The sequence below is a fragment of the Pantoea sp. IMH genome (assembly GCF_000599885.1).
Lineage (GTDB): Bacteria > Pseudomonadota > Gammaproteobacteria > Enterobacterales > Enterobacteriaceae > Erwinia.
On sequence record NZ_JFGT01000006.1, the window covers coordinates 57,180 to 172,522 of the forward strand.

Below are 115,343 nucleotides of genomic sequence, written 5' to 3' on the forward strand. Positions count from 1 at the left end.
AACCAGTATTCTGGTCGGACTTCAGTCTTTTGCCGAAGGTCTGGATTTAAAGGGCGATCTGCTGTCACAGGTGCATATTCATAAAATTGCTTTCCCGCCGGTAGACAGTCCGGTTATTTTGACCGAGGGAGAGTGGCTGAAAAGTCTTAAACGCTATCCTTTCGAAGTGCAGAGCCTGCCGAGCGCCTCGTTTAACCTTATCCAGCAGGTGGGCAGGCTGATTCGCAGCCATGACTGTTTTGGTGAAATCGTCATCTATGACCGTCGCTTGCTGAGCAAGAGCTATGGCTCGCGTCTGCTCGGAGCGCTGCCGGTCTTCCCCATTGCGCAGCCGGCGATGCCGGAAGGGGAGCTGCCGAAACCCAGCCCGGCGCTGGGTGGTAAAAAGCCGCCCGTCCGCCGTCGTCGCTAACTACTGAAAAGAGCAGAAGCATGGAATATAACAAGATCATTAAAGAAGTTGGCCGCGGTAAGAATCATGCCCGCGATCTTGATCTCAGCACGGCCCGTGAGCTTTATCGTCGTATGCTGGCGGGCGAGGTGGCTGATCTCGAACTGGGCGCTATTCTGATTGCGCTTCGCATCAAAGGAGAAGGTGAAGAGGAGATGCTGGGGTTTTATGAGGCGATGCAGGAGAGGATGATGCGCCTGACGCCCCCGGCGAGCCTGCCGATGCCGATCGTGATTCCGAGTTATAACGGCGCCCGTAAGCAGGGCAATCTGACGCCGCTATTGGCGATGCTGCTCACTGCGCTGGGCTTTCCGGTGGTGGTTCATGGCGTCAGTGACGATCCGACCCGCGTCACCAGCGAAGCGGTCTTTGCCGCGCTGGGCATTCACCCTGTTAACGATGCTGAGCAGGCACAGGCGAAGCTTGAGCAGGGCGAGCTGCTCTTTATGAGCGTCTCCACGCTCTGTCCGCCGCTGGCAACACAGCTCTCGCTGCGCTGGCGGATGGGCGTGCGTAACAGCGCCCATACGCTGGCTAAGCTCGCCACGCCTTTTGGCGAAGATGCTGCGCTGCGCCTCTCCAGCGTTTCTCATCCGGAATATATTCCCCGCGTGGGAAAATTTTTCCAGGCGATTGGCGGCAGAGCTCTGCTGCTTAACGGAACGGAAGGCGAGGTCTATGCAAATCCTCAGCGTTGTCCATCGGTGACGCTGATTGCGGGCGATGCTCCCGAAGTGCTGCTGTCGCGTCAGGAAGAGAGCGGCATCGCGCGTGACCAGTTGCCGCCGGGAAAGGAAGCAGAGATAACCGCTACCTGGATAACCCGCTGCCTCAACCGGGAAGTGCCCGTGCCGCAGGCGGTGAGGCTGCAACTGGCCTGCTGCCTGGTGGCCACGGGCCGGGCGGTGGAAATGCAAACCGCGCTGGAGCAGATTGAAAAAGCGGGATACTGAGCCGTCAGCGGTTAATGCCTGGATCTCACCCGTCCTTAACCGCTTGCTGTCGTCGTTACCGTACTGATGGCGCAGGCAGTAAATGTTCCGCCAGCTCACACCAGAAGGTTACGCCCTCAGCGATGATCTCATCGTTAAAGTCGTAGCTGGCGTTATGCAGTGGCGCAGAAGGCGTGGCGCCGTCAGCCCCTATCCAGAAGTAGGCGCCGGGACAGGCTTCCAGCATGCAGGCGAAGTCCTCTGACGCCATGGAGGGCGCGACGTTCCAGTGCACCTGCTCTGCCGGCAATATCGCCAGCGCACAGTCTCTTACTTTCTGCGCTTCGGCTGCCGGATTATCGGTCACGGGATATTCGGTCAGATAGGTAATATTGCCCGCAATACCCAGCGGCGTGGTGAAGGTTGTTACAAAATCATCCACCATGGCGCGCACTTTCAGACGGACTTCCGGTTGCAGACAGCGTAGCGTGCCCCGTAACACCACATGTTCCGGGATCACGTTTATCGCTTCGCCGCCGTTGATTTGCGTGATGCTGACCACCGCAGAAGCCAGCGGCGAAAGTCGCCGCGCCGGGATAGTTTGCAGCGCCAGAATAAGCTGCGCGGCGGCAACAATCGGATCGGCGCCGTTTTCCGGCATGGCGGCGTGGCAGCTCTTTCCCCTCAGGGTGATTTCGAAGGCGTCGAGCGAGGCCATCATCGGGCCGCTATTGATCGCCACATGCCCCAGCGGCAAACCAGGCCAGTTATGCAGGCCGTAGATAGCGTCCATCGGAAAGTTGCGGAACAGGCCTTCCGCCACCATTTTCCTCGCGCCGCCAAGATTCTCTTCCGCAGGCTGGAAGACAAAATGCAGCGTTCCACTGAAGCCTCGGGTGGCGCTCAGATGCTTCGCGGCTGCCAGCAGCATGGCGGTATGGCCATCGTGACCACAGGCGTGCATCACGCCGGGGATGGAGGAGCGCCACTCAACCTCTCCCTGTTCAGTCACTGGCAGTGCGTCCATATCGGCGCGAAACCCGATTGCCGGACCGGGACCGTTTTCAAGCGTACCGACCACACCGGTTCCCGCCAGGCCAGTATGAACCTGCAGGCCGAAGGCGCGCAGCTGTTCTGCCACCCAGGCAGCGGTTTTCACTTCACAGTATCCCAGTTCGGGCTGAGCGTGCAGCGCCCGTCGCCAGCCTGTGGCTTCTTCTATCAGTGACTCGGGGATTGTCATAACGTCCTCTCTCTGACCGGGGCATTCCCGATGACTGACAGGCTTAAGGTAGCATAAAAGGCTGGCAGAAGAAGGGGCTGCGGTGCGATTGCGTTGTGCCACGCGTAAGATGGCCGTCCCGCTCATGCGGCACGGCTTATCAGACAGGTTTTCCGGTGTGATTTTTCAGCATGTTTTCACTACGTGCTGAACTCAGGCTGCTGCTGAGCGTACATGGTGCAATACAGCCGAAATCCGCCAGGTATTTGTGATACCGCATTGATTCCTGCGGATCTCTATTAAGGATGACGCAAAAAAGCCTCAGCCGGGCTTTCTGGCATCCGGCCTCATCAGGTCAAAGCGCAGCTCATCGCTTATTGCATAATATGCGCTCGGACCGCCCGCACGTAGGATTGGATTGGCTTTCGCGGTCTGATAAATTCCCGCTTCCAGCAGGTCGTTATCAATATGAACAGCGACCACTTCACCCAGCACCATCCACTGCTGAAGCTTTTCGCCCGCCGCATCCTCCAGCTGAATAAGCTGCGTCAGCCTGCATTCAAAATTGACCGGGCTTTCAGCCACCATGCTGACGTTGACCTGTGTCGCCGGGACTGGCGTTAATCCTGCCAGTGCGAACTCATCTTCGCCATGTGGCACCGAGGCTGAACTTTCGTTCATCGGTACGGCAAGTTCACGCGTGGCAAGATTCCAGACAAATTCCCGGGTTTCCGCAATATTGGCGACGCTGTCCTTCCAGCCCTGGCTGGAGAAACCGATCACCGGCGGCTTATAGTTGAAGCAGTTAAAGAAGCTGTAGGGCGCCAGATTTCGCTCGCCACTGGCGCTTTGTGAACTGATCCAGCCAATCGGGCGGGGACCAATGATCGCGTTGAGCGGATCGTGGGGCAATCCGTGACCCAGGCGTGGTTGATAAGAATGGCGGGAACGCGTCATCATAACTCCTTAACAGTGGCAGATTTACCTATAGTAACCTGCCGGGAGCGGGAAAAAAGCCGGGAATTGTTTACGATCTTTACCGCAGCAGGTATCTTACGCGCCTTCAGACAAGAGAGCCGCCCATGAAAAATTCCGCCGAAAAACATTCCCTTCATCCCCGCAACCGCCATCGCGGACGCTACGATTTCCCCGCGCTTATCGCGAGTCATCCACCGCTGGCGGCCTGTGTGGCGGTCAATCAATACGGCGATGAGTCCGTTGATTTCGCCGATCCTGCTGCGGTAAGAACCCTTAATCAGGCGCTGCTGAAACATTTTTATCAGATCGAACAATGGACGATCCCCGATGGATTTCTCTGCCCGCCTGTACCAGGACGCGCCGATTATATCCATCACCTGGCCGATTTGCTGGCGGAAGATAATCAGGGCCGGCTGCCTCAGGATCTGACCGTCCTGGATATCGGCTGCGGCGCCAACTGCATCTATCCGCTGATCGGCTATCGTGAATATGGCTGGCGCTTTACCGGGAGTGAAGTTAACGAAGAAGCGATGCGCGCGGCAAATGCCATTATTGCGGCCAATCCGGGCCTGAACCGCGGTATTCGCCTGCGTCGTCAGAAAGATCCGCAGGCGATTTTTCAGGGAATCATCCATAAAAATGAGCAGTACCACGCGGTCATCTGCAACCCACCGTTCCACGCCTCTGCCAGTGAAGCTCGGCAGGGCAGCCAGCGTAAAGTGCGTAATCTCGGTCTGGATAAGAACGCGCCACTGAACTTTGGCGGTCAGCAGGATGAGCTCTGGTGCGAAGGCGGCGAAAAAGCCTTTATCAGCCGGATGATAACCGAGAGCATCACCTTTGCACGTCAGTGCGTCTGGTTCACCTCACTGGTTTCCCGTAAAGAGAATCTGCCCGAGTTGTGGCGCGCGCTGGAAGAGGCCGGTGCCGTCGTCGTACGCACCGTGAATATGGCACAGGGCCAGAAGCAGAGTCGGTTTATCGCCTGGAGCTTTATGGATAAACCAGCCCGTGAACGCCAGCTGGGCCGCCGTTAGCCCTTGACCCGCCAGCGCGCCTGTTCTTCTGTTGCGAGGCCGAACTCAGCATCGATCAGGACGTAGGGGCGGACAGGAAGAGTCACAGCGGTTTGCGTGTTTAGCTGGAAAAGCAGGGCGAACAGACGTTCGCCCTGTGAGGATCAGGAGACGTGCTGGAGAAATTCGCGCAGGCGCGGGCTGGGCGGATTATCAATCAGCTCATCAGGGTGACCATCTTCCGCAATGCGGCCCTTATCAATAAAGATCAGGCGAGATGCGACCTTCTTCGCGAAGCCCACTTCGTGCGTCACAATCACCATCGTCATTCCTTCTTCCGCCAGATCCTGCATCACTTTCAGGACTTCGTGACGCAGTTCAGGGTCGAGGGCGGAGGTTGGCTCATCAAACAGCATCATTTTCGGTTTTACCGCCAGCGCACGGGCGATCGCAACACGCTGCTGCTGCCCACCGGACAGTTCTGAAGGGAAATGGTGCGCACGTTCGGCCAGTCCCACTTTGCCCAGCAGTTCATGTGCCAGACGATGGGCTTCCGCCTTCGCCGTGCCGCGCACGCGGATCGGCCCGAACGCCACGTTATCCAGCGCGTTCATCTGCGGGAACAGGTGGAACTGCTGGAAAACCATGCCAGCTTCCTGGCGGATAAGGCGTTCGTCCACTTTAGGATCGTTAACTTTCAGGCCGTCAACGATCAGATCACCGCTGGTAATCTCTTCCAGTTTGTTTATACAGCGCAGCAGCGTGGATTTACCGGAACCGGAAGGGCCGATAATCACCACCACTTCACCCTGATTGATGGTGAGATCGATATTGTGCAGAACCTGCGTCTGGCCAAAATGTTTGGAAACGTTTTTAAATTCAATCACAGGATTTTCATCCTTCTTTCAAGGCGACGCAGAACAAAGCTCAGCACCAGCGTAATAAACAGATAGATAACGGCCACGGCGCTCCAGATTTCCAGCGCGCGGAAGTTACCGGCAATAATTTCCTGTCCCTGACGGGTCAGTTCGGCCACGCCGATAACGATAAACAGGGAAGTATCCTTGATGCTGACAATCCACTGATTGCCCAGCGGCGGCAGCATACGGCGCAGCGCCAGCGGCATAATCACGTAGCGTAGCGTTTCGCGACGGGAAAGGCCCAGCGCCAGACCGGCTTCGCGAAAGCCGTTATGGATAGAGAGCACGGCTCCGCGGGTGATTTCTGCAATATAGGCGCCGGAGTTGATCATAATAGTGACCACCGCCGCGCTGAAAGGGTCGATACGCAAATCGTTAAATGCCATCGGCAGGGCGAAGTAGATAAACATCACCTGGACCACAATGGGCGTACCGCGGATTAACTCGATAAAGACCAGCGCAATATTCCGTGACAGCCAGCCACCGTAAGCGCGGGCGAAGCCGGCAACCAGGCCGATAATCAGGCCGCCAGCGAGACCGAGAATGGAAATCCACAGGGTCAGTCGGGCGCCCTCAAGCAGGGCCGGGATAGATGGCCAGATGGCGCTCCAGTCAAACTGCATTATTATTTCTCCGGATCAAAACCCGTTTGGTGGGTGTGAAAAACGCGGGCGAAAACAATCACCCGCGTAAAGGACAATAAAAGGTTATTTAGGCTCGGTGCCGAACCATTTTTTATAAATGGTATTGTAGGTGCCGTTCTCACGCAGCGTTTTCAGTGCGCCGTTCACTTTTTCACGCAGTTCGGTGCTTCCTTTCGGGAAAGCAATACCGTACTGCTGAGCTTCCAGTGAATCGCCTACCGCTTTGAACTGGCCTTTTCCTGCGGTGTTAATAAAGTAAAGGATGTTTGGCGTATCGTGCAGCACGGCGTCCGCGCGATTGGTGCCCAGTTCCATATAGGCGTTGTCGATATTCGGGAACTGGCGCAGATCTTTCGATTTAATGTGCTCTTTCGCATAATCAACGGAGCCGGTACCGCTTTTCACGGCCACCACTTTACCGTCGAGATCGGCAATGCTTTTGACCTGGTCATTATTGGCTCTGACCATCACCTGCAGACCGCTTTTATAATAGCCATCGGAAAAATCGATCGCATTTTTACGTTCGTCAGTGATCGTAATACCCGCCAGCGCCACATCGACGTTACGGGTTTGCAGGGCGGGAATAATTCCGCTGAAGTCCATGGGTTTCAGGGTGTAGTCGAGCTTAAGCTCTTTCGCGATAGCGGCCCAGAGATCCACATCAAAGCCGACGTACTTGCCGTCCTGTTTGAATTCAAAAGGAACGAAGGCGGTATCGGTAGCGACGACCAGTTTTTTTTCTGCAGCAGTGGCGGAGACGGCAAATGCCAGCGTCAGTGCGGCGAGGGAAAACTTAACAATCGACTTCATTATTTTATCCTTATTGCGGTCGGACAAGGGTCTTGCCCGAATCGGTGCCAGCAGCCATATGAAAAAAGTATGCCAGGTTTTCAGACTGTAAGAAAAACAGCACGTTAAGTCAATTTTAATCCGCAGGCGGTAGGCTTTCGAAGGTGATGCACCTTATTGGTGCGCTTAAATGGTGCAGGTGTTCCAGTAAGGTGCACCCGTTTTTGTAGCAAATCTGCTGGCAAACACAAGAGAAGGGAACCGGAGAGGATAAAAAACTGTTAAACAGATCTAAGTTTTAAGTAAAAAAATGAAAACTACCGCAGCTGGCTGTCTTTACTACCGCGCCGGTTGTAAAGCGTGCTGGCAGCCTGATGCTGGTCTCGTTTTTGCTGGCACTGTACGCAATACTGCACGCCAGGCAACGCTTTACGGCGGGCTTCGGGGATCGGCTCACCGCATTCCTCGCAATATTCCGCGCTCACGCCATCGTAAACAGCTTTACGGGCGCGGGAAACGGCGTCATCAATGGTTGAGTCTATTTGCTGCTGTACAGCGTCATCGCTTGCCCATCCGCTTGCCATATAAACCTCCCATATAAAAAGAGCAGATGAATCGTCATCTGCTCCCTGATTATGGCTGAAACCGCGCCTGGCGCGGTTCAGAAACTTATTCGATATTGGCTTCGATAAACCACAGGAACTTGTCCAGATCGCGCGAGGCGGCGGTAAAGATATCGGCGGTATCTTCATCTTCCACTTCGTTGATTGCTTTACGTGTGTCATTCGCAACTACGGCATAACGCTCAGCCAGCGCTTTCAGGTGATCCTGGACGCTGTGAATGTTCAGCGGATAGCTTTTCAGTGGCGTTCTGTCATTGACGACCTGAGTCGTACCCAGCGCAACGCCGCCCAGCTGTACCACACGTTCTGCAATGGTATCCTGATGATCGGTGATGGCGGTACGGAAACCATCCAGCATCTCGTGTACACCAATGAAGTTGGCGCCACGCATGTTCCAGTGTGCTTGTTTGGTGATCAAAGAAAGATCAATAAATTCGGTGACCAGACGATTCAACACCTCAATGGTGGCTTTTTTATCTTCATCAGCCACATCGTTACGGGTGTAAATCAGATCAGAAGATTTCGTATTAACCAGTTTAGCGGTACTCATCATTAATATCCTCTTAATGGTCGGTTGTCCTAAATTAAGTACGGAAATAAGTATAGCACCAGATAAGAACTTTGCCGGAAAGATGTTACCTATTGGTCAGATAGCAAGCGCCTTGCCAGAATAACTGCCTGGATTCACTGTAAAATAAATAAAGCGAAATGAGAGTGATTGATATTTCGCGCTAAACAGCGCATCTACTCTCTTGTGCGCGGTTTAAATAGCAGCTGAATTTCAGGCTGGCGCAGTAATTAAATGGCGCTGACTGAATTGTGTGAATAAATATTACTGCCTGTCTCACTGAAAATAGTAATAATCCTCGCAAAACGTCTTAGTTTTCGTCCGCCCTTCAGGCAGACAAAACTGTTATAGCATCACTCTTCAGGACGATCGGGGAGCGGCTTCACCGAGGGCTTTGCCGGACGTAAGGTCAGGGTGGCGCCAGCCGAGGCCAGAATAATCGCCAACAGGCCGAGCCACTGAATCAACGTCAACACCTCACCTAAAAACAGCATACCTGACAGCGCGGCCATTGCCGGTTCAAGACTCATCAGGGTACCAAAGCTCTTTGCCGGCAGGCGGGTCAGCGCCACCATTTCGAGCGAGTAGGGCAGCGCACTGGAAAGGACGGCAACAGCCAGCGCCACGGGGATAAGAGAGAGATCCCAGATACCGCTGCTGGCATAAGCCAGCCCAAGTGGAACAAAAATCACCGAGGCGATCAGTGAGCCCATCGCCACGGTGGCGGGACCGTGATCGGAACCTGCTTTTTTGCCAGTCAGAATATAGAGCGCCCAGAAAGCGCCGGCCAGCACGGCCAGCATCGCACCAGTAGGATCCACGCCAGAAATAGTTTGCCCAAGCGGCAGCAGCAGCCACAGGCCCAGAAGCGCCAGCAGCACCCAGAGGAAATCGGGTGGACGGCGGGCACTGGCCAGCGCCAGCGCCAGCGGACCGGTAAATTCCAGCGCAACGGCGACGCCCAGCGGCACGGTACGTAACGCCAGATAAAAGGTGTAGTTCATGCCGCCCAGCGCCAGGCCATACAGCAGCAAGGGGAGCAACTGCTCCCGACTGAAGCGAAGCCGCCAGGGTTTAAAGATGACGCAGAGAATCAGCGTACCCAGCCCGAGACGCAACGCCGTGATGCCGGGCGCGCCCACCACGGGAAACAGTGTCTTCGCCAGCGCGGCACCGCCCTGAATAGAAGTCATGGCGATTAAGATGACCAGAATAGGGAGCCAGAGGGGGGATTTTGAAGAAGACATCCTGTTCAGCCTTAGTAATCCATCAGAAGAGGTGAGTCAGTGGCGATCAGTCTAAAGGAATGCGGATAAAAAAGCGGAGAGCGACACAAAAAAAGGGAAAAAAAGTGGAAATCAGGGCCAATTAAGTAAAGAAACGTCAGAATTAATTAAGAATTATCTCAATGAACAATTTTTTACATTATTAAAACACAGCGCGGGGAACTCGTGAAAAATAAGATAAATGAATGACATAGATTGCTTCATTAACCTTCTGTTACACCAAACAATGTATTGGACAACAAAATCAGGGCAGAGTTTCTGGCTAAGGTTTGTTATATTTTCAGCGTTGTCAGGAGAGAAGTACTTTCACATTTGAGGTGGTTATGAAAAAAATTGCATGTCTTTCAGCTCTGGCTTGTGTACTGGCAGTTTCTGCTGGTTCCGCAATGGCGCAAAGCACAGTTACCGGTGGTTATGCCCAAAGCGATATGCAGGGCGTGGCGAACAAAGCTAACGGTTTCAACCTGAAGTATCGTTATGAAAACGGTAGCGATCCTCTGGGCTGGATCGGCTCTTTCACCTACACCGAAAAAGATCGTACCGATGGTGATCTCTATAATAAAGGTCAGTACTACGGTATCACCGCGGGTCCTGCTTACCGTCTGAATGACTGGGCAAGCATCTACGGCGTTGTTGGTATTGGCTACGGCAAATTCCAGCAGAACGACACTGTCATTCGTGACAAATCAGATTCCAGCGACGTTGGTGTATCTTACGGTGCGGGCCTGCAGTTCAACCCAATGCAGAATGTTGCACTGGACGTTGGCTACGAGCAGAGCCGTATCCGTAACACCGACATCGGCACCTGGATTGCTGGCGTAGGTTACAGCTTCTAAGCTGCCCCTGCCAGCTCAGTCTGGCAGAGAGAAAAAATCCGCCCTCAGGGGCGGATTTTTTTTGGCTGAATTACTGTACCGGTTTTTTTTGCGTCAGCATCTCAAGCAGCATCAGCCGCAACGTAAACGGAGAGCGGCAGAACAGCTTCAGCAACAGTGATATTTTCATCTTATTCTCCCGCGCCCGATCGACGATCCGGGTCAGTAGCGCCAGCCTGTTGCTCAGAACCAGACCACAAGTAAAGATAACGTCTCCCGGTCCTTTACCGCATAATTGCGCGTGATTTCTGCCAGAAACGTTCGTAATATAATCAGATATAGCACAGGCTATATTATGTAGCCAGAGCTATTACGCGAAAATTTGTGCTTCCCCGTGCTTCGTTTACAATGAGTCACCCACAGACTGATGCAGCAGTAGCGCGCGTTAGTGTTAATTAAGAGGAAGTTGAATGAGTCGTCGCGCAAAGAGTGCCGTGCCTGCGCCACTGAAAGAGATCGAAGAACATGTCGAAGGCTTTCGCCAGGTACGTGAAGCACACCGTCGCGAGCTGATTGATGATTATGTTGAGCTGATTTCCGACCTGATCAGGGAGTTTGGCGAGGCGCGCCAGGTTGATATGGCGGCGCGGCTGGGCGTTTCCCAGCCGACAGTGGCCAAAATGCTGAAGCGCCTGGCGACCGTCGGGCTGGTTGAACAGGTTCCTTATCGCGGGGTTTTCCTGACCCCGGAAGGCGAGGCGCTGGCGGAAGAGAGCCGCAAACGACACTATATTGTGGAAACGTTTTTGCTGGCGCTCGGCATCAGCCCGGATACGGCGCGGCGGGATGCAGAAGGTCTTGAGCATCACGTCAGCGATGAAACGCTGCTTATTTTCCAGAAATTTTACGAAAGTCGCCAGTAAACCTCTTACGCTTCCGGTGAACATTGATGGGCAAGCTGTTCAGACCTTTGCTGCACGATCGCTTCCTGCATTTGTTGCTCCTGCTGGGTCTGCTGCTGGCAGGCTTCTCATCCTTTTCGCTGCGGGAACTGCCTGCCGCAGTTGACTGGCCGACCATCATCACGCTGTGCGGTTTGCTGATGCTGACGAAAGGGATTGAGACCAGCGGCTATTTTGACGCGGTGGGCCGCCGCCTGGTCAGGCATTTTCACCATCAGCGCAGCCTGGCGCTTTTCCTGACGTTTGCGGCGGCGCTGCTGTCTACTTTTCTGACCAACGATGTGGCGCTGTTTATCCTGGTGCCGCTGACGCTCTCACTGCGGCGCTATGCTGCGCTGCCCGTTTCACGCCTGATTATCTTCGAAGCGCTGGCGGTTAATGCCGGTTCGCTGCTGACGCCGATGGGGAATCCACAAAATATCCTTCTCTGGCGGCAGGGTGAGGCGGGGTTTATTGCGTTTATCGGACAGATGTTACCGCTGGCGGCTGCGCTGGTAAGCAGCCTGATGCTGCTGACGTTTATCTGTTTTCCCCGTCGCCACATCGCGCTGACTGACCAGCAGGATCCCAGCGTCTGGCAGCGCCCTCTGCTGATAGCCAGCGTGCTGCTTTACCTGCTCTTTGTGGTTTCACTGGAGCTGGACCAGGCGCTGTGGGGAATGCTGGCGATCTTCGTCGTCTTCCTGATTATGGCCCGCCGTATTCTGCTTGAGCTGGACTGGAGTCTGCTGCTGGTGTTTATCGCCATGTTTGTCGATGTTTTCCTTCTTACCCGCTTACCCGCGCTGGCGTCCCTGCCTGAGCAAGTGACGGAGATGCCACAGGGCGGTCATTATCTCCTGGCCGTCGGACTCTCTCAGCTAATAAGTAATGTACCTGCAACTATCCTGCTGCTCAGTACTTTGCCTGCGAATACGCTGCTGGCCTGGGCGGTAAATATTGGCGGCTTCGGTTTACTGCCCGGATCGCTTGCCAATATTATCGCGCTGCGCATGGCGAAGGATCGCCGCATCTGGTGGCACTTTCATCTTTATTCCCTGCCGATGCTGCTATGGGCCACAGGGGTAGGCTGGGGACTGTTTATCCTCATGCATGCCGGCTGAATTCGCGCTTAGCCCGGTTCGTAAAGAAATGCTGGCATTTGTCAGTTTACGTCCTAAAGTTATATCAGCGTGAATCCTGCGACCCCGGCCTGGGGCCGCCGTAACCTGATGAGAACTATGGCTAATCAATCAACTTCAACGCCTGAGGATGAGCAGCGTTCTCAGGCTGATACCCAGCATGACGCCCCGCCGCAAAAAGATAACGATCGCCAGGAACAACCGGAACGTAAACGGCCAGGAAAAAAGCCCTTGATCATTCTGGCTGTGGTGGTGGTGGTAATGATTCTTATCGGGCTCTGGTTCTGGCTGACGACCCGAAATATTGAAACCACAGATGATGCTTTTACCGAAGCGAATGCGGTCACGATTGCTGCTAAAGCCTCCGGTTTTGTCACCGGGCTGCGGGTGAAAGACAATCAGCGCGTCAAAAAGGGCGATGTGCTGGTCGTCATCGATCCCCGCGACAGCCTTGCCCAGCGTGACCAGGCGCAGGCGCAGCTCGGGCTGGCGCAGGCGCAGCTCCATCAGGCTCAGGCCTCGCTCGCGCTGGCTAAGGTGCAGTATCCCGCGCAAAAAGATCAGGCTCTTGCTCAGCAGACCCGGGCAGAAGCGAATTTGCTTAATGCCGAAGCGGACTATAAACGTCAGCGCGGCGTCGATCCGCGGGCCACCTCGCAGCGCAATATTGATGCTGCCAACGCGCAGTTACGTAGCGCGCGGGCCGAACTGGCAAGCGCGAAAGCGCAGGTGGAAGTCGCTTCGCAGATCCAGTTACAGATTCAGCAGCAGCAAACGAATGTGGAAGCCCGTCAGCGGCAGGTGGAACAGGCGCGCGCGCAGCTTAATACGGCAAATCTTAACCTCTCCTATACGCAGGTCGTGGCCCCTTACGACGGGTTTGTAACCAAACGCAATGTGCAGCCAGGCACGCTGGTTCAGGCGGGATCGGCACTGTTTTCGCTGGTTTCATCAGATGTGTGGATTATCGCCAATTTTAAAGAAACCCAGCTTGAACATATGAACCCCGGCGATAAAGTCGAGATAAGTATTGATGCCTGGCCGGAGATGAAGCTGGAAGGGCACGTTGACAGCATCCAGATGGGAACTGGCTCTCGTTTCTCCGCTTTCCCGGCGGAAAATGCCACCGGCAATTTTGTGAAAATTGTGCAGCGGGTGCCGGTAAAAATCGTGATAGATAAAGGCCTCGATCCCAAGCGGCCTCTGCCGCTGGGACTCTCAGTTGAGCCGAAGGTAACGGTAAAATGAGTCAAAGCCAGAGCTGGCAGCCGGCCAGTAACCCCTGGCTGGTGGCGATGACGGTGACGCTGGCGGTGTTTATGGAGATCCTGGACACCACCATCGTCAACGTCGCGCTGCCGCACGTGGCCGGTTCGCTCTCCTCGAGCTACGACGAGTCCACCTGGGTTTTGACTTCCTATCTGGTGGCGAACGGCATTGTGTTGCCCATCTCAGCCTTTCTCAGCCGCGTATTTGGCCGTAAGCAGTTTTTCCTGATCTGCATCGTGATGTTTACCGTCTGCTCGTTTCTCTGCGGCATCGCTACCGAACTCTGGCAAATCATTTTATTCAGGGTGCTGCAGGGCTTTTTTGGCGGCGGTCTCCAGCCGGTTCAGCAGTCAGTGCTGCTGGACTACTTTAAGCCTGCCGATCGCGGCAAGGCGTTTGGTCTCTCTTCTATCGCGATTATTGTTGCCCCGGTGCTGGGGCCAACGCTCGGTGGCTGGATTACCGATAACTACAGCTGGCGCTGGGTATTTTTTATTAACATTCCCGTCGGTATTTTCAGCGTACTGGCCATCTATCAGTTGCTGGAAGATCCGCCATGGGAGCGCAAGTGGGCAAAAGATAAGCTGAGCATCGACTATATCGGCATCAGCCTGATCACGCTTGGGCTGGGCTGTCTTCAGGTAATGCTGGATCGGGGTGAAGATGATGACTGGTTCAATTCCAGCTTTATCGTAACCTTTGCCATCCTGACCGCGATCGGGCTGGTTGGGGCGGTGTACTGGCTGCTCTATGCGAAAAAGCCGGTAGTCGATCTGCACTGTCTGAAAGATCGTAACTTTGCCGTCGCCAGCGTACTGATGGCAGGGATGGCCGCGATTCTTTACGGCAGTTCGGTAGTGATTCCGCAGCTGGCGCAGCAGGATTTAGGCTATACCGCCACCTGGTCAGGGCTGGTGCTTTCGCCCGGCGCGATCCTGATCGTGCTCTCTATCCCGCTGGTGCTTAAACTGATGCCGGTGGTACAAACGCGCTGGATTATCGCCTTCGGCTTTACCTGCCTGTTTGTCTCATTCCTTTATTCTGCGACGCTGACACCTGATGTCGATTTCACCACGCTGGTATTAATGCGCAGCGCGCAAACCATCGGGCTGGGCTTCCTGTTCGTCCCGCTCACCACCATCGCCTTTGTCACTATCCCGCAGCGGCTGAATGCCGATGCCTCCGCGCTTTTTACCATGTGCCGTAACGTGGCAGGATCGGTCGGCATTTCGCTCTCCACGGCGATGATTACCGAAAGGGAGCAGGTACACAGCGCGCATATGGTGCATAACATGTCGCCGCTGAATGAGCAGTTCACGCTTACCGTTGAGCGCTGGGCGCAGGCGGTCAGAGATTTCTCCACGATGGTTGGCGATCCGGTCACCCTCGCAACGGGGCAGATCTACAGAGAGATGATCGCGCAGGCGCGTATTCTCGCTTATATCGACGTCTTTATGGGGTTGAGCATCGTTGCGCTGATCCTGATTCCTTTTTGCCTACTGCTTGCGCCGATTAAGAGCGAGGGCAGTGCAGGAGCACACTGACATGAACGTTTCTCCTTTATTAACGCGTTCGCGATGCGGACTGATGCTGGCCGTTACGCTCGCCCTGTCGGCCTGTTCGGTCGGGCCAGACTATCAGCGATCCGTGCCGTCCACGCCTGCGGCCTTTAACGCGATGCAGTCGCAGGAAGGCTCCCGGCCTCTGGCTGCACAGACCAGCCCGGACTGGTGGCGGACATTCAACGATCCTCAGCTGAACAGCCTGATCGATCGCGCTATTGCCGGTAACTTAACCCTCCAGCAGGCGGTACTGCGTATTGCGGGATCGCGTCAGCAGCTTAACCAGGCTCGCGGCGCCTGGTTTCCGTCAGTGAACGGGAATGTGTCCGCCACCCGCCAGCAGCTGGGCGTGAAAGGCGCGCTGGAAGCGAACGGTATCTATGACCAGGTGGACAGCGTGGATCCAGAGCTGCGTTCGGCGCTGGACGGCCTCTCGCAGCCGGTCACGCTTTATCAGGGCAGTTTTGATGCCGCCTGGGAGCTGGATCTCTGGGGTAAAGTACGTCGACAGGTTGAAATGGCGGGCGCGCAGCAGCAGCAGAGCATCGAAAACCGTCACGACGCGCTGGTATCACTGGAAGCGGAAGTCGCCCGAACTTATCTGCAACTGCGCGGCGCTCAGTCAATTGTTGAGACGCTCGGTACGCAAATTGAGGTGGCACAGCAGACGCTCGAACTGACCCAGAGCAGACAACGTAATGGACTCTCTCCACAGCTCGATGTGGAGAATGCCCGCGCCCAGCTCAGTTCGCTGAAAGCACAGCTGCCGCAGTATCAGGCGCAGATACGCCAGGCGATGAACGGACTGGCCGTTCTGATCGGCAAGCCGCCGGGCGCGCTGGATGCGGAACTGACAGCCAGCCGGCCATTGCCGCCGCTGCCGGAGGTGGTGCCGGTCGGATTACCGTCCACGCTGGCCCGCCGCCGGCCCGACGTCCGGGCGGCAGAAGCTCAGCTGCATGCGGCAACGGCCAGTATCGGCGTCTCGGTTGCGCAACTTTTCCCCGATCTTTCACTGACCGGTCAGTTTGGCATGCGTAACACCGACGTCAGCTATCTGGATAACTGGAGCAGCCACTTTTACAGCTTCGGCCCCGCGATCTCCCTTCCGCTGTTTCAGGGCGGCAGGCTGGTTTCCGGCATCAAGCTCGCCAGGGCGGAGCAGGCCAGCGCGGCGCTTAACTATCGCCAGACGGTATTAACGGCCCTGCAGGATGTGGAGAATGCGCTGATTAGCTACCGTACCGATCAGCAGCGATCGGAGGAACTAAACCGCACCGTGGAAGCAATGCAGAACGCCTTCGATCTGGCGAACGACAGCTATACCAAAGGGCTCTCTTCATTTATCGACGCGCTGGATGCGCAGCGTCAGCTGGCTCAGGCAAAGCAGCAGGCCGCCACGGCCAGCGTTCAGTGCAGTCTGGATCTGGTGGCGCTTTACAAAGCGCTGGGCGGTGGCTGGGAACCTTATCAGAGCGTGAAGCTGCCTGAATTCCCGGTTTTTGGCCCAGCGGAAAGTGCGGTTCAATAACAGTAATGCTGGCGGCTATGTCTTCAGTTAACCGTACCGGCAGGGCAGGGCTTCTACGCCCCGCTGGTGTATAAACGTAAGCTCTGGCCTGGCAACCACAGGCTTGCAAACTGAAAAGGCTGACGTTACAACTGGCCGCTCAACGGTGAGGAAACCCACCAGATAGCGCTCAGGAGGGTAAGCTGAAACGCCACAGAAAGAACGCGCAGTAACACACAGGGGTGGTGGTGTATTCGCCGCCCCTTTTTTTTGGCATAATGCGCGCTGATTCACACTCCCACATCGCAAACGAAAGGCAATCCTGTGCTAGTTTCCAGCAACGTCACCATGCAGTTTGGCAGTAAGCCGCTGTTCGAAAACATCTCTGTCAAATTTGGCGGCGGCAACCGCTACGGTCTGATTGGCGCTAACGGTAGCGGCAAATCCACTTTTATGAAAATCCTGGGCGGCGATCTTGTGCCCTCAGCCGGCAACGTCTCTCTCGATCCGAACGAGCGTATCGGTAAGCTGCGCCAGGATCAGTTCGCCTTTGAGCAGTACACCGTGCTGGATACGGTCATCATGGGCCACGGCGAGCTGTGGGAAGTGAAAGAAGAACGCGACCGCATCTATGCGCTGCCTGAGATGAGCGAAGAAGATGGCTATAAAGTGGCCGATCTGGAAGTCAAGTATGGCGAAATGGATGGCTACACCGCCGAAGCCCGTGCGGGTGAGCTGCTGCTGGGCGTGGGCATTCCGCTGGAGCAGCATTACGGCCCGATGAGTGAAGTGGCGCCGGGCTGGAAGCTGCGTGTCCTGCTGGCGCAGGCGCTCTTCTCTAACCCTGAAATTCTGCTGCTTGATGAGCCGACGAACAACCTGGACATTGATACCATTCGCTGGCTGGAGCAGGTGCTGAACGAGCGTAACAGCACCATGATTATCATCTCCCACGACCGTCACTTCCTGAACATGGTCTGTACTCATATGGCCGATCTGGATTACGGCGAACTGCGCGTTTATCCGGGTAACTACGACGAATATATGACGGCGGCCACCCAGGCACGCGAGCGTCTGCTTTCTGATAACGCCAAGAAGAAGGCGCAGATTAACGAACTGCAATCCTTCGTCAGCCGCTTCAGCGCCAACGCCTCCAAGTCGCGTCAGGCGACCTCCCGTGCGAAGCAGATAGACAAAATCAAGCTGGAAGAGGTGAAGGCCTCCAGCCGTCAGAACCCGTTTATCCGCTTCGAGCAGGATAAAAAACTGTTCCGTAACGCGCTGGGTCTGGAAGCGCTGACCAAAGGATTTGATCAGGGACCGCTGTTTAAGAACCTCGATCTGCTGCTGGAAGTAGGCGAAAAGCTGGCTATCCTCGGGCCGAACGGTATCGGTAAAACCACGCTGCTGAAAACGCTGGTGGGCGAGCTGGAACCCGATAACGGCACGGTGAAGTGGTCCGAAAACGCGCGCATCGGCTACTATGCGCAGGATCACGCGCATGATTTTGCCAACGACCTGACGGTCTTCGACTGGATGAGCCAGTGGAAGCAGGAAGGCGATGATGAGCAGGCGGTTCGCAGTATTCTGGGCCGCCTGCTGTTCAGCCAGGACGATATCAAAAAGCCCGCCAAAGTGCTTTCTGGTGGTGAGAAAGGCCGGATGCTGTTCGGTAAATTGATGATGGAAAAACCGAACGTGCTGATCATGGATGAGCCGACCAACCACCTTGATATGGAATCGATTGAGGCGCTGAACATGGCGCTGGAGATGTATGAAGGCACGCTGATTTTCGTCTCGCACGACCGCGAATTCGTCAGCTCGCTCGCCACCCGCGTGATTGAAATGTCGCCGGGCAAGCTCAAGGACTTCACCGGCAACTACGAAGATTACCTTCGCAGCCAGGGCATCTCCTGATGAACAGGGAGCGGAAACGCTCCCTTTTTTTATCTGTATATCTGGCTGAGAACGAACAGCGTCAGCAATGACGTGAACCATTTACCAGATAATGTCAGTCCCGTCCTTTATCAGACGTTTTCCTGAAAGAAACCCCGCTCTGTCACTGCCCGATCAGGCAGACTGGCCGCAGACTTCGCAGGCCGGATCTTTGGCGACTTTCATTTCCCGGAACTGCAGGGTCATCGCGTCGTACATCAGCAGTTTGCCCGCGCTGCTGCTGCCATAACGCGTCAATATCCGAATCGCCTCCATCGCCTGCAGCGATCCAATCACGCCCACCAGCGGTGCCATCACGCCCGCTTCGACGCAGCTCAGCGTGCTATCACCGAAGAGCCGGCTGATACAGCGATAGCAGGGCTGCGTATCCAGCCAGGTAAAGACGCCGATCTGTCCTTCCATACGAATGGCGGCGCCGGACACCAGCGGCGTTTTATGCGTAAAGCAGAGACGATTGAGCTGTTCCCGCGTTGCCACATTATCAGTGCAGTCCAGTACCACATCATGCCCGGCGACCAGCTCGCCCAGCGCCCGATCGTCAAGCTGCGCGTTGATGGCCTCAAGCGTGATATGCGGATTGATGGCCGCCAGCCGCTGACGGGCAGACGCCACCTTTGCCATACCGAGCTGGGCATCGCCGTGCAGCGTCTGACGCTGTAAATTGGAGAGGGAAACCTCGTCGAAATCAACCAGGGTCAGATGGCCTGTACCGGCCGAGGCCAGGTAAGGGCTGGCGGCACAGCCGAGGCCACCGAGGCCCAGGATTAGCGCTTTCGAGGCTTTCAATTGCTCCTGGCCTTCAAAGTCAAAACCGCGCAGCACAATCTGACGGTTGTAGCGCAGCATCTCTTCGTCGCTGAGTTCCGGCAGCATGGTTACCCCTCCAGCAGCGAGTTAAAGGGCTCCACCTCGACCCATTCGCCTGGTGCAACGCTGCCGCGCTCACGCTCAAGAACGATAAAACAGTTCGCCTGGCTGAAGGAGCTGAAAACATGCGATCCCTGTGCGCCGGTACTGCGTACCTCAAGCTCTCCTCCGGCATTGCGCGACAGAATACCGCGCTGGAAATCGAGCCTGCCCGGTGACTTTTTGAGTTTTTCCGTCACTTTTACCCGCTGACGGGGAGGTAACGTCGTGCCTGGCAGTCCGGCGAGCTTCGCCAGCAGGGGCTGAACCAGCTGATAGAAGGTCAGTGCGGCGGAAACGGGATTTCCCGGCAGGCCGCAGAACCAGCTCTGACTGAGGCGGCCAAAGGCGAAAGGTTTGCCGGGTTTGATCGCCAGCTTCCAGAAGGCGACTTCCCCCAGCGACTCCAGCATCTGTTTGGTGTAATCCGCCTCGCCAACGGAAACGCCGCCGCTGCTGATCACCACATCCGCCAGGCTGTCCGCCCGTTCAAAAGCGGCCCGCAATGCCGCAGGATCGTCGCGGATAATGCCCAGATCGATCGTTTCACAACCCAGTTTGTCGAGCATCAGCCGCACCGCGAAGCGGTTCGTGTCATAAATCTGTCCGTCTGCCAGCGGCTGGCCGACGGGCTGGAGTTCGTCGCCGGTCGAGAAGATGGCGACCTTCAGCTTGCGGCGTACCTCGACGTCGGCAATGCCGAGCGAGGCCAGCAGTGGCAGCTCCGCCGCGCCCAGGCGGATACCTGCGCTGAGCACGCCAGCGCCTTGCTGGATATCCTCACCGGGAAGCCGGATGTTCTGTCCGGCGTTCACAGCGGCAACGATACGGATTTTGTCACCCACAAGTTCCGTTTCTTCCTGCATGACAACCGCCTCTGTTCCTTCGGGAACCGGTGCACCGGTCATAATGCGGATACAGCTACCTGCGGGCCAGTCGCCGCGATAAGGCGCACCGGCGAAAGCCTTACCGGCTATCGCCAGCGGTTCGTTGTGAAGATCGGCCAGGCGTACAGCGTACCCATCCATGGCGGAGTTGGCGAAAGGCGGCACATTCAGCGGAGAGATCACCTCTGAAGCCGTAATGCGGCCCGCCGCTGCGGTGATTGGCAGCGTTTCGGTTTCGGTTACAGGGGTAATTTGCTCCAGCATGGCTGCCAGCGCATCGTCGAGGGAGATCAGTCCCGCAGTAAAGGATTCCATAAAAGTCTCCGGCATGCCCGGATTGAGGGGCAGGCGTTAAAATCAGATGGCGCTATTATGGCGTGAATTGCCTTTGCGGTCACGAAAACCGCCTGTGGCACGGCAATGCGTTTTCCGCCCGTAGTCAACTTGTTAACATTCTCCTTTACATCACTTTACAGCCTGCCTATAGTCAAAAACGTGTCTGAACCGATTGAAATCATTCTAACTCAGTGTTTTTCATGCTGATTTGCCCTTCAGGATAAAAGATTATGGTCAGAGCGGTTATCGCTATACACGGTGGTGCGGGCGCGATTACCCGCGCGAACATGCAGCCTGAAAAAGAGCAGCATTATATTCAGGCCCTTTCAGATATCCTGAGCCAGGGACAGGCAATTCTCGCTGCGGGCGGTAGCGCGCTGGAGGCTGTCACCGAAGCGGTACGTCTGCTCGAAGAATGCCCGCTATTCAATGCGGGAAAGGGCGCCGTTTTCACGCATCAGGAGACGCATGAGCTTGACGCCTGCGTGATGGATGGCCGCACTCTGGAAGCGGGTGCCGTCGCGGGCGTCAGCCGTATCCGCAATCCGGTGCTGGCGGCGCTGGCGGTGCTTGAAAAAAGCCCGCATCTCCTTTTTATCGGTGAAGGCGCAGAAGCCTTTGCCGCCGCGCATAATCTTGAGCAGGTCTCTCCTGACTTCTTCTCTACCGCGGAGCGCCGTGAACAGCTTCACCGCGCGCTCAGCACCGACCAGACACTGCTCGATCATGATGGTGAAGCAAAGGTTTCTGGTGATCCGATCGACCCAGACCATAAGTTTGGCACTGTTGGGGCCGTTGCGCTTGATCTGGCGGGTAACCTCGCGGCGGCAACCTCGACCGGCGGTATGACCAACAAACAGGCCGGGCGCGTCGGCGACTCGCCAATTATCGGGGCGGGTTGCTATGCCAATAACGCCAATGTCGCGGTCTCCTGTACCGGTACGGGAGAAGTCTTTATGCGGACGCTGGCGGCTTACGATATCGCTGCGCTGATGGAGTATGGCGGGCTGTCGTTAAAAGAGGCCAGCGAGCGCGTGATAATGGAAAAAATCCCGGTGCTGGGCGGCAGCGGGGGCGCCATTGCCGTCGATCGCGAGGGGAATGTGGCGCTGCCTTTTAACAGCGAAGGGATGTATCGCGGTTATGGCTACGTGGGTGATGCACCGAACGTGGGGATTTATCGCGAAGATCGGGGGCGTATGGATGACAATAGCTGATCCGGAGATGCCAGAAGGCCAAGTGCTGGCGGTGAGAAACCTGAGCGTCAGCTTCCGCCAGGAAGGGGAAATCGTTCAGGCGGTGAGAAATCTGTCGCTGGAAGTGCAGCGGGGCGAAACGGTTGCCATTGTGGGTGAGTCCGGCTCCGGTAAGTCGGTCACCTCACTGGCGCTGATGCGGCTGGTTGAACAGGGGGGCGGATGCATTGACAGCGGTGAGATGTGGCTGAGACGGCGGAACAATCAGCTTATCGATCTCGCCAGCGCCAGGCCTTCCCAACTGCGCCGCATCCGCGGCGCCGATATGGCGATGATTTTTCAGGAACCGATGACATCCCTGAACCCGGTCTTTCCCGTCGGTGAACAGATCGCCGAATCGATCCGTCTGCATCAGGGGAAAAGCCATCGTGAGGCGCTGAAGGAAGCCGAACGGATGCTGGATCTGGTGCGTATTCCGGAAGCGAAAAATGTCCTGTCACGTTTTCCCCATCAGCTCTCTGGCGGAATGCGTCAGCGGGTGATGATCGCGATGGCGCTTTCCTGTCGTCCGGCGCTGCTGATTGCCGACGAACCCACCACGGCGCTTGACGTGACTATTCAGGCGCAGATCCTCCAGCTAATCCGGGTGCTGCAAAAAGAGATGCAGATGGGCGTGATTTTTATCACTCACGATATGGGCGTGGTGGCGGAAATGGCCGATCGCGTGCAGGTAATGTATCGCGGGGATGTGGTAGAAACCGGTACTGTCGAAAAAATATTCCAGGCGCCTCAGCAGGAATATACCCGGGCGCTGCTGGCCGCCGTGCCAAAGCTGGGCGCCATGACCGGCAAGCCTTTCCCGGCGCGATTCCCACTGCCGGGTCAGACGACCTCAGATGAGGTGTCACAGACGCAGAACACCGTTGCGACAGAGGCAGCGCCGGTGCTTCAGGTGCGCGATCTGGTCACGCGGTTCGATATCCGCAGCGGCATTCTCAACCGCGTAACCCGGCGCGTTCACGCCGTGGAAAAAGTCAGCTTCGATCTCTGGCCGGGCGAAACGCTGGCGCTGGTGGGTGAGTCCGGCTGCGGTAAATCCACGACCGGCCGTTCACTGCTGCGGCTGGTCGAAAGCCAGGGCGGTACAATCACCTTTAACGGCCAGCGGATTGACACGCTTTCGGGTGCGGCGCTCTCGCATTTACGGCGCGATATCCAGTTTATTTTCCAGGACCCTTACGCTTCCCTCGATCCCCGGCTGACGGTGGGCTTCTCCATTATGGAGCCGTTACTGGTGCACGGCATCGCAAAGGGACGCGAAGCACAGGCGCGCGTCGACTGGCTGCTGGAGCGGGTGGGGCTGCTGCCCGAACATGCCCGCCGCTATCCCCACGAATTCTCGGGCGGCCAGCGTCAGCGTATCTGTATTGCCCGTGCGCTGGCGCTCAATCCGAAAGTGGTTATTGCCGACGAATCCGTTTCCGCGCTGGATGTCTCCATCCAGGCGCAAATCATCAATCTTATGCTGGATTTACAGCGCGAGTTCGGCATCGCCTTTCTGTTTATTTCTCATGATATGGCGGTGGTGGAGCGGATCAGTCACCGCGTGGCGGTGATGTATCTTGGGCAGATCGTGGAAATTGGCCCGCGGCAGGCGGTTTTTGAAAATCCTCAGCATGCCTATACGCGCAAGCTGATGTCAGCCGTTCCCGTCGCCGATCCCAGTCATCGCCGGCGGGAAAGAGCGCTACTGGTTGACGAAATTCCCAGCCCGATCCGCACGCTGGGAGAGGAACCTGAAGTGGCTCAGCTGGTTGAAGTGGGCGCCGGACACTACGTTGCCCGCCATGCTATCGGCGGTGCCTGAACTGTTGCATCACAAAAAGGGTTTACAGGAGAGGAACGCATAATGAGAAATCATCAAAAACGTAAGATGCTGTTGACCGTCGGACTGCTGGGCAGCATCGCTGCCGTTCCCGCCTGGGCGGCGAAGGATGCGGTGATAGCGGTAGGGTCCAATTTCACCACGCTCGATCCTTATGACGCCAACGATACGCTGTCGCAGGCGGTCGCGAAATCGTTTTATCAGGGGCTGTTTGGCTTCGATAAAGAGATGAAGCTGGTTAACGTGCTGGCAGAAAGCTATGAAGCCAGCCCGGATGGGCTGACCTATACCATTAAGCTGCGCAGCGGCATTACATTTCAGGACGGCAGCGACTTTAATGCGGAGGCGGTCAAGGTCAACCTCGATCGCGCCAGCAATCCGGATAATCATCTTAAACGGTATAACCTGTTTAAGTCGGTTGATAGCACGGAAGTCCTCGATCCCAGCACGGTAAAAATCACGCTGAAGCAGCCGTTTTCCGCCTTTATCAACACCCTGGCCAGCCCGGCGGCAGCGATGATTTCACCGGCCGCGCTGAAAAAGTATGGCAAGGATATCGGCTTCCATCCTGTGGGCACCGGCCCTTACGAACTGGAAACCTGGAACCAGACGGACTTTGTGAAGGTGAAGAAATTTGCCGGCTACTGGAAAAAAGGGTATCCGAAACTTGATACCATTACCTGGCGTCCGGTGGTCGATAACAACACCCGGGCAGCGATGCTGCAAACCGGAGAGGCCAACCTGGCTTTTCCCATTCCCTACGAGCAGGCCAGGCTGCTGGAGAAAAACCCCAGGCTGGATCTGGTCACGTCGCCTTCTATTATGCAGCGCTACATCAGCCTTAACGTCACGCAAAAACCGTTTGATAATGTGAAGGTACGTGAAGCGCTCAGCTACGCCATCAATCGTCAGGCTCTGGTTAAAGTGGCGTTTGCCGGTTATGCCACACCGGCTACCGGCATTGTGCCGCCAGCGATCCAGTACTCGCAGAGCTATCCGGCCCAGGAATACAATCCGGCGAAGGCGCGCGAACTGCTGAAGGAAGCAGGTTACCCGAACGGTTTTACCACCACACTCTGGTCGTCACACAATCACAGCACCGCGCAGAAAGTGTTGCAGTTCACCCAGCAGCAGCTCGCTCAGGTCGGCATTAAGGTGAAAGTTACCGCGATGGATGCAGGCCAGCGGGCGGCGGAAGTGGAGGATAAAGGCCAGAAAGAGAGCGGCGTGCGCATGTTCTATACCGGCTGGTCCGCTTCCACCGGCGAAGCCAACTGGGCGCTGACGCCGCTGTTTGCCACTCAGTCCTGGCCACCGACGATTTTTAACACCGCCTTTTACAGCAATCCGCAGGTGGATAAAGATCTGACCGATGCGCTGAACACTACTGACAGCGAGAAAAAAGCGGCGTTCTATAAAGATGCCCAGGACCGCATCTGGCAGGATCGTCCGTGGATACCGTTGGTGGTGGAAAAACTGGTCTCGGCAAACACAAAAAACCTGACGGGTTTTTATGTTATGCCGGACACCTCGTTCAGCTTTGATGAAGCCGATCTGAAGTAACGCCGCTTCAAAGGCCTGCGCCTCTCATTCAGGGAGGCGCGGCTGTGTGACGCGCAGGAAAACGCATGCTTAATTACTTTCTCCGACGTTTACTGGGGCTGATCCCCACGCTGCTGATTGTCGCCGTGCTGGTGTTCCTGTTTGTGCATATGCTGCCGGGCGATCCGGCACGCCTGATTGCCGGGCCGGAAGCAGATGCAACGGTAGTGGCGATGGTGCGCGAGCAGCTCGGCCTGGACCGGCCGATGTTACAGCAATTCTGGCACTATATGATTAACGCGCTGCAGGGCGACTTTGGCTATTCGATGGTATCCCGGCGTCCGGTTTCCGAAGAGATTGCCGCCCGTTTTTTACCCACGCTGTGGCTGACGCTGAGCAGTATGGTCTGGTCGGTGATCTTCGGCATGGCTATCGGGATTGTCTCTGCCGTCTGGCGCAACCGCTGGCCTGACCGGCTGGGCATGACGCTGGCGGTTTCTGGCATTTCATTTCCCGCGTTTGCCCTTGGCATGCTGCTGATGCAGGTCTTCTCCGTTGAGCTGGGCTGGCTGCCGACGGTGGGCGCTGACAGCTGGCAGCACTACATCCTTCCTTCCATTACGTTAGGGGCGGCAGTGGCGGCCATCATGGCCCGCTTTACCCGCGCTTCCTTTGTCGAGGTGATGCAGGAAGATTACATGCGAACTGCCAGAGCGAAAGGCGTGCGCGAAACGCTGGTGGTGGTAAAACATGGCTTGCGCAACGCGATGATCCCGGTGGTGACCATGATGGGGTTGCAGTTCGGCTTTCTGCTGGGCGGCTCTATTGTGGTGGAAGTGGTGTTCAACTGGCCCGGGTTGGGCCGGCTGCTGGTGGATTCCGTGGCAATGCGTGACTATCCGGTCGTCCAGGCGGAAGTGCTGCTTTTTTCGCTGGAGTTTATCCTCATCAATCTGATTGTCGATCTGCTGTATGCCGCCATCAATCCGGCGATACGCTACAAATAAGGACCCGCGATGAAAAACTGGCGACGTAACGCGGCGCTTGCCGCCATGCCAACGGTAAATCCCCATCGCGTGCGCACGCCCTGGCATGAATTCTGGCGACGTTTTCGCCGCCAGCCGGTGGCGATGATCTCCGGGCTTTTTGTACTGCTGCTGATTATCGTGGCGGTGTTTGCGCCCTGGATCGCGCCGTTCGATGCTGAAAACTATTTTGACTACGACCGGCTGACGGAAGGGCCGTCGGCGATGCACTGGTTTGGCGTGGATTCACTGGGCCGGGACATCTTCAGCCGTGTGCTGCTCGGCACCCGCCTGTCGCTGATTTCAGGCTTTGTGTCAGTGGCGATAGGTGCCGCTACAGGGACGGTGCTGGGCCTGCTGGCAGGCTATTATCAGGGCTGGTGGGATCGTATCATCATGCGCATCAGCGACGTGCTCTTTGCCTTTCCGGGCATCCTGCTGGCAATTGCCGTGGTGGCGATAATGGGGACAGGCATGTCCAACGTCATCGTTGCGGTCGCTATCTTCAGCATTCCGGCGTTTGCAAGGCTGGTACGCGGCAATACGCTGGTGCTGAAACAGATGACCTATATTGAGTCAGCCCGCAGCATCGGCGTGCCGGATCTGACCATTGTGCTGCGTCATATTTTGCCGGGAACGCTCTCGTCGATCGTGGTCTATTTTACGATGCGCATCGGCACGTCGATTATTACCGCGGCCAGTTTGTCGTTCCTGGGGCTTGGCGCCCAGCCGCCCACGCCGGAATGGGGCGCGATGCTGAACGAGGCGAGGGCGGATATGGTTATGGCGCCCCACGTGGCGATTTTCCCGAGCCTGGCAATTTTTCTGACGGTGCTGGCCTTCAACCTGCTGGGTGATGGCCTGCGCGATGCGCTCGACCCGAAACTGAAGAGTTAGCGAATAGCGCTTTCCCCTGCGTCTGCTTTGCGCAGGCGCAGCCTCGCCTGTTCTGTGCCAGACTGACTGTTTTGACAGGAGGATAAAGGGTGAAAGAATTCGATTATCAGCAGGATTTTAAAACCATCGATTTCCGACAGCATCCTGAGCGTTACCAGGTGGGCCGGGGAGAGCAGGGCGTGCTGATGGTGGAGCCTTATAAGAGTGAGATTCTCCCCCACTGGCGGTTTAAAACGGTGGAGATAGCCAAAACCTCTGCGGCCGAAATCATGAAGCTGTTTGAAACCTACCGCGCCAGCGACGATTTTGTCGGCATGGATATGGCGCGAAAGTTTATTCAGATGGGCTACACCCGCGCCAGGCGCTACGCCAACCATAAAGGCGGGCGGAAATATGATGAAAACCGGGAGGAACTTCCCCGGATACTGAATGAGGAAAAAGCGGCAGCGGCGGCCATCTTTAAGGCCGAGTGGGATAAAATCCGCGAGGATAAAGACTACCTTGACCGCAAGAAAAAGCATCAGGCGAAATATGGCTGATCCAACCGGATAATCTTTAAAAGGCCGCAATTAAGCGGCCTTGCCACAAAGATTATTTTTTCAGCGCATCGGCGCCGTCAGACGATATTTGTTCTTTCTGTGCCCCTGAACCAGGTCTGGCGGGGCCGAGGTTCGGCTCCTGTCCAAGAATGTCGGGTTGTTCTTTCGCGGTAAACTGACCCACGCCATCGTATGCTGGGCCTTCACTCCAGCGGCCTTTCGGCAAGGGCTTATCCAGCGAGGTGTTCAGACAATAATATGCGTGCTCCTGCGCTTCATCGGACCGCGGGAAACTGTTCGGGATAGGCATAGAAGCCGCAATGCCGCCCATTTCCTCGATCACTGCCAGCCACTGCTGCTGATGCATGGTGTCGCGGGCAATAAGGAAAGAGAGAAAATCTTTCATCCCTTTATCTTCCGTCAGATTATAAAGTCGCGTCGCCAGCACCCGACCGGTGGATTCCGCCGTGACGTTCGCCAGCATATCTGCGGCAACGTTGCCGGAGGCATAGATATGGCTCATATCAAACGACATGCCGTTAGCATTAACCGGCATGGCTGCCAGTCCTGATGAGAGAACGTGGCGCGGGTTCATACCGCCAAGAATGGCGTTAACGACCGGGTCTTTTGCTGACTCTTCCTGATAAGAGAGCGGCGCGCCTTCAAGGTTGAGGGCAACAGCATGGCCCAGCATCTCAATGTGAGCCAGCTCTTCAGTGGCAGTGGAAATCAGCAGATCCTTAATTCTTGGATCGCCGCGCGTCCCCATGGCCTGGAAAAAATATTGCATAGCGACACGTATTTCCCCTTCGACGCCACCAATAGCCTGCTGTAACAGCATGGCGAATTCGGGATCGGGCTTGTCAACTTTTACCGGGTATTGCAGTTTCGAAGAATGATGAAACATAAACTCCTCCTGGCAGGTTACGTTAGTTCAACAACGCAATAAGCCTGGTAGAATTTGAAAAAAATGGAAGGGGAATACGAAAGATTCTCATTTTGGGACGAATCACAGCCTGATGAGAGTGATTGTTTCGTGGTTCTTTTGCCTGACTGAAGGCCAGGCGAAAGCTGGTCTGGCAAGATAGCGGGGCCAAAAAGAATAGCCACTCCATGGCCGCAGAGGGATTACGCCGCTGCGCCTTTGGCCTGAGTGGCCAGGTGCGCCGCCCACAGATTCGTTATCCACTTCACGCCTTTCGCAGTGAAGCGTGCCTGTGAGAAAGCGTGCAGATTTTCACCCACGCTGGTGCGTACCGTAAAATAGCCCATCTGAACATGATGCTGTTGCGGCATCAGTGCGCCGTTGGCACGATACATAATATTGCGCTCAAGCAGAAACTGCCGGAAATCAGACTCCTTTGCCTTCAGCATCTTACAGAGCTGACGAAAGCCCAGAGAATCTTCCACCTGAACAAAACGGTCAAAGAACTCCGCCTTTGGCGCGAAGAGCGCAAGCTGCTGTTCGGCAGCCTGACGCTGTTCAAATTGTTCCGCCCAGGCGCGTGCCGCCGCGGCCGGATTGGTAAAGTCCGGCAGGCGAGTGTTTCTTTCCCGTTCCTGCCACAGATCCAGCGCCTGAGCGATAAATGCGGGCGCCAGGCGCGCCACAGCCAGCAGCGAATCACGTTTGTTCAGGCAAAACTCCTGACGCGCTTCGCCCTCACGCTCGTAAACACCAAGGGTCAGCGGTTGAGACAGACGCTGCGTGGTTTCCAGCGTTTTGATCAGCCGTTTTACTTCGCCGTGCGGTATACCGGCCAGTTTGGCGATTTCCCGGCTGCTCATCGTGACCGATTGATTCAGCGAGCTGAGGTTTTCTGTCGAAATCATCATAGGTTTTACCCCCAAGCTTTTCAAAAGACACCCGAGCGGGCAGTAGAAATATTATACAGTTGACTGTTTAAATATCCAGTACTTTTTTTAAGCGCTACGGTAAGCGGAAGCGGTTATAAACTTTGATTTTTTGTAAAGGTGACGCGTCCACACTGCAACTTCGCTAAGGTTATTTCAGACCTTTAACCGGAGGAAAAGCATGTCCCGACTACTGCAAACGTGCCTGCTTAGCGTCTCGCTGTTAACCGCAAGTGTCGCCGCCGCTGAAAAACTGAGCGTCACCGAATTACTAAAAGGGCTTCATCATCCCTGGGCCGTTGCCTTTCTGCCCGATAATCAGGGAATGTTGATTACTGAGCGCGAAGGACAGCTTCGTCTCTGGCAGGCAAATAAAGGATTATCGGAGCCGATTCGCGGCGTTCCTGACGTCTGGGCTGAGCGTCAGGGCGGATTGCTGGATGTGGTGCTGGCACCAGACTTTCCGCAAAGCCGTCGTGTCTGGCTGAGCTATACCGAAGCGGATGAAAACGGACGGGCAGGCGCCGTAGTCGGGGTGGGGACGCTGAGTGAAGATAATACCCAGCTTAACGACTTTAAACCGGTGCTTCGCCAGATGCCTAAACTGTCCGGCGGTGCCAATCTTGGCTCGCGGATCGCGTTTGACCGCGACGGGATGCTTTATGTCACCTTCGGCGATAATTTCCAGGCTGAATCCGCGCAGGATCTATCCTCGCTGGCGGGTAAAGTGATCCGTCTGAATGCGGATGGGAGCATTCCTGATGACAATCCTTTAGTCGGCAAGCAGAACGTAAGAGAAGAGATCTGGAGCTGGGGCGTGCGCAATGCGCAGGGAGTTGCGCTAAACCCGTGGACGCAGGAAATGTGGGAAAACGAACATGGTCCTCGTGGCGGTGATGAGGTCAATATTCTGCGCAAAGGCAAAAACTACGGCTGGCCGCTGGCCACCTACGGCGAAGCTTATGGCGGCGGTAAAGTTGTAGGTTCTGAGGGAACTCAGGCTCCTGGAACGGAGCAACCGGTGTTCTGGTGGAAAGAGTCTCCTGCGCTGAGCGGTATGGCGTTCTACAACAGTGCGCGGTTTCCGCAGTGGAAGAATTCACTCTTTGTCGGCGCACTGAAGGATAAGAGCCTGATTCACCTCACCGTTAACGGCGACCGCGTCACGGAGAAAGCGCGCCTGCTTAAAACGCGCGGCGAGCGAATTCGCGACGTCAGAATGGGGCCTGATGGTTTCCTCTACGTCCTGACCGATGAAAGTGACGGAAAGCTGCTTAAGGTTGGCCTGGCGGAGTAAGCCGATCGCTCAGGCTTCCCTTCTGGTTATCTGCGCCAGTGGCAAACCTCCCAGCCGCGCTGCTCGGCCAGCGCCCGCAGCGGCCCGGCTGGGTTAATCACATAAGCATGATCGGCCTGTTCGAGCATTGGTAAATCATTGATGGCATCGCTGTAGGCCCAGGTACGGCCATAGGCGGCGTCATTCCGCACCGAGAGCCAGTCTGTCATAGGGGTAATCTTTCCCTCTGCAAAGCCCACCTTGCCATAAGAACGGCCGCTATACCTGTCGCCGACGGTTTCAACGCCAATGGTCAGCGTGCCATCGGTGCCAAGTTGTTGCGCAATCGGCACCATAAGATGTTCACCGCTGGTGGATACCACCAACACCCGATCCCCGCGCTGCTTGTGCCACGCTATTCTTTCCCGCGCTGAGGGGTAGACGCGCGGCAGGATATCGCGCTGGATAAATCGCCTGACCCAGCCTGAAACCGTTAGCGTTCCTCTGCCTGCGATGGGAGAAAGCGTGGCGCTCATATACTCTTCAATCGTCAGCTCGCCCTGATAATATTGCGCCATCAGCGCCTGGCCACTGGCAATCAGCGTCGCGGGTGCATATCCCTGAGAAACCAGCCAGCGTAGCCATAAACCGGTACTGTCTTCACTAATCAGCGTTTCATCAAGATCGATCAGCGCTAAATCCATGGTTATTCCTCCTGCGTCGGGTTGTGAAAAGCCTAGTGGAAACAGATGACGGTTTGCCTCACGATGAGAAAAATCGGAATTACACCCGGTCCGGTCAGCGAGCACGGTAAGCTGCTCGCGTCAGCCAGGATTTTTCTAATAAACTCTAAAAAACTTTACGGAGTGACGGTTTAATTCCGCTGACAGACGCGCTAGCGTAGAGGGAATTGTGCCTGCCGCGCTGCAAAATTATTATCTTTCAGATGGATACCTGGGTCTTGCCATGAAGAAAACACGCCACTCCCTTAGCGCCTGGGCGCTCTCTTGCTCCGCTTCGCTCCTGTTAATTACCCTTACGCCCGCCAGAGCGGTAGAGGCGCCTTCGCCACCGCAAATTGAGGCCAAAGCCTGGATCCTGATGGACTACAACAGCGGTAAGGTACTCGCTGAGTCCCAGGCGGATCAGCGCCTGGATCCCGCCAGTCTGACCAAAATGATGTCCAGCTATGTTATCGGCCAGGCGATCAAATCAGGCAAAATCTCGCTGGATGATATGGTCACCATCGGCAACGATGCCTGGGCAACCGGAAACCCGGTACTGAAAGGCTCCTCTTTGATGTTTCTTAAACCTGGCGATCGCATTCCGGTTTCTGAGCTTAATAAAGGGATCATCATTCAGTCCGGCAATGACGCCAGCATTGCGCTGGCGGATTACGTTGCGGGCAGTCAGGATGCTTTTGTCGGTCTGATGAACAATTACGTTCAGGCGCTGGGGCTGAAAAACACCCATTTCAAAACGGTTCACGGTCTGGATTCCGAAGGGCAATACAGTACCGCGCGGGATATGGCGCTGATTGGTCAGGCGCTGATTCGGGACGTACCGGAAGAATACGCGCTGCATAAAGAGAAAGAGTTCACCTTCAACCGTATTCATCAGCTCAACCGTAACCGTCTGTTATGGAGTAGTAATCTTCAGGTTGATGGCATCAAAACCGGCCATACCGCCGGCGCGGGCAACAACCTTGTCGCTTCTGCCGTGGATGGCGATCAGCGTCTGATTTCCGTTGTGCTTGGCGCGGCGACCAACAGCATCCGCTTTCGTGAAAGTGAAAAGCTGCTGACGTGGGGATTCCGCTTCTATGAGACCTTCACGCCCATTAAAGCAGACGCGCCTTTTGTGACGCAGCGCGTCTGGTACGGGGATAAGAAAGAGGTCAAATTAGGTGCGGCAAAAGATGTGGCGATCACGGTGCCTAAAGGACAGATTAAAAATGTTAAAGCCAGCTTTACCCTTTCACAGCCAGAGCTGAAAGCGCCGCTACAAAAAAATCAGCAAGTTGGCGTGATTGATTTTCAGCTGGATGGCAAAACTATTGAGCAGCGCCCGCTGGTGGTGATGGAGGCTGTCAGCGAAGGTGGGATTTTCAGCAGGCTATGGGATTTTGTGATGATGAAAATGACGGGCTGGTTCGGCAAATGGTTTGCTTAACAATGTGACCAGAAGGGGCAGCGCAGGCTGCCCCTTCTGCTTCAGAACAGATCCCAGGCGATAGCTGAAATAGCAATCAAACCGGTTAACACCACAAACAGGTTACTAATTTTGCCGCTGTACTGACGCATCGCCGGCACTTTGTTGATGGCGTACATGGGCATTAAAAACAGCAGAATGGCGATAACCGGGCCACCAAGTTTTTCGATCATTCCCAGAATGCTTGGATTGAGGGTGGCGATCAGCCAGGTCGTTACCAGCATAAACAGCGCGGTAATACGGTTTAACTTCGACTCAGAAATGCTTTTTCCGCGTTTACCAAGCGATTTCACCATCAGACCGTTAAAGCCTTCCCGTGCGCCAAGATAGTGGCCAAGAAAGGATTTCGTAATGGCGATCATGGCAATTACCGGGGCGAGCCATGCCATCAGCGGCGTATTAAAATGGTTGGCCAGAAAGGAAAGAATAGAGATATTCTGCGCCTTGGCTTCAGCAAGATTCTCCGGAGAGAGGCTCAGAACGCAGCTGAAGACAAAAAACATCACCGTGCAGACCATCATGACATGACTGCGGGCCAGGATGCGCGAGCATTTTTTTTCCGCCGCATCGCCATATTCTTCCCGCTTCGCCACAGCAAACGCGGAAATGACGGGGGAATGGTTGAAGGAGAAAACCATCACCGGAATTGCCAGCCAGAGCGTCATCATTAACCCTTTCCCGCTGCCAGCCAGGCTGACATGCTGAAAGATAGTGCTGTTCCAGTGCGGGATCAGGAACAGAGCCAGTGCCATCAGCACCAGAACAAACGGATAAACCAGCACGCTCATGGTTTTGACGATCATCTCTTTGCCAAAGCGCACGATAGCCATCAGGCCGACGATCAGAATCAGCGACAGCAGCGCTCTCGGCGGCGCGTTAAGATGCAGCTGGTGGGTCATAAAGCTTTCAACGGTATTGGTGATCGCCACGCTATAGACCAGCAGGATGGGATAAATCGCAAAGAAATAGAGCAAGGTCAGCAGCTTTCCGGCACCGGCACCAAAATGCTCTTCCACCACGCCGGTAATATCTTCTCCCGGATTTTTGCCGGAAAGTACAAAGCGGCAAAGGCCGCGGTGGGAAAAGTAGGTCATCGGAAAGGCCAGCAGGGCCATCACGATCAGCGGGATTAAACCGCCAATACCCGCGTTGATCGGCAGGAATAGCACGCCCGCGCCGATAGCGGTGCCATAAAGTCCCAGCATCCACATTGTATCGCTTTTACGCCACGCCTCTGCGTCTGCGGTGGCTGCCAGTTCAAACGTTGCCGTTTTGGATGATTCCATGATGCTCTCCGGTATAAAAACAGTGAAGTAAATTGCGCAGCGTTATAAACATTCAGCCGCCTGCGGTGGGCGTAATTTAATTCACGGCTCTGTCCTGAAGGCCGTCACTTTATCAAAAGGAAGCGGAGATAAAAGAAGTTAATGCGGGTTTCTGGCGATCTTAGTCACAAATATCAGATCTCTTTCAGAGAGATACCCTGCAATAAAATTATCTGGCGGATTATCGTGCGGTTTTCTAAGCGATTTAGTGGTTTTTTGAACTGCGTAACGAGCGTAAGGACGTGATTAAATAATAATCAAATCAGGTTTTAACGACACAGGGTTTAATTTTTTATGATTAAAATCAATAGTTTGATTTTGTTAGTTGAAAGGTGTTATTTATTTTCGTCAATTTTGCGCAACGCTCATGTTTATTGTGGCCGGATTTTACACTTATTGCGCAACAACGTTAAATAATGGTGAAAATAAAAAAAGGGCGACGAAATGCCACCCTGTGGAGTTATTCTCGCCGTTAACTGCGTACCCAGCCTTTACGGATGGGGAAGGCGAACAGTAAGCGGTAAAGTGAGGAGCAGTTATCCATCAGACGCCTGCCGCAGTAGTGCCACGCGATTTGAGCAAAAAGGCAGGAGAGCATGCTGACCAGCAGTCCACCCAGCATATCGATCGGCCAGTGGACGCCCAGATAGACGCGCGACCAGGCTATCGTTGTCGCAATCAGCATTAACAGGATCCCTGACCAGAGACGATGCCAGCATAAAAAAGCGATCGCGAAGGTAAAAATGATCGTGCCGTGATTACTTGGGTAGGATTCATTGGGGGCGTGCGACAGAAACTGATGTCCGATGCCAGCGACGAAAGGGCGGGCGTGAGGAAACAGATTGCCCAGACACCAGGAGATCGTCAGCGCATAGGCCAGCGCAATAGCGGTTTTCAGCGCCAGCCGCCGCTGTGAGCCGAGCTGATGGTCTGCTCCCCAGAGCCATAAAGCCGCAATCGCCAGTGGCCCAATCAAAATCAGATCGCGTGCAATAAACGTCGCCAGCGTTATCAGCCACTCTGGTGATGTTGGGGTGGCGTTGATCCAGAGAAAAAGTGTCCGGTTTAACGCTTCGATCATCATTATTTCCTCGCCTTGTTAAGCAGTTGCAAAACGCATCCGCAAGTAAAAATCGCAATAACAGGGCGGCAATCTACACGCCGCCAGGGGTTAATTGATGCAGATGCGGTCATAAAAGTGTCCTGCCAACTGCAATTCAGGCGACATAAGATAATAGAGCGCACAGAAAGGTAAACAGGGGAATTCCTGGACGGGTTGCTGGTTGTGCTTTTGTTAAGGTTTGATCTGAATAGAGGTGCGACAGGGTGGGAAAGTTCCGAAACAAAGAAGAAAAGCACGTTAGGAAGAGGGGTAAAAGAAAAAAACCCGCTAATCATCAGATTAACGGGCTCCGCAATTTGGGAATTTCAAAGAAAAGCAGTGGCATTAATTAAGACTGCGTGCCCAATTAAAAGTTCGGCCATACTGATAAATATTTTCTTAAAGAGGGATCATTGGCCAGATTATAACGATAAGCGTCCCGGCAAGGGTCAACAGAACGTTAGCAATCGCGTAAGTTCCGGCGTAACCCAGCGCAGGAATGTTGCTCCGTGCGGTATCGCTGATAATCTCCATGGCCGGCGCGCAGGTGCGTGCGCCCATAATGGCGCCGAACAGCAGCGCCCGGTTCATTTTCAGCACCCAGGCACCAAACAGAAAGCTGATCACCACCGGCAGCAGACTCACCAGCAGACCTGCTATCAGCATCATCAACCCCGTATCGCCCAGGCCGTTTGACAGTCCACTACCTGCGCTCAGACCCACGCCTGCCATAAAGACCATCAGACCAAATTCTTTCACCATCGTCAGCGCGCCCTGAGGGATATAACCGAACGTTGGGTGATTAGCGCGCAAAAACCCGAGTAAAATGCCGGAAAATAATAAACCGGCCGCATTTCCGATGCCAAAACTGAAGGTGCTGAACTGAAACGTGACCATGCCTATCATCAGCCCGATAATAAAAAAGGCACAGAACGCGAGCAGGTCGGTTACCTGGCTGTGGATTGAGATAAATCCGATCTTATCCGCGACCGACTTAACGCGGCGGGCTTCGCCACTAATTTGCAGAACGTCGCCTTTATTCAGAATAATACTGTCGTCGATGGGCATTTCAATCTGGCTTCGAATAACCCTGTTCAGGAAACAGCCGTGATCGGTCAACTTTAACTGGCTGAGACGCTTATTAACCGCGTTATTATTTTTAACCACAATTTCTTCATTCACGATGCGCATATCCAGCAAATCGCGATCGAACACTTCTTTGCCGTTACGGAAACTGGGATCGAGACGGGAATGCGCATCCGGATAGCCGACAAGGGAAATTTCATCGCCCTGTTGAAGTACCGCGTCGCCGTCCGGATTGGCCAGAATGCCGTTGCGGCGAATGCGTTCAATATAGCAACCCGTCTGGCGATAGATGCCCAGTTCGCGCAGGTTTTTACCGTCTGTCCAGGCAACCAGTTCAGGGCCGACGCGATAGGCGCGGATCACTGGCAAATAGACTTTACGCTGACTATCCGGATCCAGGCCGCGTTCGCGGGCGATTTGCTGCGCGCTGGTGGGGAGATCCTGATGCTGCAGTTTAGGCAGATAGCGGGCGCCAAAGATCAGGCTGACCAGACCGACTAAATAGGTCAGCGCATAGCCGAGACTAAGATTATCCTGCGCCTGGCTGAGCAGCGCACCGGGCTGCAGCGTTTGCCGGAGCGTGTCGCCTGCGCCGACCAGCACCGGCGTGGAGGTCATTGAACCCGCCAGCATCCCAGCCGTCAGGCCAATATCCCAGTTGAACAGTTTTCCCAGACCGAGGGCGATGACCACCGCGCTGCTGACCATCACCATCGCCAGCATCAGATAATTTTTACCGTCGCGGAAGAAGATGGAAAAAAAATTGGGTCCAGCCTCTACACCGACGCAAAAAATAAATAACATAAATCCCAGATTGAGCGCGTCGGTATTAATCCCGAAATGCTGCTGGCCTAGCAGAAGCGAAACAACTAAAACGCCAATGGAATTACCCAGTTGGACAGAACCGAGGCGTAATTTCCCCAGGCAGAGTCCCAGCGCCAGCACAACAAATAATAACAGGATGTCATTTCCACTTAACAAATTTGCGACGTTTATATTCACGGTTTAACTTCTTGTTTACCACTAACGCGTTGAAATAATGGGATTTTTGCGCTAACTTTGCATCACTGCCAGCAGAGCAGCGGCCACATTCCGGATATTCAGGGAGAGCCCAGCGCTTGTAAAAGCGGCCGCCATTTTAAACGCTTCACTCTTTTTCAGCCAGAAAAAAGCCGACACTATTTTAACGGCTCGTGAAATTTTTATTACAGACAAAAGAACCGGAGTATTTCGGGTGAGCTTACGACATAAATTGGCGGAAGAGAGGTTTATCGTGTTTAAAGAGATCTCCTGGACGGGTGTGGTAACCTGCTTTAGCCTTTACTGCATCGTCTTTCTGGCGGTGAGATATGAAATGGAGATGGAAGGCGCTTCGCATACGCAGTCCCGCCTGGGCCTGCTAATGTTTATCCTGCCTGGTGCAATTGCAGCGCTGAACGTCAGACGAACGCCGCTTATCGTGGCGATACTGGGTGCGCTACTGGCTACACCCGCCTGCATGGTGTTGCTGCACCTGCATTTTTTCAGAGCTATCGCCCTGATGCAGGAGATGGCCTTTATGACCAGCGCGATTTTCTGGTGCGGCTCGGGGGCGCTGGGCGTGATGTTGTGGCGAATGTTGTTAACCGGACGCGAGTGAGGCCGGGCGAAAAACTGACCGGTATTCCAGCCCTCAAACGGCGCGGAGTTGGCAGTTTTCTGCGGTAAGGTGGTGAGAAGCAGACGCCATAAGAACAAAATAACTCACTGGCACGCGCGGAAACGCGCATGTAGCGACCCCCGGCTGATAGCTGTTCAGCAGGCAAAAAAAAGCCGACGCGAGGTCGGCAATTTTGTGCGCTAAGGTGACAATTGATGCACCCCGCAAGGAGAAAGCAGATTACTGGAACAGGCCCAGATTCTCTTTGGCGTAGGCTTCAAACTCAGTGCAGCCGCCGATGTGGTTCTGATCGAGGAAAATCTGTGGCACGGTTTCAACCGGTTTGCCTACGGTCTTCTCCAGGTCTGCTTTGGTAATCCCTTCCGCGTGGATATCCACATAGCGGAAGTTGAAATCTTCGCGCTCTTCGGTCAGCTTTTCAGCCAGCTCTTTTGCACGGACACAGTAAGGACAGCCAGGACGTCCGAAAATCACTGCAAACATAGGTTTCTCCTCAAAGGTCGATTTTTTGTGACTTACATCACATCTTAAACGTTGCTGGCGATTATGATGCCCGCTTCGCGATGTGATGGAAAGAAGGAATTACCTGTTGATCTGATTTGTGGAGGCTATGCCGGTTAAGTGGCTGGCTTAGCGGGAATAACATCATTCTGTGAAGGAGGGTTGCTATGCGTGCATTTAGCCGGTTACCTCTGTCGGTAAAAGTCCTGGAGGTGACCGGCGTTATAATGCTGGTTTCCTCTTACCTGGTGCTTCATCAGATGCTACCCTTGCCCACATCTTTCTCCGGCCCGCTGACCGCAACGATACTGGTCTTCACCGGCTTTGCCCTGATGCTTCCTGCCGCCGCGTTGATGATATGGCGAATGGCTAAGTTTCTGGCGCCGGAGTTGTTTACTATGCCCAGACAGCAAAACAAAAACAGACCAGGAGATCACCATGACGCCGACCATTGAGCTGCTTTGCTCGCACCGATCCATCCGCGCCTTTAGCGATAAGGCCATTGAGGATGAGCAGCGTGAGGCGATACTTGCCGCCGCGCAGTCAGCTTCCAGCTCCAGCTTCCTACAGTGCTCTTCTATCATTCGTGTTACCGACCCGCAGCTGCGTGAACAGATGGTAACGCTGACTGGCGGACAACATTACGTGGCGCAGGCGGCGGAGTTCTGGGTTTTTTGCGCCGACTTTAACCGCCATCAGCAGATCTGTCCGGAAGCCCAACTGGGGCTGGCGGAGCAACTGCTGCTCGGCTGTGTGGATACCGCGCTGATGGGCCAGAATGCGATGATCGCCGCCGAATCCCTTGGTCTCGGCGGCGTCTTTATTGGCGGTATCCGCAACAGCATCGCCGAGGTGACAACGCTCCTTGGCCTGCCAAAATATGTGCTGCCGCTGTTTGGCTTTTGCATCGGATGGCCAGCGCAGACCCCGCAGGTCAAACCCCGTATGCCTGCCGCGATGCTGGTGCATGAAAACCGTTATCAGCCAATCGATCCGGCTGTGCTGGCCGCCTATGACCGTGAGCATGAGGATTACTATCTGCACCGTGGAAGCAATCAGCGCCGCGAAAGCTGGAGCGAGCATATTCAGAAGACGATCGTCAAAGAGAGCCGTCCGTTTATGCTGGACTATCTGCATAAGCAGGGCTGGGCCACGCGCTAAATTTGTCCGGAGACCGCTGGTGAAAATTGCCCTTCTTTCCTGTAACGGTTCCCTTTATTCGAGCAGGCGCCTGCTCCAGGCGGGGAGGGCACGCGGCCATAGCCTCGAGGTCATCGATCCGCTTTCCTGTTATATGAACATCAATCCGGGGGCTTCCGCGATACATTATCGCGGTAAGCAACTGGCACACTTTGAGGCGGTGATCCCCCGCATCGGTCCAGCAACAACCTTCTACGGCACGGCAGTGCTTCGCCAGTTTGAAATGTGCGGCAGCTATCCGCTGAACGAGTCCGTGGCCATAACCCGCGCCCGGGATAAGCTGCGTTCGCTTCAGCTGCTCGCCCGTCAGGGCATTGCGATGCCGGTTACCGGCTTCGCGCATTCCCCGGATGACACCCGCGATCTGATTGAGATGGTGGGTGGCGCGCCGCTGGTGGTTAAGCTGCTCGAAGGTACTCAGGGCATCGGTGTGGTGCTTGCTGAAACGCGGCAGGCCGCCGAAAGTGTTATTGAAGCCTTTCGTGGACTGAATGCGCATATCCTGGTTCAGGAATATATAAAGGAAGCACAGGGGCGGGATATTCGCTGTCTGGTGATTGGGGGAAAGGTGGTGGCGGCCATTGAACGTCAGGCAAAGGAGGGGGATTTTCGTTCCAATTTGCACCGTGGCGGCACCGCCCGCCACGTTGAGATTACCGACGATGAACGGCAGATTGCTGTCACGGCAGCTGCCACACTTGGGCTGGATGTGGCCGGCGTGGATATTTTACGCGCGCACCGGGGGCCGCTGGTGATGGAGGTTAACGCCTCGCCGGGTCTGGAAGGGGTGGAGAAGGCCACAGGGCTCGATATCGCCGCCATGATGATCGCCTGGATAGAGGCGCACGCCCGGCCTGGTTTCAGTCTGAAAACGGGAGGTTGAAGGTATATTTATCTTACAGGCGTGGTGTTCATCCCGGTTTTTCCGTAAGCTAGGGCGCAATTTTAAGGCGGCATGAGAATAAGCACATGGATTCACTCGTCGTTCCAGATATTGACGTGATACGACGTTGGCTGGATCAGCAAAGCATCACCTGGTTTGAGTGCGACGCCTGTCAGGCCCTTCACCTGCCGCATATGCAAAATTTCGATGGGGTGTTTGATGCCAAAATCGATTTGGTTGATGACGTCATCCTGTTTTCGGCGCTGGCTGAAGTGAAACCTACGGCGCTGATCCCGCTGGTGGGCGATCTGTCGCTGATTAACGCCAGTTCCCTGACCGTCAAAGCGTTTGTGGATATTCAGGACGACAATCTGCCGAAACTGATCGTCTGCCAGTCATTTTGCGTGACGGCAGGCATTACCTATGGTCAGTTCGTGCACTTTATGAAACAGAGCGAAGAGCAGATTTCGATGGTCGTGCTTGAAGCTTTTGCTAACCACCTTCTGGTGCCTGGCGAAGAAGAAGAACGTCCCGCTCCCGTCAGCTCTCATTCGCTGCTTCATTAAAACGCCACTGTCGGGTCCTCTCAGACCCGCTTTTATTTTTGTCGTTTCTCTTTCAGGTAACTGACTCCCACGGGCGCGTTATGCGGCGATATTCACCAGGATGTCCAGGAAGCCAACCACTTTTTATACTGCTCTTCCCCCTTTACTGCCAGATATTCAACGTGTTTTATCCTCTCTTATGCCCGGCAACACATGAAAAATGAATAAATAATCGTTAAAAGGCGTTTTTTACGCCGGGATCTGGCCTCAGCCGGCCGGTGGGGCTATCCTTGCGGGGCCGGATGCGACCCGGAAGGCGGCGACAGTCAGAGACCCGTTATACTTGACGTTATACCTGCATTATCATCAGGCGATCTTCCCGATATCCTGGTGACGGTGCTTGTCATGAACAGGGGTACAGACGCGCTGCCGTGAGGTCAGCAGGGCATTTTTTTACTTTAACCGCTGAATGAATAAACATTCACTGAAAAACAGTGAGGGTTGGTACGGCAGCCGGTTTGCTTATCTGTAGTCAGCTATCTCAGCTCTGGAGGATGGAAAAGATGTTCAGCCAACGTAAAAAATGGTTGTCGACGGTGGTGGCCGGTGTGCTGATGGCGTGCAGCGCCGGGGCGGCGGCGGATAAAACGCTGCACGTGTACAACTGGTCCGACTATATTTCCCCGGATACCGTGCCCAACTTTGAAAAGCAAACCGGTATAAAGGTTGTTTATGACGTATTTGATTCCAATGAGGTGCTGGAAGGTAAACTGATGGCAGGCAGCACCGGCTATGATGTGGTGGCACCTTCTTCAAGCTTCCTGGCGCGACAGCTTCAGTCCGGCGTGTTTCAGCCGCTTGATAAAAGCAAGCTGCCCAACTATAAAAACCTCGACCCTGAGCTGATGAAAAAGCTGGAACAGCACGATCCTGAAAATAAATATGCTATCCCTTATTTGTGGGCAACGACCGGTATCGGCTACAACGTTGATAAAGTAAAAGCGGTACTGGGTAAAGACGCGCCGGTTGATAGCTGGGATCTGGTGCTGAAGCCGGAAAACCTTGAGAAGTTAAAAAGCTGCGGCGTCTCCTTCCTGGACGCTCCGGAGGAAGTGTTCGCTACTGTTCTTAACTATTTAGGAAAAGATCCTAACAGCACTGATGCCAAAGATTATACCGGTGCGGCAACCGATCTGCTGATGAAGCTGCGCCCTAACATCCGCTATTTCCACTCTTCCCAGTACATTAACGACCTGGCTAACGGCAATACCTGCGTGGCTATCGGCTGGGCAGGGGACGTGTTGCAGGCGAAAAACCGCGCGGTGGAAGCGAAGAACGGCGTCAATATCGCTTACAGTATCCCAAAAGAAGGGGCGCTGGCCTTCTTTGATATGATGGCCATCCCGAAAGATGCGAAAAACCTCGATGAAGCTTACCAGTTCCTCAACTATCTGATGGAGCCAAAGGTCATAGCCGATGTCTCTAATAAGATGTTTTACGCCAATGGCAATAAAGCCTCGGTACCGCTGATTAACGCTGATATTCGCGACAATCCTGGCATTTTCCCAACGCCGGATGCGATGTCAAAACTCTTTGTTCTTGAAGTGCAGTCGCCCAAACTCGATCGTGTGCGTACGCGCGCATGGACTAAAGTTAAAAGTGGCAAGTAACTGACCCTGGCGAGCCTGGCTCGCTTTTGAACAGGTAACAGAGGTGCAGTGCCCGGCCTCTGTTTTCTCTTTTCTACGGCCAGCAGGCCGGAATTCGTTAAGCGCCGGAGAATAACAGTAGTGAATGATGCGACTCCCCGTCCGCAGCAAAAAGCGGGTAAGGCCCTGACGCCTCTGCTTGAGATCCGCAATCTGACCAAGTCCTTCGATGGTCAGCATGCGGTTGATGATGTGAATCTGACCATCTATAAAGGCGAAATTTTTGCGCTGCTGGGGGCTTCCGGCTGTGGGAAATCGACGCTGCTGCGTATGCTGGCAGGTTTCGAACCCCCTACCTCGGGCCAAATCCTGCTTGATGGTCAGGATCTTTCCCATGTGCCTCCTTATCAGCGCCCAATCAATATGATGTTCCAGTCTTATGCCCTTTTTCCGCATATGACCGTTGAGCAGAACATTGCCTTTGGCCTCAAGCAGGATCGCCTGCCCAAAGATGAAATTGCCAGCAGGGTGGCGGAGATGCTGACGCTGGTTCATATGCAGGAGTACGCCCGGCGTAAACCTCATCAGCTCTCCGGTGGGCAGCGTCAGCGCGTGGCGCTGGCCCGTAGCCTGGCCAAGCGCCCAAAACTGCTGCTGCTTGATGAGCCCATGGGTGCGCTGGATAAAAAGCTGCGCGACCGTATGCAGCTTGAGGTTGTGGATATTCTTGAGCGGGTTGGTGCGACCTGTGTCATGGTCACGCACGATCAGGAAGAAGCGATGACGATGGCCGGGCGTATCGCCATCATGAACCGTGGAAAATTTGTGCAGATTGGTGAACCGGAAGAGATTTATGAGAACCCGACCACGCGCTACAGCGCAGAGTTTATCGGTTCGGTGAATCTGTTCGATGGGTTGCCGCGCGATCGGCAGGAGGGGGCGCTGATTATCGACAGCCCCGGCCTGATCCATCCCCTTAAGGTCGATTTCAGCGCGGCTGTCGCGGACGGTGTGCCGCTGCATGTCGCGCTGCGTCCTGAGAAAGTGATGCTCTGTGAGAACGTGCCCGCGGACGGCTGCAATTTTGCCGTCGGTGAGGTGGTTCATATCGCCTATCTTGGCGATCTTTCTATCTATCACGTCCGGCTGCACAGCGGCCAGATGATCAGCGCGCAGCTGCAAAACGCTCACCGCTTCCGCAAAGGTGCCCCAACCTGGGGAGACGAAGTGCGTCTCTGCTGGGAAGCGGACAGCTGCGTGGTTCTGACGGTGTAGTGGGGGTACCATGAGTCAACATTCTTCTGACACCAGGGCGCCGGCGCGCGTACGCGCTATGGGGCCGCTTGCCGCGTTTTTTGGCCGTCTGCAGATGCGGCAGGGACGAAAGCTGGTTATTGCGCTGCCTTATCTCTGGCTGAGTTTACTTTTCCTGCTGCCGTTTTTGATCGTGCTGAAAATCAGCTTCGCCGATATCGCCAGGGCGATCCCGCCTTATACCGAACTGCTCTCTTGGGCGGACGGTCAGTTGACGATGGTGATGAACCTCGGCAACTACCTGACGCTGACGGACGATCCGCTCTATGCTGAGGCCTATCTGCACTCGGTCCAGGTGGCGGCGATCTCAACGCTGGTTTGCCTGCTGATCGGTTATCCCCTCGCCTGGGCGGTGGCGCACAGCGCACCATCAACCCGCAACTTGCTGCTGCTGCTGGTTATCCTGCCCTCATGGACCTCTTTTCTGGTGCGTGTTTATGCCTGGATGGGCATTCTCAATAATAACGGTATTCTGAACCGCTTTTTGATGTGGACGGGCATCATCGATCAGCCGGTGGCGATCCTCTATACCAATCTGGCGGTCTATATCGGTATCGTTTACTGCTATCTGCCGTTTATGGTGCTACCGATTTATACCGCACTGACCCGTATCGATTACTCGCTGGTGGAAGCGTCCCTGGATCTGGGCGCGCGGCCGCTGAAGACCTTCTTCAGCGTCATCGTGCCGCTGACCAAAGGCGGCATCATTGCTGGTTCGATGCTGGTCTTTATTCCCGCCGTCGGTGAGTATGTTATCCCTGAACTGCTTGGTGGCCCTGACAGCATTATGATAGGCCGCGTACTCTGGCAGGAGTTCTTTAACAACCGTGACTGGCCGGTGGCCTCCGCGCTGGCGGTGATTATTCTGCTGATCCTTATTATGCCCATCATCTGGTTCCATAAGCACCAGAATCGGGAAACAGGAGGGAAGGGATGAGCGCATTACCCGTTGTTCGTTCACCATGGCGCATCGTCATTCTTGCGGTCTGCTTTTTCTTTCTCTATGCGCCGATGCTGCTGCTGGTCATTTACTCCTTCAACTCATCACAGCTGGCCGCCTGGGAGAGCTTTTCGCTGCACTGGTATAAAGTCCTGTTCCAGGATGCGGCGATGATAGGTGCCGTCACGCTGAGCCTGAGTATTGCCGCGCTGGCAGCAACGGCCGCCTGCGTACTGGGCACTATTGCGGCGGTGGTTATCGTGCGCTTTGGGCGCTTTAAAGGCTCGACCGGCTTCGCCTTTATGCTAACCGCGCCGCTGGTGATGCCCGACGTGATCACCGGTCTTTCCCTGCTGTTGCTGTTTGTGGCGATGGGTAATGCCTTTGGCTGGCCCGCTGAGCGCGGCATGCTGACGATCTGGCTGGCGCACGTCACGTTCTGTACCGCCTATGTGGCCGTGGTAATCAACTCGCGCCTGCGCGAACTCGATCGCTCCATAGAGGAAGCTGCGATGGATCTCGGCGCCACGCCGCTGAAGGTTTTCTTCGTGATAACCGTGCCGATGATCGCACCGGCTATCGTGACCGGCTGGCTGCTGGCGTTTACGCTGTCGCTGGATGATCTGGTTATCGCCAGCTTCGTCACCGGCCCTGGCGCGACCACATTGCCGATGCAGATCTTCGCCACCGTACGACGGGGAGTGAATCCCGAGATCAATGCGCTCGCATCGCTGATCCTTTTCGTGGTGGGTATCGCGGGGTTTATCGCCTGGCGTGTTATGGCTCACAAGGAGAAACAGCGGCTGAAGGACATTCAGAAAGCGCGGCGCGCGGGTCACTAACGCGCAAGTGCATCAAAGCCTGCCCGGAGGGGCAGGCTTTAATTTATGCAGCGCACGGCGTCAGGTTTTTTAGCCGAGCACTTTTGTCACGCAAGATTTAAAAATCTTCACGCCGATCGGCAGGGAATTGAGATCGAAATGCATGTCGGGGTGATGCAGGCCTGGCAACAGTCCGGTTCCCAGCCCCCAGAAGCCCGCCTTCATGTCCGGACGCTGAACGGCGTAATGAAAGAAATCTTCGCTGCCAGGCGTTGCCCGGCTGGGCATCACGGCTTCCTCCCCCAGTACCTCTTTGATCGCTTCGGCAATCAATAGGGTCATCTCATCGTTGATTTCAGCGGCGGGCATCGCCTTGAGGATCATCACGTCAGCCGTCGCGCCACTGGCCGCCACGCTCATCCTGATTGCCCGCTCCACGCGCGTCTGAAGCTGTACCATCTCCTCATTTGCTTCCGCGCGCAGATCAAAGACCACGCGGGCTTCATCTGGAATGGAGTTGGTCACGCCAGCATCGCAGAGAAAGCGGGTCGCCTTGACGCTCCAGCTTTTACCGGGAGCGAGATGGACGGCGTTAACCGCCTGCACAGCGCTAACCGCAGCATCCAGCGCGTTGATGCCCAGGTGAGGACGCGCCGCGTGAGCGGTTTGCCCGCGCACTGTCGCCTCCAGCGTCACGCACGCGGAATAGTTGACCGCCGGGATCGCTGTGCCCACCGCGCACTCCTCCGCAGGACGGAGATGAAAGCCGAGGAGCATATCTACATCATCAATTGCGCCGCCCGCTATCATCGCCAGCGCACCGGTACCTAACTCTTCGGCAGGCTGAAAGAGGAGCTTCAGCCGCCCTCGTTTAATTTTCCCTTCCGCAATCAGCTCCTGAGCAGCGCTCAGTACAACGGAAGAGTGCGCATCGTGTCCGCAGGTGTGCCGGGCGCAGGGCTCGCCGTTAATCACATGCCCAAGCGCATCCATATCGGCCCGCAGCGCCAGCGTCGGCCCAGGCTGGCCGCTTTCCAGCACGGCGACGATTCCTGTTGTGGCGTTGAAGTTATCCTCCACCCGAAAGCCAGCAGCTTTAAGATGGCGGCTGATATAGGCGGACGTTTTGAACTCCTGAAAGCCCAGTTCGGGCATTTCATGCAGGCTGGCGTAATGCTCAAACACAGTTACCATCTCGGTCTCTCCCTATGACAAAAATCAGGCCACAAATCGCATAATTAGCATGGCGACAGCAGCATTAAGAATGCTGGCCAGCATCAGCAACGGCCAGTATTTCTTTGGCACGTCGGCAACGCCCAGCAGGCGGCCCATATACTGTAGCTGCGATCCCAGCAGGAAAATGGCCGGGGTTAAAATAGTAATTTCGCCGCCGGTCAGCACGCCTTTCGCCAGCAGGCTGACCGCCACGCCGGTGCCGGCGGAGGAAGAGAGCCATGCCGTCAGCAAGACGGTAATCGCTTCACCCGGCAGCCCAAAAAGACCCATCAGCGGTGCGAACAGCTGACCAACAGACTGCATAACGCCCAGCAGATTCAGGATTTCAGCAATAACATAAGCCATAACCACATTCGGCATCAGGTTATGGATAGCGATATGAAATCCCTTACGAGCGCCGGTAACAAAAATATCGAAGGGGTTATGGGAAACGATCGTCTCAGGTTTATTTTGCATGCGGGAAATCTCGCTGATAAAGCGTATTGAGTACCAGACGGACAAAGGCGGCACCGACGAATTTAAGTACAAACATCACAAGGAGTGGGATCAGAACCGGCAGGGAAAGAGAGAGAAAAAGCGCGGAACCAATAGCAAAATAGTTATTAATCAGACCCGCGCCGGAATATTGCCAGGCGGCCATAATCACCACATCTTTTTTGGTTATTTGCTTATCATCATACAGCTCTTTCGTCAGGGCAGCGCCCGCATCGGTACTTTGCAGATCCGTTATCAGTGCCAGCCCGGTCCGGCCAGGAATGCCTAAAATGGGCCGGAGTAAGGGTGTCAGCAACTTGTGCGCGGCGCGAATAGCGCCGTAGTGGGTAAAGATCTCCAGCAGCCCGAGCGCCAGCATCACTGTCGGGACCAGCGACAGGGCAAACAGAAACCCCGCCTTCGCGCCAAGCCCGCCTTTACCAACAAAGGTGCTGTTCGCCGCATCGGTTATCGTGCCGAACTGTCCGCCCAGCGTGGTGAAATCGAAGGCACCCAGCCATGCCATGCCTTCACGTTTGAAAAATAAACCAGAAAAAAAGAGGATCGCTACGATCAGTGCCAGATAAGCGCCCGGTCCGGTAGACTCTGTTTTTATCAATTTGGTGTCGCTTTCATGTATCAAATTCAACTCCCCATTCTGCAATTTAGTGCAATAAGCCTGTCGGCAGGGAGTGTTCTCCCCGGATAAGCCTCAACAGATAGCCTGCCGCTATCGACGTTTACGCTTTGCAGGTTGCAGGGATCGTGCCAGGCTGAAAAAATTCTCTCAAGTCGTGGGAAATCAGGCAGAATAATGGGAGAGCATGAATTTCTCTCAGCTCATCAACAGTAAATAGGTCAGCGTTGCGCCTTCCTCTGCCAGCCGCTTATAGCATGGGCATAGACTGGTACCCCAGTCTGGCGCGACTGCACTATAATGAAGCGGAATTGTATCAGGGAGGGAAAGGGCCATGTCAGAAGTGCTCAGAGAGGGGCGGGCTGTCCTGCAATCGCCTTCAGCGATCCCGGTTTCGGTTCTGGTGGCGGGGATTGCTATTATCGCGATCCGCTGCCTCAGCGTCGCCCTGCAAATCCATGAGCTGGGCTTTGAGGAGCTGAGAAATTTTCTTCACCGCAGCGCCCAGGCCTGGGATTCCACGCTGATTTTTATCGCCAGCCAGCTACTGTTTTTTATTGAGCTGCGCTGCGCTATCGCGCTGATGTGCGGCAAAAACTGGGGACGGGTGGGGTATGCGCTGTCGCAGCTGGTAGTCGTGATCTATATGAGTGTTGCCTCAATGGGCTGGGTTTATCCGGAAATATTCAGCATCAGCGGGGATAGCGGTACGCATATAATCCACCAGCTTATCGTCCAGAAACTTCCCGAACTGTTCATCATATTGCTGCTTTTTATACCGGCCAGCAGTCGCCATTTTTTTCGTCAGAAATAAGCGGCGCCAAGACCGTCCGGCTTGATAAATCACAAAAACTTGTGGGTTCTCTTAAGATCTTACGGCTGCTTATCTGCAACGTTCAGTGATGTTAACCAGCGTGCATTAAGTGCCTGTATCGTGCCATCAGCGCGCATGGCGTCCAGCGCCGCATTCAGCTGCGTCAGCAGGCTGCTGTTGCCTTTGCGCACGGCTATAGCCAGCCCGTCGCCAAAATAGCGGCTGTCTGTTACCGGATTTCCAATCTTTTCCAGCAGGGGCTCAGCGTCAAGCAACCTGAGTATGCTGGGCGTATCGCCAAAAATCCCATCCAGCCGGTTGCGGCGTATATCAAGTAGCGCGTTCTGGTAGTTGTCATAGCTCACGACAATGATGCCCGGCCAGACCGCGTTTAACCACGCCTGCTGCGTTGTTGCATTGCGAACCCCCACGCGCTGACCTTTAAGCTGCTCAATTGTCCTGAAACGGCCCGTTGTCGCGGCCATCAGGCTTGAGCCGCTCTGATAAGGAAGGGTGAAATCCACCCGTTCTCTGCGTTCATCCGTAATGTTTAAACTGGAAATGACCGCATCATAGCGACGAAACTCAAGTGCAGGCAGCAGGATCTCAAAATCGATATGGGTAATAACGCACTCGCGTTGCAGCCTTTTGCAAAGCGCACTCGCCAGATCGATATCAAAACCGACCATCTCATGCCGATCATTGAAAAATTCAAAAGGGGGATTATTGGCGGTAGTGGCAAAGCGGAGCGGATCAGCCGCCAGCGCTTTTACGCTAAGACAGAGAATCAGAAGCAGCAGTAGTGGCTTATGCATGACAGACAATCCTTGCGTCAGATAATCTGCTAATTATCCACTCTCGTAACGGCAATCTATCCGCTGATTAGCCGCAAAACAGGCACGCTATTTGGGACCCCGGTGGAGCAGTGCTCCACCGGGCGGTCAGTTACGGCGTTCGAAAGCCAGCGCGCGGCGTTCAATCAGACGCATCATTACCGTCAGCAGTCCATTGACGCAGAGGTAGATCAGGCCCGCCGCTGCGAACACTGCCGCATCATAGGTCTGACCATAGAGTAACTGCCCGTGCCCCATCACTTCCATCAGCGTAATGGTATAGGCCAGCGAGGTGCTTTTGAACACCAGCACTACTTCATTGGAGTAGGAGGAGAGCGCGCGCTTAAAGGCATAGGGAAGAAGAATACGCAGGGTGCTTTTACGATCCATGCCCAGCGCTGAACAGGATTGCCACTGACCTGCCGGTATGGCGCGTACGGCACCATGAAAGAGCTGAGTAGTGTACGCGGCGCTGTTCAGCGACAGAGCAAGCAGCGCACAGAGCCAGGGCTGGGAAAGCAGGTGCCACAACCAGGGGATCGCCTGGATGGAAGGGAACTGCCCCGGTCCGTAATAGATTAAAAAGATCTGCACCAGCAGCGGCGTACCGGTAAAAAGCGTGATGTAGCCGCGAACAATCTGGCTCAGCACCGCCACTTTCAACGACAGGATCACGGTAAACAGCAGAGAAAGAATCAGCGCCAGCAGCAGTGAGGCCAGCGTCAGCGTCAGGCTGGTATGCAGCCCTTTTAACAGTTCGGGTAAGTAGCTCAGCATCAGTGATTCCCCTGCTCAAAGCGGGTCGTGCGGGACTCGATGCGCTTAAGCACCTGCTGGCTCAGCAGGGTGATGACCAGATAAATAGCGGCCGCAATCATATACCAGGTAAAAGGTTCCTGGGTTCGTGCGGCAATGCTTTTGGTCTGCAACATAATATCGTTCACGCTAATCAGCGAGACCAGCGCGGTATCCTTCAGCAGTACCAGCCACTGGTTACCCAACCCAGGCAGCGCATGGCGCCACATCTGCGGCATGATCAGGCGGAAGAATATTGCAGATTTTTTCATGCCCAGCGCCTGACCAGATTCCCACTGGCCTGCGGGGACCGCCTGCAGCGCGCCACGCAGCGTTTGTGACGCGTAGGAGGCGTAAAGTACCGAAAGGGCGATCACCCCGCAAAGAAACGGGCTGACGTCAAAATTCTCAATGTCTACCTGTACAGGAAGGGCAAACAGCCCGAAGTTAAGCGTAAAGCCATCGGAGAGATAAAGCAGCAGCTGTGAGGCGCCAAAATAGACGAACAGCACCACCAGAATTTCCGGCAGGCCGCGAAAAAGGGTGACCAGACCGGTGGCAATCCAGGCCAGTGGCCGCCAGCGTGCCGATTCCCATGCAGCAAAAATCATTGCCAGGATCAGCCCCGCCGTCAGCGCACAAAGGGCAAGGCCGACGGTCATACCGGCGGCGCTTGCAAGAGGATAAAATGCGTTCATTGATTAATTACTGCTGGAACCATTTGTTGTAGATTTTTTTCAGCGTGCCATCCGCTTTCACTTTGTCCAGCGCGGCGTTGAACTGGCTTTGCAGCTCGGTATTTCCCTGGCGGACCGCGATGCCGAGACCGGTACCGAAGTAGCCTTTGTCCGTCACTTTTTCACCTACCGGGGCCAGATTCGCATTCTGCTTCAGCCATTCATTAACCACGGCAGTGTCACCAAATACCGCATCAATGCGGCCATTTTTCAGATCGAGAATGGCGTTCTGATAGCTGTCGTAAGGGACGGTGGTTACGCCGCTCATTTTCTCAGAAAGGTATTTCTGATGCGTGGTACCGTTCTGCACGCCGACGCGCTTACCTTTCAGCGCATCAACCGAAGCTGCCTTACCTTTCTGCGCGATAAACAGGGCAGAATTGTCGTAATAGGCTTTTGAGAAAAGCACCTGTTTTTCGCGCTCGGGCGTGATATCCATGCCGGCCATCACGGCGTCAAAACGGCGGAATTTCAGGCTGGGGATCAGGCTGTCAAATGCCTGATTAGTAAAAGTACAGGTCGCCTTCATCTCATGGCAGAGCGCATTCGCCAGATCGACGTCGAAACCCTGGATTTTGTTATCCGAATCGACAAACTCAAACGGCGGATAGGATGCTTCAGTGGCAAAGCGGATCGTTTGTGCAGCGGTTGCACTCAGGCTGAGGCTGGCCAGCAGTGCGGCAAGTACGATTTTTTTCATCTGGATATCCTGCGTTAGTGCGAAAGATAATTGGCAAACGCATCGGTTTGCGGCTGTGTAAAGCGGCTGGCATCACCCTGTTCAACAATATAGCCGTTTTCCATATACACCACGCGGCTCGCGGTTTTTCGCGCCACTTCCACTTCATGGGTGACGATAACCTGAGTGATATTCGTCTGCGACAGTTCACGAATGATCGCTACGATTTGCGCGGTGATTTCCGGGTCCAGCGCGGCGGTCGGTTCATCAAACAGCAGAACGGCGGGCTCCATCATCAGCGCTCTGGCGATGGCGACACGCTGCTGCTGTCCGCCGGAAAGATGCAGCGGGAAACGATCGGCAAAGGCGGTGAGACGCAGACGCTCAAGCAGTTTATCCGCTCTGGCGTGCGCCCGATCTTTACTGAGGCCGAGCACGCGGCAGGGCGCTTCAATCAGATTCTGCCGGACCGTCAGGTGCGGCCAGAGGTTATATTGCTGAAAGACCATACCCACGTTCTGCCGCAGCTCGCGAATGGCCGCGTCTGAGGGCGTTTTACTGAAATCAAACTGCTTGCCGGCAATGCTGAGCGTGCCGGAACGCGGCATCTCCAGCAGGTTGAGCACGCGCAGCAGCGAGCTTTTACCGGCGCCGCTTGGCCCCAGCAGAACCAGCGTCTCGCCCTCAGGGCAAGTCAGTTGAATATCAAACAGCGCCTGGTGAGCGCCGTAAAAGCAGTTAATAGCGTTAAGTTGAATACTCATGCGCAAAAAGTGAATAGCAATTGATGCCGCGAATCTTAACGTTGACGGCATAGTTATGCAATCATCGTGCGTGAAAATGAGTCCAGATGCGGCATATTAATGAAATAGCGGCACAACATATCGCAGCCCACCCTCAATTTGGGTTATGGCTGCGGTTGTGATGAAAACATGCCGTATGCTGACGGTACCTGAGAGCTAACGAAGCAGCAGTTGGCTGAGGGAGCCCCCGTTAAGGTGAGGATTCTGACTCACGTAGCGGACATCATCTACGGTCCAGCAGGTGCCTTCGCGTACCATCAGAATCTCATCCTGCCATTCCATAGATTTATCACCGTCGCGGCTGAGGCTAACGCGTAGCGGGATGTTGCGGGCATCGGTATTCGGAATTGTCGACGCATCTGCTACTTTAGCGGAGGTTGGGCCAGCGGCGAGGCTGGAGAAAATATCCCCTTGCTGCAGTGCAGCACGCTTATCGGTATCAGCGCTGGCCTTCAGCAGCGTCTGATAAAGCTTGCCGCTGAGATAGGGGCGATATTTGGCCAGCTGTGTCGCATCCGGCAGGCCATCAGCTGGCTGTTCGATACGCAGATCGTAGAATTGCTGCGCAACAGAATCGGGACCGCCTTCAATACAGGGACCCGAACGCGTACCGATATCCTTATAGGCGGGTTCTACCGTGGTACAGGCACTTAACAGCAGTGCCAGGGGAGCCAGTGCAGCAATCGCTTGGTATTTCATCTTGATTTCCTTATTATTTCTGGGTGATCTATTTTAGCATAAACCCTTAACAATCACGTTAGCTGCTAAAGCGGTATCCGGAAAGGGCCGCGAAGGAGAACAGAATGAAATTTTCAACAACGCCCACGCTGGAAGGCCAGGTTATTACGGAATATTGCGGCGTGGTAACGGGAGAGGCCATTCTCGGCGCCAATATTTTTCGTGACTTTTTTGCAGGTATCCGCGATATCGTCGGTGGCCGCTCAGGCGCCTATGAAAAGGAGTTGCGCAAGGCCCGACAGATCGCTTTCAAGGAACTGGAAGAGCAGGCGAAAGCGCTGGGCGCCAATGCGGTGGTGGGGATTGATATTGATTATGAAACCGTCGGTAAAGATGCCAGCATGCTGATGGTCAGCGTAACCGGCACCGCCGTTAAAATCCGCGGCTGATGCGCAAGCTGGCCGTTTCCCTCGCGGCGTTGTTACTCAGCGCCTGCGCGTCGTCAGGCTTTGAACGGCACGAAGGTTACGTCATCGATACCCAGCATGCTGCCTGGGGAGCGAGGCCGCGCGTAAAGGTGCTCGTCATCCACTATACGGCAGAGGCATTTCCCGTCGCGCTCGCCACCCTGACGGGCAGAGAAGTTAGCGCGCACTATCTTGTTCCCGCCGCGCCCGCGAAAAAAGGTGGCGATCCTCTGGTGTTCAGGCTTGTTCCTGAGTCGCAACTGGCCTGGCATGCCGGCGCCAGCTTCTGGCGTGGTGCAACCCGGCTGAACGATACTTCTGTTGGCATTGAGCTTGAAAACCTGGGGTTCACACAGACGATAGCCGGACGCAAATGGTATCCCTTTACGGCACAGCAGATGAAGGTGCTGAAACCGCTGGCCCGCGACATCGTTAAGCGTTACGCCATTCAGCCGCAGAATGTGGTGGCACACAGCGACATTGCGCCACAGCGCAAGCAGGATCCCGGCCCGCTTTTCCCCTGGCAATGGCTGGCGGAGCAGGGCATCGGCGCCTGGCCTGACGCATCGCGCGTCGCTTTTTATCTGGCTGGCAGACCTCCCAGGCTTAAGGTTGAGAGCGAAAAATTGCTGAACTTGCTGTCGCGCTATGGCTATGAAGTGTCATCCGGTATGACCAGAGAGCAGCAACAGAAAGTGATTGCGGCTTTTCAGATGCACTTCCGGCCCGCAGATTACCAGGGGATCGCAGACGCTGAGAGTGAAGCCATTGCAGAGGCGCTGCTCGAGAAATATGGCGCCGGCCAGGAAGCCGTCTGACCGCCCCGCTCGCGTGAGTGAGGCGGAAAAGAGGATTAGTGACGGGCGCGGAGGAACGCCTGCCAGTGGGAGACCAGCGTTTCCAGCGCCTGGCGGTCAACGTCCAGATGGGTGACCAGCCGCGTCACCGGGCCGGTGCTCAGTAAAATCCCGCGCTCGTGCATCCAGGCTTTCAGTGGCGCAACATCTGCTTCCGGCACGCGCACAAAAACCATATTGGTATCCTGCCTTGAGACGTTGACATCTCTCTTTTGCAGCGCCTCCGCGAGCCAGGCTGCATTATCATGATCCTCCTGCAGGCGAGCCACGTTGTGCTCCAGCGCGTAGCGGCCTGCCGCCGCCAGAATGCCCGCCTGGCGCATCGCACCGCCGGTCATTTTGCGCCAGCGGCGCGCGCGCTGAATATAATCCGCACTGCCGCAAAGCAGCGATCCAACCGGCGCACCCAGGCCTTTGGAGAGGCAAATCGTCAGCGTGTCGCAGTAGCGGGCGATCGCCTCAAGCCCGACGTTAAGCGCGACGGCGGCGTTAAAAATGCGGGCGCCGTCAATATGCAGCGCCAGCCCGCGCTGACGCGTAAACGCCCAGGCCTCTGCCAGATAGCTCAGCGGCAGTACTTTGCCATTATGGGTATTTTCCAGACTGAGAAGCCGGGTGATGGCAAAATGGAAATCGTCGGGTTTGATAAATTGCTCTACGAGGTCGAGCGGCAGCGTGCCGTCAGCCGCCGCAGTTACAGGTTGCGGCTGGATACTGCCCAGCACGGCAGCGCCACCAGCCTCATATTTATAGTTATGAGCCTGCTGACCAACAATATATTCCTCGCCGCGCTGACAGTGGCACAGCAGGGCGACCAGGTTGGCCTGAGTGCCGGTCGGCAAAAAGAGGGCTGCCTCTTTACCGCTGAGGCGCGCGGCTTCCGCTTCAAGCGCATTTACCGTCGGATCATCGCCATAGACATCGTCGCCGGTTTCGGCTGAGATCATCGCTGAAAGCATGGCGGCCCCTGGCCGGGTTACTGTATCACTGCGTAAATCGATCACACCTGCGCTCCTCTTCTCTGAACAAACATCCCAACGTCCAATTGTTTTACCGCAGCCCATGCGGTTTTACCAGTTCAACGGTTAACGGCTATTAGCGTGAAAGGGCGGATACAGACAGAGCAGAGGCGGGATCGCGTAATGTGAACAACACGCACAGACAGGCGGAACGCCGTGGGCGATCCGGTAAGAAACCGGGCGGCAGTCATCAGCACTGCCGCACGGGTGTGACTCAGGCGATAACGATATCGCTAACCGGCTTACAGCTGCATGCCAGCACAAATCCCGCCGCGACCTCTTCATCGGTCAGCGTCTGCTGGCTGGATGTCTGATAGTCGCCGCTCACTATCTGCGTTTTACAGCAGCCGCAGACGCCGGAACGACAGGCGGCAACGATATCAAATGCGTTTCTCTCCATCGCTTCCAGCAGCGTCGCACCTGAGGAGAAGCTGCCTGCCTTCTCTGTGCCGCTGGCGCGAAGGGAAAGCGGCTGGCTGGAAGCGGACACTTCTGTGGTCTGCACAGGCGTGAACTGTTCTTTCCAGATATCTGCGGCTCCAAGCGTTCTGGTAAACCCTTCGACCTGCTGCATATAGGCTTCAGGGCCGCAAATCATCACGGTACGACTGGGCATATCGGGCACCAGCGTACGAAGCTTTTCAAGCGTCAGCCGGCCTTCGGGCATCTCTGCGGTGGGAGTGTCTTCAGATATGAGAGTTAAATCCAGCCAGGGTTGCAGCGCAGCCAGCTCCGTCGCGAAAATAACGTCCTGCTGTGAGCGCACGCTGTAGCAGAGTTTTACGCTGCATTCGCGACGACGGCTCGCCAGCCAGCGACACATAGAGATGATGGGCGTTATACCGCAGCCCGCTGCCATCATCAGGTAGCGATCGGCAGGATGCTGCTCGCAGCTGAATTCACCCTGTGGATCGGAAAGCCAGATGTAATCGCCGGGTTTCAGCGATTTGGTCAGCCAGCCTGATCCCTGACCACCCTCAATATACCGCACGGTCAGGGTAATAAATTCGCTCTGGCCTGGCGTTGATGAGAGGGTATAGGCACGAAGCTGCGCCGATTTACCAATCTGCACCAGTGCGAACTGGCCCGCCTGCCAGCGGTAAAAATCATGATTAATCAGCGCGATGGTCCAGACATCAGGCGTTTCCTGAGTCACATGGTGAACCTGCATCCGCCAGTGGCATAATGCGTTTGTCTGCATGGTTATCTCCTCAGGCGTTCAGGATAGTGTTGAGATCGTTTTCGACTGTGGTCACGGGCTGCAGGCCGAATTCGCTTTGCAACAGCGCCAGCACGTTGTCGCTCAGGAAGGCCGGTGGCGTCGGGCCTGTGCGGATATTTTTTACGCCGAGCGCCAGCAGCGTCAGCAGCACCACGATGGCTTTCTGCTCGAACCAGGAAAGCACCAGCGACAGCGGCAGATCGTTCACGCTGCAGTTCAGTTTTTCGGCCAGCTTAACGGCCAGCATAATGGCGGAGTAGCTGTCGTTGCACTGCCCTGCATCCAGCAGCCGCGGCAGCCCTTCCAGCGTGCCGAAGTCGAGTTTATTGAAACGGTATTTGCCGCAGGCCAGCGTCAGGATCAGGCAATCTTTCGGCACCGACGTCGCCAGATCGGTAAAGTAGCTGCGTTTCTCCCGGCTGCCGTCGCAGCCGCCAATCAGAAAGACGTGGCGCAGTTTCTGGGATGCCACCAGGTCAATAATGGTATCGCTGGCATCCTGCAGAACCTGGCGGCCAAAGCCGACGGTGATTTCATGAGGGATCTCTGACCAGGGAAAGCCGGGCATGGATTGCGCCTGAGCGATAACGGGCGAGAAGTCATCGCCATCCAGGTGGTTGACGCCGGGCCAGCCGACGATACTGCGGGTCCAGATGCGATCCTGATAATCTCCGACGAAAGGATCGATTATGCAGTTTGAGGTCATGACCACGGGGCCAGGGAAGCGGGCAAACTCTTCCTGCTGGTTCTGCCAGCCGCTGCCGTAGTTGCCGATCAGATGTGGGTACTGCTTCAGCAGCGGATAGCCGTGAGCCGGCAGCATTTCCCCATGGGTATAAATGTTGATATTCAGGCCCACTGTCTGCTCAAGCAGCATTTGCAGATCTTTCAGATCGTGCCCTGAGATGAGAATAGCTTTACCGGCGACCGGGCGTACATTGACGGTGACCGGCTGTGGATTACCGTAGGTCGTGGTCTGCGCTTCATCCAGCATCGCCATAATGGCAAAGTTCATTTTGCCGATCTGCATCGCTTTTTCCAGCAGATCGTTTATCTGGTCTGGCTGCGTGCCCAGCCATGCCATGATCTCATGGTACTGCTGATAAACCGCGTTATCGAAGCGGCCATGCACATGAGCATGCTCCATATAGGCAGCCGCGCCTTTCAGACCGTACAGGCAGAGCAGACGAAGCCCAAGAATATCTTCATCATCTTCGCCCCGGTTCAGCGCGAAGTCAGCGGCCTGCGCCTGAAGGTCCGCAATATTATCGCTTTCAAGCGTCAGATCGGCTAACGGATGAGAGAGAGAAGCCGGACCCTGCTTCTCATTACAGAGCGCCTTCAACCTGTCGCGACAGGCAATAGCGCTACGGGCATAGCCCACAATACGTTCAGAGTCGAAGTTGACGTTAGTCAGCGTCGAAAAGAAGGCAAGCGGTGAAAAGCTGTCAATTTCATGCACGATAATATTGTGCCGGCGCGCTTCAACTGCCCACGCAGACAGTCCCTGAAGCGCGGCTATCAGGAGATCCTGCAGATCGGATGTTTCAGCAGTTTTACCACACATGCCCTGGGCATAGGCACAGCCGTTTGCCGTTGGCGTCTGAAGAGTTTGCTCACATTGAATACAGAACATTGGGCGGCCTTTTTAAAGTTGCATTTAAGATACATCTTTATGCTAAAAGCAAAGGCAGGCGTTTCATAGGTGTTGTGCTTTAAAACGCAGGGATCATTGATCTGGCGCAAATGGCGCGCGGGTCAGGCGGCAAAAAAAGCAATCAGAACCGGCGCAAGCAGGCTCAGCATAAAGCCGTGGACGATAGCGGCCGGCACAATTTCAGCACCGCCGCTGCGCTGAAGCACAGGCAGGGTAAAATCCATTGAGGTGGCACCGCACAGGCCAAGTGCGGTAGAGCGATGGCGGGCAATCAGTGCCGGGATTAGCATGATGGCCAGCAGTTCACGTAGCAGGTCATTAAAGAAGGCTGCGCTGCCGATTACCGGGCCAAAAGATTCCGTCATCAGGATGCCGGAAAGGGAATACCAGCCAAAGCCGGAGGCCATTGCCAGCCCCGTTTTTACCGGCAGTCCCAGAAGTAAGGCAGCAACAGCGCCGCCTGCCAGAGCGCTGAGAAACACCACCATCGCTACCATCATCCCGCGCCGGTTAATCAGGATCTGCCGGAGCGTCATACCGCTGCCACGCAGCTGGAGCCCCACAAGAAACAGCAGAAACAGCAGCGCATATTCACCCGCTTCACTGGCAAACTTCAGCGGCGTCCAGTGGCTGAGGCCGATCAGAAAGCCGGCAATGACTACGCCACAGAGCTTTAGCGATTCGAGCGCCATATGTAGCCTTGAAGGCAACGTCTGCTGACGATGGTTATGTGCCCAGGGACGAAGATGTTCCAGCAGGCGCAGCGCCACGATATTTCCCACAAGGATGCAGGCTGCACTGATCAGACTGTAATTGACGATAGCAAGGAGATTGCGGCCCAGATCGTCAAGAAACGCCAGGCTGATACCCATAAAAAAGAGGATAACGTAGACCATCCAGCTCAGCAGTTTGTTGATTAGCCTTTGCAGCGAGGGCGCTTTAGCCGGCAAAAGATAGCCCGCGATCAGCGGCAGAAGAATGATCAACAGTCCTGAATACATGTGGCGGGTCGTCCATGCGCAAAAGGTGAGGCGACAAGCTAGCGAAATTTTTATGCTGAGTAAAGGCCTCTTCCAGGCAGAGGCTTGACCAGCGTGGAGATGCGGGCCATTCTCAATAAAAACAAAGGGAAATCCTGATGATACTGGAGCATATTGCCATTAGCGGGTTTCGCGGCATCAGTCAGCTTTCTCTGTCGCTGGAACAGGGCAACGTCCTGATAGGTGAAAATACCTGGGGGAAATCCAGCCTGCTTGATGCGTTAACGCTTTTGCTCTCTCCGACGGAGACGCTGTATCAGTTTGTGCCTTCTGATTTTCATACCTTGTCCGGCGAAGCAGGCGACCGTTTGCAGCATCTTTACGTCGAGTTCACCTTTCGCGAAAGTGACAGCGGTGAAGCTCACACGCCTCGTCTTTTGCCGCTTTCATCACTCTGGCAGCAGCGTGCAAAGGACTACCCTCAGCTTGTCCTTCGGGCTGAAGGAACCCTTCAGGAAGCGCAATCAGTAAATACACGTTGGTACTTTCCACTGGCGGCGGAGATCTTATCTTCTGCCAGTGGACAGGCGCCGCTGGCAGCGGTACTGATACGGCTTCAGCCTGTATTGCGGCTGCGCGATGCCCGTTTCAGCCAGCGAATGGTGACGCAGGCAGCTAACACCACCAACGATCGTCAATTGAGTACGCTTGTCAGCCAGATTGACGAGCTCACGCGTGATTTGGTTTCACAACCACAAAAGCTGACCCATCCGGCGATCCGACAGGGATTGCTGACGATGCAGCAGTTAATAGAACATTACTTTTCCGTTCAGCCATCGGCGTTGTCGGCTACCGTGCAGAGGTCTGATCCTTCGCGCAGGCGGTCTCAAAAGGGGTGGCGCTATCTTGACAGTCTCAACCATCTGATTGCGGCAGCGGACAGCCAGAGCCGGCAACTGATACTGCTGCGAATGTTTGCCTTGCTCATGCAGGCCAAAGGCATGTATCAACTCGATCCTCTCGCCCGGCCACTGTTGCTCATTGAAGATCCAGAGACCCGGTTACACCCGATTATGCTCTCAGTGGCATGGGGATTGCTCGATCTGCTGCCGTTGCAGAAAATCACCACGACGAATTCAGCAGAACTTCTTTCACAAGTACCGGTTGGCGATGTATGCCGCTTGATCAGGCAGGAAAATGGCGTAGCTGCATGGCGGCTGGGGCCTTCAGGCATGAATGCCGACGACAGCCGGCGCATTGCATTTCATATCCGTGTTAACCGTCCTTCTGCGCTCTTTGCCCGCTGCTGGCTGCTGGTGGAGGGGGAAACGGAGGTCTGGGTGATGAATGAACTGGCGCAGCAGTGCGGCTGTCATTTTGCAGCTGAAGGGATCAAAGTCGTGGAGTTTGCTCAGTCGGGGCTAAGGCCGCTGATAAAATTCGCTCAAAGGATGGGCATTAAGTGGCATGTACTGACCGATGGCGATGAGGCGGGAAACAAATATGCCGCCACGGTAAAAAGCCAGCTAGCTGCGTCAGATGAACGCGTCCATCTGACGCAGTTACCCGCACTGGATATGGAGCATTTTCTGTACAGGCAGGGATTTGCAGAGGTTTATCATCGTATAGCCCGTTTGCCAGAAAAGGGGCCAATGAACGTGCGGCATATTATCGCTAAGGCGATTCAGCACTCATCAAAACCGGAACTGGCAGTCGCCGTAGCCACCGAAGCGGCAGAGCGGGGCAGGGCGTCCGTTCCTCCCTTACTGAGGGAGATGTTTCACCGCGTGCAGGAACTGGCCAGGCAGAATGGCGAGTCATTCTGAGCCACACCGCTTGAAATGGCGGAAAGCAGCCCAATCTTACTGGTATCGCCACAGAAAAGCAGAAAAATGCCAGCTTGCGTGGCTGGCATTTTACGGTAGGGTTGGTCAGAATGAGTGAAGGAAAGGTCAGGCACTGACGGCCATCGCCATTTCCACAGGAACGATAAGACTGGCATGATTGCCTTTCGGTCCCTGATGCACATCAAACTGGACTTGCTGCCCGGCTTTCAGCGTTCTGTAGCCATCCATCTGAATTGTTGAGTAGTGGGCGAAGATATCTTCACCGCCACCAACAGGGCAGATAAAGCCGAAGCCCTTGGCATTATTGAACCATTTAACAGTACCCGTCTCCATGCTTCTACATCCCTCGCAAGACGATCAAATTGAGTGAGGTGACGAGGCGTACAGCCTCTAAGCTGGTTAAAACGCCATCAGCTTATGCAAGTACTGTAAAGAAATGGCATAAAGCGTCAAGCAATTGGGGAGGCAAGGTGGCGATAAAATCATCAAAATTTGAAGCAGTTAACGCTATTGCAAATTTTGTGATGAAGGTCGCGTAGCAACAGTTTGCAGCAAAATTTCATCGGCGTGGGCCCGCATCCTGGCGATATTAAACATACGCTTAAAAGGGTGAGGCTGACGCAGGACGGTAACGTTTTCAAACTGGGTACGTATGGGAAACACTAACGACTGGCTTAATTTTGAACAGCTTGCAGATGACAAATTGCGTGAAGGACTCAAGCCGCCTTCAATGTATAAAGTTATTCTTAACAATGACGATTATACACCTATGGAATTTGTTATTGACGTACTGCAAAAGTTCTTTTCTTATGATGTTGAACGTGCAACGCAACTGATGCTTACTGTTCATTACCAGGGAAAGGCGATCTGCGGTGTGTTTACTGCCGAAGTGGCAGAAACTAAGGTCGCTCATGTGAATAAGTACGCCAGGGAGAATGCGCATCCGTTGCTGTGTACGCTGGAAAAAGTCTGAATAAGACGATCTATTTGGGGAGGTGCCAATGCTCAATCAAGAACTGGAACTCAGTTTAAATATGGCTTTCGCCAGAGCGCGTGAGCACCGACATGAGTTTATGACCGTCGAGCATCTGTTGCTGGCGCTGCTCAGTAACCCGTCGGCCAGAGAGGCACTGGAAGCCTGTACGGTAGATATCGTGGCGCTCCGGCAGGAGCTCGAAGCGTTCATCGAACAAACCACCCCGGTTTTGCCGGTCAGCGAAGAAGAGCGTGATACCCAACCTACGCTCAGTTTCCAACGCGTACTGCAACGTGCTGTCTTTCACGTCCAGTCATCGGGTCGCAGTGAAGTGGCGGGCGCAAATGTGTTGGTCGCTATTTTCAGCGAGCAGGAATCCCAGGCCGCCTATCTGCTGCGTAAGCACGAGGTGAGCCGGCTCGACGTGGTGAACTTCATATCCCACGGTACGCGTAAAGACGAACCCGGTCCCGCATCAGGGGCGGAAAATCCCGTTAACGAAGAGCAAGCAGGCGGGGAGGAACGTATGGAAAACTTCACCACCAATCTTAATCAGCTTGCTCGCGTAGGCGGCATCGATCCGCTGATCGGCCGCGATAAAGAGCTGGAACGTACCGTTCAGGTGCTCTGCCGCCGCCGTAAAAATAACCCGCTGCTGGTGGGTGAGTCCGGCGTGGGGAAAACCGCCATCGCTGAAGGACTCGCCTGGCGTATCGTGCAGGGCGATGTGCCAGAAGTGATGAAAGATGCCACCATCTATTCACTGGATATCGGGTCACTGCTCGCCGGGACTAAATACCGCGGCGATTTCGAGAAACGCTTTAAAGCGCTGCTCAAACAGCTTGAGCAGGATAACAGCAGTATTCTGTTTATCGATGAGATCCACACTATCATCGGTGCTGGCGCCGCCTCAGGTGGCCAGGTGGATGCAGCTAACCTGATTAAACCATTGCTTTCCGGCGGTAAGATCCGCGTGATGGGTTCGACGACCTATCAGGAGTTCAGCAATATCTTTGAAAAGGATCGTGCTCTGGCGCGTCGTTTCCAGAAAATCGATATTACCGAACCGACCGTGGATGAAACGGTGCAGATCCTCAACGGTCTGAAGCCGAAGTACGAAGCGCATCACGATGTACGTTACACCGCGAAAGCCGTTCGCGCTGCGGTTGAGCTGGCAGTTAAATACATCAACGATCGCCATCTGCCCGATAAGGCGATTGATGTGATAGACGAGGCCGGCGCCCGCGCCCGTCTGATGCCGGTCAGCAAGCGTAAGAAAACGATCAACGTGGCGGATATTGAGTCTGTGGTGGCGCGTATCGCACGTATTCCGGAGAAGAGTGTTTCCGCAACCGATCGCGATACGCTGAAAACCCTGGGCGATCGTTTGAAAATGTTGGTGTTTGGTCAGGACAACGCCATTGAGGCGCTGACGGAAGCGATCAAAATGAGCCGCGCTGGCCTCGGACAGGATCGTAAACCTGTCGGCTCATTCCTGTTTGCCGGGCCTACTGGTGTGGGTAAAACAGAAGTGACCGTTCAGCTTGCTAAAGCATTAGGCATCGAGCTGCTGCGTTTCGATATGTCGGAATATATGGAGCGCCATACCGTCAGCCGCCTGATTGGCGCGCCTCCGGGCTATGTCGGTTTTGATCAGGGTGGCTTGCTGACGGATGCGGTTATCAAACATCCGCATGCGGTTGTCCTGCTTGATGAGATCGAGAAAGCGCACCCGGACGTGTTTAACCTTCTGCTGCAGGTGATGGATAACGGCATGCTGACCGACAATAACGGTCGCAAAGCCGATTTCCGGAACGTGGTTGTGGTAATGACCACCAATGCGGGCGTCAGAGAGACCGAACGTAAATCAATTGGTCTGATCCATCAGGACAACAGTACCGATGCGATGGAGGAGATCAAAAAGATCTTTACGCCTGAGTTCCGTAACCGCCTGGATAACATTATCTGGTTCAAACACCTTGATACTGAGGTGATCCACCAGGTTGTGGACAAATTCATTGTCGAACTCCAGGCGCAGCTGGATGCGAAAGGCGTTTCGCTGGAGGTCAGCGACGAAGCCCGCGACTGGCTGGCAGAGAAAGGGTATGACAAAGCGATGGGTGCCCGTCCGATGGCGCGTACCGTGCAGGAAAGCCTGAAAAAACCGCTGGCGAACGAGCTGCTGTTTGGTTCACTGGTGGATGGCGGATCGGTATCGGTGGCGCTGGACCGTGAAAATAACCAGCTTACCTACCAGTTCCTCAGCGCGGCGAAGCGTAAGACAGAAGGTACGGTGCACTGATCTGTGACTCCCCGGCGTTCAGCCTGCTGAACGCCGGCAGAAAAAGTCAGGCAGCATAAAATGCGAAAGGCCGGAGAAGATTCTCCGGCCTTTTTTACAGATGCTGCGGCAGAAGCGGCAGCACGGCAGAATGCTGTTTAGCGACTACGGAAGACAATGCGGCCTTTGCTCAGGTCGTACGGGGTCAGCTCTACAGTGACTTTGTCGCCCGTCAGGATGCGGATATAGTTTTTGCGCATTTTACCGGAGATGTGAGCGGTAACCACGTGACCGTTTTCGAGTTCAACGCGGAACATGGTGTTAGGTAACGTATCCAGTACGGTACCCTGCATTTCAATATTGTCTTCTTTGGCCATCGAATCCTCTAGGTGTTACAACCTTAGTTTTGAACCGGCAAGATAATGCCGAATTTCAAGTATTATGTAAAGAATTGTTGGTGATTTCACCAGCATCAGACCCTCTGTTACGCACATGGCGCAGAGGGACTCACGTTTAAAACGAGTAGTGTAACGACGTCAACGCGTGGGGGATTGTGGGCTAAGAATGGGTTTTAATCCGCTCAGGCGCGATTGAAACCAGAGTAACAAGGTGCGTAATATTCCCAGCCAGACCAATCCCGGCTCGCCCATGACAGAGGGCGAAGGGCGGACGACTTACCAAACGCGCATATTATATCACTGTTACGCTTTTTTGCGTGGAAAACATCAACAATAGCGCTAAAAAAGGGTCTGCTGATGCCAGCAGTGTGGATTGAGCCTTTCATGCGCAAGTAATTTCAGCTGATTCAGGTACTCTGTCCGCGCGATCTCTTCGGCGCCCAGTGAGGCCGTATGAGGATTGAGTACCTGACAGTCGATAAGCTTGCCCCCCTGACGCCGGAAGTAGTCACTGAAGACCAATAGCGCGGTTTTGGAGGCATTTTCACTGCGGCTGAACATCGATTCTCCGCAGAAGAGCTGACCGAGCGCCAGGCCATATATTCCTCCTACCAGCGTTTTATCCAGCCAGACCTCAACCGACTGCGCGTGGCCGGCCTCGTAGAGCTGTAGCCAGGCTCGTTTGACTTCATTGGTTATCCAGGTCCCTTCTTCGCGATCGCTGGCGCAGCCTTCAATCACCTCCTGAAAACATTCGTTAAGCGTCACTCTGTAGGGCGAACGCTGATGAAAGCGCTTCATGCTGCGGCTGAGGTGGAATTTCTCAGGGAAGAGCACCGCCCGCGGATCGGGAGACCACCAGAGAATAGGATCGCCGGAGGAAAACCATGGGAATATGCCCTGATGATAGGCACTGAGCAGGCGGGCAGGACTCAGATCGCCGCCCATGGCCAGCAGCCCGTTCGGCTCTCTCAGCGCCCTCTCCGGCGGGGGGAAAAGCAGGGAATCTCTGGCGAGCTGAATCAAACGCATAGTAACTACACTCCCGGAAACGAGGCTATGACTATAGCGTAAACCGCTGGTGAAAATGCCAGTAACGGCCGCGTTTTAAGATTAATTCGTGATGGCTGCCCTGTTCGGAAATCTGTCCGCCGTCCATAACACAAATTTTATCGAAATGATCCAGGCCCTGGAGCCGGTGGGTGACCATTATCATGGTTTTACTTCTGCCAATCTGGCGCAGAAGGGCAAGAATATGCTGCTCTGTTTCCGCATCCAGCCCTTCAGTCGGCTCATCCAGCAGCATCAGAGGCCCTTCATGCAACACCGCTCTTGCTATCGCCAGCCGCCGCAGTTCCCCCCCGGAAAGCTGGCGTCCGCCATCCCCCAGCCAGACATTCAATCCCTGTTGGCTATCAATTAGTTTATCCAGGCCAACCTGATGCAGTACTTCTGTCAGGCGATCGTCGCTACTTTGCGCAGCCGCCAGCAGTAAATTATCACGCAGCGTGCCGCTGAAGAGATGTACGCGTTGAGTAACGACGCTGGTCGACGCTCGCAGCGACGCTTCGTCCCAGTTCTTCAGCGGAATATTGTTGAGTAAGATTTCACCCGCCTGCGGATCCCATGCACGGGTGATGAGTTGAAGTAGCGTCGATTTACCGCAGCCTGTGCGTCCCAGCAGGGCAACATGTTCTCCCGCAGCGACCTCAAGCGAAAAATCATCCAGCGCCGGTGCAGGATTACCACTCTCGTAGCTGAAGCAGAGATTTTTGATGCTCAGAGAGAGTGTGTTGTAAGGCTTCATCTCAGCTACGGGAAAACGCACGGCGGGTTGCTGTTGCACAATCTGCGTAACCCGCCTGGCGGAAGCCATCACCTGTCCCATATGCTGGAAAGCCCCCCCAACAGGCGCCAGCGCTTCAAAAGCGGCCAGCGTGCAGAAGACGAAAAGCGCTATCAGCGCGTCGGGAGAACTTTCTGTACCCAGTCCTTCCGCGCTAAGCCACAGGATAAGGACAACGGTAAAACCGGTTATCAGCATCAGCAGCCCCTGCGAAAACCCGGTCAGGCTGGCTTGCTGCTGCTGGGCTCGCTGCCAGCGCGCTTCAGTGTCATCCAGCGCTTTACGATAGCGCGCTTCTGTACCATAGAGCTTCAGCTCTGCCTGTCCCTGCAGCCAGGCGGTCAGTTGGGTACGGTACTGCCCACGAAGCTGCGTCAGAGCTTCACCGGCAGGGCGCCCGGCACGATAAAACAGCGGCGGGAGCAGCAGTAACGTCAGCAGCATCAGCCCTCCCAGGGTGACGGCAAGCTGCCAGTCGAGCCAGCTAAGGCCAAGCGTAACGGAAATGATAACCACCAGCGCACCGGCCAGCGGTGAAATAACCCGAAGATAAAGATGATCGAGCGTATCCACATCAGCCACAAGGCGGTTAAGCAAATCGCCCTGCTGATAGCGCGCAAGACCCGCAGGTGAGAGTGGAAAAAGCCTGCTGAAGGTGAAAACGCGAAGGTGTTGAAGTACGCGAAAAGTCCCGTCGTGGCTGACCAGCCGTTCAAAGTAGCGGGCAGCGGTACGGATAATCGCCGCGCCACGGACGCCCGCAGCAGGAAGCATATAGTTAAAACTGTAGAGGCCCGCCACACCCGCCAGCGAGGACGCGGCCAGGAACCAGCCAGAGAGGGTCAGCAAGCCGATGCTGGCAAGCAGCGTTACAATCGCCAGCAGAATACCCAGTGATAACCGCCAGATATGACGGCGATAGAGAGACAGATAGGGAGCAAGTGTTTTCATTTAACCGTCTCCTGCCGGCGGGAAGCGAGGTCAGCGAAGGCGCCGGGCTCGTTTTTCAGCCGGGAATAGGGACCACGCTGAATAATTTTTCCTTCGCGCATCAGCCAGATCTCATCCCAGTTTTCCAGGCGATCGAGCTGATGAGTGATCAGCAGAGTGGTTTGACTGAATGACGCTTTCAGCAGTGCCTCGTCGACGCGTTGCTCACTGTGGCTGTCGAGACTGGCGCCAGGCTCATCGAGCAGCAGCAGTTTACAAGGCCGGTAAAGCGCCCGTGCTACCGCAATCCTCTGGGCCTGTCCAACGGAAAGGTTACCGGCCGCTTCACCGGCTTCACTTTCCAGGCCCTCAGGGAGACGGGAAATAAACTCCGTCACGCCAGCCAGTGCCATTACCTGCTCAAGCCGCTCTGGAACCGCCTCGCCATTCATAACGATATTCTCGCGGAGCGTCCGGGCAGGAAGGCGTGGATTTTGACCCACCCATGCCAGCTGCTGATGCCAGAAATCAGGTTGAATATCCCGCAATTCAACGCCGTTAACCCGCAGCGATCCCTGATAAGGCAGATTGCCCAGCAGAACATTCAGCAGCGATGTTTTCCCCGCGCCGCTCTGACCGACCAGTGCCACGCGCTTGCCGGGCCTGAGCGTAAAGTCTAACGGTCCGGCCAGCACGGTGCCGCTTATGCTGGTCACAGAGAGCGCTTGCGCACAAATCGTCAGGCCCTGGGACGTATCAACTGTTTTATCGCCGGTGTGCGCAGGCAGATTCCCGGCGTCGTTGAGAAAAGCTTCCAGCGCATCAGCACCTCCGACAGCCTGCGCTTTAGCATGGTAGAACGCCCCCATATCACGCAGCGGCTGAAAAAATTCCGGCGCCAGGATCAAGGCCAGAAAGCCGGCAAACAGGGTGACTCCCGAGCCATAGTGACCAAAATTAAGCTCTCCCAGATAGGAAAAGCCGAAGTAAACCGCCACCACGGCGATCGACAGGGAGGCAAAAAATTCCAGCACGGCGGAAGAGAGAAAAGCTAAACGAAGCACCTCCATCGTGCGGCTGCGAAAATCTTCGGATGCCCGGCGGATTTCATCAGTCTCTGCCCCGGCGCGATGAAACAGCCGCAGCGTTTCAAGCCCGCGCAGGCGATCGAGGAAGTGTCCGCTCAGGCGAGCCAGCGCCTTAAAGTTGCGCCGGTTGGCATCGGCAGCCCCCATGCCCACAAGCGCCATAAATAATGGAATCAACGGCGCAGTGGCCAGCAGGATCAGCGCGGCGGCCCAATTCACCGGGAAGAGGGTAAGCAGGATCAGCCCCGGAATAAATACGGCCAGCATCATCTGAGGCTGATAGCGGGCATAGTAGTCCTGCATATCTTCAATCTGCTCAAGCAGAAGCGTGGCCCAGCTGCCCGCTGGTTTGCCCTGAACCCAGGCAGGGCCTAACACATTCAGTCTGTCCAGCACGGTACGCCGCAGCGCAAGACGAATCGCCTTGCCATATTCAAACCCAACTTTTTCACGCAGCCAGGCGAGCAGGGCACGGATTAAAAAACAGCAAAATAATAGAATGAACGTAGAGAGCAGGGCTTCACGTGGCGTGTGGTTGACAATAAGCGCCTGTAAAAGCGAGGCCAGCAGCCAGGCCTGAAGGACAATCATCACGGCGCTGAGCATACCAAGCATCTGGGAAAGTCGCAGCCAGCGCTTGCCCTGAACATGCTGGCTTTTCAGCCAGCGCAGTAACTGTTGTTGCCGGGTTTTATCCATATGCCGCCATCGTTCAAAAGATACGGGGCGTGAACATACTATCCCCGCCTTGATAAAGAGAAATTAGCGGGAATGTTACCTCGCGGAAAGTAAAAAGGCGATCGGTGACGATCGCCTTTGGCAAAATTAGCTCAGCTTTTTAACAAGTTACTGAGAGTTTTTAACTAATCCATCCAGATAGCGTTCAGCATCAAGCGCGGCCATACAGCCGGTACCGGCAGAGGTAATCGCCTGGCGATAGATATGATCCATCACGTCGCCTGCGGCAAAAACGCCAGGAATGCTGGTCTGGGTGGCGTTACCATGCAGACCGGATTGCACTTTGATATAACCATTTTCCAGCGCAAGCTGATCTTTAAAAATGGCGGTATTCGGGCTGTGTCCAATGGCAACAAACAGACCGGCAACTTCCAGCTCTTTAGTCTGCTCGTCATCCAGAGCAGACCGGAGGCGCAGGCAGCTTACGCCCATCTGATCGCCCATCACTTCATCGAGCGTATGGTTGGTATGCAGCACGATATTCCCGTTACGCACTTTTTCCATCAGGCGATCGATAAGGATTTTTTCTGCCCGGAAGCTGTCGCGACGGTGAATAAGATGGACTTCAGAAGCGATATTGGCGAGATAAAGTGCCTCCTCCACAGCCGTATTGCCGCCGCCAATCACTGCTACTTTCTGATTACGATAGAAAAAACCGTCGCAGGTGGCACAGGCTGATACACCGCGCCCTTTGAATGCTTCCTCTGAGGGCAGTCCAAGATAACGTGCGGAGGCACCCGTGGCGATAATCAATGCATCAGCCGTATATTCGCCGCTGTCGCCGGTCAGCCGGAACGGCCGGTTTTGCAGATCGACGGTATGAATATGGTCGAAGATAATTTCCGTATTGAACTTCTCAGCGTGCTCCTGCATGCGTTCCATCAGGCCAGGACCAGTCAGATCGTGGGGGTCGCCTGGCCAGTTTTCCACTTCGGTGGTAGTAGTGAGCTGACCGCCTTTTTCAAGGCCGGTAATCAGAACCGGGTTCAGGTTGGCGCGTGCTGCATAGACAGCAGCCGTATAGCCTGCCGGACCTGAGCCCAGAATGAGTAATTTACTGTGTTTGACCGTGCCCATGACACCCTCGTTTTTTTCTGGCAACTTTTTCTGATTGTAGGGAATTTGCCGACGCAAAAAAAGCATTCTGCAATGTTGTTAACAATTACTGCATGCGGTCTGACCAATTGATCTGACCTCCACCTGGTAACGTTAATGCGCCAAAATGGGGCAAAAAAGCGTCCTGTGAGTGCAGTAAAGGGAAAATAGTTATTTAAAAACAGTCACGCAGCGATACTTCTGGCATGTTCTACTGATTTTAATTGTTTTGCTTTGACAATCGGCTGGTCTTTTGCGAAAACAGTGTAGGAAGCAGAGCGCATTCAGGCGACCAGAGCAGGTTTTTACCTCTGCTCTGCACATCCGTCCGGATAAACTCAGTCTGTCATTGGTCATGACGCATGGTGTGGACAGACAGCATGCGTCATACGGATGGGCGTTTCAAACCGCAGCAGGCGCAAGACTTCACTTAAATCAGTCCTGTAACATTGAACCGGTTCAGGGTATGGCAGGTATAGGGAAGGCATTAAGAGAGACAATAATAATGGTAGACAATAAAAAACGACCGGGTAAAGATCTTGACAGAATCGACCGCAACATCCTGAACGAACTGCAAAAGGATGGCCGCATTTCTAACGTTGAGCTTTCCAAACGTGTAGGGTTGTCACCAACACCCTGTCTGGAGCGCGTACGTCGCCTTGAAAGGCAGGGGTTTATCCTTGGCTATACCGCGCAGCTCAATCCGCATTATCTGGACGCCTCTCTGCTGGTGTTTGTTGAGATTACTCTGAATCGCGGTGCGCCGGATGTCTTTGAGCAATTTAACGCTGCCGTGCAAAAACTTGAGGAAACTCAAGAGTGTCATCTTGTTTCAGGCGATTTCGACTATTTGCTGAAAACCCGCGTACCGGATATGTCCGCTTACCGTAAGCTGCTGGGCGAAACCCTGCTGCGCCTGCCGGGCGTAAACGATACGCGGACCTATGTGGTGATGGAAGAAGTGAAACAGAGCAACCGTCTGGTCATTAAAACACGGTAACACAGGGCAGGTGCAAAACCTGTTGAATTTCGGTACACTCCTGTGAATTCATACAGGTTCAGCGTCGGGCTTGCCCGACGCTGTTGCCTTCATAGTTTACAGGCACCTGGAGAGAACTCTTGAGCCAGGAATACACAGAAGATAAAGAAGTTTCCCTGCAACCGCTGAGCAGTGGGCGTCGCCTGCTGGAGGCGCTGTTGATCGTTGTTGCTCTTTTCGCCGTCTATCTGATGGTCGCGCTCCTGAGCTTCAATCCCTCCGATCCCAGCTGGTCCCAGACCGCCTGGCATGAACCTATTCATAATCTTGGCGGCGGCGTGGGCGCCTGGCTGGCTGATACGCTGTTCTTCGTATTCGGCGTAATGGCTTATGCCATCCCGCCGGTGATCCTTGGCCTCTGCTGGATAACGTTCCGCCAGCGACACGAACAGGACTACATCGATTATTTTGCCGTATCGCTGCGGCTGATAGGCGTGCTGGCGCTGGTGGTCACCACCTGCGGGTTGGCGGCGCTTAATGCCGACGATATCTGGTATTTTGCCTCCGGCGGCGTGATTGGCAGCCTGCTGAGCAACGCAATGGCGCCCTGGTTCAACGGCGCAGGCGGCACACTGACGCTGCTCTGCATCTGGGCTGCCGGGCTGACGCTTTATACCGGCTGGTCATGGCTCACCATTGCTGAAAAGATCGGTGCAGCGGTAATGGGTGTGCTGACATTTGCAAGCAATCGCTCACGCAATGAAGCGCGCTGGCAGGATGAAGAAGAGGAGAGGCTTGCCGAACCTGTTCTTAAACAGAGCGCTGATGTTGATGAAGGGGATGTGCTACTGGCGGGTATGGGCAGCATCGACGAAGATTATGATCCGTTACTGAGTAAATCAGCGCCTGACGTGAGCCCCGGGCCAGTGGCTGAAGCATCGCAAGCGCCAGCAGCGGCTCAGACAGTCCAGCATGCAGCGGCACCTGCTGCTCCAGCGCCGTTTGCGACTGAACGTGTTGCTGATGCGCCTGCGGTTTCTGAGTCTGTGGTAACGCAGCAGAAGCCGGAACTCTATCACTTCGAAATGCCGGCGGAATCGTCTGTGCCTGTCGCCTCTCCAGACGCAGAAGATGCAAGGGGCTCACAACCGGTAAACTGGCAGGAAAACAGTGCATCATCGGCGCCCGGCACCGTCGTGCCATCGTCGCCACTTGACGCAATGAGCGCCCTGACTGGCAGCGATGCGGCCAGACTGGTTGCGACCTCTGCCACAGCGGCAGCCCTGATGCCTGGCGCTGCGCCAGCGGCAGAGAGCATCAATCCGCAGGTCAAGCAGGGAATAGGTCCGGCTTTACCGCGGCCTAATCCGGTTAAGCTACCGACCCGTCGTGAGCTGGCCTCTTACGGCATTAAGCTGCCTTCGCAGCGGATAGCAGAAGAAAAAGCGAAAGAGGAGGAGCTTCGTCAGCAGGAGCAGCCTTCCACTCCTTATGCTTCGCCACAGCAGGAGCCGTCCTCTGCCGATGGTTATGCTTCACCGCAGCATGAACAGTCTGCTTCCGATCGTTATGTTACATCACAGCAGGAGCAGCCTTCTAACGGTGGTTATGCTTTACCACAGCAAGAGCAGCCTGCATCCCGTCCTTATGCTTCACCGCTGCATGAAGAGCATGACGCTCAGGACGACGCCCATCTTCGCGAAGCCTTTATGACGCAGCAGCAGCAACGCTATGGCGAGGCGTTTGCTGAAGAGGATGAAGAGGCGCTACACCAGGCCAGCCTTGCACGACAGTTCGCCGCCCAGCAGACTCAGCGCTACGGTGAGGCGCAGGGACAGATAGCGCCGCCGTCGCTTACGCCTGATGCCTCAGGCGCAGTCAACTTCTCCCCATTTGATGATGTTGTTGATGAAGGCCCAGGTGAGCCACTTTTCACCCTTTCTGCCACGCCTGAGCCTGAAGCGGATCGTCCGCCCGTGCAGCCGCAGTGGCAGGCGCATAGCCAGCCCGCTCAGGCAGATGTTGCACCGACGGTGCCTGCGCCATCCTGGCCGCCAGCCAGCCAGCCGCCGACCAGCCCGTTTATCTCAGGCTCTGTACAGCAAGAAAACGATCTAAGCGTGAAGGAGCAGGGTACAGACGCACAATACGCCGCTGAAAGGGTTATTCAGCCTTCTTCTCCGCATGCTGAACCAGCGGCGGCCCCGGCGATACCACCGCAATCCTCACCGGCTGCCACGCCGCAGCCTGCCGCAGACAGTCTGTTCCATCCTTTCCTGGTTCGCCACGAGCAGCCGCTGGAAAGACCGACCACGCCGCTGCCGACGCTGGATCTGCTTTCGGCACCGCCGGAGGAAGCTGAACCGGTGGATATGTTTGCGCTTGAGCAAACGGCTCGTCTCGTGGAGTCCCGTCTGGCGGACTACCGCGTAAAAGCGGAAGTTGTAGGCATCTCACCGGGACCTGTGATTACCCGCTTCGAGCTGGATCTGGCTCCTGGTGTGAAAGCAGCACGTATTTCCAATCTCTCCCGCGATCTGGCGCGTTCTCTCTCCGCCGTTGCGGTGCGTATTGTGGAAGTTATTCCGGGCAAACCCTATGTGGGGCTGGAGCTGCCTAACAAACACCGCCAGACGGTTTATATGCGTGAGGTGCTGGAATGTCCGCAGTTCCGTGACAACCCGTCACCGCTTGCGGTGGTGTTAGGTAAGGATATTGCCGGACAACCCGTTGTGGCCGACCTGGCGAAAATGCCACACCTGCTGGTTGCTGGTACCACAGGCTCCGGTAAGTCGGTGGGCGTTAACGCCATGATTATCAGCATGCTCTATAAGGCCACGCCGGAAGAAGTGCGCTTTATCATGATCGATCCGAAAATGCTGGAGCTCTCCGTCTATGAGGGTATTCCTCATCTGTTGACGGAAGTGGTTACCGACATGAAGGATGCGGCGAACGCGCTGCGCTGGAGCGTGGGTGAAATGGAGCGCCGTTACAAGCTTATGTCGGCGTTGGGTGTGCGAAATCTGGCCGGTTACAACGAGAAGGTTGAGCTTGCGGAAGCGATGGGGCGTCCTATCCCTGATCCGTTCTGGAAACCCGGCGACAGCATGGATACCACGCCGCCGGTGCTTGAAAAGCTGCCTTATATTGTGGTGCTGGTCGATGAATTTGCCGATCTGATGATGGCCGTGGGCAAAAAAGTAGAAGAGCTGATTGCCCGGCTGGCACAGAAGGCGCGTGCGGCGGGAATTCATCTGGTGCTGGCCACGCAGCGCCCATCGGTGGATGTGATAACCGGGCTGATTAAAGCCAACATCCCGACGCGTATCGCCTTTACCGTATCAAGCAAAATCGATTCGCGCACCATTCTCGATCAGGCAGGAGCGGAATCACTGTTAGGCATGGGTGATATGCTTTATATGCCGCCTAACTCCTCTATGCCGGTCCGTGTTCATGGCGCATTTGTTCGCGATCAGGAAGTGCACGCGGTCGTACAGGACTGGAAAGCGCGTGGTCGTCCTCAATATATTGAGAGCATCACCGCGGGCGAAGAGAACGAAGGTGGCGGTCTGGGGCTGGACGGTGATGAAGAGCTCGATCCGCTGTTTGACCAGGCCGTGGTCTTTGTGGTTGAAAAGCGCCGGGCCTCTATTTCCGGCGTTCAGCGCCAGTTCCGCATTGGCTATAACCGTGCGGCGCGCATCATTGAACAGATGGAAGCGCAGAGCATTGTTTCTCCGCCAGGCCATAATGGTAACCGTGAAGTCCTTGCACCGCCGCCGCATGAAATGTAGCGGCATAACCTGACAAAGTATTACCGTTACTGACGGGCCGGGGCGACCTGGCCCGTTGTGATTTATAGGGTTTATCCCCATATCATCTGTTGCTGGCCATATTATTCAGGCTAATCTTCTGTTGACAGGGCCAGAGCCTGGCTACAGTTATCCCTGAATGCTTCCCCCGCTTACCGGGATAAAAAAGTTTCAATAAGGACGCCGTAATGAAAAAATTAATGATCTCCTGCTGTCTGCTGACTGCTTTTACTTCTGCCGGTGTACTGGCGGACGCCTCCTCCGCGCTACAACAGCGACTCGACAAGGTAAAAAGCTTTCATGCCACCTTTGACCAAAAAGTGACTGACGGCAGCGGGCAATCGGTTCAGGAAGGTGAAGGCGAACTGTGGGTTAAGCGTCCAAATCTGTTCAACTGGCACATGACCGCGCCCGATGAAAGCATCCTGATTTCAGATGGCAAAACGCTCTGGTTCTATAATCCTTTTGTTGAACAGGTCAGTGCTACCTGGCTGAAAGATGCCACCAGCAATACGCCGTTTATGCTGATAGCGCGTAATCAGAGTAGCGACTGGCAGCAGTATAATATCAGCCAGCAGGGCGATAAATTTGAGCTCACGCCTAAGTCAAGCGACGGCAACCTGAAGCAGTTTACCCTGAACGTTTCCGCCAGCGGCACAATCAATCAGTTCAGCGCGATTGAGCAGGATGGTCAGCGCAGCAGCTATACGCTGAAAAATCAGCAGAATGGCGCCATTGATGCCGCCAAATTCACATTCACGCCGCCGCAGGGCGTCACGCTGGATGACCAGCGTAAGTGAGGTTAGCGTGAGCAATCTGTCTCTGGATTTCTCCCATAATGCGTTTCAGCCGTTGGCCGCCCGGATGCGGCCGCGAACGCTGGCCGAATATATCGGTCAGCAGCATTTACTGGCTCCTGGAAAACCCTTACCACGCGCCATTGAAGCAGGCCATCTGCACTCCATGATCCTGTGGGGGCCCCCAGGTACGGGTAAAACTACGCTGGCAGAGATTATTGGCCATTACGGAAAGGCGGATGTCGAGCGCATTTCGGCGGTCACCTCCGGCGTAAAAGATATACGTGAAGCGATCGAACGCGCCAGGCAGAACCGCAGCGCAGGTCGCCGGACAATTCTCTTCGTCGATGAGGTTCATCGTTTTAACAAGAGTCAGCAGGACGCCTTCCTGCCGCATATTGAAGATGGCACCATCACTTTTATCGGTGCCACTACGGAAAACCCCTCTTTTGAGCTGAATTCAGCTCTGCTCTCCCGCGCCCGTGTCTATCTGCTGAAATCGCTCACCAGTGAGGATATCGAACACGTACTGACACAGGCGATGCAGGATAGCGAACGCGGCTATGGCGATGAAAATATTGTTCTGCCGGATTCGACCCGCAGGATGGTGGCAGAGCTGGTCAACGGCGATGCCCGCCGGGCGCTGAATACGCTGGAAATGATGGCGGATATGGCTGAAGTCAACGGGGACGGCAAGCGCGAGCTGACCAGTCAGCTACTGAATGAAGTCTCTGGCGAACGCAGCGCCAGGTTCGATAATAAAGGCGACCGCTATTACGACCTCATCTCGGCGCTGCACAAATCGGTACGTGGCTCAGCGCCGGACGCCGCGCTTTACTGGTATGCCAGAATTATCACCGCGGGCGGCGATCCCTTATATGTCGCCAGGCGGCTGCTGGCGATAGCCTCGGAAGATGTTGGCAATGCCGATCCCCGGGGAATGCAGGTGGCGATCTCTGCCTGGGATTGCTTTACCCGCGTCGGGCCGGCAGAGGGCGAGCGTGCCATCGCTCAGGCGATTGTCTATCTGGCCTGCGCGCCAAAGAGTAATGCTGTCTACACCGCCTTTAAGGCCGCAATGCGTGATGCCCGGGATAATCCAGACTACGATGTGCCCGAGCATCTGCGCAATGCGCCAACAAAATTGATGAAAGAGATGGGATTAGGCGCAGAATACCGCTACGCGCACGACGAGCCTAACGCCTATGCGGCAGGCGAGAGTTACTTTCCCGGCGAAATGGCGCATACCCGTTACTATCAGCCGACGTCACGTGGACTGGAAGGCAAAATCGCTGAAAAGCTCGCCTGGCTCGCGGAGCAGGATCAAAATAGCCCGACAAAACGCTATCGCTGACAGTGACGTTGCGGTAAGGTTAGCAATGAATTCAACGCATTCGCAGATCGGATGCGTCCCTTCTTTTTCACTCAATCATACTAAGCACAGGACAAGCATGCTCGATCCCAATCTGCTGCGTAACGAGCCAGACGCAGTCGCTGAAAAACTGGCACGCCGGGGCTTTAAGCTGGACGTTGATACGCTACGCGCTCATGAAGAGCGTCGTAAGGTCCTGCAGGTCGAAACTGAAACACTGCAGGCAGAACGTAACTCCCGATCCAAATCTATCGGCCAGGCCAAGGCACGTGGGGAAGATATCGAGCCGTTGCGTCAGGAAGTGAACGCACTGGGTGAACGTCTGGACGCGGCTAAAGCGGAACTGGACGCGTTGCAAAGCGCCATTCGTGATCTGGCGCTGACGATACCGAATATTCCCGCGGATGAGGTTCCTGAGGGCAAAGACGATAGCGATAATCAGGAAGTGAGCCGCTGGGGCGAACCGGCAAAATATGATTTCCCGGTACGCGATCACGTTGAGCTGGGCGAAATGGCCGCCGGCCTCGATTTTGCAGCAGCGACCAAGCTGACCGGTTCCCGGTTTGTGGTCATGAAAGGGCAGATTGCCCTGATGCACCGCGCACTCAGCCAGTTTATGCTCGATCTCCATACCGAACAGCATGGTTATCTGGAAACCTATGTGCCTTACCTGGTGAATCACGCCTCACTGTATGGCACCGGTCAGCTTCCCAAATTTGGTGAGGATCTTTTTCACACCCGACCTCTGGAAGAAGAAGCCTCCAGCAGCGATTATGCGCTGATCCCCACTTCAGAAGTGCCGCTGACCAATCTGGTGCGGGATGAGATTCTGGAAGAGGAGTCGCTGCCGCTGAAATTTACTGCTCATACGCCCTGTTTCCGTTCTGAAGCAGGCGCTTATGGACGGGATACCCGCGGTCTGATCCGTATGCACCAGTTTGATAAAGTGGAAATGGTGCAGATTACCCGCCCTGAAGATTCCATGAACGCACTGGAAGCGTTGACCGGACACGCCGAGAAGGTGTTGCAGTTACTGAATCTGCCTTACCGTAAGATGCTGCTCTGTACGGGTGATATGGGCTTCGGCTCCACCAAAACGTACGATCTGGAAGTCTGGTTGCCAGCTCAGGAAACCTACCGTGAAATCTCTTCCTGCTCCAACATGGGTGATTTTCAGGCGCGGCGCATGCAGGCCCGATGCCGCAGTAAGACCGAGAAGAAACCCCGTCTGGTGCACACTCTTAACGGGTCCGGTCTGGCTGTAGGGCGTACGCTGGTTGCGGTGCTGGAAAACTACCAGCAGGCTGACGGTCGTATTGCCGTACCTGAAGTGCTTCGCCCTTATATGAAGGGACTGGAATTTATCGGTTAAGCGCCGTTCATTTCCCATCAAACCTGCGACTCTGGTCGCAGGTTTTTTTTTGCCGGTCTGTCTGAAAAATGATGCATGCGCCTGCCTGATCGTTCAGAGAAAACTTCTAAAAATAAATGTTATCGTGAACAGAAAGGCGCTAAAGCGTAAAGTTGTCACTTTTCATAGAGATAAAGTGGCGCGCTGCCGTTTCGTTTATCCCGCTAACTCTTTGTAGATAAAAAATTTTAATCGCTTCGCAGCAAATCGTGCTGGTGACTTTTCTGAGGCGTTGACTTTAATTATTCCGGTGGCAATATGCGCGCAAAATCTTCCCTTTTTGGTCGTATCCCCAACATGTCCACCTGGTCTCGCCCTGTTATCGTGCTGCTTTGCGGCCTTTTGTTGATGACGATTTCTATCGCCGTGTTAAACACGCTGGTGCCGCTCTGGCTTACCCATGATGCGTTGCCGACCTGGCAGGTTGGCGTGGTGAGCTCCGCTTATTACACGGGTAACCTGGCGGGAACGCTGATTGCCGGTCTGGTGATCAAGCGTCTCGGGTTTAACCGCAGCTATTACGCAGCCTCGCTGGTATTTGCGCTGGCCTCTGCCGCACTGGCGCTGGAAAGTGGATTCTGGGCATGGACACTCTGGCGTTTTACGGCAGGTATTGGCTGTGCGCTGATTTGGGTCGTGGTGGAAAGCGCGCTGCTATGCAGCGGTACGCTGCGCAATCGTGGCCAGCTCCTTGCCGCTTACATGATTGTTTATTACCTGGGAACGGTGGCCGGTCAGCTGCTGGTCAGTAAAGTTTCTACAGAACTTATGCAGGTGCTCCCGTGGGTAACCGCGATCGTGCTTAGCGCCATATTGCCATTACTCTTTACGCGCATCACCGCCAAAGGCGACGATGAAGAGGCTGCGCCGGGTCGCATGTGGCCGATGCTGCGCCGCCGTAACGCGCGCCTTGGGATCAACGGCTGTATCATCTCCGGCATTCTGTTGGGTTCGCTCTATGGCCTGATGCCGCTCTATCTTTCCCATCAGGGTATGAGTGATGCGACGGTAGGCTACTGGATGGCGCTGCTGGTCAGTGCGGGTATTGTGGGCCAGTGGCCTGTCGGACGTCTCGCCGATCGCTACGGGCGTTTACTGGTTCTGCGCGTTCAGGTGTTTGTGGTGATTATGGGGGCGCTTGCGATGCTGAGCAACGCCGCGATGGCACCCGCGCTCTTTGTACTGGGCTGTGCCGGCTTTACGCTCTATCCGCTGGCGATGTCATGGGCTTGCGAAACCGTGGCCCATCATGAACTGGTAGCGATGAACCAGGCTCTGCTGCTCAGCTATACCATCGGCAGCCTGATAGGCCCGGCGATGACCTCAATGTTAATGCAGAACTACTCCGATCGCGTGCTGTTTTTGATGATAGCCGCTGTCGCCTTTGTTTATCTGGTCATGCTACTGCGTAAGGCCGACAGGCACGCGACGCCGATGGCACACGCCTGATAAAGTAGAGCGCAAAAAAATGCCGGTCCTCTGACCGGCATTGGCGTTTAATACATGACCTTGTGCCCGTAGCCTTCAAGGATGCTTTTAACGCGATCCATCGTTTCCGCTTTTGGTGGGTGGATACCTTCCAGCTTGTACTCTTCTCCCATCGCTATCCATTTATGTTTACCCAGCTCGTGATAGGGCAGGAGCTCAATTTTTTCTACGTTGCCCATATCACGGGTAAATTCACCCAGCCGGTGCGCGGAATCGTCGTCGTCGGAATAACCCGGCACCACCACGAAGCGGATCCAGGTACGGATTTTCTTCTTCGCCAGGTAGTGGGCAAACTCCAGCGTGCGGTGGTTTGAGACGCCAACCAGAATCTGATGGATATCATCATTAATCTGTTTCAGATCCAGCATGACCAGATCGGTCACTTCCAGCAACTCATCAATAACCGGATCGTAGCGACGAACAAAGCCGTTAGTATCGAGGCAGGTATGAATGCCTTCAGCGCGGCAGGCGCGGAACCAGTCGCGGACAAACTCTGCCTGGAGTATCGCTTCGCCGCCCGACGCCGTCACACCGCCCCCGGAGGCATTGATAAAATGACGATACGAGAGAACGTCTTTCATCAGTTCCTCAACGGTAATCTCTTTACCGCCGTGGGTGTCCCAGGTATCGCGGTTATGACAGTAGAGGCAGCGCATCAGGCAGCCCTGAAAAAAGGTGATAAAGCGGATGCCGGGGCCATCTACGGTCCCGCAGGATTCGAATGAGTGAATGCGACCTTTGACTGACATTGCGATGAATTCTCCATAGTAGGCCTGCCGTACTGGCAGGACGCAGTCTTTAAGCTGCGTTAAGTCTGTTTTGCCAGCGGCCCGGAAGGTAAAGAGGGGAGGTAGCTGGCAAAACAGGCTGGAAAAAGGCTCCGCCTGAGCGGAGCCTTTCATGCCCGGAAGAAACTTACAGGGCGCTGGTGAAGGTACGTGTGATCACGTCCTGCTGCTGCTCTTTAGTGAGCGAGTTGAAGCGAACGGCATAGCCGGAAACGCGGATGGTTAACTGAGGATATTTTTCAGGATTATCCATCGCATCCAGTAGCATTTCGCGGTTCATGACGTTCACATTCAGGTGCTGACCGCCTTCGATGCTGGCTTCATGATGGAAGTAGCCATCCATCAGGCCGGCCAGGTTTGCTTTACGCACGTCATCATCTTTACCCAGTGCGTTTGGCACGATAGAGAAAGTATAGGAGATGCCGTCTTTCGCGTAGGCAAAGGGCAGTTTCGCCACCGAGGTCAGTGAAGCAACGGCGCCTTTCTGATCGCGTCCGTGCATTGGGTTTGCACCCGGACCAAATGGCGCACCAGCACGACGACCATCTGGAGTGTTACCCGTTTTCTTACCATACACCACGTTAGAAGTAATGGTCAGGACGGACTGGGTTGGTACTGCGTTGCGGTAAGTTTGCAGCTTCTGAATTTTTTTCATGAAGCGTTCAACCAGATCGCAGGCGATATCATCAACGCGCGCGTCATTGTTACCAAACTGCGGGTATTCACCTTCAATTTTGAAGTCAATAGCCAGACCGTCTTCATCACGGATGGTGGACACTTTGGCATATTTGATAGCAGACAGTGAGTCAGCAGCAACAGAGAGTCCGGCGATGCCACAGGCCATGGTGCGATAGACATCGCGATCATGCAGAGCCATCAGAGACGCTTCATAGCTGTACTTATCATGCATGTAGTGGATCACGTTCAGCGCGGTCACATACTGCTTGGCCAGCCAGTCCATGAAGTGGTCCATACGTTCCATGACTTTATCGTAATCCAGCACCTCATCCATCATTGGCGCTTCTTTCGGACCGACCTGCATTTTCATTTTTTCATCCACGCCGCCATTGATGGCATAAAGCATGGTTTTCGCCAGGTTGGCACGTGCACCGAAGAACTGCATTTGTTTACCAACGATCATCGGGCTGACGCAGCAGGCGATGGCATAGTCATCGTTGTTGAAGTCAGGACGCATCAGATCGTCGTTTTCATACTGTACGGATGAGGTGTCGATAGAAACCTTCGCCGCGAATTTTTTGAAATTCAGCGGCAGCTTCTCTGACCACAGGATGGTCATGTTTGGCTCTGGTGACGGCCCCATGGTGTAGAGCGTATTCAGGAAGCGGAAGCTGGTTTTAGTTACCAGCGTACGACCATCCACACCCATACCGGCGAGTGATTCCGTGGCCCAGATTGGGTCACCTGAGAACAGTTCATCATACTCTGGCGTACGCAGGAAGCGCACCATACGCAGTTTCATCACCAGGTGGTCGATCAGTTCCTGCGCTTCTTGCTCAGTGATTTTACCTGACTGCAGGTCGCGTTCGATGTAAACATCCAGGAAGGTGGAGACGCGTCCGAAGGACATGGCTGCGCCGTTTTGCGATTTCACCGCTGCCAGGTAACCAAAGTAGGTCCACTGTACCGCTTCCTGAGCGGTTTTTGCCGGACCAGAGATATCGCAGCCATACTTCGCGGCCATCTCTTTGATCTGCTGCAGTGCATGGTGCTGGTCAGCGATCTCTTCACGCAGACGGATCGTGGCTTCGAGATTAACGCCATTTTCCAGGTCACTCTGCAGTGAAGTGAACTGCGCGAATTTATCTTTCATCAGCATGTCGATGCCGTACAGGGCAACGCGACGGTAGTCACCGATGATACGGCCACGGCCATAGGCGTCCGGCAGACCGGTCAGTACGCCAGACTTACGGCAGCGCAGGATATCAGGGGTGTAAACGTCGAATACGCCCTGGTTGTGCGTTTTGCGGTATTCGGTAAAGACTTTTTTCAGGCCTGGATCCAGCTCACGTCCGTAAACTTTACAGGAGCCTTCAACCATTTTAATGCCGCCGTACGGGATCAGCGCGCGCTTCAACGGCGCTTCCGTCTGCAGGCCGACGATGGTTTCCAGTTTTTTATCGATGTAACCGGCATCGTGAGAGGTAATGGTTGAAGCAAGATCGGTATCAAAATCAACCGGCGCATGCGTGCGGTTTTCCAGCTTGATGCCTTCCATTACCTTGTCCCACAAGGCGGTGGTGGCTGCGGTTGCGCCACTCAGGAATGATTCATCACCTTCATAGGGGGTATAGTTCTTCTGAATGAAGTCGCGAACGTTAATGCTATTCTGCCATTCGCCTTCTGCAAAGCCTGCCCAGGCCGCAGCCTGTTTTTCGTTGTGCTCGCTCATTTGATACCTACCTTAATTACGTGGAGTTCTTTAGTACCCACGACCTTCGGCGGTCGCAGGCGCCAAAATGCTGTGCGGGGTTTAGCGGTGATCGCCATCCCGCAGATAGATCACCCAGTATGTCAAACCTACCAGTAATCCACCGCCGATAATGTTGCCCAGGGTGACAGGGATCAGATTATCAGTGATAAAATTCGTCACGGTCAGTTGCGAAAACTGCGCGGCAGTGGTGCCGGTTAACTGCCAGAACTCAGGAGAAGCAAAGTTTTTAATCACGATGCCCAGCGGGATCATAAACATGTTGGCGATGCTGTGTTCGAAGCCACAGGCAACGAACATGGCCACCGGCAGGACCATCGCCAGCATCTTGTCCGTCAGGCTGCGACCGGAGTAGCTCATCCAGACCGCAAGACAGACCATCAGATTAGCCAGGATGCCAAGGCAGACGGCTTCGATAAAAGTATGATGCATTTTATGATCGGCGGTTTGCAGCACGTTTAATCCCCATGCGCCGTGCGCCACCATGGGTTGGCCTGCAAACCAGATCAGCGCAACAAAGAACATGGCGCCGAAAAAGTTACCGATATAAACGTTAATCCAGTTACAGGTTAACTGGCCCCAGCTGATGCGTCCGCTCGCTTTCGCGACCATAGTCAGCACGGTAGAGGTAAAAAGATCGGCCCCGCAGACCACCACCAGCATCAGCCCCAGCGAGAAGCATAATCCACCCACCAGTTTCGTCATGCCGTAAGGAAGCAAGTCTGCTCCGGTTGTGGCCGTGATATAAAAAACAAACGCGATGGAAATAAATACGCCAGCGGTGATGGCCAGAAAAAAAGTGGTGAAAGGGTGCTTAGTTGCTTTATAGACGCCGGCTTCTTCGGCCACTTTAGCCATTTCCGACGGAAGAAGTAAATCAAACGGGTTGCCAGTTTTCACACTAACGTCTCCCAAAATTTTTCATTGGAGTGATACTAACAAAGGAGTATAGGGAAGAAATTGATATGGATCATACAGTGCCGGGTTAAAGCCCGCTAAAGCACTGTAATCTATAGGGTTTTTGGTTTCATCCTGTTGATTATTAAGGAATAAGTAATTTTTAATATCCTAAAAATAATTTGAACAGGCAGCGCCGTGATGGCGGAGAAAAGTAAATTATGACGGGGATATGTATCAGGATTGTGACATTAAATTTAATTGTGTTTTTACAGCACTGCTTTCTTTAACTTTCTTGAAAAATGCTCGCCTGAAAAATCAAAATAACGGGGTTTACCGTACGAAATGATAAACGATAAACCCCGGTCATTTATTTATTTCCAGTTAGTGCGTTTAGCCTGCTGAAGCTTTTCATAAGCAGCCAGCAGCGACTGATGCGCAGGGAAAGCCTGAAGTTCGTCATCCACCGCCTGGAGACCGTAGAAAGGCGCTTCGCCACTGATGGCGGCTGAGGCGGCTTCAACTGCCTGCTGACCATACATCCGGACGAAGGCGGTGTGATACTGCACCGGATCGCGCTCTTCTTCCTGAGTGAGCAGCAGCAGCGTTTGCAGACAACGATAGTAATTGGCTCGCTCTGGCGTGAAGAGAGAGCTGTTGAACTCCATCGTCCATTCGGTCCAGATCAGCGCCTGTTCCATATCGCCGCCGGCCAGCGCCAGCATCGCTTTCAGTTCGCCAATACGCAGGGTATACCAGCCATTATCTTTTCCTGTGGCCAGACCAAGTAGCTCGCGTACCCGCGTAAAATCATCGTGACCATCTTCGTCGAGCTGCTCAAGCAGCGCCAGAAAGTCCGCTTTCTCCCAGTCGCTTTCCGGCAGCGAGAGCAGCGTCTCGCGCAGATAAGCACCCATGCTGTTATTGGCCAGCAGCAGATCTTCCGCAGGATAGATATCGGACATGCCAGGCACAATAATACGGCAGGCGTAAACGTCCAGGTGCTGATAGTCCGCAATGTAGACTTCTTTATCTTCCTGCCTGAAGATATCCATCAGAGTCGTAAACTCTTCCTGGGTAGTGCCGTCGAAGCGCCAGTCAACAAAAGGATAATCTGCATCGTCTTTGAACATATCCCAGGAGATCAGGCCGCTGGAATCGATGAAATGCGTCTCAAGATTGGCGTGTTCAGCTACTTCCTCATCATCAAAGGTGGGCGGTGTAAACACATCCAGATCTTTCAGGCTGCGTCCCTGAAGCAGTTCGGTAACGGTTCTTTCCAGCGCGACACCAAAATCAGGATGCGCCCCGAAAGAAGCAAAACAGGTACCGTTTTGCGGGTTGAACAGCACCACGCAGATAACCGGATACTTTCCGCCAAGCGAGGCATCAAAGGAGAAGATAGGAAATCCTTCTGCTTCAAGGCTTGCAATAGACGCAACCACGCCTGGATAGCGATCCAGTACCGTCTGGGGGATCGCCGGAAGGCTTATCGATTCGGCAATAATGCGGTTTTTAATGTAGCGCTCAAAAACCTCAGACAATCCCTGCACGCGGGCTTCATCAGGCGTGTTGCCTGCTGACATACCGTTAGAGACATAGAGGTTGCCGATAATATTCATCGGAATATAGACGGTCTGTTGATCGGACTGCCGGGTAAAAGGCAGGGCGCAGATGCCGCGATCGGCGTTACCGGACTGAAGATCGATGAGATCGCTGGCGCTGACTTCGTTTTCCGGATCGTAAAACGCCTTCAGGCCTGGATCGAGAATACCGGCGGGCAAACTGTCATCTTCGGGCAGCGGGAACCATTTCTCATTGGGGTAGTGAACGAAGTCCCCATTAGCGATCTCCTTACCCAGCCAGAAATCCGCGAAAAAATAGTTGGTCGACAGACGCTCAAAATACTCGCCGAGAGCTGATGCCAGCGCCGCTTTTTTACTGGCGCCTTTGCCGTTGGTAAAGCACAGCGGGCAGTCACGGTCACGAATATGTACGGACCAGACATTTGGAACCGGATTCAGCCAGGACGCTTCTTCTATATTGAAGCCCAGATCCTGCAATTTTTGCTGAAAGCGTGAGATGGAATCTTCCAGCGCGGCATCTTTGCCTGGAATAAAAGTTTGCGTCATAGTGCCCACTCGGTTGGGGTTGTGCGAAAGGGCGCAATGATACGGGGTTTCTCTCTGAATCGCTATCAGGGTGCCGGATTTTCATGCGTTTGCTCACTGGTCGGCTGACAGGATAAAACATTGCAGCAGAAGGGTGGCAATGATAAAACCGATAGCTGAATCAACATGATTATTCAGAGAGTGGTGAGGGGAAATGAGTCAGGTTTTCAATTTTAGCTCCGGCCCGGCGATGCTGCCGGCAGAAGTATTGCGTCGTGCGGAACAGGAACTTTGCAACTGGCAGGGGTCCGGAACCTCGGTGATGGAAATCAGCCACCGTAGCAAAGAATTCCTTAAGGTGGCCGAAGAAGCCGAAAAGGATTTTCGTGACCTGCTGAAGATCCCCTCAAACTATAAAGTCCTGTTCTGTCACGGCGGTGCGCGTGGCCAGTTCGCCGCCATTCCAATGAACCTGCTCGGCGGCAAAACGACCGCTGACTATGTTGATGGCGGTTACTGGGCCCACAGCGCGATTAAAGAGGCGGAAAAATATTGCACGCCAAACGTGATAGATGCGAAAACGACGCTTGACGGCCTGCGTGCGCTGAAGCCAATGCGCGAATGGTCGCTCTCTGACCAGGCGGCCTACGTACACTACTGCCCCAATGAAACCATCGACGGCATCGCCATCGATGAAGAGCCCGATTTTGGCGACAAAATCGTGGTTGCCGACCTCTCTTCTACCATCCTTTCCCGTCCCATTGATGTCAGTCGTTATGGCGTCATTTATGCGGGAGCGCAGAAAAATATCGGCCCGGCCGGCCTGACGCTGGTTGTGGTGCGGGACGATCTGCTGGGCAAAGCGGATAAAGCATTGCCTTCGATTCTGGATTATCAGGTGCTGAGCGACAATGACTCCATGTTCAACACGCCCCCAACGTTCGCCTGGTATCTTTCCGGCCTGGTCTTTAAATGGTTGAAGGAGCAGGGTGGAGTGGCAGAACTGGACAAGCGGAATCAGGCGAAAGCCGATCTGCTTTACCGCACTATCGACACCAGCAGCTTCTATCGTAACGACGTCGCTCCCCGCAACCGCTCACGGATGAATGTCCCTTTCCAGCTGGCTGATGCGGCGCTGGATAACCGCTTTCTTGAAGAGTCTCTGGCCGCCGGGCTTCATGCACTGAAAGGGCACCGTGTGGTGGGCGGCATGCGTGCTTCAATCTATAATGCGATGCCGCTTGAGGGCGTACAGGCGCTGACAGAATTTATGACCGATTTTGAGCGCCGTCACGGCTAAGCTGGCAATGGCGCTTAGCTTCTACCCACTGAAACCCCGCAAGGCTGCGGGGTTTTATTCTGTTTATTTTTGGAGATGATGTTTCAGATGCAGGATTCCCTGACCTTACAACCTGTCGCCCTGGTGGACGGCACCGTTAACCTGCCTGGTTCAAAAAGCGTGTCAAACCGCGCGCTACTGCTGGCAGCGATGGCGCACGGCACCACCCGCCTGACCAATTTACTGGACAGCGATGACGTTCGCCATATGCTCAATGCACTTGAGGCGCTGGGCGTGCACTACACGCTCTCTGCCGATCGGAAGGTATGCGAAGTCACAGGCCAGGGCGGTCCGCTTCATGCTCAGCAACCTCTGGAGCTGTTCCTGGGTAATGCCGGTACGGCAATGCGTCCTCTGGCTGCTGCGCTCTGCCTGGGCAGCAATGAAATTGTGTTGACCGGCGAGCCAAGGATGAAAGAGCGTCCGATTGGTCATCTGGTGGATGCGCTGCGTCAGGGCGGTGCGGATATCGTTTATCTGGAGCAGGAAAACTATCCACCTCTGCAGCTGAAAGGCGGCTTTTCAGGTGGCGAGGTTTCAGTCGACGGCAGCGTTTCCAGTCAGTTTCTGACGGCGCTGCTAATGGCGGCGCCGCTGGCGCAAAACGATACGCAGATTCTGATCAAAGGTGAGCTGGTTTCTAAGCCTTATATTGATATCACTCTTAATCTGATGCAGAAATTCGGCGTCACCGTTGAGAACGATAATTACAATGTATTCCGCATTGCTGGCAACCAGCGCTATATCGCGCCGGGTGATTATCTCGTGGAAGGCGATGCCTCTTCCGCCTCCTATTTCCTTGCCGCCGCCGCGATTAAGGGAGGAACGGTCAAGGTTACCGGAATAGGCCGTAACAGTGTACAGGGAGATATTCGCTTTGCTGACGTGCTGGAGAAAATGGGCGCGGTAATAGAATGGGGCGATGACTACATTGCCTGTACGCGTGGTGAGCTTAAGGCTGTCGATCTGGATATGAACCATATTCCCGATGCCGCAATGACAATTGCCACAGCCGCACTCTTTGCTGACGGCACCACAGTGATGCGTAACATCTACAACTGGCGCGTAAAAGAGACCGATCGTCTCGCAGCGATGGCGACTGAACTGCGTAAAGTCGGCGCTGAGGTTGAGGAGGGCCATGACTATATTTGCGTCACGCCTCCTCGTGAGATTCAGTACGCAGAAATCGGCACCTATAACGATCACCGGATGGCGATGTGTTTCTCGCTGGTGGCGCTGTCAACTACGCCCGTCACCATACTTGACCCCGGCTGTACGGCCAAAACTTTTCCTGACTATTTTGAGCAGCTCGCCCGCATCAGCCAGCCTGCCTGAAACCCTTACCCGCTGCGTGAACCCGTAGCGGTTTTGCCGGTTGGGTCACGCACTGGCCCGTTCAGGCCTTCAAGAATTTATCTGAAATAGCTGAATTTATTAAGCACGTCTACGCTTAAGGGGTAACGGTCAGCGCTGTAGCAGCGTATAATGCGCGTCGATATTTGTCTGCGCCGATTTTTTGCAGGCATCCTACCGACAGGAGAACGACATGACGGCTATAGCCCCGGTGATCACGATTGATGGCCCAAGCGGTGCTGGTAAAGGGACCTTATGTAAGGCAATGGCTGAAGCGCTACAGTGGCATCTGCTGGATTCCGGTGCAATCTATCGTGTGCTGGCGCTGGCAGCGTTGCATCATCAGGTGGATATCGCTTCGGAAGAGGCGCTGGTGCCGATTGCCGCTCACCTTGATGTTCGCTTCGTTTCAACCAATGGCGAGATGGAAGTGATTCTGGAAGGGGAAGATGTCTCGGGCGAAATTCGTACGCAGGACGTCAGTAATACGGCCTCTAAAGTGGCCGCATTTCCGCGGGTGCGTGAGGCGCTGTTACGGCGTCAGCGGGGTTTCCGTGACGCGCCGGGCCTCATCGCTGACGGGCGGGATATGGGTACGGTTGTTTTTCCGGACGCACCGGTAAAAATCTTCCTGGATGCCAGCTCGGAAGAGCGTGCTCACCGCCGTATGCTACAGTTGCAGGATAAGGGCTTTAGTGTTAACTTTGAGCGCCTTTTATCTGAGATAAAGGAACGTGATGAGCGCGACCGTAACCGCGCCATCGCACCGTTAAGGCCGGCAGAAGACGCGCTGGTGCTGGATTCGACCAGCATGTCAATTGAGGAAGTTATTGAAACTGCTCTCAATTATGCGCGGAAAAAACTTTCTCTGTCGTAGCGGAAACCGGGCCTCGTTGCCCGGCTGTTTTTTTTAACCCTGTGATAAGGATGTCATGGGGCATGTGAAACAACCCCACCCGTCAGGATGTCAGGTGGACGTTAAATTGAAGAATCCATAAGATTATCAATATGACTGAATCTTTTGCTCAACTATTTGAAGAATCCCTAAAAACAATCGAAACCCGTCCGGGTTCCATCGTTCGCGGCGTTGTTGTCTCTATCGACAAAGACGTTGTGCTGGTAGATGCGGGTCTGAAATCTGAATCTGCAATTCCAGCAGAGCAGTTCAAAAACGCAGCCGGCGAGCTGGAAATCCAGGTGGGTGACGAAGTTGACGTTGCACTGGATGCAGTGGAAGACGGCTTCGGTGAGACTCTGCTGTCCCGTGAGAAAGCTAAACGTCACGAAGCTTGGATCACGCTGGAAAAAGCGTACGAAGACGCTGAAACCGTTACCGGTGTTATCAACGGCAAAGTTAAAGGCGGCTTCACTGTTGAGCTGAACGGCATTCGTGCGTTCCTGCCAGGTTCACTGGTTGACGTACGTCCAGTGCGCGACACGCTGCACCTGGAAGGCAAAGAGCTTGAATTCAAAGTCATCAAGCTGGACCAGAAGCGCAACAACGTTGTGGTTTCACGTCGTGCTGTTATCGAATCTGAGAACAGCGCAGAGCGCGATCAGCTGCTGGAAAACCTGCAGGAAGGCATGGAAGTTAAAGGTATCGTTAAGAACCTGACTGACTACGGTGCCTTCGTTGATCTGGGCGGCGTTGACGGCCTGCTGCACATCACTGATATGGCATGGAAACGCGTTAAGCATCCAAGCGAAATCGTGAATGTTGGTGATGAAATCAACGTTAAAGTGCTGAAATTCGACCGCGAGCGCACCCGTGTTTCTCTGGGTCTGAAGCAGCTGGGCGAAGATCCATGGGTCGCAATTGCTAAGCGCTACCCAGAAGGCACTCGTCTGACTGGCCGTGTAACTAACCTGACCGACTACGGCTGCTTCGTTGAAATCGAAGAAGGCGTTGAAGGCCTGGTGCACGTTTCAGAAATGGACTGGACCAACAAAAACATCCATCCGTCAAAAGTTGTTAACGTTGGCGATGTTGTTGAAGTTATGGTTCTGGACATCGACGAAGAACGTCGTCGTATCTCCCTGGGTCTGAAGCAGTGTAAATCTAACCCATGGCAGCAGTTTGCAGAAACCCACAACAAGGGCGACCGCGTTGAAGGTAAAATCAAGTCAATCACTGACTTTGGTATCTTCATCGGCCTGGACGGCGGTATCGACGGCCTGGTTCACCTGTCTGACATCTCCTGGAACGCAACCGGAGAAGAAGCAGTTCGTGAATATAAGAAAGGCGACGAAATCGCAGCCGTGGTTCTGCAGGTTGACGCAGAGCGCGAGCGTATCTCCCTGGGCGTTAAGCAGCTGGCAGAAGATCCGTTTAACAACTACATCTCTCTGAACAAGAAAGGTGCTATTGTTAACGGTAAAGTGACCGCTGTTGATGCTAAAGGCGCTACTGTTGAACTGGCTGACGGCGTTGAAGGTTACCTGCGCGCTTCAGAAGCCTCTGTTGACCGCGTTGAAGATGCGACGCTGGTACTGAACGTAGGCGACGATGTTGAAGCTAAGTTCACCGGCGTTGATCGTAAAAACCGCGTAGTTAGCCTGTCTGTACGTGCTAAAGATCAGGCAGACGAGAAAGAAGCCATCAATACTGTGAACGCTAAACAGGAAGAAGGTAACTTCTCTAACGCTATGGCTGAAGCTTTCAAAGCAGCTAAAGGCGAGTAATAGCCACAGCCGCCGGGGTGGCGAAAGCCCCCTGGCGATGCCGTTACTGTCAAAGTTTTTCCAGATGGAAATAACCGGAGGATTTATGACCAAGTCAGAACTGATTGAAAGACTTGCTGGCCAGCACTCTCATATTCCGGCGAAAGTCGTTGAGGATGCGGTAAAAGAGATGCTTGAGCACATGGCGACCACATTGGCCCAGGGCGAACGCATTGAAATCCGGGGCTTCGGCAGTTTTTCTTTGCATTACCGTGCGCCTCGCACCGGTCGTAACCCGAAAACGGGTGACAAAGTGGAGTTGGAAGGCAAGTACGTTCCACACTTCAAGCCGGGTAAAGAGTTGCGCGATCGTGCAAATATCTACGGTTAAGGCTGTGCATTACGCAATAAAACGACGCTCCGGCGTCGTTTTTTTTCGCCTTTTTTTCACGCTGCCCTTCAGGCGTCAGGCACCAAACACCAGGCATCTGATTTCACCTCTTACCGCTTAAGAATTGCGGCTCCGCACACATAATTTTAAGACATCGCCTTCCTTACATAAAAAGTCTCCCTGCCTGTTCCAGACAATAATGACCGCCTGCTGCCAGCGGCAACGTTTAACGGCACACTCTTCGCAGAAATATGGAGAGCCGATATGCCTTACTCCCTTGTCCGCTTAGCGACCGCCGTTATCGCTGCGGCGCTGCCGTTGAATTATTTGCCTCAGCTACCCTCAGCGGAATCCTCTCTCTGGATAGCCTGTGCGGCGGTGATATTACTGCTTGTAAGACATCAGGTGGCTCTGCATATGGCGGTTTTAATGCTGCTATTTCTCTGGTGCGTGGAAACAGGGCGGACGACGGAAAAGCAGATCGCATTATTCTCTTCAGCGCCCTTCGTGGCGACGGTGAAAATCGTGCAGGTACTGCCTCAGACAGAAAGCGTAAGAGTACGCGTTATCAGCAGGGCAGGAATGCCCATTTTTCCTCCGCTATTTGCCTTACTCAGTACCCGGAACCGGAGTGAACGCTTTTGTGGTGGTCAGCGCTGGCAGATGACACTCAAGGTGCGACCGGTTCACGCACGACTGAATGAGGCTGGATTTGACGCACAGCGATTCGCGGTTGCAAACGCCACGCCGCTTACTGGCCGGATCACCGCGCCAGTCGTGACTGATGCGGCGTGCGGCTGGCGGGATCGCCTAATCAGTAGCAATCACAAAAATTATCAACACCTGCCGTGGCAGGCGCTGATCTCAGCGCTGGCGTTTGGCGAACGTGGCGAGGTCAGCCGGGAAATAAACCAGCTACTACGCGAAACCGGTACGGCGCATCTGATGGCGATCTCGGGCATGCATACCGGCCTGGCTGCCAGTCTGGGCTGGCTTACCGCCCGGTTTTTGCAGCTTTTTTTCCCCGCACGTTTTATCGGTCACCGGTTTCCGGTGGCGTTTAGTCTGCTGTTAGCGCTGGTTTATGGCTGGCTTTCCGGCGGAAATCCACCTGCGATACGGGCGCTCGTGGCGCTGAGCACCTGGAGCGTGATACGGTTAAAAGGATGGTGCTGTACGCACTGGCAGGTCTGGTGCCTTTGCATCGGCGCTATTCTTTTTTTTGATCCGCTTAGCGCGCTTTCAGACAGTCTCTGGCTTTCAGCAACGGCGGTGGCTGGCCTGCTTTTCTGGTTTCAGTGGTTTCCATTGCCGGGCCGGTTTATGCATAAAAAGCACTGGCTGATCCTGCGGCTCTTTCATCTCCAGCTCGGGCTGTTTCTGCTGCTGATGCCGGTACAGATGTTCATTTTCCACGGCATCAGCCTCACTGCGCTGGTGGCTAATATCTGGGCGGTGCCGGTGGTCACACTCCTCACTGTGCCTCTGATTTTTTGTGCCCTGTTTCTGAACGTTATCACGCCGGCAGGCCAGTTTATCTGGTGGTGTGTTGACCGCTCGCTGGCGCTGGTATTTATCCCGCTTGAAGCGCTCCCTGCCGGCTGGCTAAGCGTTAACCAACTTATTCCCGCGCTTAGCCTGCTGGCCTGGCTGGTGGTTATCGCCTGGCGTCTGGACTGGTATCGGGCATCACCTGTCACGCTTACAGCGCTCTGCGCCTCTCTGATATGCTGGCGGATAAATTTTGTGCGGCCGGAATGGCGTCTGGATATGCTGGATGTGGGGCACGGGCTTGCCATCGTGATCTCCAGACAGGGCGAAGCGGTAATCTATGATACCGGTAATCGCTGGGAGGGCGGAGACGCAGCACGAAGCTATATTCTTCCCTGGCTGAACTGGCAGCGTCTGACCGTCAGACACCTGATCCTCAGCCACGGTCACCTGGATCACATAGGTGGGCTGGCAACCCTTCAGGCGGCGTTTCCTGATGCCATTATTCACAGCAGTGCGGGCACGCAGGCGCATCAGCCCTGTCTGCGCGGTCATCGCTGGCAGTGGCAGAATCTGACTTTTCAGGCCATCTGGCCCGAGCGTAGGGAGGCGCAAAGTGGCAATAATCAATCCTGTGTGGTTGTCGTCAGCGACGGACACCGGCGGGTGCTTCTGACGGGTGATATAGAAGCCCCGGCGGAACTGAAGCTGGTCAGGCGGTACAGGCATGAATTGCACGCCGGAATAGTGCAGGTCCCTCATCATGGAAGCGGAACTTCGTCAACGGCGCCTTTCCTCAGGGCCGTGGCGGGGCAGGTCGCGCTTGCCTCTGCCGCGCGTTACAGCCCCTGGCGGCTGCCTGCCTTAAGGGTGATCGCACGCTACAGAGAGAATCACTATAACTGGTATGACACGGCGGTTCATGGCCAGCTCAGTGTGAAATTTTATCAGCAAAACTGGCAGGTTACTGGCATGAGGACGCAAATAATGCCCAGATGGTACCATCAGTGGTTTGGCGTACCACCTGATTCCAGGTAGAATAAGCGGCTATTTCATTCAACGCTGGTAAATAATGAATCAGGATAAAGATCTCTCCACCTGGCAGACATTCCGCCGACTCTGGCCGATGATAGCGCCATTCAGAACGGGTCTGATTGTGGCAGCGGTAGCGCTGGTACTGAACGCGGCGGGTGATACCTTCATGCTGTCCCTGCTGAAACCACTGCTTGATGAAGGGTTTGGCAACGCGAACTCTTCGGTACTGGTGTGGATGCCGCTGGCCGTTATCGGCCTGATGCTGCTCCGTGGCGTGACCAGCTATATTTCCAGTTATTGCATATCCTGGGTTTCAGGAAACGTGGTAATGGGTATGCGTCGTCGGTTGTTCAGCCATATGATGGGCATGCCGGTGTCCTTCTTCGATCAGCAGTCGACCGGGACGCTACTTTCTCGTATCACTTATGATTCTGAACAGGTTGCCTCTTCCTCTTCCAGCGCGCTGGTCACGGTAGTGCGCGAAGGCGCTTCTATCATCGGCCTGTTTATCATGATGTTCTATTACAGCTGGCAGCTGTCGCTGATTCTGATTGTGCTGGCCCCCATCGTCTCCTTTGCTATTCGTCTGGTATCGAAGCGTTTTCGAAATATCAGCAAGAACATGCAGAACACGATGGGCCACGTCACCACCAGCGCCGAGCAGATGCTGAAAGGGCACAAAGAAGTGCTGATTTTTGGTGGTCAGGACGTGGAAAGCGAGCGCTTCAGCCGCGTCAGCAACCGTATGCGCCAGCAGGGAATGAAGCTGGTTTCCGCCTCCTCCATTTCCGATCCTATTATTCAGCTGATTGCCTCTCTGGCGCTGGCATTCGTGCTGTTTGCCGCCAGCTTCCCGAGCGTGATGGAAACTTTAACCGCCGGTACCATCACCGTGGTCTTCTCGGCAATGATTGCATTGATGCGTCCGCTCAAATCTCTCACTAACGTCAATGCGCAGTTCCAGCGCGGGATGGCAGCCTGTCAGACGCTGTTCTCTATTCTGGACAGCGAGCAGGAAGTGGACACGGGCACCCGCGTGATTGAACGTGCGAAGGGCGATATTGAATTTCGTAACGTGACCTTTACCTATCCAGGGCGAGAAAAACCTGCGCTACACAATATTAATCTGTCGATTCCGCAGGGTAAAACCGTTGCGCTGGTAGGACGTTCCGGGTCGGGCAAATCGACCATTGCCAGCCTGATGACCCGTTTTTATGATATCCAGCAGGGCGAGATCCTGATGGATGGGCATGATTTGCGGGAATATACGCTCCGCTCCCTGCGTAATCAGGTTGCGCTGGTTTCGCAAAATGTCCATCTCTTCAACGATACCGTTGCTAACAACATCGCCTATGCGCGTAGTGAGCAGTATAGCCGCGAAGATATTGAGAAAGCGGCCGAAATGGCTCATGCAATGGATTTCATCAGCAAGATGGATAACGGGCTGGATACGATGATCGGGGAAAATGGCGTGCTGCTTTCTGGCGGCCAGCGTCAGCGTATCGCGATCGCCCGTGCGCTGCTGCGTGACTGCCCGATACTGATCCTTGATGAAGCAACCTCCGCACTGGATACAGAATCTGAGCGGGCCATTCAGTCCGCGCTGGATGAGCTTCAGAAAAACCGGACCTCGCTGGTGATTGCTCACCGCCTCTCAACCATTGAAAAAGCGGATGAGATTGTGGTGGTGGAAGATGGCCACATCGTTGAACGTGGCAACCACAATGATCTGCTGGCACAGCAGGGCGCCTACGCGCAGCTGCATAAAATGCAGTTTGGCCAATGATCGAACGCCTATGGAGTGGCCGCTCGCCGCTTTATCTGCTGCTGTTACCCCTGAGCTGGTTGTATGGGGCGGTCAGTAATCTGATCCGTCTCAGCTACCGGTGGGGCTGGCGTAAGGTATGGCGCTCGCCGCTACCGGTTGTGGTGGTGGGAAACCTTACCGCAGGCGGTAACGGCAAAACGCCGGTTGTCATCTGGCTGGTGGAAGCGCTCCAGCGGCGCGGCTACCGGCCAGGCGTTGTTTCCCGGGGCTACGGCGGACGGGCAGATCGCTACCCGCTGGTACTGGATATGAAAACCACGCCACGCCAGGCGGGTGACGAACCGGTACTGATATATCAGCGGACTGGCGCACCCGTCGCCGTTTCTCCTGTCAGGGCGGATGCCGTCAGAGCATTGGTGGAGAAGGGCGGCATTGATCTGATCATTACAGACGACGGATTGCAGCACTATGCGCTCGCCAGGGACATTGAGATTGTGGTGGTGGATGGCGTACGCCGGTTCGGTAACGGCTGGTGGCTGCCGGCCGGGCCAATGCGCGAGCGGGCTTCGAGACTGACAAGCGTTGATGCTGTTATCGCCAATGGCGGCGTCGCCGTCGGTGAGGAGCTGCCGATGCAACTGGTACCGGGACTGGCTGTTAATCTTAAAACGGGAGAACGCCGGGCGGCCAGCACGCTTAAGAATGTCGTAGCGATGGCCGGAATAGGTCACCCTCCGCGTTTTTTCACGACGCTCGCACAGTCAGGTGTCAGGCTGGTCAGAGAAATCCCTTTTGCCGATCATCAGAGCTACAGCGAAGCCCAGCTTGCCGGCCTGTCTGGTCCGGGCGAAACGCTATTGATGACCGAAAAAGATGCGGTTAAAGCACGTCACTTTGCGCGGGAAAACTGGTGGTATCTGCCTGTTGAGGCGGTTCTTCCTGAAACAGGTGCTCAGGCCTTGCTCGATCGTATTACTTCGCTGGTTTCCCAACCGCCGCCTGAGCGCGCAGAAGAAACGCGCTAAACTGAGAGCATCTTCCTTAAAAAGGTGCCTCATGGCTTTATCTCAACTTTCACTGAAGCAGGCCCGCCATCTTCATCTGGCAGCTCAGGGATTGCTGCGCCCGCCAAAACGCAAAGCACAATTTGCGGATATGCTCGCCACGCTTCGCCAGATGTCGCTGTTGCAGATTGATACTATCCATGTTGTGGCCCGTAGCCCTTATCTGGTGCTGTTCAGCCGCCTTGGTGATTATCCAGCAGGCTGGCTGGAGCAGGCGCTCTCAGAGAAAAAATTGTTTGAATACTGGGCACATGAAGCCTGCTTTATTCCTGTAGAAGATTACCCCTTACTGCGCCACCGAATGCTTAATCCTCAGCGTCTGGGCTGGAAATATAATGCTGCCTGGATGCAAACCTGGCAGTCAGATATTGCGGCGCTTCTCAGGCATATTGAGCAGTATGGTCCGGTCCGCTCTGCCGATTTCAAGGCACCTGCCGGACAGAAGCCGGGCTGGTGGGCCTGGAAACCGCACAAACGGCATCTGGAGAATCTGTTCTCCGCGGGTGAACTGATGGTGACGGAGCGGCGTAATTTTCAGCGGGTCTACGATCTTCGCCAGCGCGTGTTACCAGAATGGGATGACTCGCGTCATGCGCTGACCGAAGAGGATGCGGTAAAGCAGATGCTGCGAAACAGCGCGCAGAGTCTCGGCCTGTTTCGCGCGACCTGGCTGGCCGATTATTACCGGCTTAAGCGGGCTCCGGTCAGGGAGAGCGTCGCGGACTGGCTTGAGAGCGGAGAAGTCGTTGCCACAGAGGTGGAAACACTGGGCAAATGCTACCTGCATCGCTCCCTGCTTCCGCTTCTTGATAAGATCCCTGCAGCCACGCATACGGCGATCCTTTCGCCGTTCGATCCTGTTGTATGGGATCGAAAGCGGGCGCTGGAGCTGTTCAGTTTCGATTATCGGCTGGAATGCTACACGCCGGAAGCAAAGCGGCAGTATGGCTATTTTGTGCTGCCACTGTTGCACAACGGCGCACTGAAGGGCCGGCTGGATGCCAGAATGCTGCGCCGGGAAAAGGTGCTGCAAATCAGGCAAATCTGGCTTGAGCCAGGCGTGCGGCTAAGCCAGCGCATGAGTTCGGATGTGAAGCTGGCGCTGAGCCGGTTTGCCCGCTGGCAGGGCGCTGAAAGTATCATCATAGATAAACAGCCCGCTGAACTGGCGGCAGTATGGCAAAATGGCTGGTTCGTTCAGGCGGGTTAGCGGCTCCCGCCTGAGCTATGATATTCTACCGTTCTGTCTGTCCGGGTCCACCAGGGAGAAACCATGGATCATCGTCTACTCGAAATCGTTGCTTGTCCTGTTTGCCACGGCAAACTCTATTACATCAAAGATCAGCAGGAGCTTATCTGCAAACCTGACGGCCTGGCCTGGCCCGTTCGCGATGGCATCCCGGTATTGCTGGAGACGGAATCCCGCGCCCTGACGCTGGAAGAGAGCCATCCATGAGTTTTGTTGCCATTATCCCTGCACGCTTTGCTTCCACACGCCTGCCAGGGAAACCGCTGATTGATATCCACGGTAAGCCGATGGCCGTTCATGTGATGGAAAGGGCGCTGGAGTCGGGTGCCGATCGTGTAATCGTGGCGACCGATAACCAACAAGTGGCTGACGCGGTCAGCGCTGCCGATGGTGAAGTTTGCATGACCCGCGCCGATCATCAGTCGGGGACGGAGCGACTGGCTGAGGTCATCGATCGCTATCAGTTCGCGGATGAGACCATCATCGTCAACGTTCAGGGCGACGAACCGATGATCCCACCGGTCATCGTGCGTCAGGTGGCAGAAAACCTGGCGAAAAGCGAGGCGGGCATGGCCACACTGGCGGTACCGATCACTACAGCGGAAGAAGCATTTAACCCTAATGCCGTCAAAGTGGTCAGAGATGCACAAGGCTATGCGCTCTATTTTTCCCGGGCAGCCATCCCCTGGGATCGTGAACGGTTTGCGATCTCCCGTGACACCATCGGTGAGACTTTTTTGCGTCATATTGGCATCTACGGTTACCGGGCGGGATTTATTCGCCGCTACGTCAGCTGGGAGCCGAGTCCGCTGGAGCATATTGAACTGCTTGAGCAGCTCAGAGTGCTCTGGTATGGCGAAAAAATCCACGTAGATGTTGCCAGAGCGATCCCCAGCGTGGGCGTTGATACTCAGGAAGATCTTGAGCGTGTCCGCGCCGCGATGAAGTAGGTCCTCTTCAGGGACATTTTTTGTCCCTGTTTCATTTTTCTTATTCAACCTTGATCTGACTCGCGGTAAAACCTGCCCTTCGGTCCATTATTATCTGAGGCGATAAAGGAGGAGGAGATGGAACAACTTCAGTCGGAATTATCACTGGTGCTTGGCGAACCGCTGAGCCGCCTTGAATGCATCAGCGAGCAGCCTTACGCCAGTCTCTATTCCCTCTATGATGGGAACGGACATGCGATGCCCGTAGTGGCAAAGTATTTCAGTGTCAGAGGCATGGCCGCTCAGGAAGCATTCAAAATCTCAATGCTGGCACGCGATAGCGCTGTCCGTCTGCCTTCCGTCTATGGTCTGGTAATTAGCCAGCTGCCCCCGCAGCACGAGGTCTTACTGATTGAACGCATGGGCGGCATCCCGGTTGAAGCCCCATCCAGAACGCCTGCACAGTGGCTGAAGTTACAGGATCAAATCGTCGACGCGCTGCTGGGATGGCACCGGCTGGAGAGTCATGGTCTGGTCGGCACCGTGGACAGCACGCAGGAAAATCACTGGCCAGCCTGGTATGCGCAAAAAGTGGAAGTGCTCTGGTCAACGCTGGGCTTTATGCGCCCAGACATCCTCGCCATGGACGACCGTCGCGTGCTTTATCGTAGCAGGGAAAACCTGGGCAATTTATTGGCTGACTTTAACGATCCCTGCGTGCTTGTTCACGGCAATTTAACCCTGGGCAGCCTGCATAAATCTGCCCGGAGCGATGACCTTTTGGGGGTGATCGATCCGGGCATCATTCTCTGGGCGCCGCGCGAATATGAGCTGTTCCGTCTCTCTGAGCCGGGACAGGCCGAAGCGCTGCTATATCACTACCTGAAGCGGGCGCCGGTAGCCGACGGTTTCGTGGCGCGGCGCTGGCTTTACCTGATGTGGGATCAGATCGACAGGCTGATTAACGGCGGCCAGTTCGATCAGGTTCGTTTCCGCACGGCGGCGCAGTCATTACTTCCCTGGCTCTGTTGACGGGAGCGGCTTCGCGTCGGGTTTAATCTGCTGCCAGAGCCGTCCCAGCGACTCATAAATGGCTCGCTCGCTGTGACCCAGCCAGAACGCCGCAGGGATCGCCTTCTCCAGAAAGCCTAGCGGAGAGGTAATCGCCAGTTGATTAGCAGGCGCAGGCAGAGGATGAAGCCCCTGGCGCTGGAAGAAGATCATGGCCCTGGGAAGGTGGGAAGCAGAGGTGACCAGCAGAAAAGGCTGGTCGCCCACCACTTTTGCCACTTCGCGAGCCTCCTGTTCCGTATCTCTCGGCCTGGTAAGCGTAATGATTGCCGCCGCTGGTACGCCAAGCGACCCGGCAACACGTGCGGTGACTTCGGCTGAGCTGAGCGGATTATCAGCCACCGCCCGCCCGGTAAAAATCATTTTTGCACCCGGATTCTCCCGCCACAGACGAATGCCTTCAATCAGCCGTGGCAGGCTGTTATTGATCATATTTGAGCTGGGTGCCCACTCTTCGTTCCAGGTATAGCCGCCGCCAAGCACCACGATATAGGGGACTTTCTGCTGATTTTGCCAGGTTGGATAGCGGTTTTCCACAGGAGCCAGAAGGCGATCGGCCACGGGTTGCAGGCTCAGCAGCAGCAGGAAGAGCCAGGCGCCAGAAATAACGATTTTACCCGTTTTCTGCCAGCGGCTGAACCAGAGCAGTAAAAGCCCCGCCGCCATCACGATTAGCAGCAGCGGCAAAGGCATCAGCAGCCCGCCAAGCGTTTTTTTTAGGGTGAAAAGCATGAAAATGGCTTCCTTTTGTCTGAAAAAACGCCACCCAAAAGCGAGGCGGTGACGGAAAGGTTCATTCTCCCTCAGTGTATGTCAAAATAGCGCCCCGAAGCACCCACCGACCAGCCGGAGCCGCATCATGCAGGATCGCAACTTTGATGATATTGCAGAGAAGTTTGCAAAAAATATCTACGGTACAACCAAAGGCCGTATCCGGCAGGCTATCGTCTGGCAGGAGCTGGATGACATTCTGGCGACTTTGCCAGACCGTCCGTTACAGGTGCTGGATGCAGGCGGTGGCGAAGGCCAGACCAGCTGTGGCCTTGCGGCAAAAGGGCATCAGGTTTTGCTGTGCGATCTCTCAGAAGCGATGCTCCAGCGTGCCCGGCTGCACGCCGCCGAAAAAGGGGTGAGCGAAAACATGCAATTCAAACAAATTAGCGCGCAATCGGCCGCTCAACATTTGGATAAGCCTGCCGATCTGGTATTGTTTCACGCGGTGCTTGAATGGGTGGCCGAACCCGAAGCCGCGCTGGCGGCCTTGTATGATGCAGTAGCGCCCGGTGGCGTACTCTCCCTGATGTTTTATAACGTCAATGGTCTGATGATGCAGACGCTGGTGCTGGGGAATTTTGGCTATATGCAGGCAGACCTGCGCAAGCGGAAAAGAAAAACGCTTTCGCCAGATTTTCCCCGCGAACCCGATCAGGTTTACCGCTGGCTTGAAGAGGCGGGTTTCACGATTGAGCGCAAAGCAGGCATCCGCGTATTCCACGATTATATGCGTGACAAGCACAAGCAGACTGAACGATTTGAGGAAGTTCTGGCGCTGGAAAAGCGTTTCTGTCGCCAGGAGCCATTTTTAAGTTTGGGCCGATATATCCACGTAACCGCGCGGAAGCCCATAACCAGGACGAACCATGAGTGAATTTTCCCAGACCGTACCGGAACTGGTAGCCTGGGCACGGAAAAATGACTTTTCCATCTCGCTGCCCACCGAACGTCTGGCGTTCTTGCTGGCAATAGCCACCCTAAACGGGGAGCGCATGGATGGCGAAATGAGCGAAGGCGAACTGATCGACGCCTTCCGTCACGTCAGTGAAGGGTTTGAGCAAACCAGCGAAACCGTTCTGATCCGGGCCAATAACGCCATCAATGACATGGTGCGCCAGCGCCTGATCAACCGCTTTACCAGTGAGTTTTCTGAAGGCAACGCCATTTATCGTCTGACGCCGCTGGCGATCGGTATCACCGATTACTATATCCGCCAGCGCGAATTCTCCACGCTGCGGCTCTCCATGCAGCTTTCCATTGTCGCTGGCGAGCTGAAACGTGCCGCCGACGCTGCCGTGGAAAACGGCGACGAGTTTCACTGGCACCGCAACGTGTTTGCACCGCTTAAATATTCCGTCGCGGAAATTTTTGACAGCATCGACATTACCCAGCGCACCATGGACGAGCAGCAGCAGGCGGTAAAAGACGATATCGCTCAGCTGCTGAATAAAGACTGGCGCGCCGCGATCTCAAGCTGTGAACTGTTGCTCAGTGAAACCTCCGGTACGCTGCGTGAACTTCAGGATACGCTGGAAGCGGCTGGCGATAAGCTTCAGGCTAACCTGCTGCGTATTCAGGACGCCACCATGAGCAGCCCCGATTTAGGTTTTATCGATAAGCTGGTTTTCGACCTGCAAAACAAGCTTGACCGCATTATCAGCTGGGGCCAGCAGGCTATCGATCTCTGGATAGGTTACGATCGCCACGTACATAAATTCATCCGTACCGCCATTGATATGGATAAAAATCGCGTGTTTGCCCAGCGCCTCCGCCAGTCAGTACAGCGCTATTTTGATCATCCCTGGACGCTGACTCACGCCAATGCCGATCGCCTTTTTGACGTGCGCGATGAAGAACTGACATTGCGTAACGAGGAGGTCACCGGCGAACTGCCGTCTGAACTGGAATATGAAGAATTTAACGAAATTCGCGAGCAGCTTGCCGCGATGATTGAAGAAGCGCTGGCAATCTATAAGGCGCAGCAGAAGCCGCTCAATCTTGGCGCAGTCATGCGCGACTATCTGGCGCAGTATCCGCGGGCGCGTCATTTTGACGTCGCACGCATCGTTGTCGATCAGGCCGTGCGGTTAGGCGTGGCTGAAGCAGATTTCTCCGGCCTGCCCGCAGAGTGGCAGACCATTAATGATTACGGAGCCAAGGTACAGGCGCATGTCATCGATAAATATTGAACAAGTGATGCCGGTTAAGCTGGCACAGGCGCTGGCGAACCCGCTTTTTCCGGCGCTGGACAGCCAGCTGCGTGCCGGCCGCCACGTTGGCATTGAAGAGCTGGATAACCACGCTTTTCTGATGGATTACCAGGAATTCCTGGAAGAATTTTACGCGCGTTATAACGTGGAGCTAATTCGTGCGCCGGAAGGGTTTTTCTATTTGCGACCGCGATCCACAACCCTGATCCCGCGTTCAGTGCTCTCCGAGCTCGATATGATGGTCGGGAAAATTCTCTGCTATCTCTATCTCAGCCCGGAAAGACTGGCGAATGAAGGCATTTTCACCCAGCAGGAGCTCTATGATGAGCTGCTCTCACTGGCGGATGAAACCAAACTGCTGAAGCTGGTTAATCAGCGTTCAACCGGTTCCGATCTCGATCATCAGAAGCTGCAGGAAAAAATCCGCGCGTCGCTGAACCGTCTGCGCCGCCTCGGCATGGTGTGGTTTATGGGAAGTGACAACAGCAAGTTCCGCATCATCGAATCGGTATTCCGCTTCGGTGCCGACGTGCGCAGCGGCGACGATCCGCGTGAAGCACAGTTGAGAATGATCAGGGATGGCGAGGCGATGTCGCTGGAAAATGGCCTGGCACTGAATGATGAAAGCGATGACGAGGGCGAGGCGCAGGGCGGCCCGTCCGATAACGCGGAGGATGAACAGGCATGATTGAACGCGGAAAATTTCGCTCGCTGACGCTGATTAACTGGAACGGCTTTTTTGCCCGGACCTTCGATCTGGATGAGCTGGTGACCACGCTCTCCGGCGGAAACGGCGCGGGCAAATCCACCACCATGGCGGCCTTTGTGACGGCGCTTATTCCCGATCTCACGCTGCTGCACTTTCGTAATACTACGGAAGCGGGAGCGACATCGGGTTCGCGGGATAAAGGTCTGCACGGCAAACTGCGTCCCGGCGTCTGCTACGCGGCGCTGGATGTGGTTAACTCGCTGCATCAGCGCGTTATTGTCGGCGTTCGTCTCCAGCAGGTTGCCGGTCGCGATCGTAAGGTGGATATCAAACCTTTCAGCATTCACGGGCTGCCATCCAGCATCAATCCGACGGAGATCCTGACCGAAACGGTCAATGCGCGCCAGGCGCGCGTGCTGCCGCTCAGCGAACTGAAAGAGAAGTTCGAAGAGATGGAAAGCGTCCAGTTCAGGCAGTTTAACTCCATCACCGATTACCATTCTCTGATGTTCGATCTGGGCATTGTGGCGCGCCGGTTGCGTTCAGCGGCCGATCGCAGCAAATATTATCGTCTGATCGAAGCGTCGCTTTACGGCGGGATTTCAAGCGCGATTACCCGTTCGCTGCGCGACTACCTGCTGCCGGAGAACAGCGGTGTACGTAAAGCCTTCCAGGATATGGAAGCGGCGCTACGCGAAAACCGGATGACGCTGGAAGCGATTCGCGTGACCCAGTCCGATCGCGACCTTTTCAAGCATCTGATCTCTGAGGCCACAAGCTACGTTGCCGCGGATTATATGCGCCATGCGAATGAGCGGCGCATTCATCTTGATGGTGCCATGGCGCATCGCAGCGAGCTCTTTGAAAGCCGCAAACAGCTGGCGGTTGAACAGTACCGTCACGTTGAGATGGCGCGGGAATTAGCGGAGCACAGCGGTGCGGAAAGCGATCTTGAAACGGATTATCAGAGCGCCAGTGACCATCTGAATCTGGTTCAGACGGCCATGCGTCAGCAGGAAAAGATCGCGCGTTATGAGGGTGATATCGAGGAGCTGACCTACCGGCTGGAAGAACAGAGTGAGGTTGTGGCGGAAGCGCGTGAGGTTCATGAAGAAAATGAAGCCCGCGCCGAGGCTGCCGAGCTGGAAGTGGACGAGCTGAAGAGCCAGCTGGCGGACTATCAGCAGGCGCTGGACGTGCAGCAGACGCGCGCTATCCAGTATCAGCAGGCCCTTCAGGCGCTGCAACGAGCCCAGGCGATCTGTCAGATCCCCGATCTGGACACCGACAATGCTGAAGTCTGGCAGGAAACTTTCCAGGCGAAGGAGCAGGAGGCGACCGAACGCCTGCTGATGCTTGAACAGAAAATGAGCGTGGCAGAGGCAGCGCACAGCCAGTTCGAACAGGCGTTTGAGCTGGTCACCCGCATCGCCGGGCCGGTCAGCCGCAGCGAAGCTTACCAGACCGGGCGGGAACTGCTGCGCGATGCAGCTAACCAGCGCTACCACGCTGAACAGCTTCAGTCACTGCGCTCACGCCTCGCCGAAATGGAGCAGCGGCTCAGGGAGCAGCAGGATGCTGAGCGTCTGCTGAATGAGTTCTGCAAGCGTCAGGGACAGCAATACGATCCTCAGGAACTGGAAGCGCTCCAGATCGAACTGGAAGCGCGAATCGAACAGCTTTCAGAAAGCGTTGCCGACGCCGGCGAGCGTCGCATGACGCTTCGCCAGGAACTGGAACAGACACGCGAGCGCATCGCGCTCCTGACCCGTCAGGCACCGCACTGGCTGGCGGCGCAGGAGATCCTCAGCCAGCTGAGCGAGCAGACCGGGCAGCCGCTGGAAAACAGTCAGCAGGTGACCGAGTATATGCAGCTGCTGCTGGAGCGCGAGCGTGAAACCACCGTCGAGCGTGATGAGGTCGCCTCCCGCAAGCGCAGCGTGGAGAGGCAAATTGAACGTCTCAGCCAGCCGGGTGGCGCGGGTGATGCCCGGCTGAATACGCTGGCGGAGCGTTTCGGCGGCGTCCTGCTCTCTGAAATTTATGACGACGTCAGCCTGGAAGATGCACCTTATTTCTCGGCGCTCTATGGCCCGTCGCGTCATGCTATCGTCGTACCCGATCTTTCGCTGGTACGCGAGCAGCTTGATGGACTCGAAGAGTGCCCTGAAGATCTCTACCTGATCGAAGGGGATCCGCAATCGTTCGACGACAGCGTATTTAACGTTGAAGAGCTGCAGAAAGCGGTGGTCGTCAAATCCGGCGATCGCCAGTGGCGCTATTCCCGCTTCCCGAAAGTGCCTCTGTTTGGCCGCGCGGCGCGTGAAAGCCAGCTTGAAAAGCTACATGCCGAACGGGAAACGCTGGCCGAGCGCTATGCCACGCTCTCCTTTGATGTACAGAAAACGCAGCGTCTGCATCAGGCTTTCAGCCGCTTTATCGGTACGCATCTGGGCGTGGCCTTTGAGTCAGATCCGGAAGCGGAGATTCGCCAGCTTAATGGCCGTCGTACAGAGCTGGAGCGGGCACTCAGCGCGCATGACAGTGAAAATCAGCAGCAGCGTCAGCAGTTCGATCAGGCGAAAGAGGGCGTATCCCACCTCAACAGGTTAATGCCCCGCGTCAGCCTGCTGCTGGATGAAACCCTGCAGGATCGTTATGACGAACTGCTCGAAAAGCTGGACGAAGCGCAGGAGGCCGCCCGTTTCCTGCAGCAGCATGGTCAGCAGCTGGCCCGGCTGGAGCCGATCATTGCCGTTCTGCAGAGCGATCCGGAACAGCATGAGCAGCTGAAACTCGATTATGAGCAGGCCCGTCAGGTGCAGCGCGATGCGCGCCAGCAGGCTTTTGCCATCACTGAAGTCGTCCAGCGCCGCGCCCATTTCGGCTATGTGGACGCCGTGGGCATGCTGGATGGCAACAGCGATCTGAATGAAAAACTGCGCCAGCGCCTGGAGCAGGCCGGGGCTGAACGCGCCCGTGCCCGCGAGCGGCTGCGCACTCACCAGGCCCAGCTCACCCAGTATGCTCAGGTTCTCGCCTCGCTGAAAAGTTCGTGGGATGCCAAACGTGACATGCTGAAAGAGCTTCAGCAGGAGATGCAGGATATCGGCGTACAGGCCGATGCCAGCGCGGAAGAGCGCGCCCGGCTGCGTCGTGACGAACTCTATTCCGCGCTGAGCAATAATCGCGCCCGCCGCAATCAGCTGGAAAAACAGCTGACATTCTGCGAGGCCGAGATGGATGCGCTACAGAAAAAACTGAAGCGTGTTGAGCGCGATTATCGCCAGAGCCGTGAGCAGGTTGTTTATGCCAAGGCGGGCTGGGTAACCGTGCTTCGTCTGGTGAAAGATAACGGCGTGGAGCGCAGACTGCACCGCCGGGAGCTCGCCTATCTCAGCGGCGACGAGCTGCGCTCAATGTCGGATAAGGCGCTGGGCGCGCTGCGCCTGGCTGTCGCTGATAATGAACATCTTCGCGACGTGCTGCGATTATCCGAGGATCCGAAGCGGCCTGAACGTAAAATCCAGTTCTTTATTGCCGTCTATCAGCATCTGCGTGAACGTATCCGTCAGGATATTATCCGTACCGACGATCCGGTAGAAGCTATCGAACAGATGGAAATTGAACTGGGTCGCCTGACCGAAGAACTTACCGCCCGCGAACAGATGCTGGCGATAAGTACCCGTAGCGTGGCGAACATCATACGTAAGACGATCCAGCGCGAGCAGAACCGTATCCGCCAGCTGAACCAGGGGTTGCAGGCGGTCAGTTTCGGCCAGGTGAAAAGCGTACGACTGAACGTAAACGTGCGCGAGTCTCATGCCACGCTGCTTGATGTGCTCTCCGAGCAGCATGAGCAGCATCAGGATCTGTTTAACAGCAACCGGCTGACCTTCTCCGAAGCGCTGGCGAAATTATATCAGCGCCTGAATCCGCAAATCGACATGGGCCAGCGTACGCCGCAAACCATCGGTGAGGAGCTGCTGGACTACCGCAACTATCTTGAGATGGAAGTGGAAGTAAACCGCGGCTCGGACGGCTGGCTGCGTGCTGAAAGCGGCGCGCTTTCTACCGGTGAGGCGATAGGAACCGGGATGTCCATCCTGGTGATGGTTGTGCAGAGCTGGGAAGAGGAATCGCGGCGGCTGCGCGGAAAGGATATCTCTCCTTGCCGCCTGCTGTTCCTCGACGAAGCGGCACGACTCGATGCCAAGTCAATCGCCACGCTGTTTGAACTCTGCGATCGTCTGGAGATGCAGTTGATTATCGCGGCACCGGAAAACATCAGCCCGGAAAAAGGGACAACCTACAAGCTGGTCCGAAAGGTCGTAAATAACGTTGAGCATGTGCACGTTGTCGGTCTGAGAGGCTTTGGTGCCGATCCGGTTGCGGCAAACGTGGTGGCAGAGGAAGATACACAGCAGGTTTCCTCCTGATCTGAAGAAATTTTCCGCAGACGGATATGGAAAAATAACCAGCCGAGGATTACTCTACGCAACGGCACTGGCTGCTTTACAGCTAGTGCCGTTTTCTTTTCTATACTTATAATAATGACCGCCAGCAGATGGCTTCGTCTGTTCAGTCAATTACAGGAGGCAAGGGATGTTGCTGACAAATTCGGTATTCGCAAGATTAACTTTCCCAGGCTGCCTACTGGCCCTGGCGATCGCACAGATCACGCCGGCTGTGGCGGGCATTCCTCCTGTTTCAGCACCGGTGACGGTGAAGGCTGATATTCGGGAGGTCAGGACACAGCTTCTTTCTGCTTTTCCAGACGGTTACCAGCCTTTTTATCTCACGTCGTTAGCGTCGCTCTACGCGGCGCGTAATATGCAGCCTATGTGGCAGGACAGGACAGCAGTCCAGCAGTTTCAGCAACAGCTGGCGGAAGTGGCTATTTCGGGTGTGCAGCCGCAGTTTACCCAGTGGGTCAGAATGCTTACCGATCCGGCCATATCTGGCCTGGCGCGTGATGTTGTCCTGTCTGATGCCATGCTCGGCTATCTGCAGTTTGTCTCATCCGTTCCGCTAAAAGGGGAGACCTGGCTCTACAGCAACGTTCCTTATAAGCTGGAAGTGCCTGCCGTATCGGTCATCAATCAGTGGCAGACCGCGCTTCAGCAGGGAGCGGTAACAACCTTTGTTGCCTCGCTGGCGCCACGTCATCCTCAGTACAGCCTGATGCACGACGCGCTCAAGGGCTTATTATCTGACACTCAGCCCTGGCCACAGTTGACCGACAAACAGACGCTGCGTCCGGGCCAGCTGAGCGATGATGTTCCTGCCCTCAGGGAAATTCTTCAGCGAACCGGGATGCTGACCCAGGCGAGTTCATCGCCCGCAACCGATCGGGTTGTGTCAGCCGGTAACAGTGTGCCGATCGCCAACAGCGACAATGATGCCGTCGTTATCAGCCCGTCAGCGACGTCGCTGCCTGACAACGTAGCGGCCAGTACGCCAGAAATTGCTGGCAACGTGCAGGTTACTTCTGAGCCAGCTAATCCGACCCATATCTATTCTGCCGACCTGGTTGCGGCCGTGAAGCGTTTCCAGCACTGGCAGGGGCTTGAAACAGATGGCGCGATCGGACCGCGTACCCGGGAGTGGCTGAACGTTTCGCCTCAGCTGCGTGCCGCTCTGCTGGCGTTGAACATTCAGCGGCTGCGGCTGTTACCGGACGATATGCACAACGGTATTATGGTCAATATTCCTAACTACTCACTGGTGTATTACCTTAACGGTAATCAGATGCTCTCTTCCCGCGTCATTGTAGGACGACCCGATCGGAAAACACCGCTGATGCGCAGCGCCCTCAGTAATGTTGTTTTGAATCCGCCATGGAATGTGCCGACTAATCTGGTGCGCAAAGACATTGTGCCTAAGGTGAAGCAGGATCCTGGCTATCTCTATAAGCATAACTACACCCTGTTATCTGGCTGGAGTAACGATGCCGAGGTAATTGACCCCAGTATGATTGACTGGAGTATGGTTTCCGCCGCCTCTTTCCCGTATCGCGTCAGGCAGGCGCCGGGTGTGGGTAACTCGCTTGGCCGCTATAAATTTAATATGCCGAGTTCAGATGCTATCTATCTGCACGATACGCCTAATCATAATCTGTTCCAGAAGGATATTCGTGCGCTCAGCTCGGGCTGCGTTCGCGTTAACAAAGCCTCCGATCTGGCGAATCTGTTGTTGCAGGATGCCGGCTGGAACGACACCCGGATCTCCGGCACCCTGAAGGAGGGTAATACGCGTTATGTGCCGGTCCGCCAGCGCATTCCTGTGAACCTCTACTACCTCACTGCCTGGGTAGCGGATGACGGGCAGCCACAATTTCGTACAGATATTTACAATTACGATATAACCGCCCGTTCTGGTGCACAGGTGCTGACTGACGCCGGTAAATTACTGCTCTAACGGTTGATTATTCTGCCTTTCCCCACCGCTCACGCCTGCCCGGTTAACGCTTCAAACCGGACAGGCGACGTTTTCCACTCGCTGCCGCTTTTTGATGGGTTGACTCCGCATATTTCCCTGGTTATGGTTCGCAACAGTATTTTTTTTGTACCATTTATGCACTTTTTGTCAGGTAACATAGATTAATGGATAATTTCGACTCTCATCGCCGTAAGCTGCTTACCTTTGGCGGCGCGGCTCTCGGTCTTGCGCTCCTGCCGGGGCAGGCGTTTGCTTCACGCTCAACCTCTCAGCCCAGGATATTAACGCTTAATAACCTGCATACGGGTGAAAAACTCAAAACCGAGTTTTTCGACGGAAAGCGCTATGACAAAGCCGAACTGTCGCGACTGAATCATTTTTTCCGTGATTACCGGGCAAACAAAATTACCCAAATCGATCCTCACCTGTTCGATCAACTTTCTCTTCTTCAGGCGCTGTTAGGGACGCGTAAGCCAGTTCAGCTTATTTCGGGCTATCGCTGCCTTGCCACCAATAATGCGCTTCGTTCCCGCAGCCGTGGGGTGGCTAAACATAGCTACCACACCCTCGGGCAGGCAATGGATTTCCACATTGAAGGTATCGCTTTAAGCCATGTACGCAAGGCCGCGCTTTCATTACGGGCGGGCGGCGTGGGATACTATCCCCGCAGCAATTTTGTGCACATAGATACCGGCCCGGTACGCAGCTGGGCATAGTGAAATCCCGGCGGGCGCAGGCTAAGCCGGTAACGGAGCGTTATGGACTATCAAATTATACCGGTGACGGCGTTCGCCCAGAATTGTTCACTGATCTGGTGCCCGGAAACCCGCCAGGCCGCGATTGTGGATCCCGGTGGCGATGCGGAAAAGATTAAAGCGCAGGTGGCTGAAAAAGCCGTAACGATAACGCAGATCCTGCTGACGCATGGCCACCTTGATCACGTGGGTGCGGCGGCTGAACTGGCAGCATTCTATGCGGTACCCGTTATCGGACCGCACAAGGCTGACGCTTTCTGGCTTGATGGCTTACCCGACCAGAGCCAGATGTTTGGACTGGCTGAATGCGCCCCGCTTACGCCGGATCGCTGGCTGGAAGAGGGAGAGACCGTTCAGCTCGGCAATATCACTTTTGAGATCCTGCTCTGCCCCGGCCATACCCCTGGACATATCGTCTTCTTCAATCGCGCCGACCGGTTACTGATCTCCGGCGATGTGATTTTTAACGGCGGCGTGGGGCGTACGGACTTTCCAATGGGTAGCCACAGCGATCTGATCCACGCCATCAAGCATAAGCTGCTGCCGCTGGGCGATGATGTCACCTTCCTGCCGGGTCATGGACCAGGCTCCACGCTGGGCCGGGAACGTATCTCTAATCCTTTCCTGCAGTGATTTAAAGACGCTGGATGATCATTTCGTACGTCGCCATGCTGTTAAAAATGGAATGGTGAAAGAAGGCCTGAGGATGCAGGCGTGGTAAACGTAACGCGATGGAAACAGGAACGGAAAACATGCCGCGCCAGAAAAGGCGCGGGCCGGGCAATCAGGACGTAACTTATAGCGTCTTTACACGCTGACCTGTTTCCTGAGTTGAAGAATGGTTGTCGAACACTTTAAAGCCTGCAACTGCAGGCTTTTTTAATGGTCGTTACAGGACGGCAACGATAGCTTCGCACAGCGGTGCCATATTATCCGGCGTCATGCCCGCGACGTTTACGCGGCCCGAATTGACGGCATAGACGCCGAACTCTTCGCGCAGGCGCACAACCTGATCTTTTGTCAGTCCGCTGAACGAGAACATCCCGTTCTGATTGATGATAAAGCTGAAATCGCCTTTCGCGCCTTTCTCCTGCAGCGTGTTAACAAACAGCTGACGCATACGCTGTATGCGCTGGCGCATATCGGCCAGCTCCTGCTCCCAGATACCACGCAGTGCCCTGTTGCCCAGAATAGTGGCCACCACGGCGGCGCCATGCGCTGGTGGGTTGGAGTAGTTGGCGCGGATGGTGTACTTAATCTGACTGAACGCCGTATCGGCGATGGTGGCGTCAGCGGCGACCAGGGTCAGCGCCCCAACGCGTTCATTGTAGAGGCCAAAATTCTTCGAATAGGAGCTGGCAACCAGCAGTTCCTGATGCCCGGCGGCAAAAATGCGCAGGCCTTCCGCATCCTCTTCCAGTCCACGCGCAAAGCCCTGATAGGCGAAGTCGAACAGCGGCAGCCAGCCACCAGCCAGTGATAGTCTGGCAAGCTCAGCCCACTGCTCTGCGGAAGGATCAACGCCGGTAGGGTTATGGCAGCAACCGTGAAACAACACGATATCGCCAGCCTGCGCTTTCTCCAGCGATTTCACCATGCCGTCAAAATCCAGTGAATGGCTGGCGGCATCATAATAGTGGTATTCACACACTTCCAGACCAGCAGACTCAAATACATTTTTATGGTTTGGCCAGCTTGGATTACTTACCCAAACGCGTTTGGCACCGGTCTGGGTGGCAATAAAATCGGCAGCGACGCGCAGCGCGCCCGTACCGCCTGGCGTCTGGGCCGTACGCGCCCGCGTCCCGTTGATCGCATTATCCTTGCCAAAAAGCAGCGCCTGGGTACATTTGCCAAAATCCGCCAGTCCATCAATGCTCAGGTAATTCTTGGTCGTTTCATTTTCCAGCAGGTACTGCTCAGCTTTCTTCACGCTGGTCAGCACCGGCGTCTGGCCGGTTTCATCTTTATAGACGCCAATGCCGAGATTGATTTTATGAGGACGGTCATCAGCGCGGAAAAGATCGGCTAAACCAAGAATAGGGTCGGCAGGTGCCGCTGCAATGCGTTCAAACATAGTCGAAGTCCGTTAGCGTAATCTGAAACGAAGTGAAGTCTCAGGTTACCGTCACGGCGCACAAATTGCCAACCGTTTGCGTTAAAAAATAAGGGAAAGCAGGGGGAAGATCAACAAAGTGGAGGAAGGGAAAATCAGAAAGCAAAAACGGGGCCGAAGCCCCGTTTCAGGATTGCACGGTGGTGAATTGCATCACCCCGGCAGGCAATTAGAACTGGTAAACCAGACCAACTGCTACAGTGTCACCAGAGCCTATGCCCAGGGCATTACCGTCATCAATCTGGTTGATGATGTAGTCAACATAGGTAGACATGTTTTTGTTGAAGTAGTAAGTCGCGCCCACTTCGAAATATTTAACCAGGTCAACATCGCCGATACCTTCGATATCTTTGCCTTTAGTCTGGACGTAGGCGATAGAAGGACGCAGGCCGAAATCAAACTGATACTGTGCAACCAGTTCGATGTCCTGAGTTTTGTTAGCGAAGCCGCTGACATTAGTCCTGTCGCCTGCTCCGTTAGCAATGCTGCCTTCAAAGCGCGTTGCGTTACGGCCTTCAGCATAGGATGCTGCCAGGTAAACGTTGTTGGCATCATATTTCAGCGCGGTGCCCCAGAACTCTGCACGATCGCC

General features: G+C 54.9%; 100 protein-coding genes and 2 pseudogenes (2 of these 102 cut by a window edge). 59 read left to right on the forward strand and 43 right to left on the reverse strand.

Annotated elements, in window-relative coordinates; genetic code table 11:
- Window positions 1-412 carry the 3' end of an ATP-dependent DNA helicase DinG gene (dinG, locus tag EA20_RS0114635; RefSeq protein WP_024967539.1) on the forward strand. 1,751 nt of this gene lie to the left of the window's left edge, so 412 of the gene's 2,163 nt are visible here — the last part of the coding sequence; its start codon lies off the left edge, out of view; it ends in the stop codon at window positions 410-412.
- 20 nt (window positions 413-432) lie between these two features.
- Window positions 433-1,404: a DNA-binding protein YbiB gene (ybiB, locus tag EA20_RS0114640; protein ID WP_024967540.1), complete on the forward strand. Its 972-nt coding sequence runs from the start codon at window positions 433-435 to the stop codon at window positions 1,402-1,404.
- A 55-nt stretch (window positions 1,405-1,459) separates the two neighbouring features.
- Here the strand turns inward: ybiB and EA20_RS0114645 are convergent, their stop codons facing one another.
- The gene (locus tag EA20_RS0114645; RefSeq protein ID WP_024967541.1) at window positions 1,460-2,626 is read right to left on the reverse strand and encodes a M20 aminoacylase family protein; all 1,167 of its coding nucleotides are present in this window, start codon (window positions 2,624-2,626) and stop codon (window positions 1,460-1,462) included.
- A 300-nt stretch (window positions 2,627-2,926) separates the two neighbouring features.
- Window positions 2,927-3,562, reverse strand: a complete 636-nt coding sequence (locus EA20_RS0114655) for a flavin reductase family protein (protein WP_024967542.1) — start codon at window positions 3,560-3,562, stop codon at window positions 2,927-2,929.
- Between the two features lie 125 nt (window positions 3,563-3,687).
- On the opposite strand from EA20_RS0114655, the gene rlmF reads away from it, so the two are divergent.
- Window positions 3,688-4,620, forward strand: a complete 933-nt coding sequence (rlmF, locus tag EA20_RS0114660; protein ID WP_024967543.1) for a 23S rRNA (adenine(1618)-N(6))-methyltransferase RlmF — start codon at window positions 3,688-3,690, stop codon at window positions 4,618-4,620.
- Window positions 4,621-4,763: 143 nt separating this feature from the next.
- Here the strand turns inward: rlmF and glnQ are convergent, their stop codons facing one another.
- From glnQ to rhtA, 6 genes are all read right to left on the reverse strand, one after another.
- Window positions 4,764-5,486 carry a glutamine ABC transporter ATP-binding protein GlnQ gene (gene glnQ, locus EA20_RS0114665; protein ID WP_024967544.1) on the reverse strand — a complete coding sequence of 241 codons (723 nt, stop codon included), beginning with the start codon at window positions 5,484-5,486 and terminating at the stop codon, window positions 4,764-4,766.
- Complete coding sequence (gene glnP, locus EA20_RS0114670; protein ID WP_024967545.1) at window positions 5,483-6,142, reverse strand: glutamine ABC transporter permease GlnP; 660 nt, start codon at window positions 6,140-6,142, stop codon at window positions 5,483-5,485. The genes glnQ and glnP overlap by 4 nt, the downstream gene beginning before the upstream one ends.
- An 84-nt stretch (window positions 6,143-6,226) precedes the next feature.
- Complete coding sequence (gene glnH, locus EA20_RS0114675; protein WP_024967546.1) at window positions 6,227-6,973, reverse strand: glutamine ABC transporter substrate-binding protein GlnH; 747 nt, start codon at window positions 6,971-6,973, stop codon at window positions 6,227-6,229.
- 296 nt (window positions 6,974-7,269) lie between these two features.
- A complete protein-coding gene (locus EA20_RS0114680) occupies window positions 7,270-7,536 on the reverse strand; it encodes a DksA/TraR family C4-type zinc finger protein (protein WP_024967547.1) in 267 nt (88 codons plus the stop codon).
- An 85-nt stretch (window positions 7,537-7,621) separates the two neighbouring features.
- Entirely contained in the window at window positions 7,622-8,125 is a 504-nt protein-coding gene (dps, locus tag EA20_RS0114685) for a DNA starvation/stationary phase protection protein Dps (protein ID WP_024967548.1), read from the reverse strand.
- Between the two features lie 371 nt (window positions 8,126-8,496).
- Window positions 8,497-9,390 carry a threonine/homoserine exporter RhtA gene (gene rhtA / locus EA20_RS0114690; RefSeq protein WP_024967549.1) on the reverse strand — a complete coding sequence of 298 codons (894 nt, stop codon included), beginning with the start codon at window positions 9,388-9,390 and terminating at the stop codon, window positions 8,497-8,499.
- Window positions 9,391-9,752: 362 nt separating this feature from the next.
- Here rhtA and ompX point away from each other — a divergent pair, with 362 nt between their 5' ends.
- The 7 genes from ompX (at window position 9,753) to EA20_RS0114735 (ending at window position 18,585) form a co-directional block, all read left to right on the forward strand.
- Window positions 9,753-10,265: an outer membrane protein OmpX gene (gene ompX / locus EA20_RS0114695; RefSeq protein ID WP_024967550.1), complete on the forward strand. Its 513-nt coding sequence runs from the start codon at window positions 9,753-9,755 to the stop codon at window positions 10,263-10,265.
- A 449-nt stretch (window positions 10,266-10,714) separates the two neighbouring features.
- Entirely contained in the window at window positions 10,715-11,167 is a 453-nt protein-coding gene (mntR, locus tag EA20_RS0114705; RefSeq protein WP_024967551.1) for a manganese-binding transcriptional regulator MntR, read from the forward strand.
- Between the two features lie 26 nt (window positions 11,168-11,193).
- Window positions 11,194-12,309 carry an SLC13 family permease gene (locus EA20_RS0114710; protein ID WP_024967552.1) on the forward strand — a complete coding sequence of 372 codons (1,116 nt, stop codon included), beginning with the start codon at window positions 11,194-11,196 and terminating at the stop codon, window positions 12,307-12,309.
- A 117-nt stretch (window positions 12,310-12,426) separates the two neighbouring features.
- Window positions 12,427-13,575 (forward strand): efflux RND transporter periplasmic adaptor subunit, encoded by a 1,149-nt coding sequence (locus EA20_RS0114720; RefSeq protein ID WP_024967553.1) that lies wholly within the window; start codon window positions 12,427-12,429, stop codon window positions 13,573-13,575.
- On the forward strand, window positions 13,572-15,140 hold the full coding sequence (locus EA20_RS0114725) for a DHA2 family efflux MFS transporter permease subunit (RefSeq protein WP_024967554.1): 1,569 nt from the start codon (window positions 13,572-13,574) through the stop codon (window positions 15,138-15,140). The genes EA20_RS0114720 and EA20_RS0114725 overlap by 4 nt, the downstream gene beginning before the upstream one ends.
- Window positions 15,141-15,183: 43 nt before the next feature.
- The gene (locus EA20_RS0114730) at window positions 15,184-16,689 is read left to right on the forward strand and encodes an efflux transporter outer membrane subunit (RefSeq protein ID WP_038381720.1); all 1,506 of its coding nucleotides are present in this window, start codon (window positions 15,184-15,186) and stop codon (window positions 16,687-16,689) included.
- A gap of 303 nt (window positions 16,690-16,992) precedes the next feature.
- Complete coding sequence (locus EA20_RS0114735) at window positions 16,993-18,585, forward strand: ABC-F family ATPase (protein ID WP_038381696.1); 1,593 nt, start codon at window positions 16,993-16,995, stop codon at window positions 18,583-18,585.
- 153 nt (window positions 18,586-18,738) lie between these two features.
- On the opposite strand, the gene moeB is transcribed toward EA20_RS0114735, so the two are convergent.
- Window positions 18,739-19,497: a molybdopterin-synthase adenylyltransferase MoeB gene (gene moeB / locus EA20_RS0114740; RefSeq protein WP_024967557.1), complete on the reverse strand. Its 759-nt coding sequence runs from the start codon at window positions 19,495-19,497 to the stop codon at window positions 18,739-18,741.
- A 2-nt stretch (window positions 19,498-19,499) separates the two neighbouring features.
- Window positions 19,500-20,732 (reverse strand): molybdopterin molybdotransferase MoeA, encoded by a 1,233-nt coding sequence (gene moeA / locus EA20_RS0114745; protein ID WP_024967558.1) that lies wholly within the window; start codon window positions 20,730-20,732, stop codon window positions 19,500-19,502.
- 251 nt (window positions 20,733-20,983) lie between these two features.
- Here moeA and EA20_RS0114750 point away from each other — a divergent pair, with 251 nt between their 5' ends.
- From EA20_RS0114750 to EA20_RS0114775, 6 genes are all read left to right on the forward strand, one after another.
- On the forward strand, window positions 20,984-21,970 hold the full coding sequence (locus EA20_RS0114750; protein WP_024967559.1) for an isoaspartyl peptidase/L-asparaginase: 987 nt from the start codon (window positions 20,984-20,986) through the stop codon (window positions 21,968-21,970).
- Window positions 21,957-23,816: a glutathione ABC transporter ATP-binding protein GsiA gene (gene gsiA, locus EA20_RS0114755; protein ID WP_024967560.1), complete on the forward strand. Its 1,860-nt coding sequence runs from the start codon at window positions 21,957-21,959 to the stop codon at window positions 23,814-23,816. The genes EA20_RS0114750 and gsiA overlap by 14 nt, the downstream gene beginning before the upstream one ends.
- A gap of 42 nt (window positions 23,817-23,858) precedes the next feature.
- On the forward strand, window positions 23,859-25,397 hold the full coding sequence (gsiB, locus tag EA20_RS0114760) for a glutathione ABC transporter substrate-binding protein GsiB (protein WP_024967561.1): 1,539 nt from the start codon (window positions 23,859-23,861) through the stop codon (window positions 25,395-25,397).
- Between the two features lie 65 nt (window positions 25,398-25,462).
- The gene (gsiC, locus tag EA20_RS0114765; protein WP_024967562.1) at window positions 25,463-26,383 is read left to right on the forward strand and encodes a glutathione ABC transporter permease GsiC; all 921 of its coding nucleotides are present in this window, start codon (window positions 25,463-25,465) and stop codon (window positions 26,381-26,383) included.
- Window positions 26,384-26,392: 9 nt separating this feature from the next.
- Entirely contained in the window at window positions 26,393-27,298 is a 906-nt protein-coding gene (gsiD, locus tag EA20_RS0114770; RefSeq protein ID WP_024967563.1) for a glutathione ABC transporter permease GsiD, read from the forward strand.
- 89 nt (window positions 27,299-27,387) lie between these two features.
- Window positions 27,388-27,837: a DUF4385 domain-containing protein gene (locus tag EA20_RS0114775; RefSeq protein ID WP_024967564.1), complete on the forward strand. Its 450-nt coding sequence runs from the start codon at window positions 27,388-27,390 to the stop codon at window positions 27,835-27,837.
- Between the two features lie 52 nt (window positions 27,838-27,889).
- Here EA20_RS0114775 and EA20_RS0114780 read toward each other — a convergent pair whose 3' ends face one another.
- A complete protein-coding gene (locus EA20_RS0114780; RefSeq protein ID WP_024967565.1) occupies window positions 27,890-28,744 on the reverse strand; it encodes a manganese catalase family protein in 855 nt (284 codons plus the stop codon).
- 221 nt (window positions 28,745-28,965) lie between these two features.
- Window positions 28,966-29,673, reverse strand: a complete 708-nt coding sequence (locus tag EA20_RS0114785) for a phage antirepressor KilAC domain-containing protein (RefSeq protein ID WP_024967566.1) — start codon at window positions 29,671-29,673, stop codon at window positions 28,966-28,968.
- A 199-nt stretch (window positions 29,674-29,872) separates the two neighbouring features.
- Here EA20_RS0114785 and EA20_RS0114790 point away from each other — a divergent pair, with 199 nt between their 5' ends.
- Window positions 29,873-30,988, forward strand: a complete 1,116-nt coding sequence (locus tag EA20_RS0114790; RefSeq protein WP_024967567.1) for a PQQ-dependent sugar dehydrogenase — start codon at window positions 29,873-29,875, stop codon at window positions 30,986-30,988.
- Window positions 30,989-31,014: 26 nt separating this feature from the next.
- Here the strand turns inward: EA20_RS0114790 and EA20_RS0114795 are convergent, their stop codons facing one another.
- Window positions 31,015-31,671: an HAD family phosphatase gene (locus EA20_RS0114795; RefSeq protein ID WP_024967568.1), complete on the reverse strand. Its 657-nt coding sequence runs from the start codon at window positions 31,669-31,671 to the stop codon at window positions 31,015-31,017.
- Window positions 31,672-31,933: 262 nt separating this feature from the next.
- Between EA20_RS0114795 and EA20_RS0114800 the strand changes: the two genes are divergently transcribed.
- Window positions 31,934-33,139, forward strand: coding sequence for a serine hydrolase (locus EA20_RS0114800; protein ID WP_024967569.1), 1,206 nt, complete (start codon window positions 31,934-31,936; stop codon window positions 33,137-33,139).
- Between the two features lie 41 nt (window positions 33,140-33,180).
- Here the strand turns inward: EA20_RS0114800 and EA20_RS0114805 are convergent, their stop codons facing one another.
- From EA20_RS0114805 to EA20_RS0114815, 3 genes are all read right to left on the reverse strand, one after another.
- Window positions 33,181-34,464 carry an HAAAP family serine/threonine permease gene (locus tag EA20_RS0114805; RefSeq protein WP_024967570.1) on the reverse strand — a complete coding sequence of 428 codons (1,284 nt, stop codon included), beginning with the start codon at window positions 34,462-34,464 and terminating at the stop codon, window positions 33,181-33,183.
- A gap of 511 nt (window positions 34,465-34,975) precedes the next feature.
- Window positions 34,976-35,581, reverse strand: a complete 606-nt coding sequence (gene ybjG / locus EA20_RS0114810) for an undecaprenyl-diphosphate phosphatase (protein ID WP_024967571.1) — start codon at window positions 35,579-35,581, stop codon at window positions 34,976-34,978.
- A gap of 423 nt (window positions 35,582-36,004) precedes the next feature.
- Window positions 36,005-37,693 (reverse strand): aspartate:alanine antiporter, encoded by a 1,689-nt coding sequence (locus EA20_RS0114815; RefSeq protein WP_024967572.1) that lies wholly within the window; start codon window positions 37,691-37,693, stop codon window positions 36,005-36,007.
- A 232-nt stretch (window positions 37,694-37,925) separates the two neighbouring features.
- Here EA20_RS0114815 and ybjM point away from each other — a divergent pair, with 232 nt between their 5' ends.
- On the forward strand, window positions 37,926-38,330 hold the full coding sequence (gene ybjM, locus EA20_RS0114825) for an inner membrane protein YbjM (RefSeq protein WP_235192655.1): 405 nt from the start codon (window positions 37,926-37,928) through the stop codon (window positions 38,328-38,330).
- Between the two features lie 240 nt (window positions 38,331-38,570).
- Here the strand turns inward: ybjM and EA20_RS0114830 are convergent, their stop codons facing one another.
- Window positions 38,571-38,834, reverse strand: coding sequence for a GrxA family glutaredoxin (locus tag EA20_RS0114830; RefSeq protein WP_024967574.1), 264 nt, complete (start codon window positions 38,832-38,834; stop codon window positions 38,571-38,573).
- A 185-nt stretch (window positions 38,835-39,019) separates the two neighbouring features.
- Between EA20_RS0114830 and EA20_RS0114835 the strand changes: the two genes are divergently transcribed.
- The 8 genes from EA20_RS0114835 to potI all read left to right on the forward strand — a co-directional run bounded on the left by EA20_RS0114835 (window position 39,020) and on the right by potI (window position 46,225).
- Window positions 39,020-39,307: a YbjC family protein gene (locus tag EA20_RS0114835; RefSeq protein ID WP_024967575.1), complete on the forward strand. Its 288-nt coding sequence runs from the start codon at window positions 39,020-39,022 to the stop codon at window positions 39,305-39,307.
- On the forward strand, window positions 39,291-40,013 hold the full coding sequence (gene nfsA / locus EA20_RS0114840) for an oxygen-insensitive NADPH nitroreductase (protein WP_024967576.1): 723 nt from the start codon (window positions 39,291-39,293) through the stop codon (window positions 40,011-40,013). The genes EA20_RS0114835 and nfsA overlap by 17 nt, the downstream gene beginning before the upstream one ends.
- A gap of 19 nt (window positions 40,014-40,032) precedes the next feature.
- Window positions 40,033-40,935, forward strand: a complete 903-nt coding sequence (gene rimK / locus EA20_RS0114845) for a 30S ribosomal protein S6--L-glutamate ligase (RefSeq protein ID WP_024967577.1) — start codon at window positions 40,033-40,035, stop codon at window positions 40,933-40,935.
- Window positions 40,936-41,021: 86 nt separating this feature from the next.
- The gene (locus EA20_RS0114850) at window positions 41,022-41,501 is read left to right on the forward strand and encodes a YbjN domain-containing protein (protein WP_024967578.1); all 480 of its coding nucleotides are present in this window, start codon (window positions 41,022-41,024) and stop codon (window positions 41,499-41,501) included.
- Between the two features lie 542 nt (window positions 41,502-42,043).
- Window positions 42,044-43,150 (forward strand): spermidine/putrescine ABC transporter substrate-binding protein PotF, encoded by a 1,107-nt coding sequence (gene potF / locus EA20_RS0114855; protein WP_024967579.1) that lies wholly within the window; start codon window positions 42,044-42,046, stop codon window positions 43,148-43,150.
- Between the two features lie 120 nt (window positions 43,151-43,270).
- Window positions 43,271-44,404, forward strand: coding sequence for a putrescine ABC transporter ATP-binding subunit PotG (gene potG, locus EA20_RS0114860; protein WP_024967580.1), 1,134 nt, complete (start codon window positions 43,271-43,273; stop codon window positions 44,402-44,404).
- Between the two features lie 10 nt (window positions 44,405-44,414).
- Window positions 44,415-45,380, forward strand: coding sequence for a putrescine ABC transporter permease PotH (potH, locus tag EA20_RS0114865; RefSeq protein WP_024967581.1), 966 nt, complete (start codon window positions 44,415-44,417; stop codon window positions 45,378-45,380).
- Window positions 45,377-46,225, forward strand: a complete 849-nt coding sequence (potI, locus tag EA20_RS0114870; protein ID WP_024967582.1) for a putrescine ABC transporter permease PotI — start codon at window positions 45,377-45,379, stop codon at window positions 46,223-46,225. The genes potH and potI overlap by 4 nt, the downstream gene beginning before the upstream one ends.
- A gap of 69 nt (window positions 46,226-46,294) precedes the next feature.
- On the opposite strand, the gene EA20_RS0114875 is transcribed toward potI, so the two are convergent.
- The 3 genes from EA20_RS0114875 to EA20_RS0114885 are packed head-to-tail and all read right to left on the reverse strand — an operon-like array spanning window position 46,295 to window position 48,563.
- Entirely contained in the window at window positions 46,295-47,398 is a 1,104-nt protein-coding gene (locus EA20_RS0114875) for an amidohydrolase (RefSeq protein WP_024967583.1), read from the reverse strand.
- Window positions 47,399-47,422: 24 nt separating this feature from the next.
- Window positions 47,423-47,896: a YjiG family protein gene (locus EA20_RS0114880; protein WP_024967584.1), complete on the reverse strand. Its 474-nt coding sequence runs from the start codon at window positions 47,894-47,896 to the stop codon at window positions 47,423-47,425.
- On the reverse strand, window positions 47,886-48,563 hold the full coding sequence (locus EA20_RS0114885) for a nucleoside recognition domain-containing protein (RefSeq protein ID WP_024967585.1): 678 nt from the start codon (window positions 48,561-48,563) through the stop codon (window positions 47,886-47,888). The genes EA20_RS0114880 and EA20_RS0114885 overlap by 11 nt, the downstream gene beginning before the upstream one ends.
- A gap of 322 nt (window positions 48,564-48,885) precedes the next feature.
- Here EA20_RS0114885 and EA20_RS0114890 point away from each other — a divergent pair, with 322 nt between their 5' ends.
- The gene (locus tag EA20_RS0114890) at window positions 48,886-49,365 is read left to right on the forward strand and encodes a YbjO family protein (protein WP_024967586.1); all 480 of its coding nucleotides are present in this window, start codon (window positions 48,886-48,888) and stop codon (window positions 49,363-49,365) included.
- A 59-nt stretch (window positions 49,366-49,424) separates the two neighbouring features.
- Here EA20_RS0114890 and EA20_RS0114895 read toward each other — a convergent pair whose 3' ends face one another.
- From EA20_RS0114895 to EA20_RS0114920, 6 genes are all read right to left on the reverse strand, one after another.
- Window positions 49,425-50,180 carry a transporter substrate-binding domain-containing protein gene (locus tag EA20_RS0114895; RefSeq protein WP_024967587.1) on the reverse strand — a complete coding sequence of 252 codons (756 nt, stop codon included), beginning with the start codon at window positions 50,178-50,180 and terminating at the stop codon, window positions 49,425-49,427.
- Window positions 50,181-50,306: 126 nt separating this feature from the next.
- Window positions 50,307-50,975, reverse strand: a complete 669-nt coding sequence (gene artM / locus EA20_RS0114900; protein ID WP_024967588.1) for an arginine ABC transporter permease ArtM — start codon at window positions 50,973-50,975, stop codon at window positions 50,307-50,309.
- Window positions 50,975-51,691 carry an arginine ABC transporter permease ArtQ gene (gene artQ / locus EA20_RS0114905; RefSeq protein WP_024967589.1) on the reverse strand — a complete coding sequence of 239 codons (717 nt, stop codon included), beginning with the start codon at window positions 51,689-51,691 and terminating at the stop codon, window positions 50,975-50,977. The genes artM and artQ overlap by 1 nt, the downstream gene beginning before the upstream one ends.
- Window positions 51,692-51,698: 7 nt before the next feature.
- A complete protein-coding gene (gene artJ, locus EA20_RS0114910) occupies window positions 51,699-52,430 on the reverse strand; it encodes an arginine ABC transporter substrate-binding protein (RefSeq protein WP_024967590.1) in 732 nt (243 codons plus the stop codon).
- Window positions 52,431-52,444: 14 nt separating this feature from the next.
- Complete coding sequence (gene artP / locus EA20_RS0114915; RefSeq protein ID WP_038381697.1) at window positions 52,445-53,173, reverse strand: arginine ABC transporter ATP-binding protein ArtP; 729 nt, start codon at window positions 53,171-53,173, stop codon at window positions 52,445-52,447.
- A 195-nt stretch (window positions 53,174-53,368) separates the two neighbouring features.
- Complete coding sequence (locus EA20_RS0114920) at window positions 53,369-53,911, reverse strand: lipoprotein (protein ID WP_024967592.1); 543 nt, start codon at window positions 53,909-53,911, stop codon at window positions 53,369-53,371.
- A gap of 104 nt (window positions 53,912-54,015) precedes the next feature.
- Here EA20_RS0114920 and EA20_RS0114925 point away from each other — a divergent pair, with 104 nt between their 5' ends.
- Both EA20_RS0114925 and EA20_RS0114930 read left to right on the forward strand, forming a co-directional pair.
- Window positions 54,016-54,339: a heavy metal-binding domain-containing protein gene (locus tag EA20_RS0114925; RefSeq protein WP_024967593.1), complete on the forward strand. Its 324-nt coding sequence runs from the start codon at window positions 54,016-54,018 to the stop codon at window positions 54,337-54,339.
- Window positions 54,339-55,175, forward strand: coding sequence for an N-acetylmuramoyl-L-alanine amidase (locus EA20_RS0114930; protein ID WP_024967594.1), 837 nt, complete (start codon window positions 54,339-54,341; stop codon window positions 55,173-55,175). Before EA20_RS0114925 ends, EA20_RS0114930 begins: the two co-directional genes overlap by 1 nt.
- Before the next feature lie 35 nt (window positions 55,176-55,210).
- Here the strand turns inward: EA20_RS0114930 and ltaE are convergent, their stop codons facing one another.
- The 4 genes from ltaE to EA20_RS0114950 all read right to left on the reverse strand — a co-directional run bounded on the left by ltaE (window position 55,211) and on the right by EA20_RS0114950 (window position 60,113).
- Window positions 55,211-56,218 carry a low-specificity L-threonine aldolase gene (gene ltaE / locus EA20_RS0114935; RefSeq protein WP_024967595.1) on the reverse strand — a complete coding sequence of 336 codons (1,008 nt, stop codon included), beginning with the start codon at window positions 56,216-56,218 and terminating at the stop codon, window positions 55,211-55,213.
- A 229-nt stretch (window positions 56,219-56,447) separates the two neighbouring features.
- The gene (hcr, locus tag EA20_RS0114940; protein ID WP_024967596.1) at window positions 56,448-57,440 is read right to left on the reverse strand and encodes an NADH oxidoreductase; all 993 of its coding nucleotides are present in this window, start codon (window positions 57,438-57,440) and stop codon (window positions 56,448-56,450) included.
- A gap of 4 nt (window positions 57,441-57,444) precedes the next feature.
- Window positions 57,445-59,091, reverse strand: a complete 1,647-nt coding sequence (hcp, locus tag EA20_RS0114945; protein WP_024967597.1) for a hydroxylamine reductase — start codon at window positions 59,089-59,091, stop codon at window positions 57,445-57,447.
- Between the two features lie 122 nt (window positions 59,092-59,213).
- Window positions 59,214-60,113 (reverse strand): lysine exporter LysO family protein, encoded by a 900-nt coding sequence (locus EA20_RS0114950; protein ID WP_024967598.1) that lies wholly within the window; start codon window positions 60,111-60,113, stop codon window positions 59,214-59,216.
- Window positions 60,114-60,250: 137 nt separating this feature from the next.
- On the opposite strand from EA20_RS0114950, the gene EA20_RS0114960 reads away from it, so the two are divergent.
- The gene (locus tag EA20_RS0114960; RefSeq protein WP_024967599.1) at window positions 60,251-61,918 is read left to right on the forward strand and encodes an ATP-dependent endonuclease; all 1,668 of its coding nucleotides are present in this window, start codon (window positions 60,251-60,253) and stop codon (window positions 61,916-61,918) included.
- A gap of 126 nt (window positions 61,919-62,044) precedes the next feature.
- On the opposite strand, the gene cspD is transcribed toward EA20_RS0114960, so the two are convergent.
- On the reverse strand, window positions 62,045-62,272 hold the full coding sequence (gene cspD, locus EA20_RS0114965) for a cold shock-like protein CspD (protein ID WP_024967600.1): 228 nt from the start codon (window positions 62,270-62,272) through the stop codon (window positions 62,045-62,047).
- Between the two features lie 319 nt (window positions 62,273-62,591).
- On the opposite strand from cspD, the gene clpS reads away from it, so the two are divergent.
- Together clpS and clpA are read left to right on the forward strand one after the other, a co-directional pair.
- Complete coding sequence (clpS, locus tag EA20_RS0114970) at window positions 62,592-62,912, forward strand: ATP-dependent Clp protease adapter ClpS (RefSeq protein ID WP_024967601.1); 321 nt, start codon at window positions 62,592-62,594, stop codon at window positions 62,910-62,912.
- 28 nt (window positions 62,913-62,940) lie between these two features.
- Complete coding sequence (clpA, locus tag EA20_RS0114975; protein WP_024967602.1) at window positions 62,941-65,217, forward strand: ATP-dependent Clp protease ATP-binding subunit ClpA; 2,277 nt, start codon at window positions 62,941-62,943, stop codon at window positions 65,215-65,217.
- 137 nt (window positions 65,218-65,354) lie between these two features.
- Here the strand turns inward: clpA and infA are convergent, their stop codons facing one another.
- The 5 genes from infA to trxB all read right to left on the reverse strand — a co-directional run bounded on the left by infA (window position 65,355) and on the right by trxB (window position 71,273).
- Window positions 65,355-65,573, reverse strand: coding sequence for a translation initiation factor IF-1 (gene infA, locus EA20_RS0114980; protein WP_002211347.1), 219 nt, complete (start codon window positions 65,571-65,573; stop codon window positions 65,355-65,357).
- A 360-nt stretch (window positions 65,574-65,933) separates the two neighbouring features.
- The gene (gene aat / locus EA20_RS0114985) at window positions 65,934-66,626 is read right to left on the reverse strand and encodes a leucyl/phenylalanyl-tRNA--protein transferase (RefSeq protein ID WP_024967603.1); all 693 of its coding nucleotides are present in this window, start codon (window positions 66,624-66,626) and stop codon (window positions 65,934-65,936) included.
- Window positions 66,627-66,657: 31 nt separating this feature from the next.
- The gene (cydC, locus tag EA20_RS0114990) at window positions 66,658-68,391 is read right to left on the reverse strand and encodes a cysteine/glutathione ABC transporter ATP-binding protein/permease CydC (RefSeq protein WP_024967604.1); all 1,734 of its coding nucleotides are present in this window, start codon (window positions 68,389-68,391) and stop codon (window positions 66,658-66,660) included.
- On the reverse strand, window positions 68,388-70,157 hold the full coding sequence (gene cydD / locus EA20_RS0114995) for a cysteine/glutathione ABC transporter permease/ATP-binding protein CydD (RefSeq protein ID WP_024967605.1): 1,770 nt from the start codon (window positions 70,155-70,157) through the stop codon (window positions 68,388-68,390). Before cydD ends, cydC begins: the two co-directional genes overlap by 4 nt.
- A gap of 147 nt (window positions 70,158-70,304) precedes the next feature.
- Window positions 70,305-71,273, reverse strand: a complete 969-nt coding sequence (trxB, locus tag EA20_RS0115000; protein WP_024967606.1) for a thioredoxin-disulfide reductase — start codon at window positions 71,271-71,273, stop codon at window positions 70,305-70,307.
- Window positions 71,274-71,796: 523 nt separating this feature from the next.
- Between trxB and lrp the strand changes: the two genes are divergently transcribed.
- The 7 genes and pseudogenes from lrp to EA20_RS0115030 all read left to right on the forward strand — a co-directional run bounded on the left by lrp (window position 71,797) and on the right by EA20_RS0115030 (window position 81,111).
- Entirely contained in the window at window positions 71,797-72,291 is a 495-nt protein-coding gene (lrp, locus tag EA20_RS0115005; protein WP_006118610.1) for a leucine-responsive transcriptional regulator Lrp, read from the forward strand.
- Between the two features lie 119 nt (window positions 72,292-72,410).
- Window positions 72,411-73,727, forward strand: a pseudogene (locus EA20_RS21310) (DNA translocase FtsK 4TM domain-containing protein); the annotation flags it as partial.
- A gap of 192 nt (window positions 73,728-73,919) precedes the next feature.
- Window positions 73,920-76,064: pseudogene (locus EA20_RS21315) on the forward strand (DNA translocase FtsK); the annotation flags it as partial.
- A gap of 206 nt (window positions 76,065-76,270) precedes the next feature.
- Window positions 76,271-76,882, forward strand: coding sequence for an outer membrane lipoprotein chaperone LolA (gene lolA, locus EA20_RS0115015; protein WP_024967608.1), 612 nt, complete (start codon window positions 76,271-76,273; stop codon window positions 76,880-76,882).
- Between the two features lie 7 nt (window positions 76,883-76,889).
- Window positions 76,890-78,233 (forward strand): replication-associated recombination protein A, encoded by a 1,344-nt coding sequence (locus tag EA20_RS0115020; RefSeq protein ID WP_024967609.1) that lies wholly within the window; start codon window positions 76,890-76,892, stop codon window positions 78,231-78,233.
- A 97-nt stretch (window positions 78,234-78,330) separates the two neighbouring features.
- The gene (gene serS / locus EA20_RS0115025) at window positions 78,331-79,623 is read left to right on the forward strand and encodes a serine--tRNA ligase (RefSeq protein WP_024967610.1); all 1,293 of its coding nucleotides are present in this window, start codon (window positions 78,331-78,333) and stop codon (window positions 79,621-79,623) included.
- A gap of 336 nt (window positions 79,624-79,959) precedes the next feature.
- The gene (locus EA20_RS0115030) at window positions 79,960-81,111 is read left to right on the forward strand and encodes an MFS transporter (RefSeq protein WP_024967611.1); all 1,152 of its coding nucleotides are present in this window, start codon (window positions 79,960-79,962) and stop codon (window positions 81,109-81,111) included.
- A gap of 47 nt (window positions 81,112-81,158) precedes the next feature.
- On the opposite strand, the gene pflA is transcribed toward EA20_RS0115030, so the two are convergent.
- The 4 genes from pflA to ycaO all read right to left on the reverse strand — a co-directional run bounded on the left by pflA (window position 81,159) and on the right by ycaO (window position 87,416).
- Window positions 81,159-81,899 carry a pyruvate formate lyase 1-activating protein gene (gene pflA / locus EA20_RS0115035; RefSeq protein WP_024967612.1) on the reverse strand — a complete coding sequence of 247 codons (741 nt, stop codon included), beginning with the start codon at window positions 81,897-81,899 and terminating at the stop codon, window positions 81,159-81,161.
- Window positions 81,900-82,065: 166 nt separating this feature from the next.
- On the reverse strand, window positions 82,066-84,348 hold the full coding sequence (pflB, locus tag EA20_RS0115040) for a formate C-acetyltransferase (protein WP_024967613.1): 2,283 nt from the start codon (window positions 84,346-84,348) through the stop codon (window positions 82,066-82,068).
- Window positions 84,349-84,429: 81 nt separating this feature from the next.
- Window positions 84,430-85,287 carry a formate transporter FocA gene (gene focA / locus EA20_RS0115045; RefSeq protein ID WP_024967614.1) on the reverse strand — a complete coding sequence of 286 codons (858 nt, stop codon included), beginning with the start codon at window positions 85,285-85,287 and terminating at the stop codon, window positions 84,430-84,432.
- A 371-nt stretch (window positions 85,288-85,658) separates the two neighbouring features.
- Entirely contained in the window at window positions 85,659-87,416 is a 1,758-nt protein-coding gene (gene ycaO, locus EA20_RS0115050) for a 30S ribosomal protein S12 methylthiotransferase accessory factor YcaO (protein WP_024967615.1), read from the reverse strand.
- Window positions 87,417-87,609: 193 nt separating this feature from the next.
- Between ycaO and serC the strand changes: the two genes are divergently transcribed.
- The 12 genes from serC (at window position 87,610) to EA20_RS0115110 (ending at window position 101,707) form a co-directional block, all read left to right on the forward strand.
- Window positions 87,610-88,695: a 3-phosphoserine/phosphohydroxythreonine transaminase gene (serC, locus tag EA20_RS0115055; RefSeq protein ID WP_024967616.1), complete on the forward strand. Its 1,086-nt coding sequence runs from the start codon at window positions 87,610-87,612 to the stop codon at window positions 88,693-88,695.
- Between the two features lie 87 nt (window positions 88,696-88,782).
- On the forward strand, window positions 88,783-90,069 hold the full coding sequence (gene aroA / locus EA20_RS0115060; RefSeq protein WP_024967617.1) for a 3-phosphoshikimate 1-carboxyvinyltransferase: 1,287 nt from the start codon (window positions 88,783-88,785) through the stop codon (window positions 90,067-90,069).
- Window positions 90,070-90,280: 211 nt separating this feature from the next.
- The gene (gene cmk / locus EA20_RS0115065) at window positions 90,281-90,964 is read left to right on the forward strand and encodes a (d)CMP kinase (RefSeq protein WP_024967618.1); all 684 of its coding nucleotides are present in this window, start codon (window positions 90,281-90,283) and stop codon (window positions 90,962-90,964) included.
- A gap of 131 nt (window positions 90,965-91,095) precedes the next feature.
- Window positions 91,096-92,769, forward strand: coding sequence for a 30S ribosomal protein S1 (gene rpsA, locus EA20_RS0115070; RefSeq protein WP_024967619.1), 1,674 nt, complete (start codon window positions 91,096-91,098; stop codon window positions 92,767-92,769).
- Window positions 92,770-92,854: 85 nt separating this feature from the next.
- Window positions 92,855-93,139 carry an integration host factor subunit beta gene (gene ihfB, locus EA20_RS0115075; protein ID WP_013201528.1) on the forward strand — a complete coding sequence of 95 codons (285 nt, stop codon included), beginning with the start codon at window positions 92,855-92,857 and terminating at the stop codon, window positions 93,137-93,139.
- 264 nt (window positions 93,140-93,403) lie between these two features.
- Window positions 93,404-95,668 carry a ComEC family protein gene (locus EA20_RS0115080; protein WP_024967620.1) on the forward strand — a complete coding sequence of 755 codons (2,265 nt, stop codon included), beginning with the start codon at window positions 93,404-93,406 and terminating at the stop codon, window positions 95,666-95,668.
- Between the two features lie 34 nt (window positions 95,669-95,702).
- Window positions 95,703-97,451 (forward strand): lipid A ABC transporter ATP-binding protein/permease MsbA, encoded by a 1,749-nt coding sequence (gene msbA / locus EA20_RS0115085; protein WP_024967621.1) that lies wholly within the window; start codon window positions 95,703-95,705, stop codon window positions 97,449-97,451.
- Window positions 97,448-98,458, forward strand: a complete 1,011-nt coding sequence (gene lpxK, locus EA20_RS0115090) for a tetraacyldisaccharide 4'-kinase (protein WP_024967622.1) — start codon at window positions 97,448-97,450, stop codon at window positions 98,456-98,458. Before msbA ends, lpxK begins: the two co-directional genes overlap by 4 nt.
- A gap of 31 nt (window positions 98,459-98,489) precedes the next feature.
- Entirely contained in the window at window positions 98,490-99,707 is a 1,218-nt protein-coding gene (locus EA20_RS0115095; RefSeq protein ID WP_024967623.1) for a winged helix-turn-helix domain-containing protein, read from the forward strand.
- Window positions 99,708-99,770: 63 nt separating this feature from the next.
- Window positions 99,771-99,953: a Trm112 family protein gene (locus EA20_RS0115100; protein WP_024967624.1), complete on the forward strand. Its 183-nt coding sequence runs from the start codon at window positions 99,771-99,773 to the stop codon at window positions 99,951-99,953.
- Entirely contained in the window at window positions 99,950-100,696 is a 747-nt protein-coding gene (gene kdsB / locus EA20_RS0115105) for a 3-deoxy-manno-octulosonate cytidylyltransferase (RefSeq protein ID WP_024967625.1), read from the forward strand. Before EA20_RS0115100 ends, kdsB begins: the two co-directional genes overlap by 4 nt.
- 117 nt (window positions 100,697-100,813) lie before the next feature.
- Window positions 100,814-101,707 (forward strand): YcbJ family phosphotransferase, encoded by an 894-nt coding sequence (locus tag EA20_RS0115110; RefSeq protein ID WP_024967626.1) that lies wholly within the window; start codon window positions 100,814-100,816, stop codon window positions 101,705-101,707.
- On the opposite strand, the gene elyC is transcribed toward EA20_RS0115110, so the two are convergent.
- On the reverse strand, window positions 101,687-102,478 hold the full coding sequence (elyC, locus tag EA20_RS0115115; RefSeq protein WP_024967627.1) for an envelope biogenesis factor ElyC: 792 nt from the start codon (window positions 102,476-102,478) through the stop codon (window positions 101,687-101,689). The genes EA20_RS0115110 and elyC overlap by 21 nt on opposite strands.
- A gap of 127 nt (window positions 102,479-102,605) precedes the next feature.
- Between elyC and cmoM the strand changes: the two genes are divergently transcribed.
- The 7 genes from cmoM to EA20_RS0115150 all read left to right on the forward strand — a co-directional run bounded on the left by cmoM (window position 102,606) and on the right by EA20_RS0115150 (window position 113,268).
- Window positions 102,606-103,394 carry a tRNA uridine 5-oxyacetic acid(34) methyltransferase CmoM gene (gene cmoM / locus EA20_RS0115120; RefSeq protein WP_024967628.1) on the forward strand — a complete coding sequence of 263 codons (789 nt, stop codon included), beginning with the start codon at window positions 102,606-102,608 and terminating at the stop codon, window positions 103,392-103,394.
- Window positions 103,387-104,709, forward strand: a complete 1,323-nt coding sequence (mukF, locus tag EA20_RS0115125; protein WP_024967629.1) for a chromosome partition protein MukF — start codon at window positions 103,387-103,389, stop codon at window positions 104,707-104,709. The genes cmoM and mukF overlap by 8 nt, the downstream gene beginning before the upstream one ends.
- Window positions 104,690-105,418, forward strand: coding sequence for a chromosome partition protein MukE (gene mukE / locus EA20_RS0115130; protein ID WP_024967630.1), 729 nt, complete (start codon window positions 104,690-104,692; stop codon window positions 105,416-105,418). Before mukF ends, mukE begins: the two co-directional genes overlap by 20 nt.
- A complete protein-coding gene (mukB, locus tag EA20_RS0115135; protein ID WP_024967631.1) occupies window positions 105,415-109,878 on the forward strand; it encodes a chromosome partition protein MukB in 4,464 nt (1,487 codons plus the stop codon). The genes mukE and mukB overlap by 4 nt, the downstream gene beginning before the upstream one ends.
- A gap of 166 nt (window positions 109,879-110,044) precedes the next feature.
- Window positions 110,045-111,859 (forward strand): L,D-transpeptidase, encoded by a 1,815-nt coding sequence (gene ldtD, locus EA20_RS0115140; protein WP_024967632.1) that lies wholly within the window; start codon window positions 110,045-110,047, stop codon window positions 111,857-111,859.
- Between the two features lie 185 nt (window positions 111,860-112,044).
- Complete coding sequence (locus EA20_RS0115145; protein ID WP_024967633.1) at window positions 112,045-112,596, forward strand: YcbK family protein; 552 nt, start codon at window positions 112,045-112,047, stop codon at window positions 112,594-112,596.
- Between the two features lie 42 nt (window positions 112,597-112,638).
- The gene (locus tag EA20_RS0115150; protein ID WP_024967634.1) at window positions 112,639-113,268 is read left to right on the forward strand and encodes an MBL fold metallo-hydrolase; all 630 of its coding nucleotides are present in this window, start codon (window positions 112,639-112,641) and stop codon (window positions 113,266-113,268) included.
- Window positions 113,269-113,524: 256 nt separating this feature from the next.
- Here the strand turns inward: EA20_RS0115150 and EA20_RS0115160 are convergent, their stop codons facing one another.
- Window positions 113,525-114,712 carry an amino acid aminotransferase gene (locus tag EA20_RS0115160; protein ID WP_024967635.1) on the reverse strand — a complete coding sequence of 396 codons (1,188 nt, stop codon included), beginning with the start codon at window positions 114,710-114,712 and terminating at the stop codon, window positions 113,525-113,527.
- Window positions 114,713-114,920: 208 nt separating this feature from the next.
- Window positions 114,921-115,343 carry the 3' portion of a porin OmpF gene (ompF, locus tag EA20_RS0115165; protein WP_024967636.1) on the reverse strand. 708 nt of this gene lie beyond the right edge of the window, so the window shows 423 of its 1,131 coding nt (coding positions 709-1,131); its start codon lies beyond the right edge, outside the window; it ends in the stop codon at window positions 114,921-114,923.

Excerpts from the sequence above, each read along its gene's own strand:
- cmoM (WP_024967628.1), top strand. The coding sequence starts at position 102,606 with ATGCAGGATCGCAACTTTGATGATATTGCAGAGAAGTTTGCAAAAAAT.
- EA20_RS0114890 (WP_024967586.1), top strand. The coding sequence starts at position 48,886 with ATGTCAGAAGTGCTCAGAGAGGGGCGGGCTGTCCTGCAATCGCCTTCA.
- EA20_RS0114925 (WP_024967593.1), top strand. The coding sequence starts at position 54,016 with ATGAAATTTTCAACAACGCCCACGCTGGAAGGCCAGGTTATTACGGAA.
- EA20_RS0115150 (WP_024967634.1), top strand. The coding sequence starts at position 112,639 with ATGGACTATCAAATTATACCGGTGACGGCGTTCGCCCAGAATTGTTCA.
- EA20_RS0115080 (WP_024967620.1), top strand. The coding sequence starts at position 93,404 with ATGCCTTACTCCCTTGTCCGCTTAGCGACCGCCGTTATCGCTGCGGCG.
- potI (WP_024967582.1), top strand. The coding sequence starts at position 45,377 with ATGAGCGCATTACCCGTTGTTCGTTCACCATGGCGCATCGTCATTCTT.
- EA20_RS0114720 (WP_024967553.1), top strand. The coding sequence starts at position 12,427 with ATGGCTAATCAATCAACTTCAACGCCTGAGGATGAGCAGCGTTCTCAG.
- clpS (WP_024967601.1), top strand. The coding sequence starts at position 62,592 with ATGGGAAACACTAACGACTGGCTTAATTTTGAACAGCTTGCAGATGAC.
- EA20_RS0114780 (WP_024967565.1), bottom strand. The coding sequence starts at position 28,744 with ATGTTTCATCATTCTTCGAAACTGCAATACCCGGTAAAAGTTGACAAG.
- artQ (WP_024967589.1), bottom strand. The coding sequence starts at position 51,691 with ATGAACGCATTTTATCCTCTTGCAAGCGCCGCCGGTATGACCGTCGGC.
- hcp (WP_024967597.1), bottom strand. The coding sequence starts at position 59,091 with ATGTTCTGTATTCAATGTGAGCAAACTCTTCAGACGCCAACGGCAAAC.
- EA20_RS0115100 (WP_024967624.1), top strand. The coding sequence starts at position 99,771 with ATGGATCATCGTCTACTCGAAATCGTTGCTTGTCCTGTTTGCCACGGC.
- trxB (WP_024967606.1), bottom strand. The coding sequence starts at position 71,273 with ATGGGCACGGTCAAACACAGTAAATTACTCATTCTGGGCTCAGGTCCG.
- EA20_RS0114875 (WP_024967583.1), bottom strand. The coding sequence starts at position 47,398 with ATGGTAACTGTGTTTGAGCATTACGCCAGCCTGCATGAAATGCCCGAA.
- EA20_RS0115160 (WP_024967635.1), bottom strand. The coding sequence starts at position 114,712 with ATGTTTGAACGCATTGCAGCGGCACCTGCCGACCCTATTCTTGGTTTA.
- EA20_RS0114790 (WP_024967567.1), top strand. The coding sequence starts at position 29,873 with ATGTCCCGACTACTGCAAACGTGCCTGCTTAGCGTCTCGCTGTTAACC.
- cydC (WP_024967604.1), bottom strand. The coding sequence starts at position 68,391 with ATGAAAACACTTGCTCCCTATCTGTCTCTCTATCGCCGTCATATCTGG.
- mukF (WP_024967629.1), top strand. The coding sequence starts at position 103,387 with ATGAGTGAATTTTCCCAGACCGTACCGGAACTGGTAGCCTGGGCACGG.
- aat (WP_024967603.1), bottom strand. The coding sequence starts at position 66,626 with ATGCGTTTGATTCAGCTCGCCAGAGATTCCCTGCTTTTCCCCCCGCCG.
- lrp (WP_006118610.1), top strand. The coding sequence starts at position 71,797 with ATGGTAGACAATAAAAAACGACCGGGTAAAGATCTTGACAGAATCGAC.
- EA20_RS0114805 (WP_024967570.1), bottom strand. The coding sequence starts at position 34,464 with ATGGAATCATCCAAAACGGCAACGTTTGAACTGGCAGCCACCGCAGAC.
- kdsB (WP_024967625.1), top strand. The coding sequence starts at position 99,950 with ATGAGTTTTGTTGCCATTATCCCTGCACGCTTTGCTTCCACACGCCTG.
- potH (WP_024967581.1), top strand. The coding sequence starts at position 44,415 with ATGAGTCAACATTCTTCTGACACCAGGGCGCCGGCGCGCGTACGCGCT.
- ompX (WP_024967550.1), top strand. The coding sequence starts at position 9,753 with ATGAAAAAAATTGCATGTCTTTCAGCTCTGGCTTGTGTACTGGCAGTT.
- ihfB (WP_013201528.1), top strand. The coding sequence starts at position 92,855 with ATGACCAAGTCAGAACTGATTGAAAGACTTGCTGGCCAGCACTCTCAT.
- artJ (WP_024967590.1), bottom strand. The coding sequence starts at position 52,430 with ATGAAAAAAATCGTACTTGCCGCACTGCTGGCCAGCCTCAGCCTGAGT.
- mntR (WP_024967551.1), top strand. The coding sequence starts at position 10,715 with ATGAGTCGTCGCGCAAAGAGTGCCGTGCCTGCGCCACTGAAAGAGATC.
- ldtD (WP_024967632.1), top strand. The coding sequence starts at position 110,045 with ATGTTGCTGACAAATTCGGTATTCGCAAGATTAACTTTCCCAGGCTGC.
- EA20_RS0114930 (WP_024967594.1), top strand. The coding sequence starts at position 54,339 with ATGCGCAAGCTGGCCGTTTCCCTCGCGGCGTTGTTACTCAGCGCCTGC.
- mukE (WP_024967630.1), top strand. The coding sequence starts at position 104,690 with ATGTCATCGATAAATATTGAACAAGTGATGCCGGTTAAGCTGGCACAG.
- EA20_RS0114645 (WP_024967541.1), bottom strand. The coding sequence starts at position 2,626 with ATGACAATCCCCGAGTCACTGATAGAAGAAGCCACAGGCTGGCGACGG.
- EA20_RS0114880 (WP_024967584.1), bottom strand. The coding sequence starts at position 47,896 with ATGCAAAATAAACCTGAGACGATCGTTTCCCATAACCCCTTCGATATT.
- rlmF (WP_024967543.1), top strand. The coding sequence starts at position 3,688 with ATGAAAAATTCCGCCGAAAAACATTCCCTTCATCCCCGCAACCGCCAT.
- cspD (WP_024967600.1), bottom strand. The coding sequence starts at position 62,272 with ATGGAGACGGGTACTGTTAAATGGTTCAATAATGCCAAGGGCTTCGGC.
- EA20_RS0114725 (WP_024967554.1), top strand. The coding sequence starts at position 13,572 with ATGAGTCAAAGCCAGAGCTGGCAGCCGGCCAGTAACCCCTGGCTGGTG.
- EA20_RS0114730 (WP_038381720.1), top strand. The coding sequence starts at position 15,184 with ATGCTGGCCGTTACGCTCGCCCTGTCGGCCTGTTCGGTCGGGCCAGAC.
- glnP (WP_024967545.1), bottom strand. The coding sequence starts at position 6,142 with ATGCAGTTTGACTGGAGCGCCATCTGGCCATCTATCCCGGCCCTGCTT.
- ybiB (WP_024967540.1), top strand. The coding sequence starts at position 433 with ATGGAATATAACAAGATCATTAAAGAAGTTGGCCGCGGTAAGAATCAT.
- elyC (WP_024967627.1), bottom strand. The coding sequence starts at position 102,478 with ATGCTTTTCACCCTAAAAAAAACGCTTGGCGGGCTGCTGATGCCTTTG.
- dps (WP_024967548.1), bottom strand. The coding sequence starts at position 8,125 with ATGAGTACCGCTAAACTGGTTAATACGAAATCTTCTGATCTGATTTAC.
- cmk (WP_024967618.1), top strand. The coding sequence starts at position 90,281 with ATGACGGCTATAGCCCCGGTGATCACGATTGATGGCCCAAGCGGTGCT.
- mukB (WP_024967631.1), top strand. The coding sequence starts at position 105,415 with ATGATTGAACGCGGAAAATTTCGCTCGCTGACGCTGATTAACTGGAAC.
- EA20_RS0114800 (WP_024967569.1), top strand. The coding sequence starts at position 31,934 with ATGAAGAAAACACGCCACTCCCTTAGCGCCTGGGCGCTCTCTTGCTCC.
- EA20_RS0114850 (WP_024967578.1), top strand. The coding sequence starts at position 41,022 with ATGGATTCACTCGTCGTTCCAGATATTGACGTGATACGACGTTGGCTG.
- EA20_RS0114960 (WP_024967599.1), top strand. The coding sequence starts at position 60,251 with ATGATACTGGAGCATATTGCCATTAGCGGGTTTCGCGGCATCAGTCAG.
- EA20_RS0115145 (WP_024967633.1), top strand. The coding sequence starts at position 112,045 with ATGGATAATTTCGACTCTCATCGCCGTAAGCTGCTTACCTTTGGCGGC.
- gsiD (WP_024967563.1), top strand. The coding sequence starts at position 26,393 with ATGAAAAACTGGCGACGTAACGCGGCGCTTGCCGCCATGCCAACGGTA.
- EA20_RS0114895 (WP_024967587.1), bottom strand. The coding sequence starts at position 50,180 with ATGCATAAGCCACTACTGCTGCTTCTGATTCTCTGTCTTAGCGTAAAA.
- pflB (WP_024967613.1), bottom strand. The coding sequence starts at position 84,348 with ATGAGCGAGCACAACGAAAAACAGGCTGCGGCCTGGGCAGGCTTTGCA.
- EA20_RS0114655 (WP_024967542.1), bottom strand. The coding sequence starts at position 3,562 with ATGACGCGTTCCCGCCATTCTTATCAACCACGCCTGGGTCACGGATTG.
- clpA (WP_024967602.1), top strand. The coding sequence starts at position 62,941 with ATGCTCAATCAAGAACTGGAACTCAGTTTAAATATGGCTTTCGCCAGA.
- EA20_RS0114750 (WP_024967559.1), top strand. The coding sequence starts at position 20,984 with ATGGTCAGAGCGGTTATCGCTATACACGGTGGTGCGGGCGCGATTACC.
- EA20_RS0114830 (WP_024967574.1), bottom strand. The coding sequence starts at position 38,834 with ATGTTTGCAGTGATTTTCGGACGTCCTGGCTGTCCTTACTGTGTCCGT.
- infA (WP_002211347.1), bottom strand. The coding sequence starts at position 65,573 with ATGGCCAAAGAAGACAATATTGAAATGCAGGGTACCGTACTGGATACG.
- EA20_RS0114920 (WP_024967592.1), bottom strand. The coding sequence starts at position 53,911 with ATGAAATACCAAGCGATTGCTGCACTGGCTCCCCTGGCACTGCTGTTA.
- ycaO (WP_024967615.1), bottom strand. The coding sequence starts at position 87,416 with ATGACGCAAACTTTTATTCCAGGCAAAGATGCCGCGCTGGAAGATTCC.
- gsiA (WP_024967560.1), top strand. The coding sequence starts at position 21,957 with ATGACAATAGCTGATCCGGAGATGCCAGAAGGCCAAGTGCTGGCGGTG.
- EA20_RS0114785 (WP_024967566.1), bottom strand. The coding sequence starts at position 29,673 with ATGATGATTTCGACAGAAAACCTCAGCTCGCTGAATCAATCGGTCACG.
- EA20_RS0115030 (WP_024967611.1), top strand. The coding sequence starts at position 79,960 with ATGTCCACCTGGTCTCGCCCTGTTATCGTGCTGCTTTGCGGCCTTTTG.
- serS (WP_024967610.1), top strand. The coding sequence starts at position 78,331 with ATGCTCGATCCCAATCTGCTGCGTAACGAGCCAGACGCAGTCGCTGAA.
- msbA (WP_024967621.1), top strand. The coding sequence starts at position 95,703 with ATGAATCAGGATAAAGATCTCTCCACCTGGCAGACATTCCGCCGACTC.
- gsiB (WP_024967561.1), top strand. The coding sequence starts at position 23,859 with ATGAGAAATCATCAAAAACGTAAGATGCTGTTGACCGTCGGACTGCTG.
- EA20_RS0114680 (WP_024967547.1), bottom strand. The coding sequence starts at position 7,536 with ATGGCAAGCGGATGGGCAAGCGATGACGCTGTACAGCAGCAAATAGAC.
- EA20_RS0114835 (WP_024967575.1), top strand. The coding sequence starts at position 39,020 with ATGCGTGCATTTAGCCGGTTACCTCTGTCGGTAAAAGTCCTGGAGGTG.
- lolA (WP_024967608.1), top strand. The coding sequence starts at position 76,271 with ATGAAAAAATTAATGATCTCCTGCTGTCTGCTGACTGCTTTTACTTCT.
- EA20_RS0114795 (WP_024967568.1), bottom strand. The coding sequence starts at position 31,671 with ATGGATTTAGCGCTGATCGATCTTGATGAAACGCTGATTAGTGAAGAC.
- moeB (WP_024967557.1), bottom strand. The coding sequence starts at position 19,497 with ATGCTGCCGGAACTCAGCGACGAAGAGATGCTGCGCTACAACCGTCAG.
- lpxK (WP_024967622.1), top strand. The coding sequence starts at position 97,448 with ATGATCGAACGCCTATGGAGTGGCCGCTCGCCGCTTTATCTGCTGCTG.
- artM (WP_024967588.1), bottom strand. The coding sequence starts at position 50,975 with ATGCTGAGCTACTTACCCGAACTGTTAAAAGGGCTGCATACCAGCCTG.
- EA20_RS0115110 (WP_024967626.1), top strand. The coding sequence starts at position 100,814 with ATGGAACAACTTCAGTCGGAATTATCACTGGTGCTTGGCGAACCGCTG.
- gsiC (WP_024967562.1), top strand. The coding sequence starts at position 25,463 with ATGCTTAATTACTTTCTCCGACGTTTACTGGGGCTGATCCCCACGCTG.
- moeA (WP_024967558.1), bottom strand. The coding sequence starts at position 20,732 with ATGGAATCCTTTACTGCGGGACTGATCTCCCTCGACGATGCGCTGGCA.
- rpsA (WP_024967619.1), top strand. The coding sequence starts at position 91,096 with ATGACTGAATCTTTTGCTCAACTATTTGAAGAATCCCTAAAAACAATC.
- EA20_RS0115095 (WP_024967623.1), top strand. The coding sequence starts at position 98,490 with ATGGCTTTATCTCAACTTTCACTGAAGCAGGCCCGCCATCTTCATCTG.
- serC (WP_024967616.1), top strand. The coding sequence starts at position 87,610 with ATGAGTCAGGTTTTCAATTTTAGCTCCGGCCCGGCGATGCTGCCGGCA.
- aroA (WP_024967617.1), top strand. The coding sequence starts at position 88,783 with ATGCAGGATTCCCTGACCTTACAACCTGTCGCCCTGGTGGACGGCACC.
- pflA (WP_024967612.1), bottom strand. The coding sequence starts at position 81,899 with ATGTCAGTCAAAGGTCGCATTCACTCATTCGAATCCTGCGGGACCGTA.
- artP (WP_038381697.1), bottom strand. The coding sequence starts at position 53,173 with ATGAGTATTCAACTTAACGCTATTAACTGCTTTTACGGCGCTCACCAG.
- EA20_RS0114710 (WP_024967552.1), top strand. The coding sequence starts at position 11,194 with ATGGGCAAGCTGTTCAGACCTTTGCTGCACGATCGCTTCCTGCATTTG.
- potF (WP_024967579.1), top strand. The coding sequence starts at position 42,044 with ATGTTCAGCCAACGTAAAAAATGGTTGTCGACGGTGGTGGCCGGTGTG.
- rhtA (WP_024967549.1), bottom strand. The coding sequence starts at position 9,390 with ATGTCTTCTTCAAAATCCCCCCTCTGGCTCCCTATTCTGGTCATCTTA.
- nfsA (WP_024967576.1), top strand. The coding sequence starts at position 39,291 with ATGACGCCGACCATTGAGCTGCTTTGCTCGCACCGATCCATCCGCGCC.
- glnH (WP_024967546.1), bottom strand. The coding sequence starts at position 6,973 with ATGAAGTCGATTGTTAAGTTTTCCCTCGCCGCACTGACGCTGGCATTT.
- EA20_RS0114950 (WP_024967598.1), bottom strand. The coding sequence starts at position 60,113 with ATGTATTCAGGACTGTTGATCATTCTTCTGCCGCTGATCGCGGGCTAT.
- cydD (WP_024967605.1), bottom strand. The coding sequence starts at position 70,157 with ATGGATAAAACCCGGCAACAACAGTTACTGCGCTGGCTGAAAAGCCAG.